This is a genomic window from Shewanella marina JCM 15074 (assembly GCF_000614975.1).
In the GTDB taxonomy this organism is placed as follows: domain Bacteria; phylum Pseudomonadota; class Gammaproteobacteria; order Enterobacterales; family Shewanellaceae; genus Shewanella; species Shewanella marina.
Genome location: NZ_BALM01000010.1, coordinates 1 through 115343, shown reverse-complemented (window position 1 = coordinate 115343; position 115343 = coordinate 1). Strand labels below are relative to the sequence as shown.

The following is a 115343-nucleotide window of genomic DNA, read 5'->3' as shown; positions in this document are numbered from 1 at the left end:
TTTGCACCCATTTCAATGGCCATATTGCATAAGGTCATGCGGCCCTCCATTGAGAGTGCACGAATGGCTTCACCGCAAAATTCAATCACATAACCCGTCCCACCAGCGTGACCAATTTTAGCAATAATGGCTAATACGATATCTTTGGCGGTAATCCCCTCAGCCACTTGTCCCGTCACTTCAACCTTCATGGTTTTAGCACGAAGTTGACGCAAGGTCTGAGTCGCTAATACATGTTCTACCTCAGAAGTACCAATACCAAATGCAAGCGCACCAAACGCGCCATGGGTCGCGGTATGCGAATCACCACAAACAATCACAGTACCAGGCAAGGTAATCCCTAACTCTGGCCCCATCACATGCACAATCCCTTGATTAGGATGGTGAATGTCATACAAGCGAATACCAAATTCATGGCAATTTTGAGCTAAAGTTTCAACTTGAGTACGCGCCATGTCACTCAACGCATCTAAGCTAGCACTTTGAGTAGAGGTATTATGATCCATGGTGGCAAAAGTTTTTGCGGGGGCATGCACTTTACGCCCCGCAGCTCGCAAACCACTAAACGCTTGTGGTGATGTCACTTCATGTACTAAGTGACGATCAACATAAATAAGTGGCGCTTGTCCCTCTGGCTCAGCTATCACATGTTGTAGCCACACTTTTTCATATAAGGTTTGTGCCATTACGCGCCCTCCGTAATTGCATTGGCAATATAATCACCCATCTGCACGGTTGTTTTAGCTTGCTCGCGAGATGAAGCTAACTCGGCCGTTAAATAGCCTTGGCTTAACGCTTGAGACACTGCACGATCGATAGCGTCTGCCGCCTCAACAAAACCAAGCGAATGCCGCAGCATTAATGCGGCAGATAAGATTTGTGCGACTGGATTAGCAATGCCCATCCCCGCAATATCAGGCGCACTGCCACCAGCAGGTTCATACAATCCAAAACCCTCACTATTTAAGCTCGCAGATGACAATAGCCCCATCGAGCCCGTCAACATAGCCACTTCATCGGAAATAATATCGCCAAATAGATTCGAACATAGCAACACATCAAACTCATCAGGACGACGCAACAATTGCATCGTCGCGTTATCGATATAGATATGTTCTAACGCGACATCGCTATACTGGCTTGCGACTTCCTCCACCACTTCACGCCAAAGCATGGAGCAAGCAAGGACATTGGCTTTATCGACCGAAGTGACTTTTTTACGACGACCTTGCGCTGCTTGAAAAGCAATATGAGCAATACGACTAATCTCTCGGCGACTATAGCGCATGGTATCGAATGCCTGTTCTTCGTCTCCTTCACCTTGGCGCCCTTTAGGCTTGCCAAAATAGATCCCCCCCGTCAGCTCGCGAACACATAGCACATCAAAACCACGAGCCGAAATATCATGACGTAACGGTGATAGATGCTCTAAACCTTGGTGTAATTTGGCAGGTCTAAAATTACAAAAAAGCTCAAAGTGCCCTCTTAGTGGTAATAAAGCACCGCGTTCAGGCTGCTCATCCGCAGGCAAATGTTGCCATTTAGGGCCACCGACTGAACCAAATAAAATCGCATCAGCCTGTTCGCATCCCTGCAATGTTGATGCTGGTAGAGGCGCACCATGGTTATCTATCGCAATCCCACCTACATCAAAATGTTGATAACTAATATCTAAATCAAAACGGCGCTGCACAGCAGACAATACTTTTAATGCTTCACTCATCACTTCTGGGCCAATACCGTCCCCAGCTAATACTGCTACTTGCTTACTCATACGCCACCTAACTCCCTTTGTTGTTGTATTTTTAATTTACAATCCGCAACCACATCTGCCCGCTTAATCAAGTTCATCACATGTACAAGTGCTTTTGCTGAAGCTTCAACCACATCCGTAGCTAAACCGACACCGTGAAAATGATGCTGCTGATAATTTGCCATAATATCGACTTGCCCCAGTGCATTTTGCCCATGACCTTTAGCGCTTAATTGGTAACTGACAATATCAACTTCTTGACCACTGGCACTGGCAATGGCTTTATAAACAGCATCAACAGGACCATTACCTTGTGCCTCGGCTTGCTTCACTTCACCATCCAGTGTGATAGCAATACTGGCATTGGCTAATCCCTGTTTAGTATCAGAGTTCACCTTAATTTGGTCTAATTGGTAAAAATCATCATCTGCAGCTTGCGCCTCCATAAATGCCAGCGCTTCTAGGTCATAATCAAATACCTGTCCTTTTTTGTCCGCCAGCGTCAGAAACTGCTCATACAAGGTATCCATATCATAATCTTGTTCACTGTAGCCAAGCTCTTGCATACGGTGCTTAATCACATGCCGACCAGAACGTGAGGTCATATTGAGGTTATTACGATTAAGACCAATGCTTTCTGGCATCATGATTTCATAGGTATTTTGTGATTTAAGAACGCCATCTTGATGAATACCAGAGGAGTGAGTAAAAGCGTTAGCGCCAACAATGGCCTTATTCGCCTGTACTGGCATATTACAAAGCTGACTGACTAAGGTTGAAGTACGATGAATTTCTTTGGCGTTAATATGAGAGTGTAAACCAACAAGGTTTTTGCGCGTCGCTAAGATCATGGCGATCTCTTCTAATGAGCAGTTACCCGCCCGCTCACCAATACCATTGACCGTACACTCAATCTGTCTAGCGCCATGCTGCACTGCTGTAATTGAGTTAGCGACTGATAAACCCAGATCATCATGGCAATGCACTGAGATCACCGCTTGATCAATATTGGGCACACGATTAAATAAGGTTTGAATAATGCCGCCAAATTCAGAAGGCACGGTATAGCCAACAGTATCTGGAATATTAATGGTTTTAGCGCCGGCTTTGATGGCTTGTTCAACCATGCGGCATAAATTATCAATTGGGGTACGGCCAGCATCTTCACATGAAAACTCAACATCGTCGGTAAACTGTCTGGCATATTTAACCGCACTGACCGCCATCTCTAATACTTGATCAAATGAACGTTTTAATTTGCTTTCAACATGAATGGTAGAGGTCGAAATAAAGGTATGAATGCGAAACTGTTCTGCAACCGACAATGCTTGCGCCGCCGCATCAATATCAGCCTGTAGCGCTCTTGATAACGCACAAACGCGACTATTTTTAATATTACGGGCTATCGTTTGTACCGATTCAAAATCACCGGGCGATGATATTGGAAAGCCCACCTCCATCACATCAACACCGAGTCGTTCTAGCGCGAATGCAATTTGTAATTTCTCTTTTACCGTTAGGCTAGCAGCTAATGCCTGCTCACCATCGCGTAAGGTGGTATCAAATATTATCACTCTATCAGACATCGGCATTCTCCATAACAATCGATTGCGCTAACCCTAAAAACAAAAAACCCCGCTTTCAATGCGAGGTTATTGTTGGTTAACAAATTAAAATTTAGCTAACACTAACCCCTTCTCATGTTGATGAGAATTAGTGGGAGTAAGAGTAAGCTGAATTGATTTAACACTAAATAAAGACCTTTTTATTGCTACATTTTGTTAACTAATGAATAGTTTTTAACCTGCAATAAGGGTCTGTGTCAACCTTAATATTGTTCGTTATATCGATTTATGAAAATGTGAAATCAACGCTTAATCATAAAGTCGCTAATCTCATCTAAGAATGCATCACCAAATCGTGACAGTTTGCGTTCACCAATACCGTTAACGGCCAGCATTTCGGCATGAGTGGTTGGCATCATGGCCGCCATCTCAGTTAAGGTGGCATCGTTAAATACCAGATAAGGCGGCACATCTTGCTCTTCAGCAATTTTGCGTCGTAACAGTTTTAACTTAGCAAATAACTGACGGTCGTAATTCATGCTTGGTCGACGTTGCGCATGTTTCGTTGGTTTCGCCACTAGATCAAGTCTAGGCACCGCGAGCATTAAGGCAATTCCACCTTTGAGTACAACCCTCGCCGATGGATTTAACTTAACCGATGAACCTCGGGTTATATCCTGACTGGCAAATCCCAAATGGATAATTTGACGGATCACACTAAGCCAATATTCATGGCTTTTATCTTTACCAATACCCCATGTGGTTAACTTGTCATGTCCACGTTCAACCACACCTGCCGTTTTAGCACCACGTAATACTTCAATAATATGATTAACGCCAAAACGCTGACCGGTACGATAGATACAAGACAACACCTTTTGCGCATCTTCGGTACCATCATAACGTTTAGGAGGATCAAGACAGATATCGCAGTTGCCACAAGGTTCTGCTGCTTCATCAAAATAATGCAGTAACACTTGGCGTCGGCACGTTTGTGCCTCAGCAAAAGCCGCCATGCTATTGAGTTTATGGTACTCAACTTGCTGCTGTGGCCCAGGTTCTGATTGATCAATCAAATGCCGTACTCGACCAATATCGGCAGGATCAAATAACATCAAAGCTTCAGCATCTAAGCCATCACGTCCTGCTCGGCCAGTTTCTTGGTAATATGACTCAATGCTTTTGGGAATATCGTAATGCACCACAAAGCGCACATTCGATTTATTAATGCCCATACCAAATGCGACAGTAGCCACCACAATATCGAGCTGATCTTTTATAAATCTGTCTTGCACACTGGTACGCTCTTCCAGTGACATCCCTGCATGGTAAGCTTCTGCAAAATAACCTTGCATCCGTAATCGCTCTGCCACTTCATCAACACGGCGGCGACTGCTGCAATAAATAATGCCACTATGTCCCTGTTGCGCACTAATAAATTGGCGTAACTGATTAGCTGCATTGAGCTTTTCCACTACGGTATAACGGATATTAGGGCGATCAAAACTAGACAGTAATTGATGCGGATTAATTTGTAATCGCTCACAGATGCTTTGCCTAGTCGCATGATCAGCCGTTGCCGTCAAAGCCATCATCGGCACCTGTGGGAAGTATTGTTTTAATTGCCCAAGCTGGGCATATTCAGGCCGAAAATCATGACCCCACTGGCTAATGCAATGGGCTTCATCAATGGCAAAGCAGGATAAATTGAGTTCATGTAAACGCTGAATAAAATCGCCACGCAATAAACGCTCTGGTGAAATATAGAGTAATTTAATCTCACCAAACCGAATTTTACGTAAGATCTCTAAACTTTCTTCACGGGATTGCGATGAATTCAGGTAAGCAGCAGCAACACCGGTTTGCAGTAAACTGTCCACTTGATCTTTCATTAATGAAATTAATGGCGATACCACAATGGTTAACCCGGGCAATAACAGCGCAGGTAATTGGTAACATAAACTCTTACCACCGCCCGTAGGCATAATCACTAAGCAATCTTGACCTTGGCACAAGGCTTCAATGACTTGGCGTTGACCTACGCGAAACTCACGGTAACCAAACACCTGTGCAAGACATTGACTGTAAGCATCATCGGCATTATCAGTTGTTGTGGTAAGTTTGTTTTCCATGAAGTTCGTTAATACACCTGTTTACCAAATCAATGCGCGATATTCTAATAGACTGCAATTGAATTAGATACACGTTCACAGTAGATTGTAATAAACGGGAACATCAAGGAATCGATATGACCCAAGCAATTCAGCAACAAACTATCGCCTTAGTCGGCCAAATATTTGATCAACAGATGCCTTTTCACCAATTCTTAGGCTTACGTGTTAAGCGCTATGACTTATCTGGTGTCGAAGTCGAACTGGCGATGAAACCAGAACTCGTCGGTAATTTTCATCACAACATTTTACATGGCGGCGTGACTGCCACTATTTTAGATGTGGTTGGCGGACTCACCGCTTTTGCGGGACTGGTTTCAAGTAGAGATAATTGGCAAGCGGAGCAACTTGAACAACGTTTAAAAGCATTAAGTACCATAGATTTACGGGTGGATTATTTACGCCCTGGCAAAGGGGTTTGCTTTACCGGTACGGGTGAAGTGATCCGTTCAGGCAACCGAATTTCAGTGTGTAAAATGGAATTACATAACGAAAAAAATCACCAAATCGCACTGGGTACAGCCACTTATGTGGTCGGTTAAAATTAACGCGGATAAGTGTTACTTGTATATTAAATGCTGCGCCCTTACAATCCGCGCAATTCCCTAATAACCCCTACTCATTATGCCAGAAACTGAATACCGCAAAGGTATCATCCTTGCACTGTGTGCTTATACCCTTTGGGGTATTGCGCCACTCTATTTTAAATTACTGACTCAAGTCTCTGCAGTCGAAATTTTACTGCATCGCATTATTTGGTCATTTGTCTTTGTGACTATACTGATCTATTTCTGGGGCGGCTTTGGGCGCTTACGTTTATTGCTCAAACATCCAAAGCAAATTGGCGTACTGTGCGTGACCTCTATCCTAATTGCAGGCAACTGGTTACTGTTTATTTGGGCCGTCAATAATGGCCATATGCTTGATGCAAGCTTAGGCTATTACATTAACCCGTTATTTAACGTGTTATTAGGTATGGTATTTTTGGGCGAGCGCTTACGTAAATTACAATGGTTTGCAGTAGCATTAGCCGCAACAGGGGTACTACTACAATTGATCTCTTACGGTTCAATCCCGCTAGTTTCAATTGGTTTAGCCGTTTCATTTGGATTTTATGCACTGCTACGTAAGAAAGTGAATGTTGATGCCAAAACTGGCTTATTGATGGAAACCAGCCTATTGCTGCCTATTGCCTTACTTTATATGGCATTTTTCCTCGATACCCCAAGTGCCAATATGCTTAATAACGATCTACAACTGAATCTATTATTAATGGCAGCTGGTGTGGTGACAACCGTGCCATTACTGTGCTTTGCTGGCGCAGCAATCCGTATTCCATTAACGATTTTAGGCTTCTTCCAATACATTGGCCCAAGCATTATGTTCTTGATGGCTATTTTTGTCTTTAATGAAGCATTTGATATGGAAAAAGGTATTACCTTTATCTTTATCTGGTTAGCACTCATGGCATTTAGCAGTGATATGCTATTGCATCGACGTCGTCAAAAACGTCTCAAAGCACATGGCTAGCGTTCAAGCTGTAACAATAAAATGGCAACCTTCTGGTTGCCATTTTTAATGATGAACTCGCATGACCTAAAAGGCGCTAACTAACCCCTGAGGATCATCACTGCTCACTATCACCATATAATTATTTTTGGTAGGAATTAAGACCAAGTTATTCGGATCGGTAATAAACACCAATGCTTGGCGGCCATTTTCTAACGCAAACCAACCTAATTGGAACTGTGGTAAACCAAAACCATTGCGTCTAATCTTCATCGCAAACTCGGGCTCGTCTGCTAAATTCAACTGGCGCACCCCAGCGGGTAAAATATCGGTACGAGCAATGTCTCTGCCATACAATGGAATATTGACGCTAACCGCAGATAAATTAACCTCAATATCGGCATCTAGACTACGACCACCGACCCACAAAAACACAAGCGCGACAACAGACACTAATGACATAGATATCATTTTCGCTATTCGAGGCAGTGGTTTATGCAACAGCAACCATAAAATAGCCATGAGCCCCAACAACACAGCTAACAAACTCAATAAGGCCATATTTGAGGGACTCACAAGTTGAAATACTTGGTTATGCATGCAGACACCCTAGAATGAAATTGTTTATTATTTCAACGGTAGCATAAATATTTTAGAGCGGCGTTGATAATTATAAAGTTGCTGCTTTGCCTTGGGCAGTGAATCAACATCAACCATTTGGAAACCTTGCTCTAAAAACCAATGAATACTGCGCGTCGTTAATGCAAATAGCTGCGCAAAACCCCGCACTCTAGCTTGGCCAATCACATGTTTGAGCAATAAGATGCCACGATCAGCATCACGATACTCAGGATGCACCACTAAACAAGCAAACTCACCCGCATTTTCATCTTCAAAAGGGTACAGCGCAGCACAGCCAATAATTAGCCCATCACGTTCAATAATCGAGAATTGTTCAATTTCGACTTCTAGCTGCTCGCGACTACGACGCACCAGCACGCCCTGTTGCTCTAATGGCCTAATTAGCTCTAAGATACCGCCGATATCCTTAATCGTGGCGCTACGAAGCTGTTCGGCGCTCTCATTGACAATTTGTGTCCCTATACCATCACGAGAGAACAACTCTTGCAGCATGGCACCATCTTGCATATAGCTCACCATATGACAACGATTAACACCGGCGCGGCATGCACCAATACTGGCTTGCAAAAACTTCTGGCAATCGGTGGATAAATGCTCACCTCGCGCCGCTAAAATCTGTTCCGCTTGAATCGGCATCAACTCACTGATTAACTGCCCTTGCTCATCCAGTAATCCCACACCTTCGGTAAAACCTATAATCTTATCCGCTTTAAGCTTTATCGCGACATGAGTGGCTATCTCTTCAGCAGTTAAATTAAAACTCTCGCCCGTGACAGATGCGGCAATCGAGCCCATTAACACAATGCTGCCACAGGTTAGCTGACGTTCAATACCCACTACATCAATCCGCCGCACTCGACCACTCAAGCAATAATCGACACCGTCATCAACCCCTAACGGCTGTGCAATCACATAATTACCACTGACCACATACAGCTGCGCACCTTGCATTGGGGTATTGGCTAAACTCATGGACAGACGCGCGGTCAAATCCAATAACATGCCGCCAACCACCTGTTTAATCACCGCTAGGCTAGCATCATCAGAAATGCGAATGCCGTTATGCCTAACCACTTCGATATCATGCTTCACCAACGCCGCATCAATTTGTGGCCGAGCGCCACACACCAACACCAGCTTAATGCCGAGACTGTGTAGTAAAGCGATATCATTAATAATATTGCGCAAAGAATCTTGCATCAGCGCTTCGCCGCCTAACATGATGACGAAGGTTTTACCGCGGTGAGCATTCACATAGGGCGCGGAGTGGCGAAAACTGTCGACTAACTGAGAGGTATAAACCGCATTCATCAATAAACTATTCCATGTAAGCACTAGGTTAATGATTAGCATATTGCATGTTAATTCATTAAAAAAGCATTTTTATTCTTAATGTGATAGTTTTTGTGAATTTTTAGACAAAAAAAAGCCCCGACAAGTCGAGGCTTTTTACAGAAATTAAGATCAATTACTTGATTTTAGCTTCTTTGTAGATAACGTGCTGACGAATAACAGGATCAAATTTCTTGATCTCCATCTTTTCAGGCATGTTACGCTTGTTCTTTTCAGTAGTGTAGAAGTGACCAGTCTTAGCGCTTGAAACTAACTTGATCTTCTCACGATTACCTTTAGCTTTAGCCATGGTCTATTATACCTTCTCGCCACGGGCACGAAGTTCAGCAACAACAACTTCGATACCTTTCTTATCGATAATACGCATACCTTTAGTAGAAATACGTAATTGTACAAAACGCTTCTCGTCTTCTAACCAAAAACGGTGGTTTTGTAGGTTAGGTAAAAAACGACGACGTGTTGCGTTTTTTGCGTGCGAACGGTTGTTACCAACCATTGGTCGCTTGCCAGTAACTTGGCATACTCTTGACATGTCAATCTTCTCCAAAAAACAATTTTAACGCTCGAGCATTAATGGGCCTCGAATGGCCGTCGCCAGAGGCACAAATAGGGCGCATTTTATACAGGATTAAAGAGGAAAGATCAAGCATTAGTTCAATTAATCCACCCACGTTCCGCAAACGAAACGATTTCGCAATCCCCTACAACCATATGATCCAGTAAAGAAACGTCTATGGTTGCTAGCGCAATTTTTAATCTGTCAGTTATTCGCCTATCCGCCTCGCTTGGCTCGGCAACACCAGACGGATGATTATGGCACACAATAACTGCCGCAGCTTCTTTGTCCAATACCAGCTTAACCACTTCACGTGGATAAACGGCGGCTGAATCAATAGTTCCGCGAAATAATTCTACAAACTGAATCACTCGGTGTTGGCTGTCCAACAACAAGATTGCAAACACTTCATAACTGCGGTTCGCCAATTGTCGCATTAAATAGTCCCGAGTTAAATCTGGATTTATTAATGCTTGGCCTCGCTGCATATTTTCGGCGCTGATCCGTCGGGTTAATTCCCCGGCTGCTTGCAGTTGCGCGTACTTTACCGATCCTACGCCCAATTGTCGACAAATGAGTCGCTTTGGAGCCGATAATAATCCATTTAAGCCACCAAATTCACTTAATAGCAGTCTAGAAAGTGTCAAAACGTCACAATTTCGACTGCCACTGCGCAAAATAACAGCAAGCAATTCAGCATCTGAAAGTTGCTGAGCCCCCAAATTTAATAATTTTTCTTGTGGCCCTTCTCCCTCTGGCCAATTTTTTATACTCATATGCGCAAAAGTGTGATCAAGTTAACAATTACCATTAAATCTAATCCACAAACGGCATCTTCGCGAAATTTAATGACAATCAAATCTCACAAACACAAAATATTGCCGAATTTTTTATAAAGAGCTACTCCATGCCAATAATGATTGTGCTAAGGTTAGCGCCAATTAATTTGCCAGTAGTTGAAATCAATGAACCTAAAAAATAAAAAGGTCCTATTAGGCATAAGTGGTGGCATTGCCGCCTACAAAGGTGCCGACCTTATTCGTCGTCTGCAAGACCAAGGCGCTGAAGTACGTGTAGTAATGAGCAAAGGGGCGACCGCTTTTATTACGCCTCTTACCTTACAAGCGCTATCAGGCCATCCTGTATCAACTGATTTGCTTGATCCTGCAGCAGAAATGGGTATGGGTCATATTGAACTTGCACGCTGGGCTGACGTAGTCGTAATTGCCCCCGCAACTGCGAACGTTATCGCCCGTATTAATGCAGGCATGGCAGATGAATTGATTACCACGGCTTGCCTTGCGACAGATGCACCAGTGGTTATTTGTCCGGCAATGAACCAACAGATGTACCTCAACATCGCCACCCAAGAAAACTTAGCCAATTTAAGCCGCCGCGGTTATACCATTTGGGGACCGGATGCAGGTATTCAAGCTTGTGGTGAAGTGGGGCCAGGCCGAATGTTACAGCCGCTTGATATTTGCGCCCGATTAGAACAATTTTTTGCTCCAAAACTATTAGCGGGTCAAAAAATCATGATTACCGCGGGGCCAACCCGTGAAGCCATAGATCCGGTTCGCTATATCTCAAATCACAGCTCAGGCAAAATGGGCTATGCATTAGCACAAGCCGCTGCTGCAATGGGCGCAGAGGTGACCTTAGTTTCAGGTCCAGTTAATCTCGCCACACCAGCAGGGGTAACTCGCATCAATGTAGAATCTGCCGAACAGATGCTACATAGCGTGATGCAAGATATTGCGCAGCAGCATATTTTTATTGGTTGCGCCGCTGTTGCCGATTATAAAGTCAAACAAGTTGCCGATCAGAAGATAAAAAAATCAAACGCACATATGCAGCTTGATATGGAACGTAATCCTGATATCTTAGCCACAGTAGCGCAGCAGCAACAGCGTCCATTTACAGTAGGTTTTGCCGCTGAAACTCAAGATGTCGCTCATTATGCTATGGATAAGCTTAAGCGTAAAAATCTTGATATGATCGCCGCAAACGATGTATCAATTGCAGGTCAAGGCTTTAATGCCGACAGCAATGCTCTCACTGTGTTTTGGCAAGATGGCCAACAAGCGCTTGCAGTTGCCAGTAAACAAGCCATTGCCCAGCAATTACTCACCTTAATCGCCAACAGAATTAAATCATCATGAAAACACCTATTGAATTAAAAATTTTAGACCAACGTATTGGTTCACAATTCCCACTGCCAGATTATGCAACACCAGGCAGCGCAGGTATGGACTTACGTGCCATGTTAGATAACACATTAACCATTGAGCCGGGTCAAACAGTATTAATCCCAACGGGTATTGCTGTACATGTAGCAGATCCTAGCCTCGCAGCCATTATTTTGCCGCGTTCAGGTCTAGGCCATAAGCACGGTATTGTATTAGGTAACCTAGTCGGCCTTATCGACTCAGATTACCAAGGCCCATTGATGGTTTCTTGTTGGAACCGTGGTAGTGAGCCATTCACTATCGAAATTGGCGACCGTATTGCTCAGTTAATGTTTGTGCCTGTAGTACAAGCACAATTCACCTTAGTGGATGAATTTGACAACTCAGAACGTGGTACTGGTGGCTTTGGTCATTCAGGGACTAAATAACTCAAAATCGGTCACTCAAAATAAGTCGCAATTTGTTAATGAGATCTGTGTAGGCATTTATTTAAGTAAGTGCTTACACACTTAAAATTATTGGTGTATAACAATAATCCATAACGTTTTTAGATCGAAGGACACAGCAATGGCCGCGAGCCCAAAAATAAACCGCCGTGAACATATTCTCCAATGCCTTGCACAAATGCTAGAAACCAACCCGGGTCAACGGATCACGACCAAAAAATTAGCTGATGAAGTTGGTGTTTCAGAAGCCGCACTTTACCGTCATTTCCCAAGTAAAGCGCGCATGTTTGAAGGGTTAATTGAGTTCATAGAAGAATCATTACTTTCACGCATTAACCTGATTATGGATGAAGAAAAAGATACCACTCGTCGTTGCCAGCTGTTACTGCAATTACTGTTAGTTTTTGCAGAGCGTAACCCGGGTATCTCACGTTTACTTAATGGTGATGTATTACTAGGCGAAAACGAACGCTTACGTAGCCGCATTAATCAAGTTTTCTCAAAAATTGAAACTCACCTTAAGCAAATTTTGCGCGAAAAAAGCCTACGAGAAGGTAAGGCATTTACTATAGATGAGGCGATATTAGCCAATCTATTATTATCAATTGCCGAGGGTAGAATTGCTCAGTTTGTACGAACGGAGTTCAAAATAAAGCCAACTCAAGACTTTGATTTACAATGGCAATTTATTGAAAAACAGCTCTTACAAAGTTAACTAATACTTCTCTACTATTAAGGTCAGTTAAACTGGCCTTTTTTATTTTAGGTACTATTCCTCCCCCTAAAACCAATTAACATAATTTTAACACCGTTAATTTATTGGGGAATATATGGCTAAAATAACAACACTAATAGGCTTGCTGGGACTCAGCTTATTCGCCACCACCGCCACAGCGGATACCATTGAACAAGCCGCTCAAAAGTTCAGTAAACCCTCGCCATCATTCTCACCAAGCATCTCACCGTCGGGTAAATACATTACCTTTAAAGCTAAAGTTGAAGGAAAAGATGTACTCGCAATCTTAACGACCAAAGATCTTAAAATTATTCATGGCGTTAAATTTAGAGGCAATAGACAAGTTGGTGATTATCATTGGGTTAATAATGAACGCCTTGTTGTTACTAAAGAGTATTTAAAAGGCTGGAGTACCCAACCCCAATATTATGGCGAAATGTTTGCTGTTAATGCCGATGGTAGTAAGCCCACTAATGTTTTTGGTCACCAAGCGGGTGAACAACAAACTGGTAGTCATATCAAAAAGAAAAAATCAATTAGAGCATCAGGGTTTATGCTCGACCCTTTAGTTAATGATAAAAAATATATGCTCATTAGTGCTATTCCTTGGGGCAATGATTTTAGTCGGACGCTTAACTACGACCTACCAAAAGATGTCTATAAAGTTGATGTTTATAAAGGTTTTTCAAAGAAACAAATGCGCGCTCCTGTTGGAAACACACAGTTTTTGACTGACAACGATGGTACTATTCGTTTTGCTGTTGGAAGAGATAAAAATAACGATTACCAACTCTATACTCGCGAAGATAAAAAATGGATCCACAGTGATAAATTTAACCACATAAAATTAGCGCAATTTAAGCCAATTTCATTTAGCGCTGATAATCAAAGTGTCTACGCACTCGCACTCACTGATAACACCACTGAAGCACTGTATAAATTAAACCTAAAAACAGGTGAACATAAAAAAATTATCCAAGATGAACATGTCGATACCACTAATGTTTGGCTGGATAATAATAAACAACTCTATGCCATTGAATTTGAAAATGGCTATCCCACCTACACCTTCGTTGATAAAGAAAATGCCGATGCTAAAAGTTTAAAACAATTACTGGCAAGTCTGCCTGGCCATCAAGTACGTATAGTTAGCCAAACCCATGACGGTAATAAGTTAATTCTATCCGCCTTTAACGACCGCAACCCTGGTGACTTTTATCTTTTTGACCGAAAAAATGTCAAATTAAGCTATCTATTTTCCCATGCGGATTGGCTTAATCCTGATGATATGGCTGAAGTAAAACCGATTAAATTCACTAATCGTGATGGCCAAACCATTCATGGTTACCTAACCTTACCTCACGGCATTGCAGCTAAAAACTTGCCCATGATTGTTAACCCACATGGCGGCCCACATGGACATGAATCGCGTGATTGGTGGGGCTTTGATAAGCAAAACCAATTTCTTGCTAGTCAAGGTTATGCCGTGCTGCAAGTGAACTTTCGCGGTACTGGTGGTTATGGCCAAGCCTTTGAAGCCTCAGGTTATCAAAAATGGGGCACAGATATTCAACACGATATTATTGACGGCACCCGATATGTCATTAATGAGGGCATCGCCAATAAAGATAAGTTATGTATCGTCGGAGCCAGTTTTGGCGGATACAGCGCACTACAAAGCGCTATTGTCGAACCTGATATGTTCAAATGTGCCATTGGCATTGCAGGTATATACGACTTACCAATGATGTTTGAAGAAGGCGATATACAAGACCGAGAATCCGGCTTAAGTTATTTAAAAATGGCGCTAGGCACAGATGAAAATATTCAAAAAGCCATGTCGCCAGTACATAACGTCAATAAGCTCAAAGCCAAACTCATGCTAGTCCACGGCGGTAAAGATGAACGAGCACCAATCGAGCAATATGAGTCATTAACCGAAGCGTTAGATGAGATAGATTACCCATACCAAACCTTAGTGATTGATAACGAAGGTCACGGATTCTATGACGATAAACATCAACAACAACTGTTCATTAAAATGGGCCAGTTCTTACAACAACATCTAAAATAACCCTCCACTGTGGTACTCCATAAGTAGGAGTACCACTTTTCCGATTAGCGATATCGAAAAATAAGCCGCAACGGACATATCAAACTGGTATAATTTCGCCTAATAAGAATTAGTGTGCCATCATATTAGTGTCATCACGACACAGGCAACTAAGGTAATCAACGAAATTGACTCTGAATGAGAACACTCTTCAGGCGGAGGAAAAATGGCATTAAGTGAAGCAGCAACTAAAGTTCAAGCGGCATTACTAGCGCGAGGGTTAGAAACCCCAATGCAGGCTAATTCGCTAAGCAGCGCTGAGCGAAAAACTCAAATTGAACATCATATGCAGCAAATTCTAACGCTGATGTCGTTAGACCTCACTGATGATAGCCTAGCCGACACACCAAGACGTGTCGCTAAAATGTATGTTGATGAAATCTTTTCAGGCTTAGATTACGCCAACTTCCCCAAAATTACCGTCATCGATAATAAAATGGGATTTGATGAGATGGTGCGCGTACAAGACATCAGTCTCACTAGCACATGTGAACACCATTTAGTGACCATTGATGGTGTCGCGACCGTGGCTTATCTGCCCAAAACAAAGATTATTGGTTTATCTAAAATTAATCGCATCGTGCGCTTTTTTGCCCAGCGCCCGCAAGTACAAGAGCGTCTCACCCAGCAAGTGTTAGTGGCGCTACAAACCCTGCTTGAAACAGACGATGTTGCAGTAAAAATGGATGCAGTGCACTACTGCGTAAAATCTCGCGGTGTGATGGACTCAACCAGCTCAACGACCACTACGGCACTGGGGGGAAAATTTAAATCAAACCCACCAACTCGCGCCGAGTTTTTACAGCAAATCCGCTGATATCAAATAAAAAATGCTGCGAAATTCGCAGCATTTTTTCAACAGTTAATCAATCTATTCAGCTTGACCAGAATGAGAATTCGACTCACTAAATTGAATTTGATTATCTGTCACTTCAGACACCTCACTCGAAAATGCACATAACTCAGCAGTCGCATCAGAAGGATGATGTTGCCAAGCCATAAAACGAAGGCGGCGAGTACGCACAAGTGTGCGACGGTGTCTTGGGGTTCTAAATGCCATACTGCTCTCTATATGCGCTAACTGCGGCTAATTGAGCTTCCATGCCTGGTTTTTCACTTAAATAAGCAATTAAGTCAGTCAGTGTAATAATTGCAATCACACCACAGCCATAATCACGTTCCACTTCTTGAATGGCAGACAATTCGCCTTTGCCCTTCTCTTGTCTATCAAGTGCAATTAATACACCTGCTAAACTCGCCTGATGCGCGTTGATGATATCCATTGATTCGCGAATAGCGGTACCTGCCGTAATCACATCGTCAACTAACATCACACGACCTTGTAGCTCGCTACCCACTAAGCTACCACCTTCACCATGATCTTTCTTTTCTTTACGGTTAAAGCAGTAAGGCGCATCAATATCATGATGTTCAGCCAATGCAACCGTAGTCGTGGTCGCAATTGGAATACCTTTATAAGCTGGACCAAACACTAAATCATATTCGATACCAGAATCCACTAACGCAGATGCGTAAAAACGGCCTAAACGCGCTAAATCACGGCCAGTATTGAATAACCCCGCGTTAAAAAAGTATGGGCTTGTACGACCAGACTTTAACGTAAACTCACCAAAACGTAATACCTGACGCTCAAGGGCAAACTCAATAAACTCACGTTGATAGGCTTTCACAACATCTCCTTAAATTATTATTTTTTAGGTACAGCAGTTTTATTTTTCTCTAAAAAAAGGACCCCGTAGGGTCCTTAAATACAAATTAGTTTAACGCAGCCTTCTGCACGTCGATGATTTCTCGAATGCCATGCTTAGCTAAATCTAATAAGCTTAATAATTCCTCGTGGCTAAACGGCTCACCTTCAGCGGTGCCTTGGATCTCAATGATCTTACCCGTTTCAGTCATTACCACGTTCATATCAGTTTCAGCAGCGCTGTCTTCAATATACTCTAAATCACAAATAGGCTCACCCTTATAAATACCTACGCTTACAGCCGCGATTAAGAATTTAAGAGGGTTAGTTTTTAAAATGCCCTTAGCACGTGCCCAGTTAAGCGCATCAACTAATGCCACACAAGCACCAGTGATTGCAGCAGTACGAGTACCGCCATCAGCTTGAATCACATCACAATCGATAACAATTGTGTTTTCGCCAAGTAGCTTCATGTCTACCGCTGCACGTAATGCACGACCAATTAGACGTTGGATCTCTTGAGTACGACCCGCTTGCTTACCCTTAGCGGCTTCACGTTGCATACGAGTATGAGTTGAACGTGGCAACATACCATATTCCGCCGTTACCCAGCCTTTACCTTGTCCTTTAAGGAAACGTGGTACGCCTTCTTCGAAAGAAGCAGTACAAAGGACTTTTGTGTCACCAAATTCAACTAAAACAGAACCTTCTGCATGAGCAGTAAAGTTACGAGTAATCGTCACTGGGCGACTTTGAGCTGGAGTTCTATTGCTAGGGCGCATAGGTGAATTCCTGTAATAAAGGGTACGAGCAAATATGGGGCAGCATTATATACCCAAGCCACCTGAAGATGCCAGCTTCAGAAGTCTTGAGCCTACGTAAATCTAGCCTCGATAGTATCTAAATTATGATTCTCTTTTGAGTTCATACTGCAACAAAACGAGCAGCTTCAGAAGTCTTGAATGAGAGCAACTATGGGCTCATTCAGAAGCCATTTCTCCATAACAAGATTGAAGATGCATCAAATAAACGTTTAAACCACATTGGCTTTACTCACCAAATAAGTCACTACAACAAACGAACTAATTCAGCTTCAAACGCGCACTTAAAGGCCATTTGGGTGTACAATCGCGGCGTACTTATGTGATAAATATTTAGGAAAACCACATGATTCAAAGCATGACAGCCTATGCTCGTATTGAGCATAAAGCCGACTGGGGCACCGCCTCATGGGAAATTCGTTCAGTTAACCAACGTTATTTAGAAACTTACCTGCGCCTACCAGAGCAATTCCGTAGCCTAGAGCCAGTGCTACGCGATCGCCTACGCAAGCGTCTAAACCGCGGTAAAATTGAAGTGAATCTACGTTTTGAGCTAGCAGATAGCACACAAAACGAACTACAAATGAACCAAGCACTAGCAAAACAACTCGTTAACGCTGCTAACTGGTTAAAGCAAGAAGCTGGACAAGGTGAAGTTAACCTTGTTGATATTCTACGCTGGCCGGGCGTAATGATGAGCTCAGAGCAAGATATGGATGTCGTAGGCACTGACCTACTCACAGCATTCGACCAAGCATTAGATCAGTTTATTGCAGCTCGTGGCCGAGAAGGCGAAGCCATCAACACCATGCTAACCACACGCTTAGATCAAGTGATGGAGCAAGTGGCTATCGTACGCAAGCATATGCCAACAGTGATGCAGTGGCAGCGTGACAAGTTGACTAATCGTCTAGCAGAAATCAAAGGCGAATTAGATCCAGCACGTATTGAACAAGAGATGGTATTACTGGCACAAAAGATGGATGTGGCAGAAGAGATGGATCGTCTTGAAGCACACGTGGTTGAAACTGGCCGTATTCTTGCGAAAGGTGGCAGCCAAGGCCGTCGTCTAGACTTTATGATGCAAGAGTTCAACCGTGAATCAAACACCCTCGCCTCTAAGAGCATCAGCGGTGAAGTCACTGCTGCTGCAGTTGAACTAAAAGTGATCATCGAGCAAATGCGCGAACAGATCCAGAATGTAGAATAGGTATTTAAAGCCTCTTATTAGCTAAAATTCTGTAATTGCGGTTTTTAGTATTTTATTTGTTTTTACTTGTTCTAAATAGTTTCACTTGAAGTGGTGACTAAAATAATTAGTCACCACATTGAGTCATAACTTAATGAATAATTAGCTTTTATTAAGAGTAACAAGCTAGAACGTAAGGCTATCGATGATGGACATAGTGACATTAATCGCCTCAATTCCCCGTATAGAATCCCTTTTAAACGTCTCATTACCCTCTGTGATTGCCCAAACCTGTTTACCTAACAGGATAGTACTCGTAACCGATAATGTCCCCTTAACAGACCAAGAACTTACCGCAGTAAAGGCCTTGGTTGCGCCTATTCAAGTTACAGCCCTCATTAATCAACGAGCTCAAGGTGCAGCAGGCTCCTGGAACACAGGGTTAATCTACATAGATAATCAATTTGAAGATTGTTATGTAGCGATATTAGATGATGATGATTGTTGGCATCCAAACCACTTGGATCAATGCATCAGCCTCTCTGAGCAAGGTCGTGCAGATGTCGTACTATCGGGAATTGCAGTTGTTCAAGAGGGTAAATTAGTTATTGCTAACATTCCTAATAACATAGTGCAGAGTGACTTTTTAATTGGCAACCCAGGCTGGCAAGGCTCAAATACTTTTTGTCGTTTGCAACTCCTAAGGAAGGTTGGAGGCTTCAGTGATGGACTGATTAGCAGTAATGATAAAGATTTGGCTATCAGAATATTGTCAATACCAGAAATAGTAATTACATATACACAGATTGTGACTGTCACTTGGAATTTAGGTATGCATTCTAATTCGTTGTCAGCCAATGGCTCATTCCAGAAAATTAAAGGCTGTGCTCAATTTCTGTCATTGCATGGCAAGCTTATGTCTACAGACCAACTGGACAAGTATTTTGAAAGAACATTGTCTAAGTTCAATATCACCAAGCAAGTTATCTTAAATGAAATAAACGCTAATAAGGATAATAAAATTGTTGCCGGTTCGCTCTTTTAAAACTACCCGTAAGCCGACAGCAGGCTTGGTATTACGTCAAATTGTAAAACATAAGTTATGTGATTTAAAATATATTAATGCCCCTATTTTAATAGGGATAGGCTTACATAATCAGGCAAACTCCCTTGCTAGAGCATTACTCAGTGCTATATCGCAAACAGTCGTTGTTGAATGTAAAGCACAAATAGTTATTGTTGATGATCAATCCACGGATAACTGGAGGGGATATAGTGAAGAGCTTTTATCTCACCCTTCTGTCACTATATTAAGTGCTGCTTGTGGTTCACCTGCAAGAATGAGAAATCAGATACTTGATTATGCGGCAACAACCTCTGCAAAGTGGGTTGCTAGGCTAGATGCTGATGATGTCTTCGATAATACCAAAAGTGTTGAGTCCTTATGGATAAAAGGAGAAGAGAAACAAGTTGATTTTATTCTTGGAAGTAATCGATTAGTTCAAGATGGCAATTTGTTATTACAAACGAATATTGCTGACCCAAAGATTCTATTGAATCCTGACAAGTTGCTCACTTTCATAAATGGCTTTTGCAATGGTAAATCCAGTAATGAACTACCTTCATGTAATTTGCTACTCAGCACAAAGGTGACTGAACGCTATCCAAACATTCGAAGCGCTGAAGACCATTGGTTTGTCACTAGATTATTGTTATTACCTCAGTTTACGGGTGAAATTATTAGTTACCCATACTACGCGAGATATACTTTGGAGGGTACAGATACCCAAAGTAATAAAAATAAAGACGTTTGGAAAGTACAACGACAGCGCTTAGCTTATGTTGCAAAACAATGGTTTTTAGCACAAAAGCCCTATCACCACTATTTAGGTTCAGGACAAGAGGGTGTCGTTGTTCAAAGAGATGACGAAATTAAGAAGCAGTTTTATCCATGGGCATTAGATGATGAACATGTAAATTGGCTTAAACAAGCATTACCCCGTAATAACCTCGTCCCTCAAGCAAAGTGGATCAAGCAACAAAACTACTGGTGTTATAGTACTCCTAATTTATGCTCTACAGAATTACAAATACCCATATCAAGTATTGTAGTTTGCCAATTTCTACAAGGAATGTATAAAGCCGGAGTCTGTTGTATGAATATTAAAAGAGATAATATTCGTCAACTTCCAGATGGTAGCCTGCACTATATAGATATAGGCAGTGATATTCAGCCACTTACATCAAGTAAGTTTCTTGATATGACTGCACGTTTGTACGCAATAGCTATTCTCCAGCTACCTGATGAGGAGTTAGTTAGGCGCCAATCATTTGTTCCGCAAGATAAAGCATTAGATCAATTAAAAGGCTTTTCAGACTTTTATTTAGCACTTATCGAAGCATTACACCCTAATGTTGCTTTGCAGCAAAGTAATGAACTTATACCATTTAAGGCAAATGTAGATATAGACACAACACTGCTCATCAAGGCCTGTTCTCAAGATTCAGAAGTATTGTTTTCGCAAGTCAGTCATATTGTTACCCAATTAAACTTCCCTCGAAGATTTAAACGAATCATCCTGCTTATCGATAATTATCTTGGACCGTTTTTACGCCAGTTTCATCAAGGTGATTTTAATAAACTGAACCTTGTTGCCAATAAACTATTGAAGGAAAAGGTTATTGATGAAATTCTTTTAGCCCCAACTTGTGAGCTCCAAATACAAGCTACTTATAGCCAATGGTTTGGTACATCTGAAGTCACTCATTCTCACACTGAGAAACTTGCACCTCTTTTTTCTCAAGTATGGGCATTTGATCAAATTGAAACACGATATGTATTGCAGTGTGACTGTGATGTACTGGTGGGCAGAAAAGATTGGCAACATGATTATTTAGCAGAAATGAAAGCTGAGCTAGTAAATCCTTCCGTTCTTAGCGTGGGATTTAATATTCCTAAATCAACTGATAAGTTTTTACCATATTTTGGTCAAGATGGGCTATTTGCACCAGAGGTTAGAATGGGGTTACTAGACCTAAAAAAAATCACAGCACTACAGCCTATTTCTAACCCGGTTATCAATAGTAAATTTACACTAACCTGGCATCGTGCTTTACAAGCTAGACAAAAGCTAGATAGCCTCAGCTCATTACGTGGCGGTGACCCAAAAACCTTTTATGTACACCCTCGAAATGAAGACAAAATAAATGTCGATTTTGCTGTTGTTAGAGATAATATTGCCCAAGGTTTGTATCCCGAAGATCAACAAGAACAGTTTGACTTAGTGGCCAACGCAGACTGGCACTACCCTCAGCGAAAAGAGTCGGTAATCTTTTTATTAAAGGGGCGGTATACCAGTATTGAAAAGCTAATTCGTTGTCTTGATAGCTTAAGAGCACAGACTATTCAATCATTTGGCATTGTCTTAATCGATGATGCTAGTGGTTATAGCCACAATTGGCACTACCCCCTACTACTGGGATCATTAAAGCCAAGAACGACACTTATTCGTCGCGAACAACACCAAGGACGCATACCTAACTTTATCTATGGTATATCCGAAGTATGTTGCAATGATGAAAGTATAATAGTGATCTTAGATCAAGATGATTGCTTGATGCGCAAAGATGTAGTGCAAAGTATTTGCGATGCAGAAAAAGCGGGGGCAGATCTTATACAGATGCCAATGTTTAGACCAAATAAGCCCCTAAAGCTCTATCAACCAGAATATACAGATGTGAGGCATAAAGGAGGAGGTAACGTCTGGGCACATCAGCGTGCATTTAAAAAATCGTTATTTGATAATGTTCCTCTTTCTTATTTTAAAAACGGTAATGAATGGATAGCATCAGTTACTGATTACGCAACGATGCTGCCAATGGCTGAAATGGCAAACCATCCAATATTTTTAGATCAAGGGTACACCTACTTTCATCAGCGAGATGAATATACGCAATCCCAAAAAGCAGAACAAACTAAGTTACTGCATAATTTATTTACTAAAGAGTCTTTACGAGTTAGAGAATAACACCTGTTGACACCAAGCAAGAGTATAATGAATTGTAGCTATTGCACCTGAAGCATTATAGTCAAATAACCACCAATTTTTAGAATAATGTTGTTTTCTATTTAGGTGAAATAATGGTTCAAGCTCTTGTAAAGAGTCTCTGGTTAAGTGTGACGACCAACATTCTACAGAGATCTGTGATAATTGGTTAATGGCTTCTAAATCAGCAGGCCGTTGCTGTAATTGTAATAATAAGTAATCAGGATTTGCAATCCACTCGCGCCCAGTTGGGGCCGACTTCAGAGTTAAGTCGGGCCATGCAATGGAATACCGCTTACGTAATTGCAATGCAATATGACGTTCACCTAGCCAATTGTGATATTGGCTAGGGATTGCTCTTTTAGAAGAGCAATTGTCAGGTATCACTATCGAAGGTAGTAGCGTCATGCCCATTACACATATGTCCGCTTCTGATATTTGTGTTAGAGCATGCATAGTGGTTAGCCCAACAGATGCTACCTGTCCTAAGTCATGGCATAACAATGCATGGCTTTGTATTAATTGTGCAGCAAAAAGTTCAGTCGCCAATATGCCAGATATACACTTAGGTAAATCAGCGTTCGCTAACATTGCATTATAGATGCGGCTAGCGCTAGTGAGGTCGTTATAGCCATGATTAAATACAACAGTGTTGAACTTAGATTGTGACAACAATCCATATACCGAATCAGTGGTTGGCCCATTACCAATAAGTAACCATGGCGCAGATTGGCAATATTCGTTGTTAATAAGCATCAATAATATCGAGTTACACCGAAGATAACTCGCATAATATGAGATATAAGCAGAGAGCTAAAGTACAAAGTGAAAAATTGGAATTTACGTAAGACTAATCAATCCTCCTTTCGGTACCCTAAAGATTATCCAACGAAGTATGTCACATTGATTCGCTGGTTATTCGCGTTAAAAAAACTGCTACGTTGGTTACGGATTCAAAAGCTTCCGACAATGTTTATGGGCGGTCAATATCATACATCACACGAATTGATTGAAATCGATATAACCTATCAATGCAACTTGAAATGCAATAATTGCAATCGTTCGTCCGCTCAAGCTCCTGATAATATACATATAGATCTGAACCAGATAATCAATTTTGTAGAGCAATCCTTAAAACGCCCGACTCCTTGGAAACGTATTAGAGTGTTGGGTGGTGAACCAACCTTGCACCCCGAATTTAGCGCCATAATGGAACAGTTATTACGACTTAAAGCAGCTCACCCAGAAACCATTATTGAGCTAGTTACGAATGGTTATGGCCGAAAAGTGAATGCAACATTAGACCGCATTCCTGAAGGTATCTCTATAGAGAACTCATATAAGAACAGCAATGTTCAACCTAGTTTTGGGCCATTTAATATGGCGCCGCAAGATAGTATTTGGTACACATTCGCTGACTATAGCAACGGGTGTGACATAACAAGTAGCTGTGGCATGGGACTTACCCCACAGGGTTATTATCCTTGTGCTGTAGCGGGTGGAATAGATAGAGTGTTAGGTTTACGACGAGGAAGGCAATCGTTGCCATCAACCGATGATGACATGAGAGACTTAATGGAGATTGCCTGTAGATTGTGTGGTCGATTTTATGATGGTCACTATGTACCTGATAAATTACGTCCTCCTTTGGAGGTTCAAAAAAACTCCCACTCTTGGGATAAGCATTACCAAGACTGGGCGAAAAGGCGCATAGAGACTCAAAACAAATAACAGTGTTTAGTATGGTGATATATATAAATAATAACCGACACAACACCTAACACATTGTATTTCTTTAATTAGTCATTTTTTGCTACATTCAGATCCAAAACGTAGAATAATCACTATTCTACGCTTCTTTAAAGCTCGCTTCGGCGAGCTTTTTTATTGAACACATCTTGTGCCATTTGTTACTAGAAAGTTGATTATTATTTTAAAATAAGAACAGCCTTAAGGCTTATTGATATAGCGGCAAAATAATCAATAACAGCATGAATAATAACAAATTAAACTAATACAATAACTTGATAATATTTCATCAGCTAAAGTAATCAATTCAAATTTAGTAATTACCGTTTCCTTTTTTCAGAAAAATCTAACCTTAGCTTCCTCGCCTAATATCATTGCATCTAAACAGTTAAGAACACCCTAAATTATTAATGATAATTGCTTCTATATTAATAAGTTACAAATCAACTATCCGTCCACCAGCCAATACGACTTTATTACGATGCGTTAACCATAAAATAAATACCAACAAACTGTTAGCAATAAAAATAACCACTGTATTTTTTACGCACCAATCAACAACATCTTAGCCAAACAACAACTTATACACATGCGTATCCAACTGATTTTAAACAGTTAATATCGGTTGACCAAGATCATTTTTATCAACATTTATAACATTACAATCCACACCTGTTAGTGAAGCATCAATTAAGAATGGTCGGCTAACGGGCAATGCTCGCTATTCAAACGAATAACAGCAAAATCAAGTCATTGAGCCTAGCAACAGGCTTAGTGGCAACTCATAATAAATAGGGTTGATATGATGAAAACAAAATACAGTGTGTTGGGATTGGCAATTCTAGCCAGTATCTCTGGCTGTTCAGACGACACCACTACAATCATTAACACAGATAGCGGCTACGCACCTGTGGTTACTGAAGGTAAAACCTTAACTAACACGCCAGACATCGTAGTAAAAAGCCAACAAGAAGTTGATGAGCTAACCATTACTATCGGTGCTACTGCTGACTTACATGGCCGTATTTTTGGTTATGATTATGCATTAGATGCAGAAGATAAAGATGCAGGTTTAACCCGTATCGCTACCCTGCTAAAGCAGCAAAAAGCTGACCACCCAAATATGATTTTGGTTGATATCGGTGATACCGTGCAAGGTAACTCAGCGCAGCTATTCAACGATGACCCAACTCACCCAGTAGTATCAACCTAAACGCACTAGAGTTCGATTTATGGGTACCGGGTAACCACGAGTTCAACTTCGAACGTAGCTTTATCGACCGTAACCTAGACCATTTCAATGGCGCGGTTATCTCAAGCAACATTAAGTGGGAAGACAACAGCGCAAACTACATTCGCGCTTACCAAATCTTTGAAGTTGATGGTGCAAAAGTGGCGATTGTAGGTTTAACTCCGTCAAACGTACCAAACTGGGAAGCATCAGCTCCTAGCCATTTCGCGGGTTTAAAGTTTGATGAAGAATTAGCATCAACTCGTGCCGCTGTTGATGAATTAATTCAAAAGTACTCACCAGATGTGATTGTGGGTGCATTCCATATCGGTCGTGATTCAGATGCGGGCGCTGGCGTACATAAAATTGCAGCAGAAATGGCAGACAAGTTTGACGTCATCCTAGCAGGTCACGAGCACGCCACTTATATTGAAAGCGTACAAAAAGCGACTGGTGATGAAATTAAAGTCGCTGACATTTCATTAGCAGGCGGTGACGTAGCGGAAGATAAAGCACTGGCAGGCACTTATAACGAAGCAAACCGCAGCCAAAGCGTTAAAATTATCGAGCCGGGCAAATGGGGTTGGGCACTGGCGAAAGCTGAGATCCAGTTAAAGAAAAATGCCGCTGGCAAGTGGGAAATGGTTGATACCACATTAAGCAACATCACCACTAAAGATGTTGTAGAAAATGAAGATATCAAAGCACAGTTCCAATATATTGATGATGTATCAAAAACAGATGCGCAGACAGAATTAGGTAAAGTCGTTGGCGACTTCACACCGGGTAAAGGCGCAGATGAAGCAACGCATCAAGACCTAAACCAAGAAATTGGCCGTCTATACACCACAATTCACACCGCAAAAGTGGTTGATACGCCATTAATGGACTTCATCCATCAAATCCAGATCCAAAAATCAAAAGCAGACATCTCTGCAGCATCACTATTCTCTGACAGCTCAAACCTAATTGACGGTCAAACTTACGCAAAGAAAGATTCAACTAACCTGTACAAGTACGATAACACGCTTATCGGTATCAACATGACAGGTGAAAACCTAAAGCGTTATATGGAGTGGTCATACACCTACTTCAATACCTATAAAGAAGGCGACCTAACGGTTTCATTCGCAAAAGGTAGTAAAGCTTACATGTACGATCAGTTCGACGGCCAAATTCAATTTGTAGTTGATTTAGCAGGTGAAGCGTTCTCAATGGACGACACCTATAACATCACTAACGAAGGTAACCGTATCGAAATTATCGAGATCAACGGCAAGCCATTTGATCCAAAAGCAACCTACAAAGTGGCCTTAAACAGCTACCGTTGGGGCTCAAACGTGAAGAAGTACGGCTGGGCAACCGATGCAGACGTATACTACGACTCAGTTAACGAACCAGTATACGCAGTGCGCGACATGCTAACTGAATATGTTGAAGTGAACAAAGGCGTTAACGCTAAAGACTTCAGCAATCCAAACTGGGAATTCAAGCAGTACCAAGCAAACGGCGCAATCACGCTATTACGTACCGATAACGGTGCAGGCGAAGCGCTATGGAACCGTCTAATCAAGCAAGAAATCTGTGTAAAGATTGACCCAGAAAATCCAAAGTACCCAGGCATTTTACACTCACTAAACGTGAAAGATGCGAGCACTTATTTTGTGAACCCTAACTACGGTAATGCGGATCAAAATCAAGTGTACAAAGGCTGCGTGCCTGAAGCTTAATTGATTAAGTTTTAGTGGCCATAGATAACCCTGCCATATTGGTAGGGTTATCTTAAGCACATTACATTCGTCAAAGCGAATAACGCTATTGATTAACCCTCGTAATCATGGTGAACAAGTCACCTAAAGTAGTTTTCTTATGCTAACCACTTATCGCTTTACGCTGTTTATCACCCTACTTTCAACGGTAATATTTTATATTTCACCGAGTTTGAGCGACCATTTAAAACCCAAGTCATCGCTTGAGCAGGTATTTGTGGATGCCAAAGTTATCCATGTTAGCAGTAACGACCTCGCGCCCGATCCGCGCGTGCCTTCCATCCTCACTGGCAAACAAGTTTTTACCGCCGAAATTTTAGATGGCGCCTTAACAGGTAAAGTGGTCGAAGTTAAAAATCCCCTCAGCAGACAACATAACGTACTGGTATCAGAGGGCGACACCTTTATTATGATGATCCGCGAAACCGCCAACGGCACCGTTTATTGGGCCTATAACCATAAGCGTTCAACCGCGATTTATTGGATGTGTTTTGCCTTTTTATTATTGCTCTTGTCATTTGGTAAGCGTGAAGGCATTAACTCAGTGGTATCACTCTACTTTACCGCAGCATTAGTGGTCGGCGTGTTAATTCCCGCTATTTTTGCGGGTTGGGATCCAGTACTCGTCACCATCGTATTAATGGGCCTCAAAATTGTGGTTAACTTTATTTTGGTGACAGGCAATAACCGCAAAAGTTATTGCGCTATGGCAGGCACCCTACTCGGCGTCATTGCTGCAGGCGTGATGGCCCAGTTATTTGGTGAGTTTGCGCATCTATCAGGTATTTACCTCGATAAAGGCGAAGATGTTATTTACCTCGCCACCCAGCCGATTCAAATCCGCTGGCTAATGTTTGTCGCCATTATGATTTCAGCCCTAGGCGCGGTAATGGATGTGTCAATCTCTATCGCTTCAGCCTATAACGAGCTACGCATTACCGATCCAAAATTAACACCAAAACAATTAATGCAAGCCAGCATGAACATTGGTCGCGATATTATGGGCACCATGACCAACACCCTTATTATGGCATTTGCAGGTAGCTCATTGACCACCATCATGATGGTCTGGGGCTTAGATATGTCAATCACTCAATTTATCAATACGCCAGTGATTTCATTAAGCATTATCCACGCACTTGCAGGCAGCGTAGGGATTGTACTAACCATCCCTATTACCGCATGGCTCGCTATGTATATGTTAAATGAACCGATTGAAACTGAAACCGCAACACTAGAACAAGAGCCTCAGGCCACATCTTTGCCAACAAACGAAATCAAAGCATAAGATTTCTTTTAAAGATAACCCTCAACAAAAATGCCTACTTCCCTTGAAAGTAGGCATTTTTATTTGATCAAGCCATCAACAACTCAAACAACTAAAACAGAGATATAATCTCAATCTGCACCACAAAACTCGTTATACTAGTGACTCGTTATTTTGATACTTTAAGTAAGACCAAACTCAATGCCTAGCACAGATATTCAGCAGCTCATCCAAAAATTAAGAAGCTTCAACAGCGAACGTGATTGGCAACAGTTTCATTCACCTAAAAATTAATACCCAAACGACTTGAGGTTGCTATTTTCAGAAGCTCTTAAGCAAGTTCAAGTCGAGGCGCATCTATGCAGGAATGGCATTCCCTTTTAAATTGATGCAACAACGAAATGGGCTTGCTTAAGGCTTTCTTTGATGGGTTTTAACGTGCTTTATACTGCGTTATTAATTTTGATAAGGGAATAACCATTAACAGCAATCAATGCCTTGTCTAAAGCACGTTAAATTCCCACTGAATTCTGCAACCCCAAGTTGTTTGGGTATCTCATGGCACTCTCGGTTGAAGTCAGCGAGTTAATGGAACATTTTCAATGGTTGACCGAGTCGCAATCTGAACTCGAACCGAACTCAGACACCCACCAAGCCGTCTCAGAAGAAATGGCAGATGTATTGATCTACTTATTACAACTTAGCGATCGTCTAAACATTGATATTGCCCAAGCAGCCAATGCTAAGATGACAAAAAATGCCCTTAAATATCCAGTCGAGAAATTTAAAGGCAGTAGCGATAAATATGATAAGAAGTAAGTATGGTTCTGCTTGGAAAGGCTCAATGGCTTACTAATTGAGCCTGATATAGCAAAAATAACAAGACTAATCATCTTCATTATCAGTTAAAAATGAAGACCAACGAAACTAATAATGGTGATATTTAAGTAGTCAAACACCTACCACTTTATAGGGCATGAATCAGTTTCCAAATCATACGGTACAACATATAGCCTTAAATTACTCTTGTATTCAAAATGATTAAGAGGCTCTTCAAAACTGGCATTTTGGGGATAAATTAAATATAAATTCCCTTGTCCATTTAAGTATTTATCACCATAAGCAAACAACTGGTACATATCAGATTGGCTTAAATTATACTTGTTCTTTTTACTGTCAAGAGAGGCATCAAGCAATTTCCACTTAGTATCCATTACAGTAACCACTTGCGATTTATTATAAACAACAATATCTGGCTTTAATCTGAACCAATCTTTTTCCTTATGCTTTGTTAAACAGTGACTAGATACCTGCTCTTTTAATTTTAATGTTGCTGGTAATTGATTTCTTAGCTGCTTGGCAACATAACGCTCAAACAACTGTTCCATAGGGAATAGGAATGATAAACCATCATGTTTTCCCACCATAGCAACTGGTGATTGATAACTAAGAATAAGTTCACACCAAGGTTTTAGGATTCGATAGTGAGCAAGGCTTCTATCATTCTTCCACAGTCTAAAATCATAAGAATAATTTGATGATAATTCTATACCGTCAAACATAAAAAGCAGCTCTCTAGCTAGTCGTTGATTAGCACTCGTTCTAGACCATTTAAGCACCTGCTTTAATGATGAGTGTATAAGACGATTCTCGGCACGATTAGCATTATAAATATCGTGAGAAACATGAAAAAGGTTCCGACGACCTGGACGTTGTCGAATTTGCTTAGAAACCTGCAACTGACCTTTTAGGTAGGACGATTCACGCTCTACACGCTGATATTCACTTCTCAGTCCCTGTCTAAGAAGCTTAGAAACTATCTTTAAAAAATAAGCAATCAGCAATTCATAGATCGGTTGTTTCATTAGCTGTAGTTGAGTTTGTTTAAACTCCTCCAGCTTTAAATTCTCAACCTTTGCTAACATCTTTAATAGAGTCATACGAGCAATCTTAGGTTCATACACCTCAGCGGCAATCTTAGGTAAAATTTCAATACGAGTACGACATGGTGTCTCGAGGACTCCTACAAAATTCACCACCTGTAAGGCAATCGATTTCCCATACCTCTTTACCTTAACTAGCTCCCGTTGCTTTTCACCATTACTGACTCCATGCATAAGCAACCACTCAAAGGCACACCTAGGTATTGAGTGGCAATCTATGCTGCAGTTGTTGCCCCCATTGATTAAAAGAGCATACTCCCTAACGATAACATCGTTAACTTTAGAACGAATCATATATCCCTATATACGCTTCTGGATTACTTAATGCCTTAGTATTACGTTGATATGGCCGAATACCATCTTGTAACCAATCACTACCCATTAGCTGCGATACAGAAGCCTCTGTGAACTTCTCCTCGATGAACATCAACTTGGGATCTGATTTAAGGTGATCACCTAATACCTGCCCTACACGCTCCCAATCCTCAAAGAAGTATTCCTCAAGCAAAGGCAATATTTCTAGCTCAAAAATACGAGCCAAACGTTCTATCGTAGGCTCATTTATTAATGGTAAAAAGAAACTATGCCCAATGGTATGCTCACGATCATATAACAGTTCAATACGTTGATTAATGGTTTTAAGTAACTCAGCGATATTGATACCTTCAATATCGATATTCTCAAGTAATTCATGCTTGGGCATCATCTCAATAAATTCAAAGCGACGACGCAAAGCAATGTCTACTTGAGCCAATGACTTGTCAGCTGTATTCATCGTACCAATTATGTGTAAATTAGAAGGGACTGAAAATGATTCTTTCGAATAAGGTAATTTCACAGATAGGGCTTCAGATCCACCAGCACGTTTACTCTGCTCAATAAGCGTGATGAGCTCACCGAAAATATTTGAAATATTGCCACGATTAATCTCATCGATTATCAATACGCGTTTATCATTACTAACCGTTATCTTATCAAGGCCGTAATGGTGTATAGCTTGAACTAAAGGAGCTAAAATATTTGGATAGCCATTAACGATATACTTTTCCATATCGGTATCAACTCTTTCAAATACCCTTTTATACTTTATATCATCGATCGTCAGTAGGTTATTTGAAACCATAGACACAAGACTATCTACAATTGTCCTAGGCATAGGTAATAGCGACCCATTAGGCTTTCTTAGACTAATAATCTCATCAGAAATAGACTCAACTTGATATGATGAAACTTGAGTTCCTACCGAGATACCAGACACTGTGCTATCTCTTATCGTTTCACCAGCCAACATTTCCTGAAACTTTACTAAATCTAATACAGGTTCACGTAATCGATACAATGTCATCTGAGATAAGTTTTTATTAAACAACTCATCAACAGGTAAAGATGGTCCATATACTCGATGCCACATAACCTTACGCATTTGAGAGTACCCATCATCTTCAATTGCAGCTGAGTCAAATTGGTAATCACCAGTCACTTCAGCAATCGCCCTAAATTTACGATTTCCATCAGAAACTACAATTAAATCTCCGACTGACATAACATTTTTAAAGTTATTAACTGATATAACTCTGTAGTCGTAATTCTCGTTTTCTATTTCAATACCATTATATTTATACGCTTCAATGACTGCTTTTCTATCTTTTGAGGCACTAAAGTCAACGTTGTAGCCGTAGCCTAATAAAACATAATTATTTTTAAGGCATTGTTCATAAATATATGCGTCGTCCCCAAGAGTATCCCCTAAAGACATCTTCCATACTTTACGTCCCGAAATATCAATCCGATGCTGAGACTGCATCATTATCGGTTTAGCATTTGCGGCAGCACACATCCGCTTAAAAATACCATCTTCAATTTCGTAGCTGATTTGAGCTGTTTCATCACTATTAGCTTTTAGTCCTTCAACAAAGTCTTCATAACTAAAACTCTGATGAAAAGTCACAAAACCAATGCGGTTTTTAGCAACAAGTTCGTCAAAACGAGCTTTGATTTTCTTACGGTCACTCACATTTTTAGATAGATATTCAGGATCCACAATGGCAAGAGCTTTATTGATCGTGTTGTAAGTTTTGCCTGTACCAGGAGGACCATAAAGGATCGTATTTAACGGCAATCTGCACTCATTTCTGTCATCAGATACCATATTTACCTCAATTTCGGAGTCATCTGATTCGGCATCCTCAAGTGAGCTCCAAATTTCATAGCCATATTGAACAATATTGGTGTCCCCCCTATCTTTTAAGAGGCTACTATACAAATCAGAGAACTCGCCTGTCGGATCAGAGCATGCATCCCTTAGCATATCTCGTTTAAAAATATTAATGACTTTTGGGTGCTCTGGGTCTTGGTACAAAAATGCTAACTTCCACTTAAGAGTATCTGCTAGCCCAATTTCTTGAATTGCTTTTACATCTCCAGCTTCAATAAAATCGATTACTTTTAGTATTTCATTTTTTATAGAATCAAAAGCTGTTTCTTCAGTGTCGCCAAAACGAGATAGCCATGAATAAACATCTCCATGTTTAATATGAGAACGTCCACCTTTTGGTGGCTTATTACGTCGGTAAATACCAAATTTTGATGAGTCACCGCCACGAATTGAGCCCAAGATTTTAGTCTTGTGCTCCAGCCAGTATGCAAATGTGTCACGATTTTTTACATCCACATACTCTTCTAATGTCAGCTCTTCTATTCGCTTTTTCGGCCAACGAGCTAAAAATTCATCCCAAGTTGATAATCTTTGCTCTAGTGTGATTCCCATATTGATTATTTATTCCTTAGTGTTGCAGCGATTAGATAATTTGGTATTCAATTAATACGTACATAAATTATGTATTTTCTTCACACCACCGCTTCCCTCTCCTCAAACCCCACAAACTGATTAATGCCTTGCCAGAGTTGTGAATGGTTTTGTTTGGCGACTTGGTATGCCCAGTGGTTGATGCTTAGGGTTCGCTCGGCATCACAGCTGAAATAAGGGCTGAGTTCATCGCTGATCAGTTGTCGATATTGCTCTAAATTTTGAGTTAACCAGCGATGTTGATGGCTAAGTGAAGCTAAGTGATCGCGCTTGTTGTTGTTACAGCGGCGATGTGCCAATACGAAGTTATGGCCAAGATCATTTGGGTATCGAGTCCACGGAATAAAATGATCCACTTCGGCCGTGTCTTGTTGCAATTTGAGAGGCTTTTGACAATAAAAACAATTACCGGCTTGAATATCAAATAGCAGAGGCTTGGCTTGTTGTAAGCTGCGGCGATTACTGCCAAAGAGGAAATCAGCTAAATTGCCTTTATCACCAATAAGCACATCATTACGACTATTTTTACGGATTTGTAATTGCCAATGGTTACGCACCATGGTCACCACAAGATCGTAGAAGCGTCTAAAGCAAAAACTGATGCCTGCATTTAACTCGATATAATCAGTATTATGTTGATGCGGATACAAAAAACATTCATCAATACCTGCCAACTTCTGTAAGCGCCATAGTGGGCCAACTTTGACAATATTCTTGCTTGCTTTAACCAGCGTACTCCAGTCATGATGCCTTTTTAACTGACTAACACTATTGACGCCGCAAGCTCGCAGCCCAGCTAATTGAGTGAGAATTTTTGCTTGTTGACCCATGTTTTGCAGTAACAACATAGGTTCTGCTGCTGTAGCAGAATATGGCACTGAATGCTGCCAATACAGTTCGATAAATTTTTCGGCTAATTGTTGATGACTAATACGTAGCGTCGAACCACTATTCGCACTAACCGTATTCGTTAGCCCTGCCTGCTCAACACAAATATCGGCCAGCGCATGCAATAGCGCATATTTGTAGGTAGCAGAAAAATCGCCTTCAACAAAAATACGCTGCAAATAGGCAATAAAATCTAATTGAATTTGTGGACTGGCTTGCATGGCTTAATTCGCCCCAGCTTGAAAGACTAAGGTTTGCCATGAGATATGGTCGCGCTGCTGAAAATCATTTTCAGCTTGTACATGTCGCACTAAGCGCAATTGCTGTTGCTCTGCTAACCCTAGCACTTCTGCCACTGACACATGGAACATTTGCCGAGTAGTCAGATCAAATTCACTTTGACCAAAGCGCAAACTGATCACTAACAGGCCATTGGTAGCAACTAAAGGAGCGATGTTTTGCATTGCCTGCGCACGCAGTTCTGGCGCAAGATGCATCCATACCGCTGACAACAGTACTAAGTCATACTGAGCCGCTAACTTGTCAGCAGTAATAGCTTGTTTCAGTTGGATTAAAGCTGGCAAGCTATCGGCTAGCCAAGTAACGGCTTGTCCTTGAGTATATTGTTTGCCTTGCTTGGCAAATTCACTTGCTGGCTCAATTGCTACTACATTAGCCTTTGGCGTAATTTGAGCAAAATAGCGGGCATCTCGGCCACTGCCTGCGCCAATATCCAGCATATAAAATGGCTTGCTTACATCAGTGGCAATTAAATCGATCCAACCGCGATGCACATCGTCTACCGCCAAACTTTGATATTGCTCAGCTAGCTCTGTCGCTAGCTGATTGTAATAATCAATAACCACTATTTATACCCTTGAGATTAATGCCATTATCTTAATGATTTTGATTATAAATTAATGGTTAAGCTTCACATCTAAACCATTTTATTGTCGATCAATCTCGCTCATTGGCTATCGAGAAATAGGCTGATTTGTCATAAAAAAAACGCCAATCAATTGATTGACGTTAATGGGGTGGTGATGTTGATAGATTGAGTGAATGATTACACCGTCGTCATTTGCCCTGTGTAAAGAATAAAATTACGTAGCAGCAATACGCCGATAAGGCTCATCAATGCGGTCATAGCGACGTAGGAAAATTTACGCTGTGATGATGCCGTCATAAAGAGGTTCATGCTAATGGCACTGATAAACCCACGCCAATAATGCCTAACCAAAATACCCAGCCCCAAAATCCTGCACCGATGGCGGTGGCGGCTGCAACTTGTTTTTGGCCGCCGCTGAGCACTAATCCCATAAAGAAGGTAAAGATGATCGACAACTCGACTAAAATCAGTGGAATTTCGATTTTATGAATAAACTTCACTTCTTTACTGTCTGGCTGACCTTTTAACAACACACCCAGCAGCAGTGCACCAGCAGCGCCAGAGGTTAACCCTGAGATTAAAAATAGCAGGGGTAGCACTGGATTATTTAGCATCGGATAACCTGGCAATGCTGACAATAAAAAGCCGGTATAAGCGCCTAATGACAAGGACAATATCAGCAATAATCCGGTAATACTGGCATGTTGCTGCGCTAGCCAAGTAAGTAGTTTATTGATTGGGGTAAAGCGTAGCCCCAACCATGTTTGTATGGGTTTAGCGTATACTGCCGCTATCCATGCAAACATAAACACTTGGTAAATCATCAGGATAATTACCCCGACCGACATGACCGAGCGCGGGTTATAGAACACCAGAATTTTCCAAAAATCTAATGGCTTAGTTAAATCGACCACCAAAATCCCTAATCCCAAGAACACTGAAATAGGGGCAATAATACAGGCCGCTAAAATAAACTTAGATTCATGCGCCGTCTGCTTTAAACAAGCGTATTTAAGCAAAATAGCGAAGAACATGGCCCCTGCTGAAATACCCGCTAAAAACAGATAAATGGCAATAGGCCAATGCCATACTAATGAATCAAAATGAAATGCACTCATATGGTCACCTCACCTTTGGCATCAGCAATAATAAACACTTTAGGCCGAGTTCCCAGTGATTCATTATCGCGGATCACTGCCGCTGAATTTAGGGTTTTACGCACCTGTGCATCCTTATCTAAACTGTCGCCAAATTGCAGCGCTTGGGTCGGACAGGCTTGCACGCAAGCAGGTAATTCCCCTTGTTTAAGCTTGGTTTCGGCGCAAAAATCACATTTATCGGCGGCGCGGGTCACGGGATTAATAAAACGTACTTGGTATGGGCAAGCCGCAATGCAATATTGGCAACCAACACACTTCCAATCATCGACTTTAATAATGCCTGTTTGTGGATCGCGATAAGCAGCACCCGTTGGGCACACCATCACACAGGGGGCATTTTCACATTGCTGGCATGACTGCCGTTCAAAATGATATTGCTGGTTGGGATATTCACCGTAAGGGCCATGGCGGACAATCGTCAGGCGGCTCACTTCGGCTGGCACTTGGTTGGTTTGCCGACATGCGATGGCGCAAGCATCACACCCTATGCACTGGGTTTGATCATGGATCAATATGTATTGTTTGGCGGCATCTGGCTTAGCCTCTGGATGAGCAGTGGCATACGCCAATCGATAGGCTGCAACGCCTGCAAGCAAGGTGCCTGTGCACTTTAAGAAATGTCTTTTACTGGTTTGCATAATCAATCCTTAACCACAGTATGGCATTTCACACAGAGCTGACTTCGCTCAGCTTTAGTTTGCGTTAATACTGCATCGTATTCAGGATGTAATTGATGACAACTGGCACAACTCACTTTATTTGAGTGTACATTGTGGGTCCAATCTACTTGACCAAGCAGTTGTGGACGATGGCAATTTAAACACACATTATTTTGTTTATCTGCCTGCGAGGCACTGGGCGTAAAAGCGATAAGATCTGATGCTTTACGCGGATGCCCTTGTTTTTCACCATGACAATCATTACAGCTAATCGCCAGTGCATTATTGGCATGTACGCCTAACATGCTGCCGTTGCGCTTATGGCACTTATAGCAGGGGTTTTTATGGATATCAGATAAATTGGCAGCCTCAACTGCACTGCCAATCACACTCATCACCAACAACACCATTAGGCTCAGTATGAGATATATAGACCGCATATTCGTCTCCCCATAATCGGGTCACTAGGCAGCTAGTGCAGTCTTAATATCGTTGATGTTGTACTTGCCGTCCTTACCCAACTGAATATGACTAATATTAAATTGGCTAAAGATATTATTAATAAATGATTGAGGTTGATCTACTTCGTTGGTGATCACCAACTTAACTTCTGCTGATTCATGGTCTATCACCACATAATCTAGCTTGTGTAGATGCAGTAACTCTTTTAATTCTTGGTTATTACTAATTTCAACCACATCATCCATATTAATGCCATACAGAATGTCATACTTTCCTTCTGATAAAGTATTAAGTTCATGCAAATAATTTAGCACTTGTTTATTACAAAAATGGGGCTTATTGATATATTGTAGTGACGAATAATCTGGCGCTTTATCTCCTTTAAAAAACTTAATGCATGTAAGTACAAACACTACCGCGACAAATGGCACTGCCATAAAGAGCACGAAGTACATAAACACATAGCTACTGACCATAGATGCAGACATAGTAAACTCCTTTTTAAGCTATTATTATCACCTGCTGGACAGCTTTACATTACTTGATAACGCTTTATTAATCTCTATTATAAAATTCTTTATTGTCTTTATGTGATGCTATAAACATTGCAAATTTTATTATTATTCAATATGAAACATACAAACAAGATTTACCAAAACAGTAATATTAAAAATAGATTTACAGTTATTATTATCATTTATTAAGAATATCGAAAAGTGAAAATCTCATATTAAAAACATATTCATTAAAAATCATATTAATGTATTAATAATAAAGATAACACTAATCTGCCTGTACAAACTTTTAACTAAAAGTAAATACTTAGCGCATACTATAACTGTGAATTATTATAAAAAACATAAAATAATTTATATTTTAAACTTTCTTTTTATTTATATTGATTATTATTACAAACAGTGGAATTATGTTTAAAGTTAATATGTTACATATTAATTCTTATCTAAATGACTAATTCAGGAAGAATGACAATAAATAACGACCTGTAGCATTACAGTTAAGGAACGGATGATGCGCCAGAACTTCGAAAAGATAGACTTACTAGGGCTATGCATCTTAGTTAAGCTATATGAAAATCACTCTGCTACTACAACGTCTAAAGAGTTGAAGATTTCTGCGCCTAAAATTAGCCGTTACCTTAAAGCATTAAGAGAAGCCTTTAGTAATGAGCTGTTTATTAGAAGTCGCTACGGCTTGTGCCCAAATGAGTTCACGGCAAAAATCTATCCTATCGCCAAGACGATTATTGATAATGCTTTATTATTAGAGCAAATCAACCCGCTTGAATTTGATGCAGCAGAACCTTACTCAATTCTCATTCATGATGCGATTGCTTGTGAGATTACCACCTTATTGGTTAATCAAATCAAACGCGATACCGCCAATATACAGATTGCAATTCATTCGAGTGGTGATCACAGCGAGTTGGATGTGGCCCATGGCAAAGCCAGTTTAGCAATTTGTTATTCTAGCGGTCACAAGTTAGTAGAGTTACAAGATAAAATACAAATAGTTTTTAGTAAGCCGCTGTCTAACTTGTATTTACTCTGCCGTGACAACCACCCTATTTTAAGTGAAAGCATCACGATTGAGTCTATTGCTAAATATCCATTTATTAATACTGAATGGGATACCTCTGAAACTAAAATTTGTAGTTATCAGCAGTTTTGTAAAATAAATAATATTAATATCCATAAAGAGATCACAATTCATAATACCGTGACTCTTATTGACTACATTATGAATTCAGATGCATTAGTGGTTACCCCATTTAGTACTTTATATAATAAGTCTGAAAAAATACCTAACCTACACTCATGTAAATTATCTAAAGTTGAAACTCAACGAGTATTCGATATTATTGCCACCCCTAATATTTATTTGATTAAATCAAAACATAATCAAGATAATAATATCGACTACCTACAATCTAGATTAATCGAGCTAATTGATACTGAAGTCGAATAAGTACGCGAGAACGCTCAATCCCACCTACAATTATCATGTCATTTTTAATAATGACATGTCTTTTTTATTTTTATCATTTCTAAAAACAAACTAACCAATTGAATAATATGATTTAATTTTTTGGCATGGCGTTTGAATTATAGCTGTAAACACCTTCAAAAAAACAATTAAGGAAGCCCCATGAAACGGTATTTACAAGCAAAAGTGAGTAACCAGTTAGTACTCGACAATCGTTTAGAGCAAAGCCTAGAAAAACTGCCACGCATTATCCTGCAAGTATTTGATAAGCATGATCCTGATACTTGGCAGATGGTATACCAAAATACTGAGATTGATAGTATTGCCGCCGTTTGGGATTCTAGCGGTTCAAGAAAGCCCGTCAGCGTGCTGATTGAGGTCAAAAGCGCCGTCGATGACCAACAATTTAGCTTTGCTAAAGCGTTTAGCCATAAGCGCCAGCAGTTTGATGGCTTATTGTTTATGACGGGTAACTCAACCTTAAAACGCCTGCAAGGATTCCACAGCCAATTACTGGCGGAAAACCTGTTGGAATTTAATGTTATCCCCTCTGTTTTTTGGTCACATAGCCCTAATAATAAACCGCTTAAAAATGACGGTAACAAATTAGGGTTTCGATTTATGGTACGCGACGCTAACGATGATATTTTCTATTCTAATGATCCCATCTTAATTGGCCGTGACTGGGTCAGGCACTAACTGCACATAATCGGATGCGTTAGATAGCCGCTTAAACTGGGGATCTTGAGCTAATACCTGCAACCAAGGTGAGGCTAACCAAGATTGTGGTATCCCCTGTTTGAGTGCTTGATTAAGGTAGTCATAACAAGTGGCTGTATCATCCAAAAACAGATAAACCAAGGCGACATTAAAAGTCATAAAGGGATCATTTAATTGCAATTGCAATACTTGTTTTAACGCCGCTAATGCTTGTTCATGCGCGCCTAAACGGCCATGTGCCAATGCGAGGGTCATATAATCATTTTGATTTTTGTGGTCAAGCAGCTCGGTTAACGCTATCACTTGTTGGTATAAATCAGCCGCGGGCTTAATGGCTCCATTTAGGTAATTTGCATCGGCCAAATTAAGCATGATTTGCGGATGCTGCCCCGCCTCGGCCATCGCTTGGGTAAAGTAATCGGTTGCTTGGGGTAATTGCCCTTCCATTAAATAGGCCAAGCCTAAATTATTAAGCGTGACGGGATCGGCATACTGCGGCAATTTAATTAACGCCAAATAAGCGTTAATCACCAATGGCCATTGCCCTTGGTAAAACAATAGATCTGCCCGCAATGCTTGCGCTGCTTGATAAGTTGGCACCTTATGTAGCAATTGATTTAGCACATCAATGGCTTGATTTAATTCGCCCACCTTATACAGCATTAAGGCGTAATTAAAGTAATGCTGCACCGATGGCCGTTGCTGTACTAAACGCGCCATAATATTTTTGCCTTTAACACTAAAGCCTTGCTCAAAGTACCAACGGGCACGCAAATTCAACACATAATCATCGGTATAAAAATAGTGTTCAAGCTGGGTTAACAAACCATCAGCTAACGGATAGTTAGCCTCAACAATGGCTAACTCAGCTTTGGCGGTTTGGATAAATAATGGCGAATCGGTAGCAGCAGTATTGTCGAGCAACTGATGAATTTGCACTAACCACTGTGGATCGCGTTCACGATTATAGCGACTCAACAAACCGTGGATCAGCTGTTGGCAGCTCAACTTATAGCGGCACTGATACGGCTGCAATGCGGCCAAGTAATCATCATGACTCAACTGCCCTTGCTGGTACTGATTCAGCACACTCAGCAAATGACGATAGTCGGTTTCGGTCGGTAATGTCTCAGCATTATCGAGCTGTTGTTGATAAAGGTGCAGCAGATAATTTTGTACATAATCGCTAATAAACAGCAATTTATCGGTAGGGAAATAGATGGTTTCTCGGCTGAGTAATTGCTGTGGCTGTGCCTGCCAACGGCTAATGGTTAACGCACATTGTGTAGGCTGACAATGCAGCTCTGGCAGCAAGGCTTCATCTGCTGCTGCATAAGCAAAAAGCTGGCTTAAATCCTCCCCTTGCTTGGTTTGTACTTGGCTAATTTCAGTCGCTGAAATCAAACTCTTACTGGGTAATAACGCAATAACCTGACTCATACCTTGATGCACCGATGCTTTAATCAGTGCAATATCTGCCAGCTCTCCTCCAGTTAACACTTGCGGCCGTACCACCGCAACATAATGCGGCGGCGAGGGAATAAACCAAGCCATGCCCCCGATAATGCCCATAAATAACAACGCACTGCCTAAAACCGCCCACAGACTACGTTGCTGACGCTGGCGCTGCTGTATTTCACTTATAAAGGGATTTTCTAACCGCTGCGTCGCATTCGAATTGATATTATTGATGCCTTCTAAAATGGCATAAAGATCGGTAATCACCACATCAGCATTGCGGTAACGCTCATCCACTTTAACGGCCAATAATCGGCTTAACAGTGGATTGATAATGGCTAATTCTCCCGTTAACGGTTGCCATTGTCCCGCCATCATTTGCTGCATTGGCTCTGCGCTAGCAAATGGATGACACCCACTGAGCATGCGATACAGCAATAATCCAAATGCAAACAGATCAGATTGTGCAATTAATGGCTGCGCCAAAATATGTTCTGGCGTTAATGCGCTATCACTGCCAAAACCACTGATTTGATGCTGTTGACCTAAGCCAACGGCGATACCAAAATCGGCAATTTTTAAATGTTGCTGCTGATCAAAAATGAGGTTTTCAGCTTTTAAATCACCATGCACAATACCCACGCGATGTGCGGCTCTGAGGCCATGTAAAATATCTAAGCTAAGTTTAATGCTGGTATCTAATGGCAACTGATGACGTAAATTAAGGCTGGTTTCTAACGTACCGCCCGCTAAATATTCCATCACTAATGCAGTGCTTGTGGCGTCGCTCCCCTGTGCTTGATAATCAAAGATATCGTAAATGGCGACAATATTGGGGTGATTGATGGCCGCCACTAATTTGGCCTCTTGCGTTAATTGTTGCTGCTGACAATCAAACAACACTTTAATTGCTACCCAGCGATCTAAACGCTGATCTCTGGCTTTATATACTTTGCCATATCCACCAGCCCCAACTATGGAATCAACAATAAAAGGGCCTATTTTATCGGGCTGGTGATGACTCATTAATTTAATATCCCTATCTCATTTAAACGACGTTTTAAGGCGTGTTTCGATATCTTTAATTCCATTACCATTAAATCAAGATCGCCATGGTAGCGGCTGAAACTCTGACTTAATTGTTGATCAGACAAATTAGTGGCGCGGCTAATATCATCACTGGCATCGATCCGCATATACAAGGCGGTACGTGAAATTCCAAGTTCATCTGCGGCTTGTTTAATTTGCCACTGATGTAACTCAAGCGCTGCAACAATTTCAGCCTCTGAGATCTCCCTCGGTTTACGTTTAACAGGATTAACCGTAGTGGTTTTAAGCTCGGTATCCGGCTCTGCTTTGGTGACGATGGTCTGCACAAAACTGTGCCAATCAAAGTCACTAAATTGGCCTTGGTCGATCAACGATACAGCTAACTGAGTAGCTACATTTTTAAGTTGGCGTACATTGCCAGGCCAATCTAATAAGACACATTGGCTAAATAACCAAGCCCAATAACAATGCTGTTGGGCACTGGCTTGTTTCAGTTTTTCTAATTGCTGAGTTTGCTGCATGGCTTGCTGTAAAAAATGGACAAACAGCAAACCAAAATCAGCGCGGCGCTGAGCCAGAGGTTCTATCTCTATTACAATGCCGGATAAACGTTGCAATAACGGCATACGAAACGACTCAATGCCGATAAGTTTCTCTAAGTCGGCATCGGTTGCCGCAATAAAACGCACATCTAATTTGATTTCTTTATCACTACCAACTGCCTGCACAACGCCGTTTTCAAGGGCACGTAATAACGCCACTTGTACTTCGGTCGTCGCCTCACCTATTTCATCTAAAAATAAACTACCTTTATCGGCTTGTTGAAAACTGCCTAGCCGGGTTTGCGCACCTGTAAAAGCCCCTTTCACACTGCCAAATAACTCGCTGCTGACTAACTCTTTGGGAATAGCCGCCATATTGACTGACACAAATTTTTGTAATTTACGTTGGCCATATTGATGCAGCGCTTGCGCCACGATCTCTTTACCTGTTCCTGACTCACCTCTAATCATGACGGGTGTTTTTAAACTGGCGACTTTACCAATCATCTGTTTTATGGCGCGCATATTATCGCTAATGCCAATCAAGTGTTGCTGCAACGGCGAATTAACAACTGAGCTGGGTTCCGCGCGATTAGCATAGTGCAGCAGCAACACCACTCGCCCCGCTAAGGTGATCACTTGCCCTTGTTGCTGCAACTGTTTGTGGTCAAAAAGATGGGGCCCTTGCAGTAACTGATTACAGCAAATCACCTCGATACTCGACATGCTGATATCTAAGGCCCATTGATCAATTTGTTTATGCAGTAATATTGGGCTGCGGCTAATAAAACTGTCGTTTAATGACCGCTGTTGCCCATTTAGACAGGTAAATTCTGGTGCTAATCGTCCTAGTTGCAGGTGTTTTTCACGTGGCGGCAACTGATATTGGGCACCAATCATGTTGAGATCGGGATGATAGATAATGCTCAAGCTCAATAGCCTTTGCGAAATTGAGCCTTTAATATCGATAGGCTGACACGCTTTGGTTTGCATATTCATGATGTTCTCCTAGATGTTATATTTAGCATCGCATTCATATACGTGGAAAATTAACTAACATCTAAATGCAAAAATCGCGCTAACAATTAAATATAGCTGAATAAATACATCCCCTAAATAATCACAGTTACTATCTTTATACATATCAAACAATTAAATCAAGTTATCACAGTATTATTATTCAACAGTAAAAAATAATTCCAAATAAATTAATTATTCACCTTCTAGTTTATAACCAATTTAAACTACCAACGTGTCATTGACATGTCATTTTTATCATAAAAATATATTCAACTTATATTTCAACAAGTTATTTTTGGCACGATTTATTCATTATTCCGATTGAATAATAACTTTTAATTATTAAGGATATAAAATGAATAACATTACAGGAATTAAAGTTGAGTTAGCGCTGCAATCACAATGGTGGGCACCATCAAAAGATGCGCTATTTTTAGGGGTGTATGGTACTAATGGCGGCCGCGAATTTAGACTCAAAGTTGAAGATAATTCACAAACCGAAAACAGCGATAAACCCATGGTTCTCACACTGGGTAAGCCTTGCTGTAAGAGTGATGTTGATATCCCCGTGCTCTACAGTATTGACCAAGGTATTAACGATCCGCTGTTAAATCCCATTGCGCTGCGCGCCATTGAGTTTCCCACATTTAAAGATGATACCCAGTTACAGGTTTACCTGCGTAAAGAGACAGCAGACTCAACCACAGTGAATGACGACGCCTTAGTGCTAGCCTATGTCAACGTATTGCTGTGCAGTGAAAATGGCGACATGCGCCGCTTTAAAAAACTGAAAAATATCAACTTTAGTGATGAAGCAGGATTACAGCATTGGCTTACTGAAGTCAGCCCACCAACTTGCCACGTGCGTGTTGAATTAACGGGGATCCACCAAGAACATGCCGATCAACCCGGTAAATCTGCAGGTCGACATTGGGATCTCGACTTTGGCAGCGCACTTGGCACCAGTATTAGCAGCTATAACAGCAAGAATATGCTCGATAATCATCGCCATGTGGTTGATAGAAAACATTCCCCCCATTGGAAACTCGGCGTTTATAAAGCCCGTAACTTCAGCATGACCGCCTGTTGCGGCAGTACCTTAGCCATCACCCTCGGCGCTGCTGCCCATGAGCTAGACAGTATCGGCAAACGTGAAAAACCATTTGATGGCGTCCATGATTTTGGGGCGGGTCAAGCCACCCACCAAGTCACTTGTAATACCACGCCTGTGACCGAGCAACATAGCTTGAGTTTTATTGTTGATGAACAGGCGAGTTCACAACGTAAATCCAAACTCACCTATTTCTACAATATTACTGCTTATTGCGACAACTAATAGCAAGCAACAGATTCGATTTAAAAAATAGTTTCTGTTAGGTGGTCTATACGTCCGCTGTCTAGCATTTCAATTCACAGGACGTGGAGAATCGACATGAAAAAATTAGCATTTATTTTAATATTAATTGGTTTTTGCACCCCATTGATGGCTGAAACGTCTTTAGTGGAATTTCATAAGTTATATGATAACTATCATCCTAGGTCTGCATCTGGACAAGGGACTTGTGAAAATTTATTGCCGACACCCGCATCGGGCATTGTAAAGAGATGCGCATTGCACACATCGCTTACTGGAAATGATTATTTCTGGGTTTATACCAGTGGTTCTAATGCGGGTAGGTGCTGTCCAAAAACATCCAGTATGGTTGGCGACGTAAATAATAGAGTCCCACTAAGCAATGGTGCATTTTATGATATAGAAAACTAAGGCATCGCCTAGACGATTAAAAGCGCTTAGGTTTTAATCATACTTAGATTTCATTGTCCAAGTCCCATCAGTGGAGATAAATATAAACTGATATTAGCGTTCATATTTATTTTTAAACCAAATAAAAGTTCATACTTTATATCGTCTTAAATTATGCCTTAATGTTTATTAAGGCATTTTTTATTTTATCTACAATAAATATATTTGCTGATAAAAAATGATATTTGTACATGTCATTGTCATGCCATTAATCATTTAAATAAAATCAATTCCATATAAAACAACAACTTAAAACTGGCACGATTTATTCAATATAGATACTGAAGCAAGTAATACCTTGTTTATACATTTTTAATTAATGGAGTATCTAAAAATGAACTCATCAAACCAAGATGATCTATTACATGAGATTAAATCAGTAAAAGATCAACATGAACAAGATCTATTAAAACTGGATAATGTTAATGGTGTCGGTATTGGTTACAAAGAAAGTAAAGGCAAACAAACTGATCAGCTTTGTATTTGTGTCTTTGTAAATCAAAAACAAACCGAAAAATCATTATCTAAAGCGCAGCTCGTACCAAAGAACATCGATAACATTAAAACCGATGTAATTGAAGTTGGCAATATTGAAGCGCAGGCCTTAACCGCTAAAATTCGCCCCGCAAAACCTGGGTTTAGTCTCGGTCATTACGCCATTACCGCAGGTACATTCGGCGCGATTGCCAAAGACAGTGTGTACCCCGGTCGTTACTATATTTTAAGTAATAATCATGTACTGGCGAACAGTAATGCTGCCAGCATTGGTGACCGAATATTACAACCGGGTCGTCTTGATGGTGGCTTAAATTACGCTAACACCATCGCCCGCTTAAGCCGTTATGTGCCCATCACATTTGGTAGCCCAAACAACTACAACTTAGTTGATGCTGCGATTGCTAAGCCTATTTCACAAAAACTGGTGCAAGGCTCAATCCACCGCCTTGGTATTCCTAAAGGCACCAAAGAAGCCAGCCTCAATATGGCCGTAATCAAAAGCGGCCGCACCACAGAAACCACCACAGGTAATGTGATTAGTGTCGACGCCACCATTGCCGTCAACTACGGCAGCAGCGGCGTTGCTTACTTTCGCAATCAATTCTTAACTCGCCATATGTCTAATGGCGGCGACTCAGGTTCATTGTTACTTGAAAAAGACTCACGCAAAGCGGTCGGATTACTGTTTGCCGGTTCAAGCCAAGTCACAGTGTTTAACCATATCCATAACGTGCTAATGGCACTCAACATTGATTTACTGACTGAATAATGGAGTATCACCATGAAAAACAATAATGATTTAAGCCAATTACATCAACAAATGATGGGGCAGATAGATAATGAAATTAATGCTGAAATGGCAGAAAACATTGCCGAAAATCAATCTGAAACGATGCAAACACAAGGCTTGTGTGGCTGTGATTTAGAGTCGATGAAAGCGGCCGGACTCGATACCTCAAAATTGGCAGAAATTCAGCAACAATTAGATGCTGACGCCGAGCAAGAATATCTCGAAATGGATCAGTTTATGAGTCAAACCTCAGCTAACTCATTTGCTGATGAAGCGCTTAATCCAGATGCTAATTTTCTACCTGAAGGAGCCACCTTACTGACCCCTAGTTGGTCAAAAGTGTACAGTGATACTCTTGATAATAATCCACTGGTAAACAGTGGCGACATCGATAACCAAGCCGTCGTTGGCGGTGGTAACTGCAAAAATATTTGGAACTGGGCCAAAGGCGGTGGCTGGGGCTGTACAGGTGGACGCGCATCCAATACTCAAATCGCCACATGGGCATTTTGGTATAAACCCAATCGCAGTAAGTTCTATTCCATTAGACCGCGTTTTGAATTTAACGGTTTCTATATCGCCAAAGCGGATGACAAGTGGTACAACTGTAAAAATGCACAAGTGAAAGTGTCAGCGCAAACCAATGTATATCAATACAATTGGAAAGGTTTATCTAGCGTAGATTTAGTGAATATTAACCGCAACAACGTTAATTTAAACAAGCGTTTGGATGATACTCGCTACACTAACTATACGGCATTATTAGGTAAAGATGATTGGGCATTAGTGGTATGTAAAGTGAAGCTCTATGTCCGTGCTCAAGGTGGCGGCTCTTACGCCAAAGCTGACTTTGCAGCAGGTGCCAATAAAGTCTGCGTACCGCATGTGATTATTAGCTAGTTTTTATTGATATAGACTGTCCCTGTAAACATGCAGGGACAATAAGCGAGGCATTATGGACTCACAAACTCGAACTGAAATTGAAACTATCGCATTTACCATTGAGGGCATAGTTGGTGTATGCGATAGCATCAATCAAACAGGTCAACCCATCCTCAAAATCTTACTCAGCCAACCATTAGCCAATCTATCACTACCACCACAATTGATCCGTGACGATATCGAGTTTGAATATATTGATAGCGTGGATGCGCTAAGCTGAGCTCTTACATTGAGTGCTTAAACTAAGCGCTAAAACTGAGTTATTAAGCTAACAATTCAGCCAATTGTAGATGATCCGTCACGGTATAAGTCGCTGGAATACTGCTATCAGCTGCATGTTGTAACGGATTGTACCAACAGGTGTCGATACTGGCATTAATGCCCCCTAGTACATCAGATGAAAGCGTATCTCCCACCATTAATACTTGGCATGGCTCAATTTGGTCCATTTGCGTTAAGGCGTAATCAAAAATAGCTTATCAGGCTTAGCCACACCGACTTCTTCTGAAATTACCAACAGATCAAACATATCAGCAAGGCCAGTACGCTCAAGTCGGATTTGCTGCAATGCAGTAAAGCCATTGGTAATAATACCTAACTTATAACGGCCTTGTAGTTGTGTTAGCAATTCATCAACATGCGGCAATTTTTCACAGATATCTGCCATGGCCGTTAAAAAACCTTGGTTAAGTGCTTCTGGTGTCACTGCCAATTTTTCAGCCCAACCTTGAAAACGGGTAACCTGCAAAGTGTGCGCATCAATTTCGCCATCTTGATAAGCCAACCATAAGGGTTTGTTCACTAATTGGTACTCGGCAAAGTCTGCCGGTGTAAAATCAACATGGTAATGGCTGAACATCAATTTTAAGCCAGCATAGGCGTCAAATCTAAATAGGGTTTCATCCGCGTCGAATAGGATCCATTGATATTGTTTTTTTAGGGTATGCACCTGTTATTTCTCTTATAAATAGTATTTCGGTTATTTACTAACGTCTAAATATTACAGTTAAGTTATGGTTAACCATAAATTAGCAGTTACTACAGTTAAAGCCCGTTATCTTAATGAATGCTTCAAGGTTCAGTAACGTGAACAAGATCGCAAATTACGGATCATTTTAAAATGCTAATGCAGCAAATGACATTACAGCCCGTGACGCCATAATTGATGCGTTAACAATTTTAATGTTTTAGGTAATAAATTGGTAAATTCTGGCGTTTAAAACGTAGTAATATTTCGTCATTCTTACAAATTAACTTTATTAATTATTCGATTTTTCAAACAATTAACAACTTCGGACTTGGCTCACAGTTTTATAGCATTAATGCTATCACCTTGCATAACTGCTTTATATTTTGCATTCCCTACTCATCAAGTATCGAAAGGCTACAAGGTGAAACATAATCTATTAAAAATCACAGCATTATCATTAGCGATTCTATCATCATCTGCTTATTGTGCTGAAAAATATGAGATTGTAAACGTCGTTAAAGTATCTGGTATTCCTTGGTTTAACCAAATGAATAAAGGTGTTGAGCAAGCCGCTCAAGACTTAAACGTAGATGCACGCCAAGTGGGTCCATCAACGCCAGATCCTGCCCAGCAAGTTAAAATTATTGAAGATTTAATTGCCAAAGGTGTTGATGCAATCACCGTAGTGCCTAACGATGTTACCGTACTTGAGCCTGTGTTTAAAAAAGCACGTGAAAAAGGCATCGTGGTATTAACCCATGAGTCACCAGACGGTCATAACGCCGATTGGGATATCGAAACTATCGATAACCAAGCTTATGCCAAAGCCACAATGGATGAGTTAGCTAAACATATGCAAGGCAAAGGTGGTTACGCCATTTTTGTTGGCTCGCTAACAGTGCCACTACACAATAACTGGGCTAATTTGGCCATTGATTACCAAAAACAAGCTTACCCAGAAATGTATGAAGTGACTAGCCGTATGCCTGTGGCTGAAAGCGTTGATGCTTCGTACGCAGCCACTAATGACTTAATGAAAGCTCACCCTGATATGGTGGGTATTATCTCTTACGGTTCATTGGGCTTAATTGGCGCAGGTGAAGCGATTAAGAAAAAGCGTGCTAAAAACAAAATCAACACTGTGGGTATTTTAATGCCTAGCCAAGCTGCACCTTACTTAATGCGCGGCGAAATCGACAAAGGCTTCTTATGGAACCCTGCTGATGCAGGTTACGCACTAGTCTCTGTCGCTAAGCAAATGCTTGATGGCAAAGATGTTAGCCAAGGTGTTGCTATTGAAGGCCTAGGTGAAGCTGAAATTAATAACGACACTAAGGTGATTAAGTTCAACAGCATTCTTGAAGTCGATAAAAATAACGCTCGTCAGTTAGGTTTTTAATTTTTAAATTCCTCTCCCTGCTTATTGGGCAGCATCACGCTGCCCTTTCGGAAGTACATCATGTCAAAATTACCATTTATATCCTTATCTAGGGTATCGAAACACTTCGGCTCAGTGAAAGCATTAAGCAATATCGAACTCGATTTTAAAGCGGGTGAAGTACATTGTTTAGCGGGCAAAAATGGTTGTGGAAAAAGCACCCTGTTCAAAGTTATTTCAGGCGTTCATGCGCCAGAAAAAGGCGCCAAAATAACCATTAATGGTAAAGAATATCAACGCCTTACTCCACAGCAATCGATTGAACATGGCATTCAGGTTATCTACCAAGATTTATCGCTATTTCCCAATTTAACCGTGATGGAAAACATTGCCATTCAAGATCATCTTAAATGGCATAAGGCTTAGTCAGCCAGTCAAAACTTAAACAGATTGCTGAAACCGCCATGGCAAAAATTGGCGTTAACTTACCATTACAGCAACGAGTTGAGCAGCTATCGGTAGCACAATGCCAATTAGTGGCCATTTGCCGCGCTATGGCAGCCGATGCAAAATTAGTGATTATGGATGAACCCACCGCATCACTGACTCGCACTGAAATCAATAATCTGATCAAAGTGGTCGCCGATCTAAAATCGAAAGGGATCACTGTGGTGTTTGTGAGCCACAAATTAGATGAAGTATTAGAGATCTCCGATCGCATTACCGTGATCCGCGACGGCCAAACCGTCGGTACTTTCCAAGCGGATGAAATTGATGATGCTCAGCTAGCATTTTTAATGACGGGTCAGTCTTTCGAGTTTAAACCGTTAGCGCCATTTACCGATCCAACTCAGGTCAAACTGCAGATCAACAATCTCTGTAAAAAAGGTCAGTTTGATCAGATTAACCTACAGCTACATGCAGGTGAAATCGTGTCGATCACAGGGTTACTTGGCTCGGGCCGCACCGAATTGTGCATGGCACTCTTTGGCATGAGTCAACCCGATCGCGGCTGTATTTATGTCAATGGAGAGCAGACTAATTTCAACAGTAACCGTGATGCTATTAAGGCGGGAATTGGCTATGTGTCTGAAGATCGCATGACGACAGGCTTAGTTATGCAGCAATCTATTCAAGACAATACCACTGCCGCCATTTTACCCACGTTAACTCGCAGCAACGGTCTAATTGATCATCTTAAAGCCAATAAACTGGTGCAGAACCTGATCCAATCATTGTCGATCAAGGTGTCTGATCCCAAGTTACCTGTCACCAGTTTATCAGGCGGTAACGCCCAGCGAATTGCCATTGCCAAATGGATTGCCGCTAAACCACAAGTATTGATTTTAGATTCGCCAACCGTCGGCGTGGATATTGCCAACAAAGAAAGTATTTATCAGATCGCTAAAGATCTTGCTGCCAGCGGCATAGCCATTTTAATGATCAGCGATGAGATCCCTGAAGTGTTTTACAACAGCCATAGAGTGATCATTATGAAAGAGGGTCGCTTTACCCATGAGTTCTTACCGTCGCAAACCACTGAACAACAGATTATGGAGGCGGTAAATGCTTAATCGTTTACGTCCACTGCTCAAGCAACATGAGTTTTATCTTGCCGTATTGATCAGCTTATTAGTGATTATTCTAAGTGTGATGAGTGAAGACTTTATGACCTTAGGCAATATCTTTGATATGACCGTCAGTTCTGCCATTTTAGGCATTATGGCTTGTGGTCTATTTGTGGTGTTAATTGCGGGCGGTATTGATATTTCCTTTCCCGCTACCGCAGCGATTGCCCAGTACATCAGTGCCAGCTTTATTTTAAGCAGTGGCGGCAACTTTGCGACTGCTTTTGCCATTGCTGCTGCAGTTGGCATCATTTTAGGATTAATTAATGCGGTACTGGTGTACCAGTTAAAAGTGCCATCAATCATTATCACCATCGCCATGCTTAACGTCTATTTTGGCTTATTGATCTATTTTAGCGACGGCGCTTGGTTATACGGCTTCCCAGATTGGTTTATGGATGGCATTAACCTATTCAACTTTACCGCCAGCGACGGTTATGACTACAGTCTCAATCTGCCCATTATCACGCTATTAGTGGTGATTGCGCTGACCTCATTATTAATGAATAAAACCCGTTTAGGTCGCCAAATTTATGCCATGGGCGGCAACAGCGATGCTGCAAGCCGTATTGGCATCAACCTATTTGGCGTGACTTTATTTGTGTATGCCTACATGGGCGCCTTGGCTGGCATTGCCGCTATGGTACAAGCACAAATTACCCAGTCAGTAGCACCAAATTCATTAATGGGATTTGAGCTAACCGTACTGGCAGCAGTAGTTTTAGGCGGCACCAGCATGGGCGGCGGCAAAGGCACCCTGTTTGGCGTCATCCTCGGTGTCGCCTTACTTGCCATCATCAAAAACGGCTTAACCTTGTTAGGTGTACCAGCTTACTGGCACACGCTCATTACGGGTTTAATCATCATTTTAAGTATCAGCATGACCGCTTGGAATAATAAAAAGCAAACCGCTATGGGGGCGATATAAATGCAACAAGTACTCAGCGCGTTAACCATGCCAAGCGATAAGAATATTCGTTATCTATTAGTGATTCTGGCAGCAATTTTAGTGATGATGGCAGCCACCAGCGGCGGCACATTTTTCTCGTTAACTAACTTACAATCTATGTCTTCACAAATGCCATTATTGGGTATTTTGGCGCTAGCAATGGCTATTTGTATGTTAACGGGCGGAATTAACTTATCGATTATCGCCTCAACCAATGCATGTGGTTTGGTGATGGCGAGCATTATTACCCAAGCCCCTGATAGCACTTGGATGTTGATTGCCGCACTTGCTGCAGGTTTAGTTACCGCCATTATTATCGGTATCGCCAACGGCATGTTAATCGCCTATGTGGGTGTATCGCCTATTTTAGCCACCTTGGGCATGATGACCTTTATTAACGGTTTGAACCTGCTGATTTCGGGCGGCAGTGTGATTTCAGGTTTTCCTGAAGCCTTATTGGTACTGGGTAATGGCACGGTTGCAGGCATTCCGATGCCACTGATTTTATTTGCGGTATTCGCATTAGGCTTATGGGGCTTACTGGAACACACACCGCTTGGCCGTTATATCTACCTGATTGGTTCAAATGAAAAAGCGACTCGCTTTAGCGGTATCAATACCCAAAAAGCCTTGGTTTATGTGTATATCATCTCATCGATTTTATGTTGGATTGCAGCCATTATTATGATGGCAAAATTTAACTCAGCTAAAGCAGGCTATGGTGAATCTTATCTACTGATTGCGATTTTAGCGGCGGTATTAGGCGGCATTCATCCAGACGGTGGTTTTGGCCGTATTATCGGTATTGTGCTGGCATTAGTGGTATTACAAACATTAGAAAGTGGCTTAAATATTCTGGGTGTCAGCAGTTATCTGACCATGACCCTATGGGGCGCAATCTTAATTATTTTTATTAGCTTACAAAGATTTAGATCATAAGGAAAACTACCATGAGCGTATATTTTATTGGTGTTGACGTTGGTAGTGGTAGTGCCCGTGCTGGCGTATTTAATAGCCTAGGCCATAAAGTGGGCGAAGCGAAACGTGATACCCAAACCTATAAGCCACAAGCACACTTTGTTGAGCAATCATCACAAGATATTTGGCACAGCGTTTGTTTGGCCGTTAAGGACGCTATTGCCCAGGCAAATATTGAACCGATTCAAGTTAAAGGTATTGGTTTTGATGCTACTTGTTCATTGGTAGTACTCGACAAACAGGGCCAGCCATTAACGGTTAGCCCAACTGGTCGTCATGAGCAAAATATTATTATGTGGATGGATCACCGCGCCATCCAGCAAGCAGAACGCATTAATGCCACAGATCATCCTGTATTGGCATTTGTGGGGAATCGCATTTCACCTGAAATGGAAACGCCCAAGCTATTATGGCTCAAAGAAAATATGCCGACCACTTGGAATCAAGCAGGCTATTTTTTCGATCTACCTGACTTTTTAACCTGGCGTGCTACCAACACTAATAGCCGTGCATTATGTTCAACCGTATGTAAGTGGACTTACCTTGGCCATGAACAAAAATGGGATAAGAGCTACTTTGAGCAAATTGGTTTAGGTGATCTGCTTGAGCAAGATGCCCATAAAATTGGCTCAACCATTTTACCTATGGGTCAACCAGTCGGCCATGGTTTAACTGCCCAAGCAGCGATGGAACTGGGGTTAGTTAAAGGCACCCCTGTTGCCACCTCTATTATTGATGCTCACGCAGGTGGTATTGGCGTATTAGGTGCTGCCGGCATGAGCGGCGAAAATGCGGATTTTAATAAGCGTTTAGCCTTGATTGGCGGCACTTCATCTTGTCATATGACGGTATCAAAAGTAGCGCGTTTTATTGATGGTATTTGGGGCGCTTATTACAGCGCGATGATCCCTGATTACTGGCTTAATGAAGCGGGACAATCTGCCACTGGTGCTTTGATTGATCATGTTATTGAAGCGCACCCATTTTGCCAACAAGCGATGCAGCAAGCACAGGCGCAACAGATTACCGTGTATCAACTGCTAAATGATCATTTAGCGCAGTTGGCTGGCAATAAGCAGGATATCGCCTATTTAACTAAGAATCGTCATGTATTACCTTACTTTCATGGTAACCGTTCACCCCGTGCCAACCCGCATTTAACCGGTACCATGACGGGCTTGACCATGAATAAAACCTTAGAAGATATGGCGCTGCAATATTTAGCACCATTCAAGCCATTGCTTTAGGGACACGCCATATTATTGAAGAGTTAAACCAATCGGGTTACGCCATTGATACCATTATGGGCTGTGGCGGTGGAACTAAAAATTCACTGTTTATTCAAGAGCATGCAAACGCAACGGGTTGCGCAATGTTATTACCAGAAGAGAGTGAAGCGGTATTACTTGGCTCTGCCATGCTCGGCGCAGTAGCAGCTAACTGTTATAGCGATATTCCTGAAGCGATGCAAAATATGAGTCGTATCGGCAAAACCGTCACTCCACAAACCGATAAGATCAAACGTTTTTATGATGCTAAATATCAAGTCTTTTTAAAGATGTATGAAGATGATTGTCAATATCAACAGTTAATGGCTGAGTTCTAGTTTTTAGCGGGTTTTTACTCATTTTAAATTGATTTTAACGTCATTTAGAGTCAAGCGGGCGCATGTTGTTTAGTTCACCATGCGCCTATCTCAGCAAACGCCAGCAGTAACAAACACTAGTAATATCGCAGAAATAAGCATAATCCACTCAAGCCAATCCGCAATAAGCTCAGCTACAACCATAGTTACCAGATAAACTCAGTCAATATGCTGCATCCTCGTTAACTCATGATATTACTTAACTTTTTCTAATTTAGATCTTCAAATCAAGATAACCAATCATTTTAACGATCATCACTATTTAAAAAGTGATATCCACTATAAACAAGCTAAAACTAAAGCTTATTAGCTAAAAACATCTATATCTAAATTTAATCACAATTTATTTATTATTAATAATCATATAGTTAAAAAATAAAGAGTGATTTATATCGACTTTAGGTAAATATATTTTGACCATCCATATTAAATCACTAAAATGCGCGCAATTTGCCTGAATTTGGCATTAATAAAAATAAAAAGGTAGTACTATGGCGCACGATAACAATTACAGCCTCAGTCCGGTTCCCCTCGCGGCGAGAAAAGGCGTTTTATCACTTTCAATGGTAATGTTAGGCCTCACCTTTTTCTCCGCCAGTATGTGGACAGGCGGCACCTTAGGCACTGGCCTTTCCTTTAATGATTTCTTCCTCGCAGTACTCATCGGCAACCTTATCCTCGGTATCTACACTTCAGCTCTCGGCTATATCGGCGCTTCAACTGGTCTTTCAACTCATCTTCTCGCGCGTTTCTCATTTGGTGAAAAAGGTTCTTGGTTACCGTCATTACTACTGGGCGGCACGCAAGTGGGTTGGTTTGGTGTGGGCGTTGCCATGTTTGCTATTCCTGTGCATAAAGCCACGGGCATTGATACCAATCTGTTGATTGTGATTGCAGGTTTACTGATGACCGCCACCGTTTACTTCGGTATAGGCGCCTTAATGATTTTATCGGCCATTGCCGTACCGGCTATCGCCCTACTTGGCGGTTACAGTGTGATTGAAGCCATCAGCAGTATTGGCGGCGTTGAAAGCTTAATGGCAGTGCAGCCCAAAGAACCTATCGATTTTAATTTAGCACTCGCGATGGTAGTGGGATCATTTATTTCAGCAGGTACCCTGACTGCAGATTTTGTACGCTTTGGCCGCAGTGCTAAAGGTGCAGTAGTGATTACCATGGTGGCATTCTTCTTAGGTAACACCTTGATGTTTATCTTTGGTGCAGCAGGTGCTGCGGCAACGGGTCACGCTGATATTTCGGAGGTGATGATTGCTCAGGGCTTATTAATTCCGGCGATTATCGTACTAGGTTTAAACATTTGGACCACTAACGATAACGCGCTTTATGCTTCTGGTTTAGGCTTCGCCAACATTACTGGATTATCAAGCAAACACTTGTCGATTGTTAACGGTATCATCGGCACCTTATGTGCACTTTGGTTATACAACAACTTTGTTGGCTGGCTCACTTTCTTATCTGCCGCCATTCCTCCTATTGGTGGTATCTTAATTGCCGATTACTTTAAAAATCGTCATCGTTACACCAATTTAGAGCAAGCACTATTGCAACAGCCAATGGTGAACTGGGCAGCAATTGCAGGTGTGGCTATCGGTGTTGCAGCAGGCCATTTATTACCGGGTATTGTGCCACTTAATGCCGTAATTGCAGGCGCAGCCAGTTATTTACTACTTGACCCAATTTTTAAAAAATTCACTCTCAAGCAGGCTGAAAACTCAGTCGCTTAACAAGGATACTTAATATGCAACTTTCGTCTCTGCTAATCACTAATGTTAGCGTGCGTGGTCAATCAGGTTTAAAACAGATCCTGATTAAAGAGGGTCAATTTGAGGGTATCTATGAACTCAATACGCCTTTGGATTTTCAAGGTGAAATATTAGACGCAGAAGGCGGCATGGCATTAGCGCCATTTTGCGAACCGCACATTCACTTAGATACCACCCAAACTGCTGGTGAGCCAAGCTGGAATATCTCAGGCACGCTATTTGAGGGGATTGAGCGTTGGGCAGAGCGAAAGGCATTATTATCGATTGAAGATGTAAAGCGCCGTGCTAAGCAAACCTTAAAGTGGCAAATCGCTAACGGTATTCAACATGTGCGTACTCATGTGGATGTATCGGATCCAAGCTTAACTGCGCTTAAAGCCATGCTTGAAGTAAAAGCTGAAATGCAGCCTTGGGTCGATATCCAAATTGTGGCATTCCCGCAAGAAGGTATTTTGTCGTACCCAAATGGCAAAGAGCTGATGGAACAAGCAGTGCAGATGGGCGCCGATGTGATTGGTGCGATTCCACACTTTGAATTTACTCGTGAATACGGTATTGAATCACTGCACTATATTTTTGAATTAGCACAAAAATACAATAAGTTAATCGACGTACATTGTGACGAAATCGATGACGAGCAATCTCGCTTTGTAGAAACTCTAGCGGCGCTTGCACATAAATACAATATGGGCGACAAAGTGACCGCAAGCCACACCACGGCAATGCACTCATACAATGGCGCTTATGCATCGCGTTTATTCCGTTTATTAAAGATGTCAGGCATTAGCTTTGTGGCTAATCCACTAGTGAATATTCACCTGCAAGGCCGTTTTGATGATTACCCGAAACGCCGCGGCGTGACCCGTGTGAAAGAGATGCTAGCCAACAATATCAATGTTTGTTTGGGCCATGACGATGTGTTTGACCCTTGGTATCCGCTTGGTACAGCCAATATGCTACAAGTGCTGCATATGGGACTGCATGTGTGTCAAATTATGGGTTATGACCAGATTAATAATTCATTAGATCTGATCAGCCAGCACAGCGCCAATGCACTAGCATTAGGTGAAAACTACGGCCTTGTTGCTGGTCGCCCTGCGAACTTGATTATCCTACCTGCTGAAAATGATTTTGACGCGCTGCGCCGCCAAGTGCCTGTGCGCTGGTCAATCCGTCAAGGCAAGGTTATTGCCACGACACAATTAGCCCAAACTCAAATTCACTTAGCGGAAGATGAAATCGTCGATTTTCGCCGTTAAGCGCGAATATTAACTGACATAAAAAGGGCTGAATATTCAGCCCTTTCGTTTATCTATTGGGAATGATTATTTAGTGGCTGTAGTCGCGCTAAACAGATCTTCGTTACCACTAAATAACATGGAAATAAGCATATCATTATTAATCTGCTCACCATTGAGCATACGAGCTAACACTTCACTACCAAACAGTTGCAGCGATAATACAATGTCTGGCTGTACCTTTTTAAGCTTGGTTATATTCTTACTGTCATTGACGATTAATACGGTTTTAACGTCATGACTAATATCTTTAGCAGATAGCACAATAAAGGCATTATCGGCATCACTGTCGGTTAAGGCTAATAAGGCGCGGCAATGCTCAACTCCGGCTTTTTTGAGTACACCACTGTCACTGCTGTCACCCGAAATAATGTCAAATTTGCCCTCTAAACTGAGGTTGATTTGAGCAAAATCATCTTCACCTCGGGTGGTGATGATAGTTACAGGTAAACCACGCTGGCTTAATTGGCTAATGGTATTCATCGCCATCATCGAAGTACCACAAACGATATAATGATTTTCTCTATTCATATGACGATTATTTCCTTTAACTAAACGATTAATACCACCGCGAATAAGTGGACCAAAAATAGTGGTTACCGATGTTGCAAACACTGTGATACCAGCAATAATCACTGAGATGGTGAACATTCTGGCAGGATCTGATACCGGCAAAATATCACCGTACCCAACCGTGGTCATGGTCACCATAGAAAAATAAAATGCCGTTAATAAGTTATCTATTTTAGGCTGAAAACCATCACCAAAATAGAGGGTGCCATAGGTGGCATAAATCACTAACAGTAAGAAACTAATTGCCGCAAAAATACCACCCGCCGTGGCACTACTCTGCTGGAAATCATTTTTAAGTAACCATAAAAAGATCAAAGTACCGCTACACAGCCAGATACTTTGGTGCAAATTGGGGAAAAAGTGCAGGGTAAACACAAAAGTAATCAGCAGCAAGGTGATACTCATGGTCCATGCGGTACGGGCTTTAAACATCAACCCTAGCGAGTTAAGCACCAATAGCACCCCCAACATAAACCAAGGGGCATTAGTTAATAACGCTAAGTTTTCTTCTGAAAAATTGCTGACATTAAAAACGCTAAGCAGATCAATAGGTAGACCATACACAGTCTTAAAAATCAAAATACCATTAAAAAACACCGCTAGCGCCGCAAGGTAATGACGTTTCGCCATCCAAAGTTCATGGGCACGATGTAAAAATGAGCGGATATGCTGCAAGGTTATCCCCTAGAAATACAGTCAATACCTTATAGAATAACGTATTGACCACAAATATGACTAAATTAATTCAATAATTGATGCGTTTGTAAATCAAGTAGAAATTTAGGTTCTTTGTTAAAATAAACCGATAACTCACTGTTTCATAATCCATATCACAATTTAATTTAGCGCTTGTCCATATAATGTGACATCATTTTTAAGCCACATTTTCTATGTCCGAGCTAACTCGTACTGAACTCAAAACCATTCGTCTCAACGCCCTACTCGACTCCTGTCAGCAACAAGTTCTCGCACAAATTATTGGCCCGCTGGGGCTTACTCCTGCGATGTTTAATGATCAAGTCGGTGGTAATGTCACCACCCAGCATAACTTTGAACAAGGCATCACCGCGACTAAGCAAGATAAAGACAGTCATCAACAATGGCAGCAAGCTCAGCAAGACTATCAGCGCAGAGCTTACGATGCCGATCTAAAGAAAAAGCGTAAAGCACTCTTTAAAACTGAAGATGAAATCCACTGTTGTTATACGGATAAAATATTACCCCGTAATGGCCAAACCCATTTAGATCATGTGGTCGCAGCCAACAAAATTGAAACCGATAGTCGCAGTCATCTGTTTCAAACGACGGAACAACGGGTGGCAATGGCCAACCAAGAGGTTAATTTAAAACCTGCAGGTGCCTCAATCAACATGTCGATGCGTGAGCATGACAAGCAACAATGGGCGCAACGCCAACGTAAAGCCGATCCGGGTAAAACCAATGCTGAATCATTTGGTGTTGATATGGATTTACTTAATCACACCGTGGATACCGCTAAGCGCAAAATTGAACGTGACTTAATGGTCGCGCAGCTAAAAAAACAGGGCCAAGAGTTAGCAGTAACTGGCACTAAAGAAGCGGCAATGAATGGCTTGAAACAAGGCTTAGGCTTGTTATTGCATGAGTTTGTTAATGCACTATTTACTGAAGCTAAACAGCTGTTTACGCAAACCAGTAATGACAGTTTAATTGAACGCTTATTGGCTGCTTTTAAGCGAATTTTTAACCGCTTAAAAACTAAATTTAAAGATGCCCTTAAAGCCGCATTTAGTGGTGGCATTCAAGCTTTTTTCAGTAATTTACTGACTTTTATTATCAATACCGTGGTGACCACTTCAAGCAAAGTCGTCACCATGCTCCGTGAAGGCATGGCAAGCTTATGGCAAGCAATTAAATTATTGATTTGGCCACCAGAAAATATGCCTGCGGTCGAGATTGCTCGCGCCGTCAGTCAAATTATTGCCAGCTTAATCACCACCAGTTTAGGCTTAATTTTTGAGGAATCGATTAAAGCCTTTTTGCTGACCATTCCTGTATTAACCCCAATTGCAGGCATCTTAAGCACGGCATTTACCGCGTTACTCACAGGTATTGCTACCGCCTTGATTGTGTATGGAATTGACCGCTTATTTGATAACTTTGCCCGTTTAGGGACAGAACAACTGGCGGCGCAGAACTTACAGCTAGCAGCAGGCCAACAACAAATTAATCAGCTTTGTGATTTAGTAGAGCAACAATATTATCAGTCTCGATTATATGCAGATCTTGAAAATAGTTACCGCATTATGGCGTTTAATTTAAATGACGCTATCCAACACCAGCAACACACCATGGCGCACTCAACGGCCATACTTAACAGTCAGCAATCACTCATTACACGAACGCAAACACAAATAGAGCGTCGTCAATTGCTGGCACAACGATTAGCCAGACTAAAGTAACGATATGAATTCAATTATTACCCAGCTATCTAAAACCAACGTTCCAGCCGAGCTTGTTAAGCAAGTTGATATGAAAAACTTGCTTAAGGAGTTTAAAGCCGATTATGACAAACTTGATGATTTAAAACATGCCAGAGCGAAACACGAACAACGCAACTGGCTATCAAGATGGTGGAATTCGGACGATATGAAAGATGCGGAGTTAGATGCCGCAGAGCTACAAGCCAGTTACGCTAAAAAAGTGGGTCAGTTAATGCTGATCTCTGTCGCTCAAGCTAAACAGTTGACCGAACAGCAACAGGAGTTAACTGAACAACAGCATAAAATTCAGCAACAAACCAAACAGATAAGCATTTCTAATCAATCAATTACCGAACAACAGCATATCATCAGCAAACAACAAACTGAGCTTGAAAAACTGGTCAAAGATTACTTTGAACTAGAAGGCCTAACCATGGATGGCGCCGCTAAATTGATTGAAATTGCCGATGATGTGCAAACCACCAAAGCACAAATTCATGCTCAATTGCAGCATGCGATGGCAGAAATTGATACCAGTAAGCAAGCAATTGAACAGCAGAATCTGCAAATGCAGTCTCAGGTCAAACAGCGCATTGCTCAACATGAGCAAGAGTTTCAACAGTCGAGCCAGCAGCTACAGCAAGATATCAATCAACAAGCCGCCCAGTTAGCACAACAGCTAACCGAGCAGCTAGCGCAAACCACACAGCAACTCAGCCAAACAAAACAACAATTAACGGAACAAAATCAACAGTTACAGCAAGGCTTAGAAACTCAATTAGTTGAGCAACAACAGCAACAAATAGAAGCAAACAAAGTACTGCTACAAAATGTGGCAGAGCAACTCGTTGAGCACTCAAACAAGCAGCAGCAAGCGTTGCAACAGCAGCAGGATGCTGTCACTGATTTAAAAGACGATATTAGTGAGAAACAGCAGCAGCTTTGTCATGATATTCAGCAAGTTTCACATGAATTTAATGAATCTTGTCAGCAACTGAATGCTACCGATGCAGAGCTATTTGACCACTTTAGCCAAATGTCACGCCATCAAGATGATCAGCAGCAATTAATCGACCAAAACCAAGCCAATATTGCCGCGCTATTTTCGCGTCAACAGCGCCATTTGGCTTGGTTAACCGCACTGACGATACTCAGTTTAGCGGGCTGTGGCTTATTAACTGCGCACCAGCTTGGCCTATTTTAACACTCTATTTAGCGGCTGGTTTAGTCGAGCCGCTTTTTAAATCTGATGGCTGCCAGAATAAGACCTAACACGGTAAAACCTGCCAACCACAGTGCATCAGCATGCATATCGATTAAACTTGCTTCGCGCAGCATGATTGCTCTAAACGCTCGAATAAAATGAGTGGCGGGTAGTGCTTCTGAAATCCATTGCACTATATTGGGCATCGCTTCATAAGGGAACATAAAGCCCGATAACAGAATCGAAGGTAACAATACAAAAATAGTCATCTGCATGGATTGCAGCTGAGTTTTAGCAATGGTTGAAATCAATAAGCCTAAGGTCAGACTGGCTGCAATAAACAATAAGGTTAATAGCGCTAATTGCAGTAAATCGCCCATAACCGAGACATTAAAAATCCAATAACTCAGACTTAAAATAATCGCGACTTGCAGTGCGCCAATAAAAATAAATGGCGTGATCTTACCAAGCATCAGCTCCATCGAACTAATTGGGGTATTAATCAACATCTCTAAATTACCGCGCTCACGCTCACGCACGATCGCAGCCGAAGTAAATAAGATCATGGTCATGGTTAAAATAACCCCGACCAGCCCAGGCACGGTATTCACCACACTGCGCTGGGCAGGATTATAAAATGGGGCGACCGCAAATGTCGGTACTCCGGCTATCACGGGTTTATCCAATAAATTAGCCAACGGCATATTCATTAAACTTTTAATCGCCGCCGTTATCATGGTATCGGAACCATCCACCAGCCATTGGCCTATCGGCCGCGCAAGTTGTTGGTCAGTTGAATTAGGCTGCGCCATGCCGACAGCCTGATGACGAACTAAACGTTGACTGACATCATATGGGATCACTAATACCGCCCGCACATCGGCAGCACGTAACGCCGCTTTTGCCTGTTCAAGATCCGCATAAATATGAGTGAACTTAACCACTTGGCTTGCTTCAACACTGCTACTGATGATGCGTCCCAAAGCACTACCAGAATGATCCACTAAGGCGGCAGGAATATCACGCACATTGGTATTAATGGCATAGCCAAATAGAATTAACTGAATCAGCGGGATCATCACTACCATGCCAAAGGTCATCCTATCCCGTTTTAGCTGTAATAATTCTTTGATGATAATGGCGCGAATGCGGGTAAAGTTCATTGGCGTCCCTCGCCTGTGCAGGTCACAAACACATCTTCTAAACTCGGTCTAACTTCTGTCAGTTGAGATAACGTTAACCCTAACGGTAAACTTAGTAACCACGCCATAGGATCGGTGACCGCTTTATCAACCAACACTCGTAAGCGATTACCTAATTGCGCCGCTGACAGTACTTGTGCATGCGCCGTAAGTTGCGCTTTTAATTGACGTAATGAAGACGACTCTAGCTCAATCACCGTCGCCCCCATTTGCTGCATTAATTCAGCTGGGCTGCCATCGGCACGTTTATGACCAGCTTCTAAAATCGCCAACTTATGACAACGCTCGGCTTCATCCATATAGTGAGTTGACACTAAAATGCTGCAACCTTGGTCGCTTAAATCAAATAGTTGCTCCCAAAAATCACGTCTATTTTCAGGATCCACCGCAGAAGTCGGTTCATCTAAAAATAGCATTTTAGGTTGATGGATTACTGCCGCCGCTAACGCTAAACGCTGCCGCTGACCACCACTCATGCTGCCCGCTAATTGTGAGGCTTTATTATCTAAGCCATAAATATTGAGTAATTCCTCAACACGGCGATGCTGGCTACGACTCGGCAAACCATATATTTGCGCCATAAAGCGTAAGTTTTCACGCACGGTAAGATCATCATAGAGTGAAAATTTTTGAGTCATATAACCAATTTCAAAGCGAAGCTCTGCTGCTTGTTTGGGTAACTCAAGTCCCAATACATTCACTTGCCCTTTGGTGGGAGTCAGCAAACCAGTAAGCATTCTAATCGCCGTGGTTTTACCACAGCCATTGGGGCCTAAAAAGCCATAGATTTGCCCTTTTTCAATGTTTAAATCTAACTGTTGAATAGCAACAAAATCGCCAAACTTGCGCAGTAATCCCTGCGCTTGGATCGCCCACTCACTCATGGCAATTGCACCTGAACTGGCAAGCCAATGGCATGTTGCTGAAAACTGTCAGGCAGTTGCACTTCAGCTAAAAACATTAAGCGACTACGATCATGTTCATTAAGGGCGTAATAGGGAGTAAATGCGGGTTCATCAGCAAGTTGCCTCACTTTACCAATGACAGGTTTATCCAGACCATCAATGTGTACAGTGAGTGCATCCCCCACCGCCATTTTAATCCGGTAAGGTTCTGGAATATAAACTCTGGCATAAGGCGCTGTGCCTGCAAGCATGATCACTACTGGGCTGCCCATGGTGGCACGCTCACCTTGATTCCAAGGAAAGTTATCCACCACGCCGTCACGAGTGGCGGTTACTGTTAATTGCGCTAATAATTGCTGTTGGCTGGATAATACTGCTTGCGCCGCTTTGACCTGTGCTGCCGCAATTTGTAAATCTTCAGGACGAGTGCCGTTGGTCAGTTCACGTAGTTGCTCGCGAGCTTTATCCACATTCGCCGTCGCCACATCTAATGCGGTTTGAGCGCGATCAAAATTGGCTTGTGATGCTAACTTTTGCGCCACAAGATCCTTGACTCGGGTATAGGTTTGCTGCGCATCGGTTAAAGTGGCTTGTGCAGATTCAACGGCGGCTTGAGCTTGGGCAACGGCCTCTGGTCGAGCGCCATTTTGCAGCTTTATCAGATTGGCTTGTGCTAACGCCACGTCAGCCTCGGCTTTTTTGACTTGGGCTAACTGTAAGCGATTATCTAAGCGAACTAACACATCCCCTTGCTTCACTTTGGCGCCAATAGGCACTGCAAGCTCGGTAATGATTTCGTTAGCCGTAGCCGTTAAAGCAACTCTATCCTGCTCTAATGTACCTAATGCTTGTGGGACTTGCGGCTGACAAGCCGCAACAAAGAAGATGCTGAATAAACAGGTGAAATACCATTTGCCATTCATAATCAATCCATTTGATTGCTAATGGTTCCACTTTAGGGTTAATTTTCAGCCAGCTCAAGCACTATTCAATCTCTATAAGCCTTTAATAATCCATCAATGGTTTGCAAGATAAGACCATAGTCAACTCTATGTGGTACCTGACGCCATTTCAACAAGCCAGTGTAATGCAATAGATGTTCAAAACTGTCTCGCAAACTAGGAGGAGATGTTACTTTGGTCATCGTTGTTTGGCATAGCAAGCCGCGATGATATGGCATCACTTTATGTCTCACCGTCTCAACCTCGGCACGGCTAGAAAATAGCTGACCTGCGAGGATCGGTTGCAACCAAAACTCATGATGTTGCAGCCAGACCTGATGCACAAGTAATTCAAACTGTTGCTTCCGTTCTACCTGTGCAAATTGATAGATTAATGGTGAAGCATTGACCCAATCATTGCTTAACTTTGAGTAACGTTGATTCGATATCACTAATTGCAGTAATAGTGCACTGAGCAGTTTTTCATGCGAGGTCAATGTCGGTAATACTTGTATTTGAAGCAGTAACTGCAAACAAATAGCCGCATCTTTGCTATACAAGCTTAATAGCACATCTTCTTTATTGTGAAAATGCTGATATAAGGTGGCTCGAGCAATCTGTGCTTGCTTAGCAATATCGGTAAATTTAAATGACAACATACCTTGCTCAGTAATAAGTTGTTGAGCAATTTCCAGTAGCATCTGTTCACGCTTAAGTTTATTCATCGACCTCTATTACGTTCTTTTCGATATTAGTAAAAAACGATATATAGTGCCTGAGCCATTAGAACTTCGTAAATATTGGGCTAACTACTTGATTAAGAACTGCTAATGAGCGCACAAATTACCCGTAAAATGAGAACAAAAACGGCGCTATAATAAGCGCCGTTTGTTGAATCTAAGAGTCGTTATTTCAAATAACTAATTAACTGTGCTTGTTGCGCTAATAAACTCTGGAATAGTGTAAATTGATTAGCGGCTCGCTCTAAGTTATGGCCGGGGTGATGAATATTAAAATATTTATCGCCATCTAAATGATCAGTTAAAAAACGTACTCCGATCATTAAGCACATTACTTTAGCGCCTAGCCATAAGCTTTGACGTTCAAGCTCTGTTAATGTTTGGCCTAACTCTGCGAGATAACCACGACAAATTGCCGCAAAAATGGCTTCACGCACTTCAACGTTAGCAAGGTTAGTTGAGTCTTCTGCTTCAGGTGAAGTAAAGGTTCGCACCATATCACCAAAGTCATACATCAAATGACCTTTCATACAGGTATCAAGATCGATAATCGCTAAGCTCGACATATCACGCTTATCAAACAACATATTGTTGATTTTAGTGTCATTATGGCAAGTTCTTAACGGTAATTTTGCTTCAATATCTGCGAGCTCAGTTAATAGCTCTGTCTGTGCTAACACCAAATCGAACCATTGTTGGCACTCGCCTAATCGACCATACATATCGATGGCAGCCGCTTGTTTTAATGCTTCAATACGTCCCGGTAAATAATGGAACTTTGTAATCACATCTTCTAATTGGGTTGCGTCTAAATCAGATAACGCATTGGCAAAATGACCAAATGCCTTAGCTGCTTTTTCAGCTTGCTGCTCACTCTCAATCACTTCAACACTATGACTATGATCTAAATAGCTGATTGCACGCCAATAACCCTGTTCACCTAAATCAACCGCTAATTCACCCGTGCTAGCTGCAATCGGCGCCACCACCTGTAATTGATATAAGCTCTGCGTTCGCTTTTGGGTTAAATGCTGACTCACTTTATCTGCATTGGCAATTAATGCATCTGGAGTGGTAAAGACTTGGGTATTAATACGTTGCAATACAAATTCGGTATCTTGATCGCGCACTAAAAAGGTGTCATTGATATGACCATTGCCCAGCGGGGTGACACTGGCGTCAATACTGACTGCAAAGTATGGCAGCACTTGCTGCTTAACAAAATTATTCACCCTGTAACTCCGATAATTGTTGTTTAACCCAATCCGCATCGTCTGCGTAAGTCACACCAAACCATGGCGATTGGCTCACTTCAACACGTAATAATTGCGCTTTTTTGTCTAATTGTTGTTGCACCACTGCAGGCAGGTAACATTCGCTAGTTATGCCCGTAGAGGGTGCTTGTATAAACTCAATAAGAGCTTGTTCAATTGCAGTAAAAATTGCTGACGTAAAGCCCCAACAAGTCATTGAAACTAATGTATTGTCGGTCAGTGGTAATAATTGCCCATGCAATTCACCGTAAAGACCTTGTGCGGTTTGCTTAATTTGAAGGTATTCATCTACATGCGTCAAATAGCCTTGCGCCACTTGGCAAACACCACGATTAACACCGCCATGTTCAGATAAAGTTAAGTGCAGTGGATACGCAACCATCATCCACTCCTCTTTTTGCTTGGTTAACCCCTGAACCAACATCTCAAACGCATGGTCGCCATAATAATCATCGGCATTAATCACTGCCATAGGGCCATCAATTAAGGCGCGGGCACTCCACAATGCATGAGCCGTACCCCATGGTTTTTGTCTAGCCGCTAATGCTGCGGGCAAAGCAAGGGGTAAGTCAGTTAATGCTTGATAACAGTAATGAATAACAAACTGCGACGGAATAATAACTGCAAGTCGTTGACGTAACTCAGCCTCTAACTCAGGTCGAATAACCAATACCGCTTGGTCAAAACCGGCGGCGACGGCAGATAACAAGGATAGCTCTAATAATGTCTCGCCATTTGGGCCAAGCTGAGCTAACTGTTTATCGCCACCAAAGCGGCTGCCCATACCAGCAGCCAAAATTACCAATGTTGTTATCATTTTATCGTGTAAGTAGAGTTTTAGAATGCAATCGCTTAGTTTATCGTTTGTAGACGCACATTCCTAGCATCTACAAATATTCATTAAACTCTGCGCGGCCAGTTAATGCTGCCCCACTGCCTTTTAAGCTAAATTGCTGACCGCATAGCTGCACACTATTACGTTTGGCCATATCGCGAATTAAGCTTGGCTATCTAACGCTGAAAATTCAGCTTCAACAATATGATCAGCGATTACCTTAACCTGTAATGGTCGATACTTATTGCCACTATTAAACATAATATAGGCACAGGTATTATCCCCAATCGCAGTCGCTTGCGACCATAGCGGCCCGAGGTTCGCATCAATATTGCGCCAACGCATTAATAGCTGTTTATTGGCCAGCACAAGACTAAAACCATCGGGTAGTGTCACCATCACCTCAGTCACAGGTGCGACCTCAGGGGAATACTCGACAGTCGTCTCTGATGACGACCAAAAATGCCAAACAACAGCAATAGATGCCAATAGCAACATGGCTGCTGCCGTTGCAAATAACCAGTATCGATATTGAATAGCCATGTGATAGCACTGAGTTAACATCGCGGTTAACGAACCTTGTTCAAGCCCTTGTTTACGCTGCTCTTGTGCTAATGACGCCTCTATTTCAGCTCGATCAACTTGATGCAATTCAAAATTGTCATTGAGCTGATGCATATCTTGATTAAAGTCGAGGGTTGGGGCAATCACCACTTCGCCAGGCATTGAAGGTTCCACCCGCTGCGCTGGACGTCGGGGAGCGCGAGCTTCAGTGACTGGCCCACTATATCCTTGTTGATATTCAATCACATTGGGACTACGGCGCAGGGCAAAGCCAACCGTGAGTACGATGGCAAAGAGCAACCAGAAGATTGTAAACAGTGGGCTTAATGAATGCGCTAACACACTGCAGTACCCTAGCAATGGAACCGCTAAAATAGCACTAAAATATAATGGTAATTGACTGTCACGCAACCGGCGTACACCCGTTAATAACAGTACTGGCATCAATAACAATGCAGCCAGATACAACATAGGGGTAAAGCCAAATAAAAGCGCGAATAAAGATAAAGCTAAATAACAAATGCTACTAATGGCAAGAAAACGCGGGCCATTATCGCGGCCTTGGTGACAAATAATCGATGCATCCACAGTGATAACTCTCCTTGCTAATCCTCCAGAGACTAACCAAAATCTGCCAAAAAGTCAGTAAACTAATAACAATATTAAAGCGAATTATCTACCATCGATAACAAGCCTTTATCCCATTGCCTATAATCTACAGAATATATGCGACTTCTATTATGAATATACTTTCGCAGGTTACTAAAATAGCAGTATAATAACCCGCTTTAGCCATCGCGCATCATTTAAGCAAACTGGAACAATAATCATGACCGCACGCGGAAACTTATTTATTGTGTCGGCCCCTAGCGGCGCCGGAAAATCGTCACTTATTTCGGCACTACTACAAGATAATCCTGCAAATATGCAAGTATCTGTGTCACACACCACTCGTGCACCTCGCCCCGGCGAAATTAATGGTCATCATTACCACTTTGTCGATCAAGCACAATTTAAAGACTTGATTGCAGAGGAAGCTTTTTTTGAATGGGCAGAAGTTTTTGGTAACTTTTACGGTACTTCACGTACAGTAATTGAACAAACTTTGGCTAATGGCATCGATGTCTTTTTAGATATTGATTGGCAAGGCGCGCAGCAAGTTAAAAGATTAATGCCTGAAGCAGTGGGTATTTTTATCTTGCCTCCGTCAAAAACTGAGCTTGAACACCGCTTAACTGGTCGTGGTCAAGACAGTGCAGAGATTATTGCTGGCCGTATGGCACAAGCAGTCTCAGAAATGTCGCACTATAATGAATATGAATTCGTGATTGTAAACGATAATTTCAATACAGCTTTAACCGATTTGCATGCCATCATTCGTAGCCAGCGTTTAACCAACGCTAGCCAGAGCCACGCTCACAATGATATGCTTGCTGATCTATTGGCAGATTGACTGTCATAGTGTACAATTTTGCGTCATTTTTTCCTTATCGATAACACTGGAGTTTCCACACATGGCTCGCGTAACAGTAGAAGACGCCGTAACACAAATCGGCAACCGTTTTGATATGATCCTGGTTGCAGCGCGTCGTGCTCGCCAAATTTCTGTACAGGGTAAAGACCCTATGGTTGAAGAGCAAAACGATAAGCCAACCGTGATTGCATTACGTGAAATCGAACTTGGCCTAGTAACCTCTGATACTCTTGATGCTGATGAGCGTCAATCAGTACGTGAGCGCGAAGCTGCAGAAATTGCTGCTGTAGCAGCAATTGCTGAAGGTCGTTCACTATAATATAGGAGTTAGTCACTTGTATCTGTTTGAAGGACTTAAAGAATCGGCTTCAACTTACTTAGAATTGGAGCAGGTTGATTTACTCAAGCAGGCATATCAAGTTGCGCGTGATGCCCATGAAGGCCAAATGCGCACCAGTGGCGAACCTTATATTACCCATCCGGTTGCGGTAGCCCGCATCCTGGCCGAGATGCGTCTCGATCACGAGACGCTGATGGCGGCCTTACTGCATGACACCATCGAAGACACCTATGTTACCCATCAAGATTTAGCTGAGTTATTTGGCAGCTCGGTGGCAGAACTGGTAGAAGGTGTATCTAAGCTAGATAAGCTTAAATTCCGCGATAAAAAAGAAGCCCAAGCTGAAAACTTCCGTAAAATGATGCTGGCAATGACTCAGGATATTCGCGTTATTCTGATCAAATTAGCCGACCGCACTCATAATATGCGAACACTTGGTGCACTTCGTCCCGACAAACGTCGTCGTATCGCTCGCGAAACCCTTGAAATTTATGCACCCATCGCTAACCGTCTTGGTATTCACAAAATTAAAAGTGAATTAGAAGAGTTAGGCTTTCAAGCTTACTATCCAATGCGTTATCGCGTGCTTAAAGAAGTGGTTAAAGCCGCTCGAGGTAATCGCAAAGAGTTAATTCAAACCATTGAAAATGCGATTCTCACCCGCCTAGAAGATACTGGCTTATCTTGCAGTGTTAGCGGTCGTGAAAAGAACCTATTTTCAATCTATAACAAGATGAAAAACAAAGAGTTGCAATTCCAAGAGGTGATGGACATCTACGCCTTCAGAATTATTGTTGACTCGATTGATACTTGTTACCGCATTTTAGGTGCTATGCATGGTTTATATAAACCGCGCTTAGGCCGATTTAAAGATTATATTGCCATCCCAAAAGCCAACGGCTATCAATCATTACATACTTCACTATTTGGCCCTCACGGTGTTCCGGTTGAGATCCAAATCCGAACTGAAGACATGGATCAAATGGCTGATAAAGGGGTAGCAGCACACTGGCTCTACAAAGATGGTAAAGAACAAGAAGGCACCACTACGCAGGTAAGAGCCCGTAAGTGGATGCAAAGCTTACTTGAACTGCAACAAAGTGCCAGCAACTCATTTGAATTTGTAGAAAACGTTAAAACCGAATTATTCCCCGACGAAATTTACGTATTTACCCCTGAAGGTCGCATTTTAGAACTACCAGTAGGCGCAACTGCGGTCGACTTTGCTTATGAAGTGCATACCGATGTGGGCAACACCTGCGTTGGGGCACGAGTTAATCGTCAAGCATACCCATTAAGCCAACCACTATTGTCAGGCCAAACCGTTGAAATTATTACGGCAAAAGGCGCAAGACCGAATGCGGCATGGCTCAACTTTGTGGTAACGGGTAAAGCGCGCGCTAAAATTCGTCAAATGCTGAAAAACCTAAAAGGTGATGAAGCCATTGCTCTAGGCCGTCGTTTACTTAACCATGCCTTAGGTGATGCCAAGCTTGAAAGCATTTCAACCGAACAACTTAATAAAGTTATTAGTGACACTAAGCATGCCGATTTAGATTCATTATTGGCAGATATTGGTTTAGGTAACGCCATGAGCTTAGTGATCGCGCAGCGCTTACTGGGTGCATCAATTGATATCAATGATGAACAAGCAGTGATGCCTATTCGCGGCGCTGAAGGCATGTTAGTGACCTTTGCTAATTGTTGCCGCCCGATCCCTGGCGATCCTGTCATTGCCCACGTCAGCCCAGGCAAAGGCTTAGTGGTGCATATGGAAAACTGCGCTAACATTCGCGGTTACCAAACTGAACCTGATAAATATATTGCAGTGCAATGGGATAGCGCCGAAGGCGAAGAGTTCCAAGCTAACCTACGTGTTGAAATTATCAATCACCAAGGTGCGCTGGCTAAAATCACCTCAATTATTGCCTCTGCAGGCTCAAATATTCATAATCTGTCTACTGAAGAGCGTGACGGTAAAGCTTTCTTAATTAATCTTAGAATTTCGGTGACTGACCGAATTCATTTAGCAAACGTAATGCGACGGATCCGAGTATTACCTGAGGTATTACGCACTTCACGCAATAAATAACAGGAGCGCGTTATGGCTGAAAAAATTATCATTGCAACAGAAGCTGCACCGCAAGCAATTGGTACGTATTCACAAGCAGTACGAGTCAGAGATACAGTTTATCTGTCAGGTCAAATTCCGCTAGTTGCGGAAACAATGACACTTGTTAGTGATGATTTTGAAGCTCAGGTTAATCAGGTTTTTCATAACCTTGATCTTGTTTGCCAAGCTGCCGGTGGTAGTTTGAATGATATTGTAAAACTCAATATCTACTTAACTGATTTAAGTCACTTTGCGCTCGTCAATGAAGTGATGGGACGCTACTTTAACCAGCCCTATCCAGCCCGAGCGGCACTAGGGGTTAAACAACTTCCAAAAGATGCCCAAGTCGAAATAGACGGTATCATGGAGTTATAAATACTATTTATTTTAAAAAGACGCTTTGGCGTCTTTTTTTATACCTACGAGAATATATGAGCCCAGAACGCTTTCAGCGCATTAATGAAATGCTAGATAAACGCCAAATAGACTTAACCGTTTGCTTAGACGGCATTCATAAAAATAATAATTTATCTGCAGTGGTAAGAACTGCAGATGCAGTGGGGATTGCTGATGTTCATGCCATTATGCCGCCCGGCGAAATGCGGGTGACTAACAATACCTCATCGGGTAGCCAGCAATGGGTGGCATGTCACCGCCATAATGATTTCATTCAAGCTTTACCCACGTTTAAAGCACAAGATATGCAAATTATTGTGACTAACTTCAGTGATAAAGCGGTAGATTTTAGAAGCATTGATTACACCAAGCCCACAGTAGTAGTGATGGGTAATGAGCGCGATGGTGTTAGCCAAGAAGCGATTGCACACGCAGATCAACAGGTCATTATTCCTATGATGGGCATGGTGCAATCATTGAATGTGTCAGTTGCTACCGCTTTAATATTGTATGAAGCACAAAGACAACGCCAACAAGCGGGTATGTACCAGCAAAGACAGGTAGATGATGGTTATTGCCAAAAACTACTATTTGAGCAGGGGTATCCTATTTTTGCCAAAGCTTGCCGTCGTAAACAACTGGCTTATCCAAACATCGATCAGCAAGGTCAGATTCAAGCCCCTGACGCTTGGTGGCAAGCGATGCGTGCGATTTCAGAAATCGAAACAGCCACAATATAAACGCTTTATAAACAACTAAATTAAGCGTGATAATTTAGCCAAATGCATTAGTCGCATATAATAAAACAGCACTAAACACTGGTTTGACCTCACGCTTTTCTTAAAAATTTGCACGTAATCACAAACCGATCAATACTAATAATAAATCAAAGCGTTACCTTACTAATTATTTGATTTATCAGTAGCTAACTCTAATTTAGATGTGTAAAACTGACGTACTGATACATCCAATAGTTAACAAATAACGATAACAAATTGGAATAAGCAAATGGATATTCAATTCAAATCTCCAATAGAGATGATCAACCATTGGGCTGAGATTCAGGGCGATAAAATCTATTTACGCCAGCCTATCAATGGTCAGTACGTTGATTTCACATGGAAAGATGTGCATCAAAAAATGCTGCAAATTGCAGGTTCTCTGCGCCATTTAGGCTTAGAACCCGGTGATAAGATTGCAGTATTATCTAAAAACTGCGCCGAGTGGTTTATCACTGATTTAGCCTTAATGTATGGCGGCTATATCAGTGTCCCTGTCTACCCTACCGCCAACGCCGATACCATTCGTTATGTATTAGAACACAGTAAAGCTAAAGCCATTTTTATCGGAAAACTAGACTATTGGGCCGATCAAGAAGCTGGTGTGGGTGGTGATATTCTTAGACTTGCCTTCCCTTACGATACTATGCCTGCACAATATTGCTGGCAGAAATTACTCACCATGGGACAGCCGTTACTTAACTCACCGTTACCGCAACCCGATGACATTATGACGCTAATTTATACGTCAGGCTCTACCGGTCATCCCAAAGGTGCGATTCAAACATTTGAGAGCTTTGCTTGGACCTGCCAAGCCGTAGTGCGTGATTTGCAAACAGGCTTAGAGGATAGATTAATCTCTTACCTACCATTGGCGCATATTACTGAACGTGTGGCAATTGAAGGCTCATCTATCTACTCTGGCACTCAAGTGGCCTTTGTTGAAAGTCTTGATTCATTTGTTGATGATGTTAAACGCGCTAAACCGACTCTCTTTTTCTCAGTACCGCGCTTATGGAGCCTGTTCCAGCAAAATATTATTGCTAAAATCGGCGGAGAGAAAAAGCTCAATACCCTACTTAAAATTCCATTTTTAAAAAGCATTGTTAAACGCAAAATTCAACAAGGTCTTGGCCTTGAACACTGTCGCATCCTAGGTTCAGGCTCTGCACCTATTCCACCATCACTGATTGCTTGGTATCACAAAGTTGGGCTTGATATTAGTGAAGCATGGGGCATGACAGAGAACTGTGCTTATTCCATTATTAACTTCCCATTCAATCCAAGCAAAATGGGCACTGTCGGCCATGCCGTTGAGGGTTGTGAAATTAAACAATCTGAACAAGGTGAGCTATTAGTTAAAAGCCCAGGCTTAATGCAAGGTTACTACCTACAACCTGAACTTAATGCAGTGTCATTTGATGAAGAAGGTTTTTTCCGTACTGGTGACTTATGTGACATCGATAAAGATGGCTGCGTGACCATTACTGGCCGCGTAAAAGATAACTTTAAAACCTCTAAAGGCAAATATGTTGCACCAGTGCCTATTGAACGTAAATTAGCACAGGACTCCCATGTAGAATTAATCTGCGTGATTGGTTCAGGCTTACCTCATCCAATTGCGCTAGTACAACTATCAGAAGGCTCTATGCGTCAGCCTAGAGAAGAGGTTAAGTCGTCCTTAAAAGCAACCTTAGCTGGTGTTAACCCGCACTTAGAGTCACATGAAACGGTCGATGCAATTATTGTTGTCAATGACCCTTGGACGGTTGAAAACGATGTGCTAACACCAACCTTAAAAATTAAGCGTCATGTATTAGAGCAGCGTTATAGTGAAAAAGTTGATGGTATTCGTGGCGGCCAAGTCCTCTACGAAGATGAAATAGAATAACCACTCTGCTCCAGATAGAAGCATGTTCAATTGGACATGCTTTTTTTATAGACATATTTTGTCAAAAGTTTAAAAAAAGCTTATCCTATGCGGCTAGTTTTATACTCAATCTATATAACCTAACTATAAGCAGACACTACTTCCATGTTAATTTTTCTATCCATTCTCGGTGGTTTTATCATTCTTACCGTGGGTGCAGAAGCACTTGTTCGTGGCTCTACCGCTATTGCGTTAAAGCTTGGTATTGCGCCATTAATCATTGGCTTAACCATTGTTGCCTTTGGTACTAGCGCACCAGAACTTGCAGTAAGCGTAAAATCAGCGCTAGCAGGTAACCCGGGCATTGCTATTGGTAACGTTATTGGCTCTAACATTGCGAATATCGGCCTTATCTTGGCGCTAACGGCGCTAATTCGCCCAATCAAAGTTAAATCACAAATGGTTAAGCGCGATATTCCATTAATGATTATTGCGACTTTACTCTTTTGGGGACTATTACTGGATGGTGAACTGAGCTTTGTTGATGGTGTCATTCTAATCACTGCACTGGTAGCTTACTTAGTTTATAGCTATAAAAACTCTGGCAATGATGACATTGATGATGAGCTTGATACTAAGCCTCAAAACCCAGTGTTATCAATTGTATTAGTGCTTGCAGGCATCGGTATGCTTGTTGGTGGTGGTATTCTATTTGTTGATGGCGCGGTTGATTTAGCCAAATCGATGGGCATTAGTGAAGTCATTATTGGCTTAACGATTGTGGCGATTGGCACCAGTATGCCAGAGCTTGTTACTTCAATTGTGGCAGCATTAAAAGGACAAAGTGATATTGCGATTGGTAACGTTGTAGGTTCAAACCTATTCAACATTTTAGCCATCTTAGGTGTGACTGCTATTATTCACCCAGTACACAGCGCGGGTCTGCAAAACTTTGACTTTATGGTGATGCTAGCTTTAGCCGTTATCCTATTACCATTTGCATGGACAGGTTTACGTATTGGTCGCCGTGAAGGTGCCATATTATTGGTGGGTTACCTAGCTTATATTGGTTACTTAATTAGCCAAACTGCTTAATTTCACCTTATAAAATAGCCCCTTTCATGGGGCTATTTTATTTTAAACAGCATCTTTAGTTCCATAAATTATTTGCCCACCAGCTAAAACCATTGCCAGACCACCACACAGTAATAATACCGTTGCTAAAGCCAAGTATTGAACGGCACAATGTAAACCAATACCAATCACTAAATAATAAAATAACCCCAATAATGCCCCTGCACTGCCTAACTGCTGACGATAATGATTCAAAGCCGTACTTAATAAATGCGGTAGCGCGATACCAAACGCAAGAGACACAAGCGCCATCGGCATAAAAAACCACATTGAATGCTGCAATATCGCAACCCCAACTCCACTGAAAAACAAGATAACACTGGCGATAAGTACTATTTGCAGAGAACTTAAACGGGTTTTTAACAGCTTAATATTAATCAGAGAACCCACAATTGAGCCGCTTGCAAGAACAACCGCTGTATAGCCAAAAAAGGTCACACTCAGCGCCATCTTGGCAAACATAAATGGCGCAATGCTGTAATAGGAAAACAGCGCAATATTAAACAAACCGACCATTAAACTGATGTACCAAATATAGCTATCTTTAAGCATCGTCATTGCTAAACAAATTAAGTTATTATTACTCGTTTGTAATGTATGAGTCTCAGCGAGTTGGCAATAGCTCCATATCAATAACCCAACAACGATAAGACCCATTCCGCCAAATACCCATCGGTAACCACCAAACGCCGTTAACTGACTCCCAAGCAACATTCCCACTATGGGACTAAGGCCTATTGAAATACCAATAATAGAAAAAATGTTAGCTAACTCATGACCTTGATAGCTATCGCGGATCATTGTTTGAGTACAGATAGAGCCCACCGCAATAGCAAAAGCACAACCACTGAAGCCGATTAAAAATAGCGTAAATGTTGCTGCATATAAGGTGAATATTACCAACACCGTAAAACTGACTAGGCCTGCGAGCATTGATTGTCGCCGACCGATAACATCACACATGCGCCCCCAAAACACGACTCCGAGTGCAAAAGCAATAAAGAAAAATGACATGCCTTGCCCGGCCTGCGCACTCGTCACTGCAAAATGCTGCTGAATTGAGGTTAATGCTGGGCTATACATAGTTTCCACTATTTGTGGGAACATCAATAATGCCACCGCTAATGGAACTGATATTTTTTGCATCACTTACCTACCTTAGATCGCTAGTTTTCAGCCGATCACTTTCTCGTTCGCTATTTTAATGGTGGTAAGTTTATCTTTGCCGACAATAACCTTATATTAATACTAAGACGTTTTTTATTAAGATAAGGACAAATTGCATTGGCTTATATCGATGTTGACCAACAATTCTGTGCTGATGATTATGATGGCTTAGTGATAGGTTTGGCTGCTAACTTAGGCAACCATAATTCAGGCTTTCATACCCACAATAAGGATCAATTACTCTACTCTAATCAGGGTTGTATGATCATTAATTTAGCTGGACTTAAATGCGTACTGCCACCGATGCGTGCCGCTTGGATCCCCGCAGGAATTGTGCATAACGCTCAAATGCACAATGTGACCCAATATCGTTCGCTGTACTTTGACCCAAGCCTACAAAGTCAATTAAGTCGCGAACTTAAGATAATTGATATCAATCCACTAATGCAGGCGTTACTCGAAAGAATGGCGATGTGGTCGTTTACTAAAGCGAGAGCGGAACAAGTCAATGCAGTGAATTTACTGATTGAAGAACTCAATCAGGCCAATGATAGCCATCTCAATTTACCGCTACCGCAAGATCCTCGTCTAAAACACTGGCTAGCCACCATCAACCATAGTGATTTTATTGCGCCTAGCTTAACTGAGTTAAGTCAGCAAATAGGTGCTAGCAGCAAAACCATCAGTAGAATATTTAGCAAAGAAACGGCTATGCCTTATCAAAGTTGGCGGCAACAATGGCGCTTAATTACTGCCGTAGAACTACTCTCTAATAATCAATCAATTAGTGATATTTCATATCGGCTGGGGTTCGCTAACGACAGCGCTTTCATCAGTTTCTTTCGTCAAAAAACGGGCTTAACACCACGCCATTATATGTATGCCAATACAAGATCATGACATTTGTGCATACTGACAGCACTGCAAAACCACGGCTGAAATTGCCAATAGTCTATTTATTGCAGAAGGCACTGTACGTAACTATTTATCAGAAGCGATCAGCAAACTTAATGCCACCAATCGCATCGATGCGGCCCGTATTGCTAAGCAAAAAGGCTGGTTGTAAAGAAGGTTAATTTACCACTTGTAACCGACAAGGAAAGTGGCAATAGGTGTTGAAATACCTTCTAAATCATAGTTTTCATAATGTATTTCAGCACTAAAATGACGTTGACTATAACCGACACCTAACATGTAACCTGTATAGCTATCATCTTTAAGATCGCCGCTAAGCATTAAGTTGCCCGCACCCGCCATAAGCTTAATACCGTTATTAAAGGTGTAGCCTGCATAAAGGTTAGCGTGACTCCACTTACTGGCTTTTTCTGCTGCCGCCATCTCAACACGAGTAGAGATAGTACCGCCGACACTCAAGCCATAATCCCATGTATAACTACCAGAAATAGCGTACGCGGTGCGCTCACCATCAAGGGTCTTAATGCTATCGCCAGTATCACCAAAAATATTTGAAATACCACCGACCACTGCAGCACCTTCACGGCTATTATGTTCAGTGGCCATCGCCATTGAAGAGATGCTCAATAATGCGATAGCCAACGTAGACTGCACCAATTTACTCATTTTATTCACTCCATCATCTGATAATTATTGTAATAGTTTAATAGAGTAACCTCCTTTTAATTCTATAAAAATCAAACAAATGTATCATCTAATGATATAAATCAAATTTGTTTGCCCCGTAAATAGGATTCGGATGATTGCGTGTCTAGGATTCTCTGATAGTATATGTATATATCCACAGTAATTGAGTGCTAACATCTTGCAAAGACTCGATCTTATTCCCGTTACCGAACTTAACGGCGTAGCTAAAAAAGCAGCTGAAAAACTAGCAAAGCTTGGCATTAACAGCATCCAAGATGTGCTATTTCATCTGCCGCTTCGTTATGAAGATCGCACTCAAATTTATCCCATCACAGCATTATCACCAGGCAGCTATGGCACTGTTGAAGGCGAAATTCAAAGTACCCAAATTTTGCCGGGTAAACGTCGCATGCTGACTTGTACCATCCGCGATCATTCTGGTGTCATGGTGTTACGTTTTTTTAATTTCTCTCTCGCGCAACGTAATGCCATGCAACAAGGTTTAATAATCCGTGCTTATGGCGAAGTTCGTTTTGGTAAACATAGCCGTGAAATTATTCATCCTGAATATAAAGTGATTCAAGCAGGTGATAGTCCTAATTTAAGCGACACGTTGACACCAATCTATCCGACGACGGAAGGTTTAAAACAAGCAAGTTGGCTTAAATATACCGAACAAGCACTGCAATTTTTGCAGCAAGACGGCTTACAAGAATTACTGCCACCACAGTTGCAACCAAATCAATTAACTTTGCCACAAGCATTACAAATTTTGCATCGGCCACCAGCTGATGTAGTGCTTTATCAACTGGAACAAGGCAGTCACCCTGCGCAGCAACGATTGATCCAAGAAGAACTATTGGCACACAATTTAAGTATGCTGCGTTTGCGTCAACGCAGTAACCGTGACTTAGCAATTAAGATGCCTGCGACAGGACAACTGCTCAATCCATTCTTACAAGCCTTGCCATTTAAGCCCACTGGCGCACAGCAGCGAGTGGTTGCTGAAATCCATCAAGATATGGAACAAGCTGTACCTATGATGCGATTAGTGCAAGGCGACGTTGGCTCTGGTAAAACCCTAGTGGCGGCATTAGCTGCGCTACAAGCCATTGAAAATGGCTATCAGGTGGCCATGATGGCGCCAACAGAATTGTTGGCCGAGCAGCACGCCAATAATTTTAAAACTTGGTTTGAACCCTTAGGCCTAAAAGTTGGCTGGCTAGCGGGTAAATTAAAGGGTAAAGCGAGAACCCAATCGCTTGAAGATATTGCCTCTGGCAGCGCCAATATGGTGATTGGCACTCATGCGATATTCCAAGAACAAGTGGTATTTCATAATCTGGCACTCACCATTATTGATGAGCAACATCGTTTTGGCGTACATCAACGCTTAGGTTTACGTGAAAAAGGCATTAATCAAGGTTTCCATCCGCATCAGCTGATTATGACGGCGACACCAATCCCGCGCACATTAGCCATGACTGCTTATGCCGATTTAGATACCTCCATTATTGATGAGCTACCGCCGGGACGAACGCCTGTCACTACCGTCGCCATTAGTGAAAACCGTCGTGAACAAGTGATTGAACGAGTCAGGCAAGCCGCAATCAATGATAATCGCCAAGCCTATTGGGTGTGTACCTTAATTGAAGAATCTGAAGTATTAGAGTGCCAAGCCGCAGAAGATACAGCAGCAGAGTTAACACTCGCCCTCCCAGAATTAAAAATAGGGTTAGTACATGGCCGCATGAAAGCGGCTGAAAAACAGCAAATTATGGCCGATTTTAAAGCGGGGGAATTACAGTTATTAGTGGCGACTACGGTGATTGAAGTGGGTGTAGATGTACCCAATGCCAGTTTAATGATTATTGAAAACCCAGAACGGCTTGGGCTGGCACAATTACACCAGTTACGAGGCCGAGTTGGCCGCGGCGCGGTCGCCAGCCACTGTGTTTTACTTTATAAAGCCCCACTATCTCATACCGCGACCCAACGCTTAGGGGTGCTGCGCCAAAGTAACGATGGCTTTGTTATTGCACAAAAAGATTTAGAAATCCGTGGCCCAGGTGAAGTACTAGGCACGAGACAAACCGGTCTTGCAGAGATGAAAGTGGCTGATTTAGTACGGGATCAGGCATTAATTCCTAATATCCAAAAATTAGCACAACATGTGATGCAACAAGTACCAGAAAATGTCGATGCGATTATTGAGCGTTGGCTTGGACAGCGGGAACATTACATCCAAGCTTAAGCACCGGCATGGCAGTTACATTAAAAATAAAAAATGAGCTAGACAAGTTACCGTGATAAGGCAAAATGTACTTATCATATTGTTTTATATTTCATACCTGTTCCAGCGAGCCAAGGAAGTAATATGCAAGCAAATCAAGAAGACAGAATCGCCCCTCAACCCAAGTCCTCAGGGACGAATTATATGGCGATTGTTGCAGTAATTCTCGCATTAGCTGCAGCCACATATTTTTATTTTACCCGTGAAAATCCAGATGCGATTATCGAACAGTCAGTTGCAGAAGTTAATGTGCCAGAACAAGCACCAAGTGAGCCATTAGCGGTTGATCAAATTCCTGAAACTGAACCAGTAACTGCGCCTGAAGAAGTCGTTACTGAGACGGTTGTGACTGAACCAGAAGTTGCCGTCAAAAAACCTGAGCCACTACCGACCTTAAATGATAGTGACCCTTTTATGCTACAAAAAAGCAATGAAATTGCTGGTGAAATGGTGATTGAACCATTATTGGTTAAGCACGATATTGCCCGTCAGTTTGTGGTGTTTGTAGACAACTTAGCCCAAGGTGATTTGGCCAGAAAAGTCAGTCCAATTACAGGTCCTAAAACTCAATTTAATGCAGTTGATGTGACCAATAAAACCTATATGGATCCTGATAGCTTCCATCGTTACGATATGTACGCAGACTTTTTAGCAGGCCTTAACGACAAACAACTTGCAGCGACTTATAAACAAGTTGAACCACTGTTACAGCAAGCATTTGATGAGCTGGGTTATGCCAATAAAAACTTTAATGACACGATGCAAAATGCCATTCAAGTCATGTTGGATGCACCTATCATCACCGACCCTATCGAATTAAATGGTATTAGTGTTAACTACCAATTTACTGATCCTAAGCTCGAAGCATTGCCAAGTGCGCAAAAGTTAATGATCCGTATGGGGCCTGAAAACAGCAAAAAAGTAAAAGCTGTGTTGAGAAAACTACAAGCACAATTACAGCAATAATAAGCCATTAAATACAATTAAATGAAGGGTGCTACGGCACCCTTTCCTATAACGTCTATAGTAGTTATTTCCTATACACCCTAGTCTATTAGTTTGATGCCAATCAATGTTATATAGCTCAACATGGTTGTTGTATAACAACCAATTGGAGAATGACATTGAAAACACATGCCATCGCGCTGACAACATTGATGCTAGCTATGCAGCCAATGTTGGGTCAAGCACAGTGGAGTAATGACCCAACACAATATATTGCAATAACTGAAAAAAGTGATGCGGGACAGATCGTTACCGATAATCAGGGCAATATTATTATTGGTTACTCAGATCCTTCAACTCGATACGATTTCATATTAAAAAAATACGATAACAAAGGTAATCCTCTTTGGAATAATGAACCAGTGTTGATTAGAGATAGAAATCAATCATTTATCTTTACTTGGGCAATCGATATTGGTCCTAACAATGAAGTCTATACCTCAATAGAAGACTTAACGACTCGTGAATTAATCGTCACCAAAACAGCCACAGATGGCAGCCCAGCATGGACAGAACCTTTTATTCCACAACCTGATGATATGCTGTCAGGGCTCACGGCTAACCTTGCCCCGTCAGAACATGGCCTTGCTATAGCTTCATGTATGTAAATGCTGATAGAGAACAGCTAATTAATGTTGGACTGCTCAATGATGATGGTGAGCAACAATGGAGCGCGACACTTTCCAATATCACGAGAACCAATACTCACCTTGATATTATTGCAGTAAAAGATGGCATCGTAGTGCTCACTTACGGCCCAAGGGAGTCAGACAATAGTAACGCCTTATATATTCAAAAATATAATTATCAGGGCAAACCTTTATGGGGCGAAAATGCAAAACTGATTATGTTTGGTGATATTGCGCTGCCATTTAGGGGCAACAATATTATAAAAATGCATGATGATGGTAATGGCGGCGTCGCCTTTGCTTGGCGTCAACCAACACTATTTGGCGCTAACCTTTATCTACAGCATATTAATCAAGATGGTGAACCATTATTCGATAATTCAGGCTTGAGAGTCTCACATAATGCCAATTCACAATATAACGATGTCAACATACCAACAATGTTATTCAATGATGACACTATGATTGTCACTTGGGTAGGACTAGGCCGTGGCGGCCCATTCAGAAGCTCAGCTCTATTTATGCAACAAGTACAGCTTGATGGTCAATTTGTTAACTCTTCAGATCCCACTATCATATTAGAAATCGAGCGTTCTGAAGAAGATCTTGGCTATTTATCGGGTGGGTTTATCTCTCAATATAATGACCAGCTATCGTTACTTTATGCTGACTCAGAGAACAATAGTGGCAATATAACCAATATTCGTCGTGTCGATTTTAATCTCGATGGCAATGTCCTACGCAATAATCTATTTGCAGAAACAAATGCACCTATTGGTCGTGTATCGCCAGCAAGATCTCCTTTTGGGGAACTCGTTAGTACATTTAAAACGGGTTATGTCAGCAGCTCACCAACCTATATTCAAAGCATGCAAGTTAATGGTGAATTAGGATACAACAGCGAACTCACCTTGGAATGGCCTCAGGTACCTTGGGTCATTGACGAAGACCAACCTTTCACAACTAAATTACAAATCAAAAATAATGCTCAAGTTGAACTAGAACTTACTGCGACTACTGAAGTGGAAGATACAGAGATAGCAGTCAACCTTGACGATGATAATGCTATCAATTTATCGCTTGTTCCTGCAGTAGAATTTGCAGGTAACATCCCTGTAGCGATCACTGTCACAGATAAAAACGATCCGAATCAAAAAACGCAATTAACCTACAACATCAGGGTCAATTCAATCAACGATAGTCCTATCATTACACTTACTGAGAATATGAATGTTAATGAATCAGAAACAATTACTATCACCCCTGAAATAAGCGACCCAGATTCAGTTCACCTCGATATAGAGTGGGTTCAAGTAAATGGAGAGTCACTAGATTTTGACCCATTTGCTACTGAATTAGTTTTTAATAGCCCCGTCGTTATTGCAGAGCAACAAGCTGAATTTAGTTTGAGCGTTAGAGATGAACATTCAACGACAAACCACAACCTTAAAATCAATATTTTGGATGATAAGTCCATTACCCTGTCTAATCAAACCTCTACTGTCACTGAAGCAGAAAGTCTATCCCTAGCACCCGCACTCAGTAATGCCAAACTGCCCATTACGGCAAAATGGCAACAAACTTCAGGTCCACAACTGACTTTATCAACAACTAATGATTTAGATACAACAATAACCGCCCCCTTTGTAGAACAAGATTCAGTTGCGGTGCTGACTTTAGACGTGACAGATGCATTGGGTCAAACCATTAGTCAGAACTATCAAGTCAACATCAATGATTACCGAGAACCAGACTCAGGAGGAAGCCTAAACTGGAGCCTATTATTACTCGCTTTGGTGGCTATTTTCCGTAAAAAACATACCACTTCATCAACCACTATTACGGAGTAAATGACATGATAAAACATACCCTACTGGCATCATGTGTTTTTGCCTGTTTTAGTCACAGTAATATTGCACAAGCAAATAGCAAACCTTTTGCCTTTGATATCAAGGTCAACCATGTAATTTCACAAAATGCACCAAATGCTACCTCTCGTTATTTTATACAACTACGTGGCACCCCAGCAGCTCTACTTAATAGCGGAGTCTCGGCCAAGAAGCAATTCCAACCACAATCAGTACAAGTACAGCAACAATTTCAAAAATTAGAAACAATTCAAAATCAATTTCTACAGCACGTTAGTCAAACAATAGGTCATCAACCAACAATTTTTTATCAATATAAAACTGCTTTTAATGGTTTTTCATTAGAACTCACACCTAAGGAAGCTAAAAAACTATTAGCACTACCTAACGTATTAAAAGTCATTCGCCAAATTCCTTATGAACTACATACAGATGTAGGTCCAGAATTAATTGGTGCAAAAAAAGTGTGGAATGATAGCAACCATTTAAATGCGAAAGGTGAAGGTATAACTATCGGCATCATCGACTCAGGCATAAACCCTGACCACCCCTCTTTTGCAACGACTGGTGATGATGAATATCAACATATCAATCCAAATGGCGAAAATAGTTACTTAGGTGATTGTGTCGAACATAGCGAATACTGTAATGATAAACTGATCGGTATTTTTAGTTATCCATCAATTACAGATAACTTTGGCGATACACGACCAGCCATTGGTATTGATTACAATGGCCACGGAAGCCATGTAGCCTCTACCGTCGCTGGTAATATTTTGCGTGATATCCCATTTTATAAGCATGGGAATACAGAACAAAGTTCTGGATTTCCTATTGATGGAACCAACATAACTGAATTATCAGGCGTTGCGCCGCATGCAAACATTATTTCATTCCAAGTTTGTGCGCCTATTGGTGGCTGTGACCCGGATGCGATGGTAAAGGCTGTTGAAGATGCCATTGAGAACAATGTTAATGTCATTAATATGTCTATTGGCCCTAGTGGTGAAGGACCATTACCTTGGAATAATGCACTCGACTTAGCATTTCTTGCTGCAAATAATGCAGGAATTTTTGTCGCGCTATCTGCAGGTAACTCTGGATCAAGTGCGTCAACGGTAGGTCATCTCGCTCCTTGGACAACCATAGTTGCAAATGCTAGCCATGGCCGAACCATTGAAAAAACCATTACCGGTGCAGATGACTCCCTAAATCCACTAGCAGCAATTAATGGCATAGGTGGAGTTGAAAACCCAGTTTCAGCTGAAGTGATATATGCTGGTGATATTGATGCCAATCGAAAAACCTGTAATTTTTTTAGCTTCAGAAACTACCCTGAAATTAAAGATAAGATCATCCTATGCGATAGAGGCGGTTCAAGCTTATTTACTAAAGCTCGTAATGTTGAGCGTCATGGTGCATTGGGTATCATTATTCGTAATGTAGCGGACTCTAATACCGCTTTATACTCCATCCCTTATCCTATTCCAGGAATACAAATATCAGAACAAGATGGCATCAATTTATATGAGTGGATGAATAACGAAACGACAGCAACATTAATGATTAATGCCGGTACAACAGTTATTGATAACTCTCAAGCTAATATTATTAATGCTTCATCTTCACGAGGACCTTATAGTCAATATCCGGAGCTATTAGTGCCACATATTGCAGCTCCAGGGACTGATATTTATGCGGCTTATACAGATGAACAACCATTCCACTCAGCCCCAAGTCCAAGTAATTATTCATTTCTAACTGGAACATCAATGGCATCACCTCATATTGCAGGTGCTGCTGCATTAATGAAACAAGTTCACCCTGATTGGTCAGTTGCAGAAATTCAATCAGCGATGATGATGACCGCAAGCACATCAATGAAAAAAGAGGACCGTACTACAACTGCTGATATTTGGGATCGTGGTGCAGGTATGATCCAAGTTGATAAAGCAGTCAATGCAGGCTTATTACTCAACATTACCAACGAGCAATATTTAGCCGCAAATCCAGAAAGTGGAGGCATGATTCCATCACTTAATAGTGCTTATTTGATTAACGGTGAATGTGCAGGAAGTTGTACTTGGACACGTGAATTTAAAGCCACCGCAGATGCAGATTGGCAATTTAGTATGCAAGGTCGCAACTTTAATATTGATTCCATCACCTTTGAGCCTGAAACTATCAGTGTCAAAAAAGGCGATGTTGTCAGTGTTGATATTACAGCAACCTTTAAAAGCTTTAGTAAAGATGAGTGGCTTGATACCAGCATTAATATCAAGCCTACAGGTACACTCGATACATTAACGTTGCCAATGCGATTTAAGCCACTCGTTGCTGTCGTCCCTGAAAAAATTAACCAAGCATATTATTGGAGCGAAGCCGGATTTGACTTAGAAAGTTATATATTTAGACGTCCTCAGCAAATTCTTTTTACCAATACCCCGCTAGTTAAAGCAATAAGTGAAGAATTACAAGCAAGCCAAGACTCAAATACTGCAACACCATTTGATGATATTGCTGATGGCATCGCTTATTTTACTCTTGATGTAACTGATGAAATGACAGGTGATATTGAATTCTATATCGCAGACACAAGCAGTGAAGATATCGATCTCTTTGTCGGTATCGACAGTAACAATGACAATAAACCACAAGAAGTAGAGCTTATTTGTGCTTCAACACTACCCGGAAACGGGGATGAAAAATGTATCATTGATAGTGAGAACACAGGCCAGTATTGGGTGATGGTATGGAACTTCAAAGCGAGTTCATTAGATATTGATAAGATTAGAGTTGATATCGTTAATATGGCTAATAGTATCTTACCTATGAATGTAATCCCTAGTAGTAAACGAACTCCATTTGAAAGCTTACCCGTAACAATTAATTGGCAAGGTATGCTAGAAGATAAATCAAATTATTACAGTTACGTTGAGGTATTTGAACGCAATACTAATGAAGACACTTTAGTTTCACTTGGTACGACTCAAATGATAGTTCAACAACAAGGACAACCATTTGAAATATTAGGAAATATAGAAAACATTAGTGCAAATGATACCATCCCACTAATGCTTAATATTGTTGATAATCCACTTAATCAAGAAATTAAGTATCAATTTGATATTGAACTACATGAAAGTTTCCAACTTGCTGAAGATATCGATGGCGTAAATGCTAACGGTAATAAAATTCAAATGACCATCAATCAGGCTGCAATGGCTAAATCGATGAGTATTGCCCTACCGATAGCAATGACAACACCGACGTCAGGAGACTTTATCCATCGATTTAATGCGAGTTCATCAAAAAGTGATCAAACTTGGAATCAAGAACTAAAGCAGCATAATGCTAATCTCGCACCAGAACTTGAAATAACAGCAAGTAGTCAATCACTCACTGCAGGTGACACTCTCACGCTTACAGCAAATGGCACCGATGCGAATCAAGACGAATTGCAATATAGCTGGACTCAAACTGGTGGCGTATCTCTTTTGAGTGAAATTAAGGATGCGCAAACTATTTCGTTAGAGATCCCATCGCTAGAGCGAGAAGTCAGCCTAAGCTTTATGGTTAGTGTAACTGACGGAGAGTTCACAAGACAACAATCCATTACAGTAACGGCTTCACCAACAACAACTAACTCAGGGGGGACAACATCGTGGTTGTTATTTTTATTAATCCCAGTCATATTAGTTAGATTCAAACCATAACGACTTGATGTGAGTGAGATATTTAATATCAACTCACATCAAAGGAGAGATATGTTATTTAAAATAATTATTATAATATTTATTACATTTATCATATCCTCTCCTTCTTTTTCATATCATATAGAAAAACCTTATGCCAAAAATTGGGATCTAGAGACCGGCTTGGTGGGTAGCAGCATATATACTATTGCAGAAGACCCATTAAACAGAATATGGGTAGGAAGTCCTAACGGTATAAGTATTATCGATGGTTTAGGAATTACCAACCTAACTAAAAACAACTCTCTAGAATATTCAATTAGCTCTAATGTCATCACCAAAATCATAAATTATAAAAATGAGATGTGGGTATTAAATCTAAATGGCATTGATATTATTAACATTTACAATCTCAAGCCATCCTCTATCAAAGATAATGATAAATTATTAACTCGATCAAACAACATTACATTTATCAATGATGAGTATGCTTTATCAGTATCAAATAGAAAAATAATAAAAATCAACTTAAGCAATCACTCAGTTTCAAAATTCAGTGATGATCCTAGATTACAAAACACAAGCATTATATATAAAATAGATAATGCTAATATTTTAATATCTACATTATCCGAATATTACCAATATAACTTACAAACAAATTCAATTAAAAAAATAAAATTACAGAATTTTAATAAAAATGAACAGGATGTTCGTGCCACAAAAATCGATAAAAATGGTCAGCTTTGGATAAGTATTTTTGGAAAAGGAATTTTTGTATACAAAAATGAGCAATTGATAAAAAAATTTAATACAAAAAATAATACTTTGAGAAGTAATATGATATCATCCTTCATTACAGATAATGAATATATTTATGCTGTAACCAGAAAAGGTATTGAAAAATTCAATATAGATAATTTAATAAGAGAATATTCGATAATACCAAATAGTAAAAATGAAAAATACAATAATGCAGATATGGCATTAACAGCTAACATTCACTCTAATGGTAGTATTTTTGTTGGAACAACAGATGGGCTTTACCGAATCCCAAATAAAAAAAATCACCCTAATTGGCAGTACATTTTTAATAACAAAGATGATATCCATATAAAATATACCGGAACTAATGAAAACACACTAAAGGTATCAACACAGAATGAACTTCATACATTTCAGTTCACAGATGCTATCGTAACTAAAAAATTCGAATCTAAAAAACATAATGACACTATTCTATCTCAAGATAACAACTATTACTTATCCTCATCAAATAAAATAATTAAAATAATTAAAAACAATACTTCTGAAATATTAATATTGAATTTACCAAAAAAAATACGCTTAATTTCAATCCATAAAATAATTGACTCAAATTATTTTATTCTTACCAGCTCAACAGAATTATTCTTAGCAAAAATTAAAAACAACACTCTTACAATAGATAAAAGAAGAAAGACAGGTATAATCATGCCTGTAGATAGTGCCTTAATTAATAATAAACTTATTATTGCAACTCAAAGAAAAGGCGTTGTATCAATCGATATAAATGATTTTGAAAATACTACAATCCCACTGACCATGATTGATGGGCCACAAATTCCTATTACATTATACGAGAATAAAGAAAAGTTATGGGTAATAACATTAGATGATGGTTTATATTATTTAAATAAAAATGATAAAACACATAGATTACATAAGTATGAAATAGAAAACAAACATAATAATTTCAACCCAATATGCATGACTGAAGACCAACTTGGAAATATATGGATTGCAACATCACATGGATTATCTCAATTAAAAAACAATAAAATTATTAGCTTTGATTACACTTCTGGATTAAATCATCAAGAATTCCAAAGATTAAACTGTGGAACAATTAATAATTACATTTACTTTTCCAGCCTATTAAATATCACCTACTTTAAACAGCCTGGCATAAAGTCATACAATAGAAATATTAATGTTAGCTTTCTATCTATAAAGGTTGACGATAATATTTACTGGAATAGCAAGAAAAATGATTTTATTGAACCAAGCCTAATAACATTAAAACTAACATCATCAAATTTCAACATTACAGATGATGACAATATTTTTTATAGAATAAAATCGAAAGATGATGGAATATATAGTGAGTGGAGATTATCAGATAAAGAAATAAAATTAATAAAACCCAAACCAGGTCGATATATAATCGAAGCAAAAATTATAAAATATGATGGAACCGAAAGTAATATTGCTACAAAACACTTTATTGTTAGCGAGCCATTTTATCGTTCAACAATAATGATGATATGCTACTTCATTATCTTAACATCTATGATATCACTTATTTTTTATTACAAACTTAAATTCAAAACAAGCCAATTACATATTGAAAAAGTAAAAAACAAGCAACAAGAAGAATATAATAAAAAGCTGGCAAATGATGTTAAAAACAAAACAGCCCAATATAAAGAACAACAACAAATTGCCATTAAAGCTAATATCGATAAAACTCGATTTATCGCATCAGCAAGCCATGATTTAAGAGCACCACTCAATGCTATTCGATGGAAACTTGAGAGAAAATTAACACAAGATCAAGATAAACAAGAGATTATGGAGGAGATTATCCTATTAGATAAACTCGTTGAATCTATTGTTAACTTATCGAAATTTGATGCAAACATCATTAAACCAAAAATAAGCAACTTCTCTTTAGAAAGCTTTTTTACTGAAGCAATTAATCGATTCAAGGGGCTAATAAAAGACAAAAATATTACTGTATCAATTACAATTGACCCACAAATAACATGGGTAAAATCAGATCAATTCTTGCTCTCTAGAATGATCAATAACATCATAGATAATGCATTAAAAAATATGCAGTCTAATGGTTCGTTACAAATCATTGCCACTCAAGAAACTGACTCTGCAACAATATATATTATTGATAACGGCCCAGGCATCCCATTACATATTAAGTCTAGACTATATGATTCATTTGTGAGGGGAACTGAAAAGTATGCGGGATTTGGATTAGGTCTAACAATCGTACAGCAGATTTCTAAAATCTTAAATTTAAGGTTAAAACTTAATTCTTGTGACTATGGAACAGAGTTCAGCTTTGCCATTGAGCTTGCCGATGATGTATCTTCATCAACACTAGATAGTCAGCCCAAGAAAATAGCATTAGTCATTGATAATGATGAATATTATGCTTATGAATTAGAACAACAATTAACAAATTGTGGTTATCTAGTCACAATAATTACTGATATGAATATCATCAATAACTTTTCCATTAGTGAGCCAATAGATTTAGTGGTATGTGACTTTAATTTGGGACTTGAAGATAATGGGCTAACGCTTATTAATTCATATCAGCAAAAAGGGACGATTAACAGTAAACAAATTATCATTATTTCTGAAGATAAAACAGTAAAACAGCAAGTATCAAACTACCCAGACTTTTACTTCCTCAGTAAACCGATCAAATTTGGTCGATTATCTTGGATCTTACAAAGAGGCTCATAACATGTCAGAAAGTAAAATTATAATTGCGGATGACCATCCTATGTTTCTAGAGGGATTGGAGGCGGCCATAATTAAGCAGCAACCCAATGTTTATATACAAGCAGCAAATAATTATTTAGCGTTATTTTCTGTTTTAGATAATGATGGAGATGATATTGACTTATTAATTATGGATCTACGCATGCCTGGAGCCACCAGTGAAACGGGATTATTCTATATCAGAAAACGCTATCCAGAATTGCCAATTATAGTACTTAGCGCGCATGATACGATTGATATTAGAATGAAGTGCTTAGAATCTGGAGCATCTGACTTTATCTCTAAATCCATTGATGTAAATGAATTAGTCACCGCAATCATGGAAATGCTCTCAGGATATTACCAATACCCCAACACCACTATGTACCAAAAAAATCACATCTCGGCAGAGTTAGATAGGTTAAGTTCACTTACACCTTCACAATTTAAAGTATTACATTTAATCTCAAATGGTCATGCCAATAAAAACATTGCTGATTTATTGAATATTTCAGAAAATACCGTTAAAAATCACATCACAGCTATTTTCGATAAACTGGGTGTGACCAACAGAACCCAAGCATGCAATATATTCAACCAACAATAAATTAGCAGGGCATTTTATACACGAAAAGACACTAAATTAACTATTTTAACTTAATGGTTTCAAGTAAAGTATTTACACTATCCAAACATTTACCCAATTAGCACAAATAAAGTAAATATTTGTAATCAGCTTCGACATACTTCAATCAAGTGGGTCAAATAAGGTAAACTGTACAGCTACTTGAATAGTAAGACTTAAATGATGAGAATTTCAGTCTTATGGCGTAATCATTAATCAATGAATGGAATTTTAGAGGCTCACTGAATGCAATTGACATATAGCATACTGTCTTGGAGTGCATGGTCGCCATCAAAACCCACGGCAGATGATTGGCTTATTCAACCCAATAATCACGATGTCGATATCAATAATTCAACCAGCCCAACATTATCTCAAGTACCTGCAATGCAGCGCCGTCGCTATAGTCGTCTTACCAAAATGATGTTAACGGTAGCGCTTGAAGCGGATGTGAGCCCGCAGACTCGCTCGATTTTTTCATCCCGACATGGCGAGTTAAATCGTACTATTGGTCTACTTGAAGATGTGATTGCTGATGAAGCACTATCACCCATTGGTTTCAGCCAATCCGTACATAATACTGCTAGCGGCATTTTTACTATTTTGACCCAGAATCACTGTGCTGTGACATCAATAGCAGCAGGTGAACAAACGCTACCGCAAGCAATGATAGAAGCATACGCACAACTAATAGACAAAGATGAACCAATCTTATTTGTTTATGGTGATGATCCTGTCCCGCCCATATTTAGTCCTTATGTTGATGAACCACAATTGCCACTCGCATTTGCATGGCAATTAGCAACAGCAACGCCATCGAGCCCAATCACGTTAAAGCTTACGGATAAAATACCCCAAACCGCTAAGCCACTCGATATTGAACAGCTGTTATATGCCATTGCCACTAAAAAATCGGTAAAAGGCATCATCAAAGAGTGGTATTGGGAGCTTAACGTTGCAGCTTAGTTATCAACCAGCCCCTTACTTAACTGGTTTAAGTTACTGGCCACGTTGGCTTGCGGGTGTGTTGTGTTACATTTTTTTTGGTTTAGGTGGCTTGTTAATTTCCATCACCATATTGCCTCTATTACGTTTATGGCCCGGTAGCACGCAGCAAAAAAACAAGCGTGTTCAATATGCAGTGCATCAAATGTTTAAAGGTTTTGTGGCTATGCTGGCATGGGCTGGCGTAATTAAGGTTAATGTACAACAAGCGGATTTACTCAAAAAATGCCAGAGCAGAGTGATAATAGCCAATCATCCAACGTTAGTTGATGTGGTCATTTTAATCAGCCTTATTCCCAATGCCAGTTGTATTGTTAAACAAGGGTTATGGCGTAACCCATTTTTACGTGGAGTGGTCTCACGTGCGGGATATATTCCAAATCTGGGGGCAGAAATGCTCATTAAAGATTGTGAGCATGTACTTACAACTGGGGCTAACTTAATTATTTTTCCTGAGGGAACACGTACCTTACATGGCCGTAAAATCAATCCTTTTGCCAGAGGCGCCGCTAATATTGCCCTACGAACTGGTTTTGATATGTTGCCCGTAGTATTACATACTGACACTATAGGTTTGAGCAAACAGCAACCTTGGTACGATATACCAAGACAAACCATTACAATGACAATCGATATTGGTAACTCTTTTAATTATAAAGACTATAAGCAAGAAAATAGTGAATCAAAAATGGCCAGAGTCCTGACAAGGGATATGGAAAACTTCTATAAACAACAACTAGAAAATAATTATGACTCTAAATACTCAAATTAAACAACTTATTATTGATAGCTTAGACCTTGAAGATGTCACAGTTGATGATATCGATACTGATGCCGCGCTATTTGGCGATGGCTTAGGTTTAGATTCAATCGATGCTTTAGAATTAGGCTTAGCCATTAAAAAGCAATTTGATGTCAAAATTGAAGCCAATTCAGAAACAACTAAAGCACACTTCTATAGTGTTGCTACGCTTGCAAGTTTTATTGAATCACAACGCGCTTAGAGGCAATTATGGAAAATCGTGAACAAATCCTTGCCATGCTTCGTCAAATTCTAGAACAAGAATTTGAAATTGAGCCAGAAGCGATTACGCCAGAAGCATCTTTATATGAAGAATTGGATCTGGACAGTATTGATGCAGTTGATTTAGTCATTAAATTACAGCAAATGACAGGTAAAAAGATTAAACCCGAAGAGTTTAAATCAGTACGTACCGTTAATGATGTAGTGAATGCGATTGAAGGTTTGATTAAAGACTAATGCGCGTCATGCTGCAAATCATTACTGGACTAATACTACTCGCTTATCCATTAGCAGTTTATTTTGGCTTAAATTATCTACCGGCTGGTACAACCGCATTACTGTTATGCGGTTTATTAGTCGTGCGTTTAGTCTTACAAAAGCAGGCACTACGGAGCATGCTTTTACCCATGATTGTCGGTATCGGCCTCACACTTGGCAGCTTTGTCGCCAAAAGACATGACTGGTTATTATTTTATCCAATCGTAATTAATGTGACTATGCTGTTTTTATTTGCGAGTTCCTTAGTCAATGGTCCCAGCATGATTGAAAAGTTCGCACGCTTAAAGCATGCTGAATTGCCTGCAGAAGCAATACCTTACCTGCGAAAAGTCACCTTAATTTGGTGTGCATTATTTATTATAAATGGCAGTATGGCAGCCTACACTGCAATCTTTACTAGTCTCGCCACTTGGACGCTTTATAACGGCTTAATTGCCTACCTATTAATGGGGTGCCTGTTTGCAGGTGAATGGCTCTATCGTAAATTGTGGATAAAGCAATGACTCAGCTACTTTTAAAATGGTTACAACAAGGGCCGAAGCCACAACAACTGATCAGTTTTAATCATCACGACATTATTACTGGTGATGTTTTTTGTGCTCAAGTCAGCCATTATCAACAACTATTAGCCGCGCATCCTGCGCAGCGTATCTTATTAGCAAGTGATAATAGTGCGACTTTTGCAGTCGGTTTATGCGCTGCCTTATTAGCAGGTAAAACCCTTGTGCTTCCTGCCAATACTCAAGCAGGTACAGTAGCGCAATTGCAACCGCATTTTGAATTAATCGTCACAGATGAAATCTTATCGAGCAATCCACACCTGCTACTAAATATGGAAATTAATTACCCTAAACAGCCATGGCCACAAACCAAGCAACTAGGGCGACTACAGTTATTTACCTCTGGTAGCAGCGGTCAAGCAAAAGCGATTAATAAAACCTTAAGCCAGCTTGATAATGAGGTCAGTACACTAGAGCGAACATTTGCCGATAAATTACCGCAGTGCAGCGTAATTGCAACGGTATCCCACCAGCATATTTATGGGTTATTGTTTAAGGTTTTGTGGCCTTTAGCGGCAGGTCGAGCTTTTTTAAGCGAGCAAATTGAATACCCTGAAAACCTCAGCTACTACATGGCGCTGATGCCTCATCTATGTTTAATCAGTAGCCCAGCACAATTATCTCGCTTACCCGCGGCGCTTGATTTTCAAGCCCAGCAACACTGCCCTAGTTTAATCTTTAGCTCTGGTGGCCCCTTAAGTTTTGAACAAGCGCAAGCCGTTGCTCAGTGCTATGGGCAATTACCGACCGAGGTATTCGGCAGTACTGAAACTGGCGGTATCGCTTATCGTAAACAATTTAATCCACAGCAGACTTGGCAACCCTTTAGTGATGTCAAAGTCGATGCTGATGATGATGGCGCCTTATTGTTGCAATCTCCTTACCTCAGCGATAGTCAGCAAATTCGGTGTGATGATAAAATTAAACTACAAGCTAATGGCCAGTTTTTATTAGCAGGACGCTTAGACCGAATCGTTAAAATTGAAGAAAAGCGCGTCTCACTACCACAAATGGAACTCAAGTTAAGCCAACACATTTGGGTCAATCAAGCGGCGGTAGTCTTGCTCAGTCAACCCAAACCACAACTAGCTGCGGTTGTTGAATTATCAGCAGAAGGTGATGATATTTTGGCAAAAAAAGGTAAGTTGTTTGTCAATAATGCCTTTAAACAATTTCTTTTAAATGAGTTTGAGCGGATCACCTTACCCAAACGCTGGCGCTATCCTGAACTGTTACCGATAAACAGTCAGGGCAAACGTATTACTCAAGAACTCATCGAGCTATTTAATCATGATTAAATCTTGTTTACCGACCATTTTAGCGACTAATACGTCAGAAAATAGCACCACTTGGACGCTATTTATTGATGCTAACTCGCCCTCATTTAATGGTCATTTTCAGCAGCAGCCAATTTTACCAGGTGTGACTCAGCTTGATTGGGCGGTACGCTTAGGTTGTCAAACCTATGGCTACCCCATTGAGGTAGCACAACTCGAAGTGCTCAAGTTTCAACAACTATTGTTACCTAACATGGAAGTACAATTGACCATTGAACATCAACCCCATAAAGGCAAAATGATATTTAGCTATCATCAAGATGAACAACGTTTTGCATCTGGTCGTATCGTTATCAAGGACGCTTGCTAATGCGCTTAGCTTTAGTCATCCCAAACTACAATCATCAAGATGCCATTGCGCAAACATTGGCACAATTAGCCCAACTTGAGCTGAGCTGTTATCTCATTGATGATGGCAGTAATGGCGAGACTCAACAGTTATTGAGCCAACTCGAACAACAATATTCGTGGGTAACACTCATTCGTCATCCCTACAACCGTGGTAAAGGCGCGGCGGTAATGACAGGACTGAGACAAGCTTATCAAGATGGTTATACCCATGCGCTACAAATTGATGCTGATGGCCAACATAATTTAGCCGATATTCCAGCCATGATAACGGCTGCACAAAACCATCCAGAAGCGGTTATTTCTGGCAAACCCATTTATGATGAATCTATCCCCAAGGGTCGGCTTTATGGCCGTTATATCACCCATTTTTGGGTGTGGGTTGAAACCTTAAGTTTTGAGATCCAAGATTCAATGTGTGGCTTTAGAGTCTATCCACTCGCCGCAACTGAAGCGCTACTTAGCCAAGAGTTATTAACTGAGCGTATGGATTTTGATATTGAAATTTTAGTCAAACTCTATTGGCAAGGCTGCGCAGTGATTCATGTACCAACTAAGGTTATTTATCCTGAAGGTGGCATCAGTCATTTCCAAGGATTAAAAGACAATCTTAGGATCAGTGCGCTACACACTCGCTTATTTTTCGGCATGTTGGCAAGAATCCCCAAATTATTGATTAGACGCAAACAAACTGCCGAGCATTGGTCCAATATCAAAGAGCGTGGCAGTTATTGGGGCATAAAATTATTGGCGAGTAGCTACCGTATTGGTGGTTATGGCTTATGCCGCGCGATTATGTATCCAGTGATCTGTTATTTCTTTTTCACTGGCCGCCAAGCCAGATTAGCATCACAAGATTTTTTACAGACAGTCAAACAGCTTGAACCTAACCATCCCGATTTAAGCACAACACTGAGTTGGCGCGATGGTTTACAGCACTTTTTAAGTTTTGGTCATGCCGCGTTAGACAGAATGGATGCATGGTGTAATCGGATTAAACTGGATCAAGTTGAGTACCCTGATCGCCACCTTCTACTGAACCTATTAGAGCAAAAGCAAGGCGCCGTCATTTTAGTATCGCACTTGGGCAATATTGAGCTATGCCGCGCTATATCAGTTAACCAATCGCCATTTAAAATAAATGTCATGGTATTAACCAAACATGCTGAAAACTTTAATAAGGTACTGACTCAACTGAATCCTAATAGCAGCCTGAACTTAATCCAAGTCACTGATCTTGGACCAAGTACCTCGATACTACTAAAACAAAAAATCGAGCAAGGCGAATTAGTGGTTATCGCTTGTGATCGCACATCAGCCAGCAGCCACGAACGAGTCATTTACGCCCCATTTATGGGACGCATAGCACCATTCCCACAAGGGCCATTTATTCTTGCAGGCTTATTAGATTGCCCTGTTTTTAGCATGTTCTGTTTAAAACAACAGGGACGCTATCATGTTCATCTGCAGCATTTTAGCCAAACATTAAAAGGCCCAAGGCAAGGTCGTATGCAGCGGCTTGAACAGGCTGTCATTGAATATAGCCAACGCTTAGAACATTTTGCTAAAGCGGCACCGTTGCAATGGTTTAATTTTTTCGATTTCTGGCAGCAAGACGCTAGTCATGACCGCCATAACAGTAAGAGTTCCAATAATGAATAACACAGATAGCAGCACCGACCTGATTACATTTGGCCAGCAAGCGTTAACGTTAGAACAGGTGGTTGCGATTGCTAACGGCGCTAAAGTTAAACTTTGCGACAGTGATGAATATAAAAACTATATTCAAAAAGGTGCACACTTTATTGATAGCCTGCTCCATGAAGAAGGTGTGGTTTATGGTGTCACCACAGGCTATGGCGACTCATGCACAGTCTCTGTCGGCATTGATTTAGTCGATCAATTACCGCTACATTTAACCCGTTTTCATGGCTGTGGTTTAGGGAATATTTTATCGATTGCCCAAGCTCGTGCTGTGATGGCATGTCGTTTAAGTTCGCTTGCCATTGGAAAATCGGGTGTCAGCTACGAACTATTACAGCGTATTGAAACGCTGTTAAATCTCAATATTGTGCCGGTTATCCCTGAAGAAGGTTCTGTCGGTGCCAGTGGTGATTTAACGCCACTCTCATATCTTGCTGGTGTATTAGTCGGTGAGCGCGATGTATTTTATCAAGGCCAACGTGTTGCCAGTAGCGATGTATTTAAACAGCTCAATATCACTCCATTAAAACTGCGCCCGAAAGAGGGTTTGGCATTAATGAATGGCACCGCGGTAATGACCGCCCTTGCCTGCTTAGCTTTTGAGCGTGCCCAATATCTTGCCAAATTAGCCAGCCGCATTACCTCAATGGCATCGCTCACATTACGCGGTAATTCAAACCATTTCGACAAACTACTGTTTGCAGTAAAACCGCATCCGGGTCAAAATCAAATTGCGACTTGGATCCGTGATGATCTCAATCATACTGTGCATCCTCGTAACTCAGATCGTCTACAAGATCGTTATTCGATCCGCTGTGCTCCACACATCATTGGAGTATTACAAGATGCACTACCTTTTATGCGTCAGTTCATTGAAACTGAGTTAAACAGTGCTAACGATAACCCGATTGTCGATGCTGAAGGTGAGCATATTCTGCATGGTGGTCACTTCTATGGGGGTCATATCGCGTTTGCAATGGATGCCATGAAAAATGCAGTAGCAAACATTGCCGATCTATTGGATCGTCAAATGGCACTCGTGATGGATCCTAAGTTCAACAATGGCCTACCCGCTAACTTATCTGGCGCAACAGGTGATCGTAAAGCGATTAATCACGGCTTTAAAGCGGTACAAATTGGCGTATCAGCATGGACAGCTGAAGCATTAAAACAAACCATGCCAGCCAGTGTATTTTCACGCTCAACCGAATGCCACAACCAAGATAAAGTCAGTATGGGCACTATTTCAGCTCGTGATTGCTTACGCGTATTACAGCTAACTGAACAAGTTGCGGCTGCAGCACTGTTAGCCATGACCCAAGGCATAACCCTACGCACGCAACAAGGACAGCTTGATGAAACCTCATTAACGCCATCGCTCCTGACTACGCTTGAACAAGTTCGCCACGATTTTGAGTTTTTAACGGAAGATAGACCATTAGAAATGGTACTACGCCAAACAATTGAAAAGATTCAGCAAGGTCAATGGGAAGTGTGTCAATGAAAGCAATTTTAACCGCTGAAATGACCATGGTTGTGCCATTTCATGATGTAGACTCAATGGGCATTACTTGGCATGGTAATTATTTGCGTTACTTTGAAATTGCCCGTTGTAAGCTACTCGACAAATTAGATTATAACTATCATCAAATGCAGTCATCTGGCTATGCTTGGCCGATAGTCGATCTACAACTTAAATATGTTAAGCCAAGCACTTTTGACCAAACCATTATCGTCATAGCCAATCTAGTTGAATGGGAAAATCGGCTCAAAATTAACTATGTCGTTAGAGATGCGCAAACTGGAGTCCGCTTAACCAAAGGCTATACCATTCAAGCGGCGGTAGATATGGCAACGCAAGAGCTGTGCTTCACCACCCCAGCCGTCTTTCAAGCTAAGATTTTACCGCTACTGGCAGAGGCATAGCATATGCTTATTCGACTATTCGCTAGCTTATTCTTGTTGTTAAGTATGCTGCAAACGAGTGTTGCAGCAACTCACCAACAAACACTATTTGAGCATCCTGCAACGGCGCAGCAACTTAGCCAACTCAAATCACAGCTGGCGATCAAGCTGCCAATTCGTGGCGACTTTACTCAATCTCGTTATTTAAAAGTATTGAGCAAACCACTGATTAGCCAAGGTAAATTTATCTTTGCCCAGCAACATGGCATGGTTTGGCAACAAGTTAGTCCATTTCGCAATAGCTTAGTGATGACAAAAACGGCTTTATATAGCAAGATAGTCAGCAGCAATGGCAAAAAACAGAAATAAACCAAGCGGGTGCTGGTGCGCAAATTGCGCAACTATTACCAAACGTCATCAAAGCATTATTGAGCGGTGATATTACTGCAATGCAGCAATCATTTAAGCTCTATATACAACCGAGCACAACGGGACAATGGCAACTCGGTTTAGTGCCCAAGGATCCACTATTAGCCAAGGCGTTTAAACAATTAATCCTGTCGGGTAAACAGCAACTGCAGCAATTAACTATTATCTCGCCACAGCAAGATAAAACCATTATCGACTTTAAACAGTTACACAGCTCAGCTTTAACACCAGCAGAAATCGCATTATTTAATCCAATGCAGGCATTGAATGCGCATTAGTTCATTTGACTCAGCACGTAACAGACTGATTATATTTATCAGTCTGTTACTTCTGCTGGTTGCTATTGGCATACAGCAATGGCAACAGGGTGGCAAAATTCAAACTGATATTTTGGCGATGCTACCGCATTTACAACAAGATAGTTTGACCCACAGCGCATTAGATCGAGTCGAGTCGCAATTGGCCGATCGTCTTTATTTCGGCTTAGTTTCCCCTAAGCAGCAAGATGCCATTGCCGCTGCTAAGTTATTGATACAGCAATTATCTGCAGCTAAGCAGGTCTTTACTCAAGTTGAAAGTGGCCATAACGACATTGCCACCAGCATCAATAAACTCTATTTCCCTTACCGTTTTAATTTATTGACTCAGCAGCAACAACAAACATTAGCTAAAAATGATTTAACGCCGCTAATAAATCACGCCCAAAGCCAGCTTTATAGCGCTTTTGGTTTTGCCTCAAGTCAATTATTAAGCCAGGATCCACTATTACTGTATCCCGCCAATATTCAGGCTTTAGCTCAATCTCAGCGGTTAAATATTACTGATGGCATTTTGATGGCTCATGAGGGCACGAACAGTGCTGCAATTGTGATGGCGAAAGGATTACAAAGTGCCTTTAATCCACAAGCACAACAAGCACAATCTGCGGTGATCAACCACGCATTACAGCTGATACAGCAGCAATATCCTGAGATTCATATTCTAAAAGCGGGCGCGTTATTTCATGCCCAAGCAGCAACGCAAACCGCTAAAACTGAGATCAGCAATATTGGCAGCATCTCATTAATTGGTGTGTTTTTACTGGTATGGCTGACATTCCGCTCGGCAATGCCAATCTTGATGGCACTATTGACCATTAGTACAGGGTTAGTGATTGCAGTTGTAATGACACTGGTTATTTTTGGCGAAATTCACCTCATCACCTTAGTGTTTGGTACCAGTCTTATCGGAATTGCCATCGATTACAGTTTCCATTTTTATTGTGAACGACTAGCACAGCCCAATTTTAGCGCCAGTCGAACTATTCGCTTAATTTTGCCTGCGATTAGTTTGGCATTATTGACTAGCGCTTTAGCCTATTTAGGGATGGGCTTAGCGCCATTTCCAGGGATGCAACAAGTCGCCGTCTTTTGTGGTAGCGGACTCATTGGCGCCTATTTAACCTTAATTCTCGCCTATCCATTGTTGGCCAATGGCAAATTACCGCAGCCCACATGGCAACTCTCATTAGCGCAGCGTTATCTGCAATGGATCATTCCGGCTAACCCACGAACTGTCGGCCGTTATCTTGTACCAGTTATGGCATTATTTATTGTGGTTGGTATTAGCCAATTGCACAGTAATGATGATATTCGCCAACTGCAACAAAGCCCAGCGTCAATAACTCAATCTGAAAACCAACTGAGACAACTATTAAGTGGCGGTACTGATAATCAATTTATTTTAGTTAGAGGCGCAACCGAACAGGCATTATTACAGCATTTAACTGCATTAACCCCAGTGTTAAATAGCGCTCAACAACAAGGTGAAATTGGTAATTTTGTCAGCTTAGCTCGCTATATTCCGAGCCAGCAGCAGCAACAACATAATTATCAACTACAGCAACATATCTATGGTAAGAATCTACACAGACTCTCGCTCAGTTAGGGTTACCTACGGATTTAGCCGCGCCACTGCAACAGCAATATCAAGCCGCGAAAGGCCACTATCTCACCCTGACAGAACTATTTAAAAGCCCGTTAGGGCAGCAACTTGCGCCACTGTATTTACCCGCTAATGCTATCCATTCGCAATATGGCGCGATTGTATTATTAGGCGGTATAAAACAATTACCTCAATTACAACAGCGTATTGATGCCATACCTAATGTCATGCTAGTTGATAAAGTCGGTGATATATCCAAAGTAATGGGTCACTTCAGACATATGACACTTATTATGCTTGCGCTTGCATTAATCTGCGCTTGGGCAATTTTCAGTTTACGTTTTGGGCGGCGATTGGCACTGATTGTGACGGCAATTCCACTACTGGCAGGATTACTGAGTTTGGCTTGGCTAGGTATCATTGGCGAACCGATTAATTTGTTTAATACCCTCGCCTCATTTTAGTTTTTGGTATTGGTGTTGATTACAGTCTCTTTTTTGCTGAAAGTAAGCAAAATGATGCTGTGATGCTCGCTGTATTTATGTCTGCTTGCTCAACCTTGCTAGCGTTTGGATTATTGGCTTTTAGTAAAACGGAAGCCATTCATGCCTTTGGTTTAACCTTGGCATTAGGCATTGCATTCGCATTTTTATTAGCCCCCATGGTGAGTTTATTTGCCCCCAAACCGATGCAGGAGCAATAATGCATTTTTTCCGTAATATATTAATAATTTGCATTGGCTTATTGATGCTAAGCGGTTGCCAACAATTGCTGCAACGGCAAACTTGTGTGCCATTTGGTCACCAAGTCAATTATTGTTTAGCGCCTTTAGTTGCAACGCAAACAGCCAGCCACACATTACAAGCCAACTTAACTCAAGCTGGCGCCAGCCATCAAATGCTGATCCAAGTTGAGAGCACACCACAATCACTCACAGTGGTCGGACTAGCCCCTATTGGCGGACCATTATTTACCTTGCGATATGATGGTCAGCAATTAATAAGCGAACAAAATGTATTGCTCGGGGATAAGTTTAAAGCTGAATATCTATTAGCACTGTTACAACTTATCTATTGGCCAGAATCTGATATTAGTCACCATTTGAGTGGCGCGAAGCTAATACAACAAACATGCGGGCAACAAATGTGTCGAACTGTTTTTGCTAATCAGCCGCAAATTTCGCACAATAGTCCATTAATCTCGATTAACTACGATCAGAGAATTAATTGGCAATCAGCTGTACAGCTCAAAATTGACCAAGCTAAGCTGACTTTACAGCTTACTCCGCTGAATTAACTTAAAGACAAACGCCATGACATCAATAGCAATTACACAGTTAGGCTTATGTAGTCCATTAGGAAATGACCACCAGCAAGTGTTAGCACGATTAACACAAGCGGATACCAGTGCAATGGTTTGGCGTGAAGATCTGATCCCAGAACAAGCAACCTTGGTCGGGCAAGTTCAACAAACATTGCCACCATTACCTGAGTCACTCAGTCTATTTGATTGTCGTAATAATCGTTTACTGTTAGCAGCGGCATTGCAAATCAGTGATGCCGTGAACCAAGCTAAACAACAATATGGTACAGATCGGATTGGTGTTGTATTAGGGACGAGTACCTCAGGTATTAGCCATGGTGAGTATGCGTTGCAGTACAAAAAGCAGCATGGTGAAATGCCGGCAAGCTATCATTACACTCAGCAAGAACTCGGCAATGGTAGCCAATTTATACAAGCCTATTTTGGGTTAAGTGGCCCCAACTACACCATTTCGACCGCTTGTTCATCTAGTGCCAAAGTATTTGCTTCAGCAAAGCGTTTATTACAAGCAGATCTATGCGACATGGTGATTGTCGGCGGTGCCGATAGCCTATGTAAATTAACCCTGAATGGCTTTAATTCATTAGAATCTGTTTCCGCGACACAATGTAAACCTTTTAGTCCTGAACGGGATGGCATAAATATTGGCGAAGCAGCCGCCCTATTTACCTTAGAGCGGGCATCTACACCAGCCAAGGTAATGCTAGCTGGTATTGGAGAATCAAGTGATGCTCACCATATTTCAGCGCCACATCCCGATGGCTTAGGCGCAATAAAAGCAATGCAACAAGCTTTAGTTGACGCCGATATTCAAGCTCAGGCAATTGATTATATTAATCTGCATGGCACTGCAACCATGCAAAATGATGCCATGGAAAGCCGCGCCATCAATACTGTTTTTGAGCAAATCCCAGCATGTAGCTCCACCAAACCATTAACAGGTCACACATTAGGGGCAGCTGGTGCATTAGAAGCCGCTTTTTGCTACCTATTGCTGACCCAATCAGAGCAGAACCTATTACCACCGCAAGCAGGAAATGAAATATACGACCCACGTAATCCTGTTATTCCACTTGTTCGCCAAGGCCAATCTCAACCACTTAATTACGTAATGAGTAACTCTTTTGCCTTTGGTGGCAGCAACGCTAGTCTTATTTTTTGTCGCGGAGCAAGCCAGTAAATGACCTTCGAAAGTCTACAACAACTTAATATTGAAGATCTTATTCCTCATCGAGCGCCCATGGTGTTAATTGATAAGTTAATTGCTTATCAAGCCGATCACGTCACAGCACAAGTGACGATTAAAGCGACTAGCCCTTATTTTGATGATGCCTTAAACGGCGTACCCAACTATGTTGGCATCGAATATATGGCGCAAACAATCGCGGCATTAGCCGGTATTGAAGCCAAACAGGCTAACCGTGATATTCGACTTGGTTTCTTGTTAGGCAGCCGTAAATTAGTATTAAATCAAAATCGATATCAACTCGATCATATTTATCAAATCCATGTGCAACGCCTCTATCAAGAAGAGAGTGGTCTAGCAGTATTTGAATGTAAAATTACCGAACAAGACGACTTAATTGCTAGCGCTAACGTTAACGTATTTCAACCACAAGATACCCAAGCTTATATCACTGATAATGTGTGATGGAGAATCTATATGTCTAAAAGAGTATTAATCACTGGCGCGAGCCGCGGCATAGGCAAAGCAATCGCTATCACACTAGCAAAAGCAGGTTACGACATCGCCCTGCATTTCCATCAAAATACGGCTGCGGCAGAAGCATGTGCCAATGAGATACGTAACCTTGAACGTCAGGTCAGTTTTTTACAATTTGATATTGCCGATCGCCAAGCGGCTAAAGCTGCAATCGAAACCGATATTGCCGAGCATGGTGCTTACTATGGCGTAATCCTAAATGCAGGGATCAACCGCGATACCGCCTTTCCCGCGATGACCGAAGAGGAATGGGATGGGGTTATTCACACCAACTTAGATGGTTTTTATAACGTTATCCACCCAACCGTAATGCCAATGGTACAAAGTCGCAAAGGTGGCCGAATTATTACGCTAGCCTCAGTATCAGGACTTGCTGGTAACCGTGGCCAAGTCAACTATTGTGCTTCAAAAGCAGGCATTATTGGCGCAACTAAAGCGCTGTCGCTAGAACTCGCAAAACGTAAAATTAGCGTAAATTGCATCGCCCCTGGATTAATTGAAACAGATATGGTCAGTGACTTCCCAACCGATATGGTTAATCAATTAGTACCAATGCGCCGTATGGGCAAACCTGAAGAAATTGCTGCATTAGCACGTTTTTTAATGTCAGATGATGCAGCCTATATTACCCGCCAAGTTATCTCTGTGAATGGAGGCATGTTATGAGCCGTAGAGTCGTAATTACCGGTATGGGTGGCATCAGTTCACTTGGTCATGACTGGCCAACAATTGCCAAACGACTACAAACATTAGAAAACTGCATTGTGCGTATGGACGAGTGGGATAAATATGACGATTTACATACGCGTCTTGCCGCCCCTGTCACTGATTTTGAATTACCAAAACATTACACCCGCAAAAAAGTTCGCTCAATGGGACGCGTCTCGCTCATGGCAACCCGTGCCAGCGAATTAGCATTAACACAAGCTGGGTTATTGGACGATCCAATCATTAGCTCAGGTGCTATGGGTATCGCTTATGGCTCATCCACTGGTAGCACAGATCCGATTTGCAGTTTTGCCGATATGTTGCGTTCAGGTGATATGACTGGCATTAATGCCACCAGCTATATTCGCATGATGGCACATACTACTGCGGTTAATGTTGGGGTGTTTTTTGGGCTAAAAGGCCGCGTACATACCACTAGCAGTGCATGTACCTCAGGCAGCCAAGGCATTGGCTATGCTTATGAAGCGATTAAATATGGCAAACAAGATTTGATGTTAGCAGGTGGCGCAGAAGAGCTATGTGCAACCGAAGCTGTTGTCTTTGATACTTTATTTGCCACCAGCACTAAAAATGATTCACCGAGCGAAAGCCCAAGACCCTTCGATAAAAATCGTGATGGCTTAGTAATTGGTGAAGGTGCCTGCACCTTAGTACTGGAAGAGCTTGAACATGCGCAAAAACGTGGTGCCACCATCATTGCAGAAGTAATAGGTTTTGGTACTAACTCTGACGGCTTACACGTCACCCAACCTAACGCAACCACGATGGAACAAGCGATTAGATTAGCGCTGCAAGACGCAGAGATTACGCCTGAAAAGATTGGCTATATTAGCGCTCATGGTACAGCGACAGACCGTGGTGATATTGCCGAAACAACGGCGACATTCAATGTATTTGGTAGTCAGACACCAATTTCATCATTAAAAAGCTACACAGGTCATACACTAGGCGCATGTGGTGCTTTAGAGGCTTGGTTATCAATTGAGATGATGCATGCTGGCTGGTTTATTCCAACCTTAAACTTAACGGAAATTGATCCAGACTGTGGCAAGCTTGATTATTTAACTGAAGTTCGTGCCATCGATACCGATTATATTATGAGTAACAACTTTGCCTTTGGTGGCATTAATACCTCACTCATCTTTAAAAAATGGAATGTTCAAGGTGAATAATATGAAAACGAGACTACTGCTTCTTGCTCTATCGTTATGTTTTGTAGGGTTAAATAATGCCTCTGCAGCAACACACTATAGCACCGAACAATATCAACAAATGTTCCAAACCAATAATATAGCTCAGCAGAAAAAAGCGATTCAATCACTGTACCTGTCTGGCATCAACAATCCTGCTATTTTTGATATTATCTCGTCCAAAATAACGTCTCGTCTGCAACAAACAGGTGATAAATATCAAATTGATGACACGGCTTGGTTAATCAAAGCATTAGGCTACTCGGGGAATGAAAAATATCGCCAGCAATTAACTGATATTACAGAAGGCGATGCCCCTAGAAAGATCAGACGTTATGCGGAAGCGGCACTAACGGACTTAAATCAATTTGCGATTTGGAACCCTATTCTGAATGATAAAGCACATTACGATGCGCAATTATCTCAAGCAGATAATATTCTAGCTAATGCGCTACGTAGCGATATCTTAGAGCTTAAACGCCAAGCCGCTAAACGAATTTATAATGATGGTGTTTATCAACCACAGCTATTAGCGTTACTCAATCAACAACTGCTTAAGCCAACACTGCTTGGCAATAATAAATTAGCGATTGATACTTATGCCTGGATGGCGAAGGCACTGGGCAGTGCTTCAAAGCCTGAATATAAAGCCACTTTGCAGCAAATTACGCAGGGCGATGCACCTAAAAAATTGCGTAAATATGTCTCAAAATATCTAAAGCAATATTATTAATAGCAAAGCTCAAGTTGCGGCCAATGCAATATCCATTGTTTGGTCGCAACTCGCTCTAAAAAAAGATTGATATCTCGTCTAACATTATGTGTAAGCTTACCCGCTAATAGCCCTTCAACGCCAAATGGTGCTAATAATTCAAGTTGATTATTTACATTTAAACGCACAGCCACTGCGGTTTCTTGTTCAGGCCAATAACGCATCGCATCTTCACAGTCGGAATAAGCTGGGTCACCATTTCGAATATGCATCAATGCCTGATTTTTAATTTGCCACTTGACGTTTGGGTGAGCACTTTGAAGAGCTAACATCGCTTGATGCTGCCGCATATCAGCCATATCTGATTGATCAAAAAAAATAACATCAACATCATTTAACGCACTCGTTTGATAACCATGTAAAGCATCCCAAACACAGTTACGTACAAATCCTGCAGCAATAAAGGCCTGCGGTAAATCAAGCTGAGCAACAGCAGTTAATAGCTGCATACGCCATAAATCATGGCTAATGAGTTGGCAAACGCTATTCATTAAAACAAAGACCCATAAAAAAACGCCAAATCAAATTTGGCGTTCATCATCAAAATATCACTTCACTTGCAGATGGAATGTCACCGGACCATCATTGATTAAGGCCACTTGCATATCTGCAGCAAACTGACCGCACTCGACTTCGAGACCTTGGCTACGACAATACTCTATAAATGCTAAATAGAGCTCATTAGCTAAGCTTGGCGTCGCAGCACCAGAAAAGCTAGGCCGCAAGCCTCGCTCAGTATCAGCAGCCAAAGTAAATTGTGATACCACTAATAATTTACCACCGTTCTGCTGCACATTAAGATTCATCTTACCGTTTTCATCACTAAAAATGCGGTACTTCATAATCTTGTCGGCTAATTTTTTTAGCTTCTCTAAATCATCACCTTGCTCAACACCAAGTAACACCAGTAAGCCTTGTTCAATCGCACCACAGACTTGATTATCTACAGTTACACTGGCTTGCTTTACTCTCTGGATTAATCCAATCACACCCAAACTCCGAATTTATACTGATTTATCATTAGTGCTGTTGCTAGGCTCAACTTGTTCCTCTGAAAAAGGCAGATGTTGATGCTTTTCAGTATCTAAACTTGCAAGATACTCAGGCATTGCCGCAGTAATTTCAGCCCCTAATAATACAATCGTCCAAGACAAATACACCCAAACAAATAAAATAGGAATAGCGGCTAATGCGCCATAAATAGCCTCATAGCTAGGGAACATTGTTATATAAAGTGAAAATACTTTTTTAGTGAACTCAAACAATAATGCCGCAACAACAGCACCAAGCAAGGCATGAAGAAAGCGAACCCGCTTAATAGGCACTACCGTATAAAGCAACAAGAATGCGGCCACCGAAAATAAGAACGGTAATCGTGCCACAATAAATGGCATCACCCCCGAGATATGAGAATCATTAAATAGTTTAAGCGACATGACATAAGAACTGGCAGCAATACTCGCCCCCATCAATACTGGACCTAAAGTTAACACCATCCAATACATAGAGAATGAGATCACCAGTGGTCGAGATTCTGTAGTACGCCAAATGCTGTTAAGTGATTTATCAATGGCTGAAATCAACATAATAGCCACTAACATTAATGCACCTATACCGATTGCCGTTCCTTTTGAAGCATTACCCACAAACTGATTAATATATATTTGTACTGAATCACCCGCTGCTGGCAAAAAGTTTTGATAAATAAACTTTTCAATTTGTTCACGGATCCCCTGAAATACAGGGAATGCCGATAACATCGACACCATAACGGCAATAATTGGCACTAAAGATAACAACGTAACATAAGTTAAATGACCAGCACGAATATTGATCTGGTCTTCGTTTAAACGTCTCTTTAAATGCAGTAAAAAGTGCCAGCTAGACAAGCCTAAGCGTTTTAAATCAGTAGAAATCAGCTGTTTATTCACTAGAATCTCTTGTTGTTGTTGGTAAAAATTAGGTATGTTCGTACAATAAAGCCAACTCGTATACAGATACAAGTGTTAAGGAGTAAAACAATGTCACAACAAGGCTCCGCAGGCAACGTTATTGCCGCTATTGCTAGTTTATTTTTCCCAGGTCTTGGCCAATTAATTCAAGGACGTATTTTCCCCGCACTTGGATTTTTTGTCGTTACCGTAACAGGCTACTTTTTTTGGTGGCTAATTGTGCCAGCAATCATTGCCGCAATATTCCATCTATGGAGTATTATAGACGCCGCAAAATTTAAAGCTGATTAGCAAACAGCCATAGGAAGAAGTTACAATGAAAAAAATTATTACTCCCATCATTCTTGGACTAACACTCAGCCTAGCTGGCTGCCAGAGTGCTTATTATGGCGCCATGGAAAAAGTTGGCATCCATAAACGCGATATTATGGTTGATCGTGTCGAAGCCGCTCGGGAATCACAAGAAGATGCCCAAAAGCAATTCAGCAGTGCGCTTGAAGAGATGCAATCGTTGCTCAATTATAACGGTGGCGATCTCGAAGATGCCTATAATAAAGCAACGGATGAATATGAGTCTGCTAAAAGTTCAGCAGAGGATCTAACCGACCGAATTAATAAAGTCGAAGATGTAGCCGAAGCGCTATTTGACGAATGGCAAGGTGAAATTAGCCAAATCAGTAAAGCAAGCTTACGTCGCAGCAGTGAAACCCAATTACGTGAAACTCGCCGTAACTACCAGCAATTAATCCGTAGTATGCGTCGCTCTGAAAGTAAAATGGAACCCGTGCTAACAGCGATGAAAGATAATATGCTGTACTTGAAACACAACCTAAATGCACAAGCCATTGGGGCGATTAAAGGTGAATTTACCAGCTTGAAGTCTGATATTACCGTACTGATTGCTGAAATGAATCGTTCAATTGCTGAATCAAATAAGTTTATTGCTGCAATGGACAATAAAAATAAATAGCCATATAGAGCAGACCTCATATTGTGGGTCTGCTCTATTTCATTTAGCAAAATATGATCTAGCTCCTGTAATATCATAACCCAAAGTTAAATAGTCGATCTCTGCCACACAACAGCCAATCCAATAGAACTAAATTAGCTCAGACTTCTCTTATCCCAAAACACACAAGATTAACACTAGCAATGACATTTATAGAATCACTGACGATACTTATCGGACTAAGCTATATCATTAGCTTACTATTTTGGAGTGGCAAACGTTGGGGCGCAGGTATTGCTGCCGCAACCTTAATTGCAGCTATTATTATTGCCAACTCAATGGTTATGTTCACCGCTGCGGCTATCGCAATACCAATATTAGCCCTGCTTAACTACCGTTATAAACAGCGGCCGTTTAATGCCAAAATCAATACCTGCCGCAGCGTATGTCAGCATCTATTATGTTTGTCACTATTTATCGTTGCCATTCAGTACTGCATCAATACCATCATGATGAAAATGGCACTCACTCCAATAGTGACAAGGCCTGATGTAGTTGATGCATTCCTGCCTATTGCAGGCGGTATTTCATTACGCGCTATCGTCGAACAGGGCTATTTTGATCCGCATCATCCTGCTGCTGCAGTTATGTTAGGGGTCGTCTTATTGACCGGCCTATTATGTAAACGGGCATTTTGTGGCTGGGCTTGTCCACTCGGTCTACTTGGAGAATATCTCTACAAGCTAAGAACGCGCTTTATTAGTAAAGAATACCGGCCACCAAACTGGTTAGATTGGCCATTACGAGCAATAAAATATCTACTGTTATTTGCCTTACTCTATATTGTGATGGGCATGCCAACTCAAGGCTTAGTTGGTTACCTGCAAAGTCCATATAACAAAATTGCCGATATAAAAATGGCTATGCTATTTGTCGCACCAGGGCTGATTACATTAGCAGGCTTTGCCATCATATTGATGCTAGCCGCTTGGCGTAAACAAGGCTTCTGCCGCTATATTTGCCCTTATGGCGCACTACTTGGTCTATTAAGCTTTTTAAGTCCTTTGAAAATTAGACGTGATTGCAGCCATTGTTTAATTGAATCAAAAGGCATGAAATGTGATAAGTGTACCAGAGCCTGTCCTGCAGGCATTATCGTACACACAAAAACCACGGTCCGTAGCGATGAGTGCCAAGCCTGTTTACGCTGCGTAGCAGCTTGCCCATCAAAAGCAGCACTAGGATTGCGCTTAAAGAATGGCTATCAGCTTAATCCACAAGGCCTGATCGCCTTATTGCTTATACTACTACTCGCCTTACCACTGATAAGCTATCTATTTGGCTTCTGGGATAGCCAAACTCCATGGCAAATGCGCGAATACTTACTCCACAATATACACCGTATTGGCATGTAACCATCACATATCAATAGAGCCCTACTCGATAGGGCTTTTATTCCCTTAAACTTTTCCTCAGCTAGAACTAATACCATAGAACCAGTATTACAGATTAAGCATGTGATTAATCAAATACGCCATTAATAGATATATAGCTCAAGTACTGCGAGATATTAATACATAAGCAATATGTAATGGAGTCTAATACCAAGTAAGTTATTGCGAAGCTGAGGAGCAAGCCACAGGGACGGCGGAAGTGTCGATTATGAATGGAACAATCATCGACCTATCACATGGGGGCGAAGTTTCATCGCTCTACATGCGCAGCATGTAGATGAGACGTAGCGCGAAGCAACTTGTTGCGAAGCGGGGGCAAGCCACAGGGATGTGGTGAATGTCGCTATTGTCTGGAACATTTAGCGACCTACATCGAGGTAGGTATGCAATACCTACATTAAGTCGATAAGCCACCTATTA

Annotated in this window: 107 protein-coding genes and 3 pseudogenes (1 of these 110 running past the window's edge); 73 read left to right on the top strand and 37 right to left on the bottom strand. The window is 41.2% G+C overall.

Annotated elements, in window-relative coordinates:
- The 4 genes from leuC to recQ form a co-directional block, all read right to left on the bottom strand.
- A protein-coding gene (leuC, locus tag JCM15074_RS09730) for a 3-isopropylmalate dehydratase large subunit (protein WP_025821025.1) crosses the window boundary here: on the bottom strand, positions 1–686 show its start. It extends 715 nt beyond the left edge of the window; 686 of the gene's 1401 nt are visible here — the first part of the coding sequence; the start codon lies at positions 684–686; its stop codon lies beyond the left edge, outside the window.
- Entirely contained in the window at positions 686–1774 is a 1089-nt protein-coding gene (gene leuB, locus JCM15074_RS09725; RefSeq protein ID WP_025821024.1) for a 3-isopropylmalate dehydrogenase, read from the bottom strand. The genes leuC and leuB overlap by 1 nt, the downstream gene beginning before the upstream one ends.
- On the bottom strand, positions 1771–3339 hold the full coding sequence (gene leuA / locus JCM15074_RS09720) for a 2-isopropylmalate synthase (RefSeq protein WP_025821023.1): 1569 nt from the start codon (positions 3337–3339) through the stop codon (positions 1771–1773). Before leuA ends, leuB begins: the two co-directional genes overlap by 4 nt.
- Positions 3340–3620: 281 nt before the next feature.
- On the bottom strand, positions 3621–5450 hold the full coding sequence (recQ, locus tag JCM15074_RS09715; RefSeq protein WP_025821022.1) for a DNA helicase RecQ: 1830 nt from the start codon (positions 5448–5450) through the stop codon (positions 3621–3623).
- A gap of 116 nt (positions 5451–5566) precedes the next feature.
- On the opposite strand from recQ, the gene JCM15074_RS09710 reads away from it, so the two are divergent.
- Together JCM15074_RS09710 and rarD are read left to right on the top strand one after the other, a co-directional pair.
- Positions 5567–6031 carry a thioesterase family protein gene (locus tag JCM15074_RS09710; protein ID WP_025821021.1) on the top strand — a complete coding sequence of 155 codons (465 nt, stop codon included), beginning with the start codon at positions 5567–5569 and terminating at the stop codon, positions 6029–6031.
- Positions 6032–6113: 82 nt separating this feature from the next.
- Positions 6114–7019 (top strand): EamA family transporter RarD, encoded by a 906-nt coding sequence (gene rarD / locus JCM15074_RS09705; RefSeq protein ID WP_025821020.1) that lies wholly within the window; start codon positions 6114–6116, stop codon positions 7017–7019.
- Positions 7020–7085: 66 nt separating this feature from the next.
- Here rarD and JCM15074_RS23560 read toward each other — a convergent pair whose 3' ends face one another.
- The 5 genes from JCM15074_RS23560 to radC form a co-directional block, all read right to left on the bottom strand.
- A complete protein-coding gene (locus JCM15074_RS23560) occupies positions 7086–7598 on the bottom strand; it encodes a PH domain-containing protein (RefSeq protein WP_025821019.1) in 513 nt (170 codons plus the stop codon).
- Positions 7599–7625: 27 nt separating this feature from the next.
- Positions 7626–8951 carry an amino-acid N-acetyltransferase gene (gene argA, locus JCM15074_RS09695; protein ID WP_025821018.1) on the bottom strand — a complete coding sequence of 442 codons (1326 nt, stop codon included), beginning with the start codon at positions 8949–8951 and terminating at the stop codon, positions 7626–7628.
- A 157-nt stretch (positions 8952–9108) separates the two neighbouring features.
- Positions 9109–9282 carry a 50S ribosomal protein L33 gene (gene rpmG / locus JCM15074_RS09690; RefSeq protein ID WP_007651290.1) on the bottom strand — a complete coding sequence of 58 codons (174 nt, stop codon included), beginning with the start codon at positions 9280–9282 and terminating at the stop codon, positions 9109–9111.
- A gap of 6 nt (positions 9283–9288) precedes the next feature.
- Positions 9289–9525, bottom strand: a complete 237-nt coding sequence (gene rpmB / locus JCM15074_RS09685; RefSeq protein ID WP_025821017.1) for a 50S ribosomal protein L28 — start codon at positions 9523–9525, stop codon at positions 9289–9291.
- 122 nt (positions 9526–9647) lie between these two features.
- Positions 9648–10325, bottom strand: a complete 678-nt coding sequence (radC, locus tag JCM15074_RS09680; RefSeq protein WP_025821016.1) for a RadC family protein — start codon at positions 10323–10325, stop codon at positions 9648–9650.
- Positions 10326–10514: 189 nt separating this feature from the next.
- On the opposite strand from radC, the gene coaBC reads away from it, so the two are divergent.
- The 5 genes from coaBC to folE all read left to right on the top strand — a co-directional run bounded on the left by coaBC (position 10515) and on the right by folE (position 15850).
- Positions 10515–11711 (top strand): bifunctional phosphopantothenoylcysteine decarboxylase/phosphopantothenate--cysteine ligase CoaBC, encoded by a 1197-nt coding sequence (coaBC, locus tag JCM15074_RS09675; protein ID WP_025821015.1) that lies wholly within the window; start codon positions 10515–10517, stop codon positions 11709–11711.
- A complete protein-coding gene (gene dut / locus JCM15074_RS09670; protein ID WP_025821014.1) occupies positions 11708–12166 on the top strand; it encodes a dUTP diphosphatase in 459 nt (152 codons plus the stop codon). Before coaBC ends, dut begins: the two co-directional genes overlap by 4 nt.
- 139 nt (positions 12167–12305) lie before the next feature.
- Complete coding sequence (gene slmA / locus JCM15074_RS09665; RefSeq protein WP_025821013.1) at positions 12306–12899, top strand: nucleoid occlusion factor SlmA; 594 nt, start codon at positions 12306–12308, stop codon at positions 12897–12899.
- 115 nt (positions 12900–13014) lie between these two features.
- Positions 13015–14994 carry an alpha/beta hydrolase family protein gene (locus tag JCM15074_RS09660; RefSeq protein WP_025821012.1) on the top strand — a complete coding sequence of 660 codons (1980 nt, stop codon included), beginning with the start codon at positions 13015–13017 and terminating at the stop codon, positions 14992–14994.
- Positions 14995–15199: 205 nt separating this feature from the next.
- Positions 15200–15850, top strand: a complete 651-nt coding sequence (gene folE, locus JCM15074_RS09655; RefSeq protein ID WP_025821011.1) for a GTP cyclohydrolase I FolE — start codon at positions 15200–15202, stop codon at positions 15848–15850.
- 54 nt (positions 15851–15904) lie between these two features.
- On the opposite strand, the gene JCM15074_RS09650 is transcribed toward folE, so the two are convergent.
- From JCM15074_RS09650 to rph, 3 genes are all read right to left on the bottom strand, one after another.
- A complete protein-coding gene (locus JCM15074_RS09650) occupies positions 15905–16093 on the bottom strand; it encodes a hypothetical protein (protein WP_025821010.1) in 189 nt (62 codons plus the stop codon).
- Positions 16083–16724: an orotate phosphoribosyltransferase gene (pyrE, locus tag JCM15074_RS09645; protein ID WP_025821009.1), complete on the bottom strand. Its 642-nt coding sequence runs from the start codon at positions 16722–16724 to the stop codon at positions 16083–16085. The genes JCM15074_RS09650 and pyrE overlap by 11 nt, the downstream gene beginning before the upstream one ends.
- A gap of 85 nt (positions 16725–16809) precedes the next feature.
- Positions 16810–17523, bottom strand: coding sequence for a ribonuclease PH (rph, locus tag JCM15074_RS09640; protein WP_025821008.1), 714 nt, complete (start codon positions 17521–17523; stop codon positions 16810–16812).
- Positions 17524–17908: 385 nt separating this feature from the next.
- Here rph and JCM15074_RS09635 point away from each other — a divergent pair, with 385 nt between their 5' ends.
- The 3 genes from JCM15074_RS09635 to JCM15074_RS21710 all read left to right on the top strand — a co-directional run bounded on the left by JCM15074_RS09635 (position 17909) and on the right by JCM15074_RS21710 (position 22779).
- Positions 17909–18772 carry a YicC/YloC family endoribonuclease gene (locus JCM15074_RS09635; protein WP_025821007.1) on the top strand — a complete coding sequence of 288 codons (864 nt, stop codon included), beginning with the start codon at positions 17909–17911 and terminating at the stop codon, positions 18770–18772.
- Positions 18773–18956: 184 nt separating this feature from the next.
- Positions 18957–19796: a glycosyltransferase family 2 protein gene (locus JCM15074_RS09630; protein WP_025821006.1), complete on the top strand. Its 840-nt coding sequence runs from the start codon at positions 18957–18959 to the stop codon at positions 19794–19796.
- A complete protein-coding gene (locus JCM15074_RS21710; RefSeq protein WP_084266987.1) occupies positions 19774–22779 on the top strand; it encodes a glycosyltransferase family 2 protein in 3006 nt (1001 codons plus the stop codon). Before JCM15074_RS09630 ends, JCM15074_RS21710 begins: the two co-directional genes overlap by 23 nt.
- Here JCM15074_RS21710 and JCM15074_RS09620 read toward each other — a convergent pair.
- Positions 22762–23553 carry a hypothetical protein gene (locus JCM15074_RS09620; protein WP_025821005.1) on the bottom strand — a complete coding sequence of 264 codons (792 nt, stop codon included), beginning with the start codon at positions 23551–23553 and terminating at the stop codon, positions 22762–22764. The two genes, JCM15074_RS21710 and JCM15074_RS09620, sit on opposite strands and share 18 nt — an antisense overlap.
- Positions 23554–23766: 213 nt before the next feature.
- Here JCM15074_RS09620 and JCM15074_RS09615 point away from each other — a divergent pair, with 213 nt between their 5' ends.
- From JCM15074_RS09615 to JCM15074_RS09600, 5 genes are all read left to right on the top strand, one after another.
- Positions 23767–24528 carry a radical SAM protein gene (locus tag JCM15074_RS09615; RefSeq protein ID WP_306302224.1) on the top strand — a complete coding sequence of 254 codons (762 nt, stop codon included), beginning with the start codon at positions 23767–23769 and terminating at the stop codon, positions 24526–24528.
- Between the two features lie 820 nt (positions 24529–25348).
- The gene (locus tag JCM15074_RS24890; RefSeq protein WP_234400204.1) at positions 25349–25759 is read left to right on the top strand and encodes a metallophosphoesterase family protein; all 411 of its coding nucleotides are present in this window, start codon (positions 25349–25351) and stop codon (positions 25757–25759) included.
- A 179-nt stretch (positions 25760–25938) separates the two neighbouring features.
- Positions 25939–27507: a 5'-nucleotidase C-terminal domain-containing protein gene (locus tag JCM15074_RS21705; RefSeq protein ID WP_234400203.1), complete on the top strand. Its 1569-nt coding sequence runs from the start codon at positions 25939–25941 to the stop codon at positions 27505–27507.
- A gap of 139 nt (positions 27508–27646) precedes the next feature.
- Positions 27647–28834 carry a YibE/F family protein gene (locus tag JCM15074_RS09605; RefSeq protein WP_025821003.1) on the top strand — a complete coding sequence of 396 codons (1188 nt, stop codon included), beginning with the start codon at positions 27647–27649 and terminating at the stop codon, positions 28832–28834.
- A gap of 537 nt (positions 28835–29371) precedes the next feature.
- Positions 29372–29632 carry a nucleotide pyrophosphohydrolase gene (locus JCM15074_RS09600; protein WP_025821002.1) on the top strand — a complete coding sequence of 87 codons (261 nt, stop codon included), beginning with the start codon at positions 29372–29374 and terminating at the stop codon, positions 29630–29632.
- A 140-nt stretch (positions 29633–29772) separates the two neighbouring features.
- Here the strand turns inward: JCM15074_RS09600 and JCM15074_RS09595 are convergent, their stop codons facing one another.
- The 8 genes and pseudogenes from JCM15074_RS09595 to JCM15074_RS09560 form a co-directional block, all read right to left on the bottom strand.
- Positions 29773–31050: an McrC family protein gene (locus JCM15074_RS09595; protein WP_025821001.1), complete on the bottom strand. Its 1278-nt coding sequence runs from the start codon at positions 31048–31050 to the stop codon at positions 29773–29775.
- Entirely contained in the window at positions 31037–33523 is a 2487-nt protein-coding gene (locus JCM15074_RS09590) for a DUF8426 domain-containing protein (protein WP_025821000.1), read from the bottom strand. The genes JCM15074_RS09595 and JCM15074_RS09590 overlap by 14 nt, the downstream gene beginning before the upstream one ends.
- A gap of 80 nt (positions 33524–33603) precedes the next feature.
- Positions 33604–34671: an HNH endonuclease gene (locus JCM15074_RS09585; RefSeq protein ID WP_025820999.1), complete on the bottom strand. Its 1068-nt coding sequence runs from the start codon at positions 34669–34671 to the stop codon at positions 33604–33606.
- 3 nt (positions 34672–34674) lie between these two features.
- The gene (locus tag JCM15074_RS09580) at positions 34675–35316 is read right to left on the bottom strand and encodes a class I SAM-dependent methyltransferase (protein ID WP_025820998.1); all 642 of its coding nucleotides are present in this window, start codon (positions 35314–35316) and stop codon (positions 34675–34677) included.
- A 200-nt stretch (positions 35317–35516) separates the two neighbouring features.
- Positions 35517–36457 (bottom strand): annotated as a pseudogene (gene nrfD, locus JCM15074_RS21700) (cytochrome c nitrite reductase subunit NrfD).
- Positions 36454–37137, bottom strand: a complete 684-nt coding sequence (locus JCM15074_RS09570; protein ID WP_025820997.1) for a 4Fe-4S dicluster domain-containing protein — start codon at positions 37135–37137, stop codon at positions 36454–36456. The pseudogene nrfD and the gene JCM15074_RS09570 overlap by 4 nt, the downstream one beginning before the upstream one ends.
- Before the next feature lie 2 nt (positions 37138–37139).
- Positions 37140–37598 carry a cytochrome c3 family protein gene (locus JCM15074_RS09565; protein ID WP_025820996.1) on the bottom strand — a complete coding sequence of 153 codons (459 nt, stop codon included), beginning with the start codon at positions 37596–37598 and terminating at the stop codon, positions 37140–37142.
- Positions 37599–37622: 24 nt separating this feature from the next.
- Positions 37623–38108: a hypothetical protein gene (locus tag JCM15074_RS09560; protein ID WP_025820995.1), complete on the bottom strand. Its 486-nt coding sequence runs from the start codon at positions 38106–38108 to the stop codon at positions 37623–37625.
- A gap of 541 nt (positions 38109–38649) precedes the next feature.
- Here JCM15074_RS09560 and JCM15074_RS09555 point away from each other — a divergent pair.
- Positions 38650–39606, top strand: a complete 957-nt coding sequence (locus JCM15074_RS09555; protein ID WP_025820994.1) for a LysR family transcriptional regulator — start codon at positions 38650–38652, stop codon at positions 39604–39606.
- Between the two features lie 180 nt (positions 39607–39786).
- Positions 39787–40323: a hypothetical protein gene (locus tag JCM15074_RS09550; protein ID WP_025820993.1), complete on the top strand. Its 537-nt coding sequence runs from the start codon at positions 39787–39789 to the stop codon at positions 40321–40323.
- Here the strand turns inward: JCM15074_RS09550 and JCM15074_RS09545 are convergent.
- On the bottom strand, positions 40294–42828 hold the full coding sequence (locus tag JCM15074_RS09545; RefSeq protein WP_025820992.1) for a protein kinase domain-containing protein: 2535 nt from the start codon (positions 42826–42828) through the stop codon (positions 40294–40296). The genes JCM15074_RS09550 and JCM15074_RS09545 overlap by 30 nt on opposite strands.
- Positions 42828–44393, bottom strand: coding sequence for a sigma-54-dependent transcriptional regulator (locus JCM15074_RS09540; protein WP_025820991.1), 1566 nt, complete (start codon positions 44391–44393; stop codon positions 42828–42830). The genes JCM15074_RS09545 and JCM15074_RS09540 overlap by 1 nt, the downstream gene beginning before the upstream one ends.
- A 376-nt stretch (positions 44394–44769) precedes the next feature.
- Here JCM15074_RS09540 and JCM15074_RS09535 point away from each other — a divergent pair, with 376 nt between their 5' ends.
- The 5 genes from JCM15074_RS09535 to JCM15074_RS09515 all read left to right on the top strand — a co-directional run bounded on the left by JCM15074_RS09535 (position 44770) and on the right by JCM15074_RS09515 (position 48668).
- On the top strand, positions 44770–45750 hold the full coding sequence (locus JCM15074_RS09535) for a hypothetical protein (protein ID WP_025820990.1): 981 nt from the start codon (positions 44770–44772) through the stop codon (positions 45748–45750).
- Between the two features lie 96 nt (positions 45751–45846).
- Entirely contained in the window at positions 45847–46179 is a 333-nt protein-coding gene (locus JCM15074_RS09530; RefSeq protein ID WP_025820989.1) for a hypothetical protein, read from the top strand.
- 373 nt (positions 46180–46552) lie between these two features.
- Complete coding sequence (locus JCM15074_RS09525) at positions 46553–47485, top strand: serine protease (protein WP_037469491.1); 933 nt, start codon at positions 46553–46555, stop codon at positions 47483–47485.
- A gap of 12 nt (positions 47486–47497) precedes the next feature.
- A complete protein-coding gene (locus JCM15074_RS09520) occupies positions 47498–48406 on the top strand; it encodes a hypothetical protein (protein WP_025820987.1) in 909 nt (302 codons plus the stop codon).
- A gap of 55 nt (positions 48407–48461) precedes the next feature.
- Complete coding sequence (locus JCM15074_RS09515) at positions 48462–48668, top strand: hypothetical protein (RefSeq protein WP_025820986.1); 207 nt, start codon at positions 48462–48464, stop codon at positions 48666–48668.
- 43 nt (positions 48669–48711) lie between these two features.
- On the opposite strand, the pseudogene yjjG reads toward JCM15074_RS09515, so the two are convergent.
- Positions 48712–49397, bottom strand: a pseudogene (gene yjjG / locus JCM15074_RS21695) (pyrimidine 5'-nucleotidase).
- Between the two features lie 442 nt (positions 49398–49839).
- Here yjjG and JCM15074_RS09505 point away from each other — a divergent pair.
- The 9 genes from JCM15074_RS09505 to JCM15074_RS09470 all read left to right on the top strand — a co-directional run bounded on the left by JCM15074_RS09505 (position 49840) and on the right by JCM15074_RS09470 (position 59039).
- Positions 49840–50817, top strand: a complete 978-nt coding sequence (locus JCM15074_RS09505) for an autoinducer 2 ABC transporter substrate-binding protein (RefSeq protein ID WP_025820985.1) — start codon at positions 49840–49842, stop codon at positions 50815–50817.
- Between the two features lie 60 nt (positions 50818–50877).
- Positions 50878–51222: an ATP-binding cassette domain-containing protein gene (locus tag JCM15074_RS24560; RefSeq protein ID WP_199899791.1), complete on the top strand. Its 345-nt coding sequence runs from the start codon at positions 50878–50880 to the stop codon at positions 51220–51222.
- A gap of 38 nt (positions 51223–51260) precedes the next feature.
- Complete coding sequence (locus JCM15074_RS21690; protein ID WP_199899790.1) at positions 51261–52370, top strand: sugar ABC transporter ATP-binding protein; 1110 nt, start codon at positions 51261–51263, stop codon at positions 52368–52370.
- Entirely contained in the window at positions 52363–53352 is a 990-nt protein-coding gene (locus JCM15074_RS09495) for an ABC transporter permease (protein WP_025820984.1), read from the top strand. Before JCM15074_RS21690 ends, JCM15074_RS09495 begins: the two co-directional genes overlap by 8 nt.
- Positions 53353–54312 carry an ABC transporter permease gene (locus tag JCM15074_RS09490; protein ID WP_025820983.1) on the top strand — a complete coding sequence of 320 codons (960 nt, stop codon included), beginning with the start codon at positions 53353–53355 and terminating at the stop codon, positions 54310–54312.
- Between the two features lie 11 nt (positions 54313–54323).
- Entirely contained in the window at positions 54324–55598 is a 1275-nt protein-coding gene (locus JCM15074_RS21685) for an FGGY-family carbohydrate kinase (protein ID WP_234400202.1), read from the top strand.
- Complete coding sequence (locus JCM15074_RS24885) at positions 55568–55957, top strand: FGGY-family carbohydrate kinase (RefSeq protein ID WP_306302223.1); 390 nt, start codon at positions 55568–55570, stop codon at positions 55955–55957. The genes JCM15074_RS21685 and JCM15074_RS24885 overlap by 31 nt, the downstream gene beginning before the upstream one ends.
- A 530-nt stretch (positions 55958–56487) precedes the next feature.
- A complete protein-coding gene (codB, locus tag JCM15074_RS09475) occupies positions 56488–57741 on the top strand; it encodes a cytosine permease (protein WP_025820982.1) in 1254 nt (417 codons plus the stop codon).
- A 14-nt stretch (positions 57742–57755) separates the two neighbouring features.
- A complete protein-coding gene (locus tag JCM15074_RS09470; RefSeq protein ID WP_025820981.1) occupies positions 57756–59039 on the top strand; it encodes a cytosine deaminase in 1284 nt (427 codons plus the stop codon).
- Between the two features lie 66 nt (positions 59040–59105).
- Here the strand turns inward: JCM15074_RS09470 and kch are convergent, their stop codons facing one another.
- On the bottom strand, positions 59106–60326 hold the full coding sequence (gene kch / locus JCM15074_RS09465) for a voltage-gated potassium channel protein (protein ID WP_025820980.1): 1221 nt from the start codon (positions 60324–60326) through the stop codon (positions 59106–59108).
- Positions 60327–60541: 215 nt separating this feature from the next.
- Here kch and JCM15074_RS09460 point away from each other — a divergent pair, with 215 nt between their 5' ends.
- Positions 60542–62092, top strand: a complete 1551-nt coding sequence (locus JCM15074_RS09460; protein WP_025820979.1) for an AI-2E family transporter — start codon at positions 60542–60544, stop codon at positions 62090–62092.
- Positions 62093–62096: 4 nt separating this feature from the next.
- A complete protein-coding gene (locus tag JCM15074_RS09455) occupies positions 62097–63317 on the top strand; it encodes a coiled-coil domain-containing protein (RefSeq protein WP_025820978.1) in 1221 nt (406 codons plus the stop codon).
- Between the two features lie 20 nt (positions 63318–63337).
- On the opposite strand, the gene JCM15074_RS09450 is transcribed toward JCM15074_RS09455, so the two are convergent.
- From JCM15074_RS09450 to JCM15074_RS09415, 7 genes are all read right to left on the bottom strand, one after another.
- Positions 63338–64480, bottom strand: a complete 1143-nt coding sequence (locus JCM15074_RS09450) for an ABC transporter permease (RefSeq protein ID WP_025820977.1) — start codon at positions 64478–64480, stop codon at positions 63338–63340.
- The gene (locus tag JCM15074_RS09445; protein ID WP_025820976.1) at positions 64477–65403 is read right to left on the bottom strand and encodes an ABC transporter ATP-binding protein; all 927 of its coding nucleotides are present in this window, start codon (positions 65401–65403) and stop codon (positions 64477–64479) included. The genes JCM15074_RS09450 and JCM15074_RS09445 overlap by 4 nt, the downstream gene beginning before the upstream one ends.
- Entirely contained in the window at positions 65400–66347 is a 948-nt protein-coding gene (locus tag JCM15074_RS09440) for an HlyD family secretion protein (protein WP_025820975.1), read from the bottom strand. The genes JCM15074_RS09445 and JCM15074_RS09440 overlap by 4 nt, the downstream gene beginning before the upstream one ends.
- 65 nt (positions 66348–66412) lie before the next feature.
- The gene (locus JCM15074_RS09435; protein WP_025820974.1) at positions 66413–67090 is read right to left on the bottom strand and encodes a TetR/AcrR family transcriptional regulator; all 678 of its coding nucleotides are present in this window, start codon (positions 67088–67090) and stop codon (positions 66413–66415) included.
- Positions 67091–67272: 182 nt separating this feature from the next.
- Complete coding sequence (locus tag JCM15074_RS09430) at positions 67273–68337, bottom strand: phosphotransferase enzyme family protein (protein WP_025820973.1); 1065 nt, start codon at positions 68335–68337, stop codon at positions 67273–67275.
- Complete coding sequence (locus JCM15074_RS09425; protein WP_025820972.1) at positions 68330–69196, bottom strand: NTP transferase domain-containing protein; 867 nt, start codon at positions 69194–69196, stop codon at positions 68330–68332. Before JCM15074_RS09425 ends, JCM15074_RS09430 begins: the two co-directional genes overlap by 8 nt.
- A 180-nt stretch (positions 69197–69376) precedes the next feature.
- On the bottom strand, positions 69377–70366 hold the full coding sequence (locus JCM15074_RS09415; protein WP_025820971.1) for a hypothetical protein: 990 nt from the start codon (positions 70364–70366) through the stop codon (positions 69377–69379).
- 241 nt (positions 70367–70607) lie between these two features.
- On the opposite strand from JCM15074_RS09415, the gene gmk reads away from it, so the two are divergent.
- From gmk to JCM15074_RS09380, 7 genes are all read left to right on the top strand, one after another.
- A complete protein-coding gene (gene gmk / locus JCM15074_RS09410) occupies positions 70608–71231 on the top strand; it encodes a guanylate kinase (RefSeq protein WP_025820970.1) in 624 nt (207 codons plus the stop codon).
- A gap of 61 nt (positions 71232–71292) precedes the next feature.
- A complete protein-coding gene (gene rpoZ, locus JCM15074_RS09405; RefSeq protein WP_025820969.1) occupies positions 71293–71571 on the top strand; it encodes a DNA-directed RNA polymerase subunit omega in 279 nt (92 codons plus the stop codon).
- 16 nt (positions 71572–71587) lie between these two features.
- A complete protein-coding gene (gene spoT, locus JCM15074_RS09400) occupies positions 71588–73684 on the top strand; it encodes a bifunctional GTP diphosphokinase/guanosine-3',5'-bis pyrophosphate 3'-pyrophosphohydrolase (protein WP_025820968.1) in 2097 nt (698 codons plus the stop codon).
- A 12-nt stretch (positions 73685–73696) separates the two neighbouring features.
- Positions 73697–74080: a deaminase RidA gene (ridA, locus tag JCM15074_RS09395; protein ID WP_025820967.1), complete on the top strand. Its 384-nt coding sequence runs from the start codon at positions 73697–73699 to the stop codon at positions 74078–74080.
- A gap of 56 nt (positions 74081–74136) precedes the next feature.
- On the top strand, positions 74137–74841 hold the full coding sequence (gene trmH, locus JCM15074_RS09390; protein WP_025820966.1) for a tRNA (guanosine(18)-2'-O)-methyltransferase TrmH: 705 nt from the start codon (positions 74137–74139) through the stop codon (positions 74839–74841).
- 268 nt (positions 74842–75109) lie between these two features.
- Positions 75110–76771 (top strand): AMP-binding protein, encoded by a 1662-nt coding sequence (locus tag JCM15074_RS09385; protein WP_025820965.1) that lies wholly within the window; start codon positions 75110–75112, stop codon positions 76769–76771.
- A gap of 144 nt (positions 76772–76915) precedes the next feature.
- On the top strand, positions 76916–77845 hold the full coding sequence (locus JCM15074_RS09380) for a calcium/sodium antiporter (protein WP_025820964.1): 930 nt from the start codon (positions 76916–76918) through the stop codon (positions 77843–77845).
- Between the two features lie 42 nt (positions 77846–77887).
- On the opposite strand, the gene JCM15074_RS09375 is transcribed toward JCM15074_RS09380, so the two are convergent.
- Entirely contained in the window at positions 77888–79030 is a 1143-nt protein-coding gene (locus tag JCM15074_RS09375) for an MFS transporter (protein WP_025820963.1), read from the bottom strand.
- Between the two features lie 138 nt (positions 79031–79168).
- Between JCM15074_RS09375 and JCM15074_RS09370 the strand changes: the two genes are divergently transcribed.
- Positions 79169–79951 (top strand): AraC family transcriptional regulator, encoded by a 783-nt coding sequence (locus JCM15074_RS09370; protein ID WP_025820962.1) that lies wholly within the window; start codon positions 79169–79171, stop codon positions 79949–79951.
- A 25-nt stretch (positions 79952–79976) separates the two neighbouring features.
- Positions 79977–80117 (top strand): annotated as a pseudogene (locus JCM15074_RS23995) (response regulator transcription factor); the annotation flags it as partial.
- 11 nt (positions 80118–80128) lie between these two features.
- Here the strand turns inward: JCM15074_RS23995 and JCM15074_RS09365 are convergent.
- Positions 80129–80632, bottom strand: a complete 504-nt coding sequence (locus JCM15074_RS09365; RefSeq protein WP_025820961.1) for an outer membrane beta-barrel protein — start codon at positions 80630–80632, stop codon at positions 80129–80131.
- Positions 80633–80831: 199 nt separating this feature from the next.
- On the opposite strand from JCM15074_RS09365, the gene recG reads away from it, so the two are divergent.
- From recG to JCM15074_RS09240, 28 genes are all read left to right on the top strand, one after another.
- Entirely contained in the window at positions 80832–82907 is a 2076-nt protein-coding gene (gene recG / locus JCM15074_RS09360) for an ATP-dependent DNA helicase RecG (protein ID WP_025820960.1), read from the top strand.
- A gap of 123 nt (positions 82908–83030) precedes the next feature.
- Complete coding sequence (locus JCM15074_RS09355) at positions 83031–83912, top strand: DUF3014 domain-containing protein (RefSeq protein WP_025820959.1); 882 nt, start codon at positions 83031–83033, stop codon at positions 83910–83912.
- Between the two features lie 158 nt (positions 83913–84070).
- On the top strand, positions 84071–84559 hold the full coding sequence (locus JCM15074_RS09350) for a hypothetical protein (protein WP_025820958.1): 489 nt from the start codon (positions 84071–84073) through the stop codon (positions 84557–84559).
- Positions 84550–86430, top strand: coding sequence for a GlyGly-CTERM sorting domain-containing protein (locus tag JCM15074_RS09345; protein ID WP_025820957.1), 1881 nt, complete (start codon positions 84550–84552; stop codon positions 86428–86430). The genes JCM15074_RS09350 and JCM15074_RS09345 overlap by 10 nt, the downstream gene beginning before the upstream one ends.
- 5 nt (positions 86431–86435) lie before the next feature.
- Complete coding sequence (locus tag JCM15074_RS09340; RefSeq protein WP_025820956.1) at positions 86436–90164, top strand: S8 family peptidase; 3729 nt, start codon at positions 86436–86438, stop codon at positions 90162–90164.
- Positions 90165–90215: 51 nt separating this feature from the next.
- Positions 90216–93674: an ATP-binding protein gene (locus JCM15074_RS09335; protein ID WP_025820955.1), complete on the top strand. Its 3459-nt coding sequence runs from the start codon at positions 90216–90218 to the stop codon at positions 93672–93674.
- Between the two features lies 1 nt (position 93675).
- Positions 93676–94299 (top strand): response regulator transcription factor, encoded by a 624-nt coding sequence (locus JCM15074_RS21680; RefSeq protein ID WP_037469485.1) that lies wholly within the window; start codon positions 93676–93678, stop codon positions 94297–94299.
- 264 nt (positions 94300–94563) lie between these two features.
- A complete protein-coding gene (locus tag JCM15074_RS09325; protein WP_025820954.1) occupies positions 94564–95283 on the top strand; it encodes a beta-ketoacyl synthase chain length factor in 720 nt (239 codons plus the stop codon).
- Positions 95273–96094 carry a lysophospholipid acyltransferase family protein gene (locus JCM15074_RS09320; RefSeq protein ID WP_025820953.1) on the top strand — a complete coding sequence of 274 codons (822 nt, stop codon included), beginning with the start codon at positions 95273–95275 and terminating at the stop codon, positions 96092–96094. Before JCM15074_RS09325 ends, JCM15074_RS09320 begins: the two co-directional genes overlap by 11 nt.
- Positions 96072–96326 (top strand): phosphopantetheine-binding protein, encoded by a 255-nt coding sequence (locus tag JCM15074_RS09315; RefSeq protein WP_025820952.1) that lies wholly within the window; start codon positions 96072–96074, stop codon positions 96324–96326. The genes JCM15074_RS09320 and JCM15074_RS09315 overlap by 23 nt, the downstream gene beginning before the upstream one ends.
- A gap of 8 nt (positions 96327–96334) precedes the next feature.
- Positions 96335–96583 carry an acyl carrier protein gene (locus JCM15074_RS09310; protein WP_025820951.1) on the top strand — a complete coding sequence of 83 codons (249 nt, stop codon included), beginning with the start codon at positions 96335–96337 and terminating at the stop codon, positions 96581–96583.
- Entirely contained in the window at positions 96583–97128 is a 546-nt protein-coding gene (locus JCM15074_RS09305) for a COG4648 family protein (protein WP_025820950.1), read from the top strand. The genes JCM15074_RS09310 and JCM15074_RS09305 overlap by 1 nt, the downstream gene beginning before the upstream one ends.
- Positions 97125–98483: an AMP-binding protein gene (locus tag JCM15074_RS09300; RefSeq protein ID WP_025820949.1), complete on the top strand. Its 1359-nt coding sequence runs from the start codon at positions 97125–97127 to the stop codon at positions 98481–98483. The genes JCM15074_RS09305 and JCM15074_RS09300 overlap by 4 nt, the downstream gene beginning before the upstream one ends.
- A complete protein-coding gene (locus JCM15074_RS09295; protein WP_025820948.1) occupies positions 98476–98832 on the top strand; it encodes an ApeI family dehydratase in 357 nt (118 codons plus the stop codon). Before JCM15074_RS09300 ends, JCM15074_RS09295 begins: the two co-directional genes overlap by 8 nt.
- Entirely contained in the window at positions 98832–100532 is a 1701-nt protein-coding gene (locus tag JCM15074_RS09290; RefSeq protein WP_025820947.1) for a glycosyltransferase family 2 protein, read from the top strand. Before JCM15074_RS09295 ends, JCM15074_RS09290 begins: the two co-directional genes overlap by 1 nt.
- Positions 100525–102078 (top strand): HAL/PAL/TAL family ammonia-lyase, encoded by a 1554-nt coding sequence (locus JCM15074_RS09285; RefSeq protein ID WP_025820946.1) that lies wholly within the window; start codon positions 100525–100527, stop codon positions 102076–102078. Before JCM15074_RS09290 ends, JCM15074_RS09285 begins: the two co-directional genes overlap by 8 nt.
- On the top strand, positions 102075–102500 hold the full coding sequence (locus JCM15074_RS09280; protein ID WP_025820945.1) for an acyl-CoA thioesterase: 426 nt from the start codon (positions 102075–102077) through the stop codon (positions 102498–102500). The genes JCM15074_RS09285 and JCM15074_RS09280 overlap by 4 nt, the downstream gene beginning before the upstream one ends.
- A 3-nt stretch (positions 102501–102503) precedes the next feature.
- On the top strand, positions 102504–102848 hold the full coding sequence (locus tag JCM15074_RS23555) for a LolA-like protein (RefSeq protein ID WP_051536867.1): 345 nt from the start codon (positions 102504–102506) through the stop codon (positions 102846–102848).
- Between the two features lie 59 nt (positions 102849–102907).
- Positions 102908–103186 carry a hypothetical protein gene (locus JCM15074_RS23550; protein WP_051536866.1) on the top strand — a complete coding sequence of 93 codons (279 nt, stop codon included), beginning with the start codon at positions 102908–102910 and terminating at the stop codon, positions 103184–103186.
- Positions 103176–104834 (top strand): MMPL family transporter, encoded by a 1659-nt coding sequence (locus JCM15074_RS21670; protein WP_373278897.1) that lies wholly within the window; start codon positions 103176–103178, stop codon positions 104832–104834. Before JCM15074_RS23550 ends, JCM15074_RS21670 begins: the two co-directional genes overlap by 11 nt.
- Before the next feature lie 278 nt (positions 104835–105112).
- Positions 105113–105295, top strand: coding sequence for a hypothetical protein (locus JCM15074_RS25615; protein WP_373278896.1), 183 nt, complete (start codon positions 105113–105115; stop codon positions 105293–105295).
- Between the two features lie 62 nt (positions 105296–105357).
- Positions 105358–105534: a hypothetical protein gene (locus tag JCM15074_RS25610; protein WP_373278895.1), complete on the top strand. Its 177-nt coding sequence runs from the start codon at positions 105358–105360 to the stop codon at positions 105532–105534.
- A complete protein-coding gene (locus tag JCM15074_RS09265; protein WP_025820944.1) occupies positions 105534–106127 on the top strand; it encodes a DUF3261 domain-containing protein in 594 nt (197 codons plus the stop codon). Before JCM15074_RS25610 ends, JCM15074_RS09265 begins: the two co-directional genes overlap by 1 nt.
- Before the next feature lie 16 nt (positions 106128–106143).
- Complete coding sequence (locus JCM15074_RS09260) at positions 106144–107334, top strand: beta-ketoacyl-[acyl-carrier-protein] synthase family protein (RefSeq protein WP_025820943.1); 1191 nt, start codon at positions 106144–106146, stop codon at positions 107332–107334.
- Positions 107335–107805 carry a hotdog family protein gene (locus tag JCM15074_RS09255; protein ID WP_025820942.1) on the top strand — a complete coding sequence of 157 codons (471 nt, stop codon included), beginning with the start codon at positions 107335–107337 and terminating at the stop codon, positions 107803–107805. It begins immediately after the preceding gene.
- A 12-nt stretch (positions 107806–107817) separates the two neighbouring features.
- Complete coding sequence (locus tag JCM15074_RS09250; protein ID WP_025820941.1) at positions 107818–108543, top strand: 3-ketoacyl-ACP reductase FabG2; 726 nt, start codon at positions 107818–107820, stop codon at positions 108541–108543.
- Positions 108540–109778, top strand: a complete 1239-nt coding sequence (locus tag JCM15074_RS09245) for a beta-ketoacyl-ACP synthase (protein ID WP_025820940.1) — start codon at positions 108540–108542, stop codon at positions 109776–109778. The genes JCM15074_RS09250 and JCM15074_RS09245 overlap by 4 nt, the downstream gene beginning before the upstream one ends.
- 1 nt (position 109779) lies before the next feature.
- A complete protein-coding gene (locus tag JCM15074_RS09240; protein ID WP_025820939.1) occupies positions 109780–110529 on the top strand; it encodes a hypothetical protein in 750 nt (249 codons plus the stop codon).
- Here the strand turns inward: JCM15074_RS09240 and JCM15074_RS09235 are convergent.
- The 3 genes from JCM15074_RS09235 to JCM15074_RS09225 are packed head-to-tail and all read right to left on the bottom strand — an operon-like array spanning position 110526 to position 112499.
- Complete coding sequence (locus JCM15074_RS09235) at positions 110526–111059, bottom strand: nucleotidyltransferase family protein (protein ID WP_025820938.1); 534 nt, start codon at positions 111057–111059, stop codon at positions 110526–110528. The two genes, JCM15074_RS09240 and JCM15074_RS09235, sit on opposite strands and share 4 nt — an antisense overlap.
- Before the next feature lie 57 nt (positions 111060–111116).
- The gene (dtd, locus tag JCM15074_RS09230; protein ID WP_025820937.1) at positions 111117–111557 is read right to left on the bottom strand and encodes a D-aminoacyl-tRNA deacylase; all 441 of its coding nucleotides are present in this window, start codon (positions 111555–111557) and stop codon (positions 111117–111119) included.
- Between the two features lie 15 nt (positions 111558–111572).
- Positions 111573–112499 (bottom strand): virulence factor BrkB family protein, encoded by a 927-nt coding sequence (locus tag JCM15074_RS09225; RefSeq protein ID WP_025820936.1) that lies wholly within the window; start codon positions 112497–112499, stop codon positions 111573–111575.
- Positions 112500–112589: 90 nt separating this feature from the next.
- Between JCM15074_RS09225 and JCM15074_RS09220 the strand changes: the two genes are divergently transcribed.
- From JCM15074_RS09220 to JCM15074_RS09210, 3 genes are all read left to right on the top strand, one after another.
- The gene (locus tag JCM15074_RS09220) at positions 112590–112811 is read left to right on the top strand and encodes a hypothetical protein (protein WP_025820935.1); all 222 of its coding nucleotides are present in this window, start codon (positions 112590–112592) and stop codon (positions 112809–112811) included.
- 25 nt (positions 112812–112836) lie between these two features.
- A complete protein-coding gene (locus tag JCM15074_RS09215; RefSeq protein WP_025820934.1) occupies positions 112837–113490 on the top strand; it encodes a DUF2959 domain-containing protein in 654 nt (217 codons plus the stop codon).
- Between the two features lie 182 nt (positions 113491–113672).
- A complete protein-coding gene (locus JCM15074_RS09210) occupies positions 113673–114884 on the top strand; it encodes a 4Fe-4S binding protein (protein WP_025820933.1) in 1212 nt (403 codons plus the stop codon).
- Positions 114885–115343: the final 459 nt, after the last annotated feature.

What these genes read in the sequence shown, in the direction of transcription:
- leuB (WP_025821024.1), bottom strand. Translation starts at nt 1,774, where the DNA reads ATGAGTAAGCAAGTAGCAGTATTAGCTGGGGACGGTATTGGCCCAGAA.
- leuA (WP_025821023.1), bottom strand. Translation starts at nt 3,339, where the DNA reads ATGTCTGATAGAGTGATAATATTTGATACCACCTTACGCGATGGTGAG.
- recQ (WP_025821022.1), bottom strand. Translation starts at nt 5,450, where the DNA reads ATGGAAAACAAACTTACCACAACAACTGATAATGCCGATGATGCTTAC.
- JCM15074_RS09710 (WP_025821021.1), top strand. Translation starts at nt 5,567, where the DNA reads ATGACCCAAGCAATTCAGCAACAAACTATCGCCTTAGTCGGCCAAATA.
- rarD (WP_025821020.1), top strand. Translation starts at nt 6,114, where the DNA reads ATGCCAGAAACTGAATACCGCAAAGGTATCATCCTTGCACTGTGTGCT.
- JCM15074_RS23560 (WP_025821019.1), bottom strand. Translation starts at nt 7,598, where the DNA reads ATGCATAACCAAGTATTTCAACTTGTGAGTCCCTCAAATATGGCCTTA.
- argA (WP_025821018.1), bottom strand. Translation starts at nt 8,951, where the DNA reads ATGAATGCGGTTTATACCTCTCAGTTAGTCGACAGTTTTCGCCACTCC.
- rpmG (WP_007651290.1), bottom strand. Translation starts at nt 9,282, where the DNA reads ATGGCTAAAGCTAAAGGTAATCGTGAGAAGATCAAGTTAGTTTCAAGC.
- rpmB (WP_025821017.1), bottom strand. Translation starts at nt 9,525, where the DNA reads ATGTCAAGAGTATGCCAAGTTACTGGCAAGCGACCAATGGTTGGTAAC.
- radC (WP_025821016.1), bottom strand. Translation starts at nt 10,325, where the DNA reads ATGAGTATAAAAAATTGGCCAGAGGGAGAAGGGCCACAAGAAAAATTA.
- coaBC (WP_025821015.1), top strand. Translation starts at nt 10,515, where the DNA reads ATGAACCTAAAAAATAAAAAGGTCCTATTAGGCATAAGTGGTGGCATT.
- dut (WP_025821014.1), top strand. Translation starts at nt 11,708, where the DNA reads ATGAAAACACCTATTGAATTAAAAATTTTAGACCAACGTATTGGTTCA.
- slmA (WP_025821013.1), top strand. Translation starts at nt 12,306, where the DNA reads ATGGCCGCGAGCCCAAAAATAAACCGCCGTGAACATATTCTCCAATGC.
- JCM15074_RS09660 (WP_025821012.1), top strand. Translation starts at nt 13,015, where the DNA reads ATGGCTAAAATAACAACACTAATAGGCTTGCTGGGACTCAGCTTATTC.
- folE (WP_025821011.1), top strand. Translation starts at nt 15,200, where the DNA reads ATGGCATTAAGTGAAGCAGCAACTAAAGTTCAAGCGGCATTACTAGCG.
- JCM15074_RS09650 (WP_025821010.1), bottom strand. Translation starts at nt 16,093, where the DNA reads ATGGCATTTAGAACCCCAAGACACCGTCGCACACTTGTGCGTACTCGC.
- rph (WP_025821008.1), bottom strand. Translation starts at nt 17,523, where the DNA reads ATGCGCCCTAGCAATAGAACTCCAGCTCAAAGTCGCCCAGTGACGATT.
- JCM15074_RS09635 (WP_025821007.1), top strand. Translation starts at nt 17,909, where the DNA reads ATGATTCAAAGCATGACAGCCTATGCTCGTATTGAGCATAAAGCCGAC.
- JCM15074_RS09630 (WP_025821006.1), top strand. Translation starts at nt 18,957, where the DNA reads ATGATGGACATAGTGACATTAATCGCCTCAATTCCCCGTATAGAATCC.
- JCM15074_RS09620 (WP_025821005.1), bottom strand. Translation starts at nt 23,553, where the DNA reads ATGCTTATTAACAACGAATATTGCCAATCTGCGCCATGGTTACTTATT.
- JCM15074_RS09615 (WP_306302224.1), top strand. Translation starts at nt 23,767, where the DNA reads ATGTTTATGGGCGGTCAATATCATACATCACACGAATTGATTGAAATC.
- JCM15074_RS24890 (WP_234400204.1), top strand. Translation starts at nt 25,349, where the DNA reads ATGATGAAAACAAAATACAGTGTGTTGGGATTGGCAATTCTAGCCAGT.
- JCM15074_RS09605 (WP_025821003.1), top strand. Translation starts at nt 27,647, where the DNA reads ATGCTAACCACTTATCGCTTTACGCTGTTTATCACCCTACTTTCAACG.
- JCM15074_RS09600 (WP_025821002.1), top strand. Translation starts at nt 29,372, where the DNA reads ATGGCACTCTCGGTTGAAGTCAGCGAGTTAATGGAACATTTTCAATGG.
- JCM15074_RS09595 (WP_025821001.1), bottom strand. Translation starts at nt 31,050, where the DNA reads ATGATTCGTTCTAAAGTTAACGATGTTATCGTTAGGGAGTATGCTCTT.
- JCM15074_RS09590 (WP_025821000.1), bottom strand. Translation starts at nt 33,523, where the DNA reads ATGGGAATCACACTAGAGCAAAGATTATCAACTTGGGATGAATTTTTA.
- JCM15074_RS09585 (WP_025820999.1), bottom strand. Translation starts at nt 34,671, where the DNA reads ATGCAAGCCAGTCCACAAATTCAATTAGATTTTATTGCCTATTTGCAG.
- JCM15074_RS09570 (WP_025820997.1), bottom strand. Translation starts at nt 37,137, where the DNA reads ATGCAAACCAGTAAAAGACATTTCTTAAAGTGCACAGGCACCTTGCTT.
- JCM15074_RS09565 (WP_025820996.1), bottom strand. Translation starts at nt 37,598, where the DNA reads ATGCGGTCTATATATCTCATACTGAGCCTAATGGTGTTGTTGGTGATG.
- JCM15074_RS09560 (WP_025820995.1), bottom strand. Translation starts at nt 38,108, where the DNA reads ATGTCTGCATCTATGGTCAGTAGCTATGTGTTTATGTACTTCGTGCTC.
- JCM15074_RS09555 (WP_025820994.1), top strand. Translation starts at nt 38,650, where the DNA reads ATGCGCCAGAACTTCGAAAAGATAGACTTACTAGGGCTATGCATCTTA.
- JCM15074_RS09550 (WP_025820993.1), top strand. Translation starts at nt 39,787, where the DNA reads ATGAAACGGTATTTACAAGCAAAAGTGAGTAACCAGTTAGTACTCGAC.
- JCM15074_RS09545 (WP_025820992.1), bottom strand. Translation starts at nt 42,828, where the DNA reads ATGAGTCATCACCAGCCCGATAAAATAGGCCCTTTTATTGTTGATTCC.
- JCM15074_RS09540 (WP_025820991.1), bottom strand. Translation starts at nt 44,393, where the DNA reads ATGAATATGCAAACCAAAGCGTGTCAGCCTATCGATATTAAAGGCTCA.
- JCM15074_RS09535 (WP_025820990.1), top strand. Translation starts at nt 44,770, where the DNA reads ATGAATAACATTACAGGAATTAAAGTTGAGTTAGCGCTGCAATCACAA.
- JCM15074_RS09530 (WP_025820989.1), top strand. Translation starts at nt 45,847, where the DNA reads ATGAAAAAATTAGCATTTATTTTAATATTAATTGGTTTTTGCACCCCA.
- JCM15074_RS09525 (WP_037469491.1), top strand. Translation starts at nt 46,553, where the DNA reads ATGAACTCATCAAACCAAGATGATCTATTACATGAGATTAAATCAGTA.
- JCM15074_RS09520 (WP_025820987.1), top strand. Translation starts at nt 47,498, where the DNA reads ATGAAAAACAATAATGATTTAAGCCAATTACATCAACAAATGATGGGG.
- JCM15074_RS09515 (WP_025820986.1), top strand. Translation starts at nt 48,462, where the DNA reads ATGGACTCACAAACTCGAACTGAAATTGAAACTATCGCATTTACCATT.
- JCM15074_RS24560 (WP_199899791.1), top strand. Translation starts at nt 50,878, where the DNA reads ATGTCAAAATTACCATTTATATCCTTATCTAGGGTATCGAAACACTTC.
- JCM15074_RS21690 (WP_199899790.1), top strand. Translation starts at nt 51,261, where the DNA reads ATGGCAAAAATTGGCGTTAACTTACCATTACAGCAACGAGTTGAGCAG.
- JCM15074_RS09495 (WP_025820984.1), top strand. Translation starts at nt 52,363, where the DNA reads ATGCTTAATCGTTTACGTCCACTGCTCAAGCAACATGAGTTTTATCTT.
- JCM15074_RS09490 (WP_025820983.1), top strand. Translation starts at nt 53,353, where the DNA reads ATGCAACAAGTACTCAGCGCGTTAACCATGCCAAGCGATAAGAATATT.
- JCM15074_RS21685 (WP_234400202.1), top strand. Translation starts at nt 54,324, where the DNA reads ATGAGCGTATATTTTATTGGTGTTGACGTTGGTAGTGGTAGTGCCCGT.
- codB (WP_025820982.1), top strand. Translation starts at nt 56,488, where the DNA reads ATGGCGCACGATAACAATTACAGCCTCAGTCCGGTTCCCCTCGCGGCG.
- JCM15074_RS09470 (WP_025820981.1), top strand. Translation starts at nt 57,756, where the DNA reads ATGCAACTTTCGTCTCTGCTAATCACTAATGTTAGCGTGCGTGGTCAA.
- JCM15074_RS09460 (WP_025820979.1), top strand. Translation starts at nt 60,542, where the DNA reads ATGTCCGAGCTAACTCGTACTGAACTCAAAACCATTCGTCTCAACGCC.
- JCM15074_RS09455 (WP_025820978.1), top strand. Translation starts at nt 62,097, where the DNA reads ATGAATTCAATTATTACCCAGCTATCTAAAACCAACGTTCCAGCCGAG.
- JCM15074_RS09450 (WP_025820977.1), bottom strand. Translation starts at nt 64,480, where the DNA reads ATGAACTTTACCCGCATTCGCGCCATTATCATCAAAGAATTATTACAG.
- JCM15074_RS09445 (WP_025820976.1), bottom strand. Translation starts at nt 65,403, where the DNA reads ATGAGTGAGTGGGCGATCCAAGCGCAGGGATTACTGCGCAAGTTTGGC.
- JCM15074_RS09440 (WP_025820975.1), bottom strand. Translation starts at nt 66,347, where the DNA reads ATGAATGGCAAATGGTATTTCACCTGTTTATTCAGCATCTTCTTTGTT.
- JCM15074_RS09435 (WP_025820974.1), bottom strand. Translation starts at nt 67,090, where the DNA reads ATGAATAAACTTAAGCGTGAACAGATGCTACTGGAAATTGCTCAACAA.
- JCM15074_RS09425 (WP_025820972.1), bottom strand. Translation starts at nt 69,196, where the DNA reads ATGATAACAACATTGGTAATTTTGGCTGCTGGTATGGGCAGCCGCTTT.
- gmk (WP_025820970.1), top strand. Translation starts at nt 70,608, where the DNA reads ATGACCGCACGCGGAAACTTATTTATTGTGTCGGCCCCTAGCGGCGCC.
- rpoZ (WP_025820969.1), top strand. Translation starts at nt 71,293, where the DNA reads ATGGCTCGCGTAACAGTAGAAGACGCCGTAACACAAATCGGCAACCGT.
- ridA (WP_025820967.1), top strand. Translation starts at nt 73,697, where the DNA reads ATGGCTGAAAAAATTATCATTGCAACAGAAGCTGCACCGCAAGCAATT.
- trmH (WP_025820966.1), top strand. Translation starts at nt 74,137, where the DNA reads ATGAGCCCAGAACGCTTTCAGCGCATTAATGAAATGCTAGATAAACGC.
- JCM15074_RS09385 (WP_025820965.1), top strand. Translation starts at nt 75,110, where the DNA reads ATGGATATTCAATTCAAATCTCCAATAGAGATGATCAACCATTGGGCT.
- JCM15074_RS09380 (WP_025820964.1), top strand. Translation starts at nt 76,916, where the DNA reads ATGTTAATTTTTCTATCCATTCTCGGTGGTTTTATCATTCTTACCGTG.
- JCM15074_RS09375 (WP_025820963.1), bottom strand. Translation starts at nt 79,030, where the DNA reads ATGCAAAAAATATCAGTTCCATTAGCGGTGGCATTATTGATGTTCCCA.
- JCM15074_RS09365 (WP_025820961.1), bottom strand. Translation starts at nt 80,632, where the DNA reads ATGAGTAAATTGGTGCAGTCTACGTTGGCTATCGCATTATTGAGCATC.
- JCM15074_RS09355 (WP_025820959.1), top strand. Translation starts at nt 83,031, where the DNA reads ATGCAAGCAAATCAAGAAGACAGAATCGCCCCTCAACCCAAGTCCTCA.
- JCM15074_RS09345 (WP_025820957.1), top strand. Translation starts at nt 84,550, where the DNA reads ATGTATGTAAATGCTGATAGAGAACAGCTAATTAATGTTGGACTGCTC.
- JCM15074_RS09340 (WP_025820956.1), top strand. Translation starts at nt 86,436, where the DNA reads ATGATAAAACATACCCTACTGGCATCATGTGTTTTTGCCTGTTTTAGT.
- JCM15074_RS09335 (WP_025820955.1), top strand. Translation starts at nt 90,216, where the DNA reads ATGTTATTTAAAATAATTATTATAATATTTATTACATTTATCATATCC.
- JCM15074_RS21680 (WP_037469485.1), top strand. Translation starts at nt 93,676, where the DNA reads ATGTCAGAAAGTAAAATTATAATTGCGGATGACCATCCTATGTTTCTA.
- JCM15074_RS09325 (WP_025820954.1), top strand. Translation starts at nt 94,564, where the DNA reads ATGCAATTGACATATAGCATACTGTCTTGGAGTGCATGGTCGCCATCA.
- JCM15074_RS09315 (WP_025820952.1), top strand. Translation starts at nt 96,072, where the DNA reads ATGACTCTAAATACTCAAATTAAACAACTTATTATTGATAGCTTAGAC.
- JCM15074_RS09310 (WP_025820951.1), top strand. Translation starts at nt 96,335, where the DNA reads ATGGAAAATCGTGAACAAATCCTTGCCATGCTTCGTCAAATTCTAGAA.
- JCM15074_RS09305 (WP_025820950.1), top strand. Translation starts at nt 96,583, where the DNA reads ATGCGCGTCATGCTGCAAATCATTACTGGACTAATACTACTCGCTTAT.
- JCM15074_RS09300 (WP_025820949.1), top strand. Translation starts at nt 97,125, where the DNA reads ATGACTCAGCTACTTTTAAAATGGTTACAACAAGGGCCGAAGCCACAA.
- JCM15074_RS09295 (WP_025820948.1), top strand. Translation starts at nt 98,476, where the DNA reads ATGATTAAATCTTGTTTACCGACCATTTTAGCGACTAATACGTCAGAA.
- JCM15074_RS09290 (WP_025820947.1), top strand. Translation starts at nt 98,832, where the DNA reads ATGCGCTTAGCTTTAGTCATCCCAAACTACAATCATCAAGATGCCATT.
- JCM15074_RS09285 (WP_025820946.1), top strand. Translation starts at nt 100,525, where the DNA reads ATGAATAACACAGATAGCAGCACCGACCTGATTACATTTGGCCAGCAA.
- JCM15074_RS09280 (WP_025820945.1), top strand. Translation starts at nt 102,075, where the DNA reads ATGAAAGCAATTTTAACCGCTGAAATGACCATGGTTGTGCCATTTCAT.
- JCM15074_RS23555 (WP_051536867.1), top strand. Translation starts at nt 102,504, where the DNA reads ATGCTTATTCGACTATTCGCTAGCTTATTCTTGTTGTTAAGTATGCTG.
- JCM15074_RS21670 (WP_373278897.1), top strand. Translation starts at nt 103,176, where the DNA reads ATGCGCATTAGTTCATTTGACTCAGCACGTAACAGACTGATTATATTT.
- JCM15074_RS25615 (WP_373278896.1), top strand. Translation starts at nt 105,113, where the DNA reads ATGACACTTATTATGCTTGCGCTTGCATTAATCTGCGCTTGGGCAATT.
- JCM15074_RS25610 (WP_373278895.1), top strand. Translation starts at nt 105,358, where the DNA reads ATGCTCGCTGTATTTATGTCTGCTTGCTCAACCTTGCTAGCGTTTGGA.
- JCM15074_RS09265 (WP_025820944.1), top strand. Translation starts at nt 105,534, where the DNA reads ATGCATTTTTTCCGTAATATATTAATAATTTGCATTGGCTTATTGATG.
- JCM15074_RS09260 (WP_025820943.1), top strand. Translation starts at nt 106,144, where the DNA reads ATGACATCAATAGCAATTACACAGTTAGGCTTATGTAGTCCATTAGGA.
- JCM15074_RS09255 (WP_025820942.1), top strand. Translation starts at nt 107,335, where the DNA reads ATGACCTTCGAAAGTCTACAACAACTTAATATTGAAGATCTTATTCCT.
- JCM15074_RS09250 (WP_025820941.1), top strand. Translation starts at nt 107,818, where the DNA reads ATGTCTAAAAGAGTATTAATCACTGGCGCGAGCCGCGGCATAGGCAAA.
- JCM15074_RS09245 (WP_025820940.1), top strand. Translation starts at nt 108,540, where the DNA reads ATGAGCCGTAGAGTCGTAATTACCGGTATGGGTGGCATCAGTTCACTT.
- JCM15074_RS09240 (WP_025820939.1), top strand. Translation starts at nt 109,780, where the DNA reads ATGAAAACGAGACTACTGCTTCTTGCTCTATCGTTATGTTTTGTAGGG.
- JCM15074_RS09235 (WP_025820938.1), bottom strand. Translation starts at nt 111,059, where the DNA reads ATGAATAGCGTTTGCCAACTCATTAGCCATGATTTATGGCGTATGCAG.
- JCM15074_RS09220 (WP_025820935.1), top strand. Translation starts at nt 112,590, where the DNA reads ATGTCACAACAAGGCTCCGCAGGCAACGTTATTGCCGCTATTGCTAGT.
- JCM15074_RS09215 (WP_025820934.1), top strand. Translation starts at nt 112,837, where the DNA reads ATGAAAAAAATTATTACTCCCATCATTCTTGGACTAACACTCAGCCTA.
- JCM15074_RS09210 (WP_025820933.1), top strand. Translation starts at nt 113,673, where the DNA reads ATGACATTTATAGAATCACTGACGATACTTATCGGACTAAGCTATATC.